The sequence below is a fragment of the Sphingomonas sp. Leaf9 genome, from assembly GCF_001421355.1.
GTDB lineage: Bacteria > Pseudomonadota > Alphaproteobacteria > Sphingomonadales > Sphingomonadaceae > Sphingomonas.
In genome coordinates, this window is sequence record NZ_LMKC01000004.1 from 449,555 (window position 1) to 561,331 (window position 111,777).

Sequence of the window (111,777 nt, forward strand, 5' to 3'; positions counted from 1 at the left end):
CGACCAGTCCGCCGACCACCGAACGCCGTGTGATTACCGCCATGGGCCTGCCCCTTGTCCTGCGCTTATCCCGGCCGTCCCGCCTTGCGCGCGTCTGCCACCGCGGTCTGCAACGCGGGAAGCGTCTGCGCGCCGCTCAACACCTGGTCGCCGACCACCCACGACGGGGTGCCGGTGAAGCCGAGCGTGCCCGCCGTCTTCAGGTTGCGCTCGATCTCCGCCACCACCTGCGGCGATCGGATCGCGGCCTCGGCGGCGGCGATGTCCAGCCCGGCGGTGGTCGCCGCCTGCCGGATCGTGTCGGCGTCGACCCGGCCGCTGGCATAGAGCGCGTCGTGGAACGGCTTGAACTTGTTCTGGAGCGCGGCGGCCAGCGCCCATTCGGCGGCAGTGCGGCTGTCGGGCGACAGGATCGGCAGCTCGCGATAGACGATGCGGACGTTCGGGTCGCTGGCGATCAGGCCGGTAATCGCGGGCAGGCTGGCGCGGCAGAAGCCGCAGGCATAGTCGAGATAGGCGACGACGCTGACATCGCCCTTCGGATTGCCGGCGATCGCACCGGGGAACGGCTCGACGATCGCGCTGCGGTTCGCCGCCACCGCCTTGCCCGATTCCTTGGCCTGCAACCGGCGCATTGCTTCGGGCAGGATTTCGGGATTGGCGAGGATATAGTCGCGCACCACCGTCTCGGTCGCGGCACGATCACCCCCGCCGCGCCCGGCGACGATCGCGCCGCCCGCACCCGCCGCCGCTGCGGCGACCAGCATGGCGATATTTCCGATTTTACCCATCATTCCCCCCGACGCCGGCGATGGCGACGTTCTTCCTCGAACGCCGTCTGCGACGTCATCTGTATGTCCTGTGCGCGAATCCAGTCGCGCGACCCTTGCGGCAACAACGCCATCGCCCGCCGCGCGCTGGCCAGCGCCATGCCGGTATCGCCCGCCAGCGACGCATATTCGGCCATCGCCAGCGCGACCCGCGCCGGATCGCCGCGGCGTTCGTACAGGATGCTCAGCTGATACCACGCGAACGGGTTCTGCGTGTCGCGGGCGATCGCCTGCTTCAGCACCCGTTCCGCCTCGTCCAGCAGCGCGGGGTCCTCGGCCGCGATCAGCGCATGGCCAAAGGTCGCGGCGATCAGCGGCGAGGAGCGCGTCCGGTCGGTGGCCTCGCGCAGCGCCGACAATGCTTCCTTGGGCTTGCCCGATTCGAGCAGGATTTGCCCTTCGAGTTCGAGGAAATAGGGATCGTCGGGCGCGGCCTTTACCAGCGCCAGCGTCTCTGCCGCCGCCTGCTCCGGATAGCCCGATTCGTGATAGGCATAGGCGCGGGCATAATGGGCATAGATGCTCTGGTCGCTGGCTGGATAGCGGCGCAGCGTGTCCTGCGGATCGCTGACATAGCCGCGCAGCTTCGCCTGCACCCGCTTGAACCTGGTTTCCAGCGCCGGGTCGGTCGGTGCCTTGAACCCGGGCGATGCCTGCACATCGGCCGTCAGATTGGCGATGCGTTCGCCGGTCAGCGGGTGGGTGCGCTGATAGCCATTGTCCTGCGGGATCGCGAGGCGATATTCCATGTTCTGGAGCTTCTTGAAGAAGTCCAGCATCCCCTGTCCCGAGATATTGGCGCCGCGCAGGAACCGCGCGCCCGCCGCGTCGGCCGAACTTTCCTGTGTCCGGCTGAACGCCAGATAGCTGCCCATCGCGGCCTGCTGCCCCGCCGCCAGGATGCCCGCGCCCGCTTCGCCCGCGCCGGCCGCCATCGCCGCGACGCCCAGCAACAGGCTGAGCACGGTAATCCCGGTCGCCGGGGCCATGCCGCGCCCGGCCAGCGGCACATGCCCGCCGACAATATGGCCGATCTCGTGCGCGATGACGCCTTGCACCTCGTTCGCATGGGCGGCGGCGTCGATCAGCCCGCTATGGACGTAGACCGTCTGTCCGCCCGCGACGAAGGCATTGATCGACTTGTCCTGCAGCAGCACGACGTTGAAATTGCGCGGGTCGAGTCCCGCCGCGACCGCGATCGGGCGCGACATGTCGGTCAGCAGCGCCTCCGTCTCGGCATCGCGCAGCATCGACTGGGCGGCGGCGGGCTGGGTGAACAGGAGGATGGCGGCGACGATGCCGCCCAGCGCGCGCTTCATGAAGGTCCTTATCGGCCAGGGGGCGGACACCGGTCAACGCCGCGATGCCGCCCGCTGGCTGAACCGTGCGTTAAGCGGATGCGCCGAACGACGCGGGTACCCCGAACAGCTTGATGCCCGTGGGCGGTTGCGACAGGTCGCCCTGCCGGGCGCGTACCGCGAAATCGACCAGCTCGCCGACCGATTCATAGCCGCACGGTTTCGACACAACGCCCAGCGTGCCAGCGATCCCGTCGTCCAGCATCGCGGGATTGGCGGTGAGGAAGATGACGGTGGTCCCGTATTTCTGGCCGAGCATCCGCCCGATCATCGGCCCGGTCGGCCCGTCGCGCAGATTGCAGTCGACCAGCGCGACGTCGGGGCGCGCCGACGCCAGTTCCAGCGCGCGCGACATGTCGGCGGCGATCCCGACCGGACGATAGCCATGCTCCTCCAGCGATGCCTCCAGGTCGATCGCGACCAGCATCTCGTCTTCGACGATCAGGACGGTGGGGGTTGGCATGGGATTTCCAGATATAATCTCGATCAAGGCAACGCGGAATCGCCCGGTCGGTTCCTCGCCCTGCCGCATCGCTCCGTAACATGCCCCGTAACATCGCTTGGTAACAATGTTGCGCGGATGGCGCTTGTGCCGCACCGCAGACGCCGCTAATGGCCGCGACGGGCCACGCTGTCCCAACGCAGCGCGTGCTCTCTGTGAGGAGAGACTGACATGACTGATCTTCCGCCTAAGCCGGCTACGACTCCCGCTCGCCCGTATTTTTCCTCGGGCCCTTGCGCCAAGCCGCCGGGCTGGTCCGCCGACCGCCTCAACCCCGTCAGCCTTGGCCGGTCGCACCGTTCGAAGATCGGCAAGCAGCGCCTGCAATATTGCATCGACCTGATGCGTGAGCTGCTGAAGCTGCCCGACACCCACCGCATCGGCATCGTCCCCGGTTCCGACACCGGCGCGTTCGAAATGGCGATGTGGACGATGCTCGGCGCACGTCCCGTCACCGCGCTGGCGTGGGAGAGCTTCGGCGAAGGCTGGGTGACCGATGCGGTCAAGCAGCTCAAGATCGACCCGACCGTCGTGCGCGCAGATTACGGCCAGCTGCCCAACCTGACCGCGATCGACTGGACCCACGACGTCCTGTTCACCTGGAACGGCACCACGTCGGGCGTCTGCGTGCCCAACGCCGATTTCATCCCCGCCGACCGCGAGGGGCTGTCGTTTGCCGACGCGACCTCGGGCGTGTTCGCCTATGACATCGACTGGGCGAAGATCGACGTCGCGACGTTCAGCTGGCAGAAGGTGCTGGGCGGCGAGGGCGCGCATGGTGTGCTGATCCTTGGGCCCCGCGCGGTCGAACGGATCGAAACCTACACCCCCGCCTGGCCGCTGCCGAAGGTCTTCCGCCTGGTGTCGAAGGGCAAGCTGACCGAGGGCGTGTTCAAGGGCGAGACGATCAACACCCCGTCGATGCTGGCGGTCGAGGATGCGATCTTCAGCCTAGAATGGGGCAAGTCGCTCGGCGAAAACGGCCTGATCGCGCGCAGCGATGCCAATGCCGCCGCGCTCGACAAGATCGTGGCCGATCGCGACTGGCTGGGCCATCTTGCCGCTGATCCGGCGACCCGGTCGAAGACCAGCGTCTGCCTGACCGTCAAGGGTGCCGACGAGGCGCTGATCAAGAAGATGGCGTCGCTGCTCGAGGCCGAAGGGGCTGCCTATGACGTCGCGGGATACCGCGATGCGCCGGCCGGCCTGCGCATCTGGTGCGGCGCGACCGTCGATACCGCCGATATCGAGGCGCTCGGGCCGTGGCTCGACTGGGCCTACGCCACCGCGAAGGCGGCGTAAAAGCCCTCTCCCCTTCAGGGGAGAGGGTTGGGAGAGGGGCTGTCACGCCGCCCTCTCCACCCTCTCCCCGACTTCCCCTCTCCCCGGCCCTCTCCCCTGAAGGGGAGAGGGAGAAGGAAACAAACATGCCCAAAGTTCTGATTTCCGACAAAATGGACCCGAAGGCCGCCCAGATCTTCCGCGAACGCGGGGTCGAGGTGGACGAGATCACCGGCAAGACGCCCGAGGAACTGATCGCGATCATCGGCGACTATGACGGCCTCGCCATTCGCAGCTCGACCAAGGTGACCAAGGCGATCCTCGACGCCGCGAAGAACCTGAAGGTCGTCGGCCGCGCCGGGATCGGCGTGGATAACGTCGACATCCCCGCCGCCTCGGCCGCTGGCGTGGTCGTGATGAACACGCCGTTCGGCAACTCGATCACCACCGCCGAACATGCCATCGCGCTGATGTTCGCACTCGCCCGCCAGCTGCCCGAAGCCGACGCTTCGACCCAGGCCGGCAAGTGGGAAAAGAACCGCTTCATGGGCGTCGAGTTGACCGCCAAGACGCTGGGCCTGATCGGTGCGGGCAACATCGGGTCGATCGTTGCCGACCGCGCACAGGGGCTGAAGATGAAGGTCATCGCCTTCGATCCGTTCCTGTCGCCCGAACGCGCGATCGAGATCGGCGTGGAGAAGGTCGAACTGGACCAGCTGCTGGCCCGTGCCGACTTCATCACGCTGCACACCCCGCTGACCGACCAGACTCGCAACATCCTGTCGGCTGAGAATATCGCCAAGACCAAGAAGGGCGTGCGCATCATCAACTGCGCGCGCGGCGGGCTGATCGACGAAGCGGCGCTGAAGGCCGCGCTCGACAGCGGCCATGTCGCCGGTGCCGCGCTCGACGTGTTCGTACAGGAGCCGGCCAAGGAATCGCCGCTGTTCAACACGCCGAACTTCGTCTCGACCCCGCATCTGGGCGCATCTACCAGCGAGGCGCAGGTCAACGTCGCGATCCAGGTCGCCGAGCAGATGGCCGATTTCCTGGTATCGGGCGGCGTCACCAACGCGCTCAATATGCCGTCGCTGTCGGCCGAAGAGGCACCGCGCCTCAAGCCGTACATGGCGCTGGCCGAGAAGCTGGGTTCGCTGGTCGGGCAGCTGACCACCGGTGCCATCGCCCGCGTGTCGGTGCACAGCGAAGGTGCGGCGGCCGAGTTGAACCAGAAGCCGATCGTCGGCGCGGTGCTGGCCGGGTTCCTGCGCGTCCAGTCGGACACGGTGAACATGGTCAACGCCCCGTTCCTCGCGAAGGAACGCGGTATCGAGGTGCGCGAAGTGCGCAACGATCGCGAAGGGGATTACCACACGCTGATCCGCGTTTCGCTCAAGACCGAAGCCGGCGAACGCTCGGTCGCGGGCACGCTGTTCGGCAATGCCCAGCCGCGGCTGGTCGAGCTGTTCGGCATCAAGGTCGAGGCCGATCTGGCCGGCCACATGCTGTACGTCGTCAACGAAGACGCGCCGGGCTTCATCGGCCGCATCGGTACGACGCTGGGCGAGGCGGGCGTGAACATCGGCACCTTCCACCTCGGTCGCCGCGATGCCGGTGGCGAAGCGGTGGTGCTCCTGTCGGTCGACGAAGCGGTGACGCCGGAACTGGTCGCCAAGGTCCGCGCGCTTCCGGGCGTGAAGACGGTGATGCCGCTCAAGTTCTGATCGGTTTGATCGACGTGAGTAGACGGGCTGTCGGAGCGATCCGGCAGCCCGTTTGCGTGTCGTCGCCGACCGTCACCCCGGATCAAGTCCGGGGTGACGTGTTGGGCTGGCCGGGACGCGTGCCCGGTTCCACAGCGCCGCAACTCCCGCTAGGGGAATCCCATGAACGATACCGGCCTCCTCCCCGAAGGGTTTCACGACCGCCTGCCCCCCGCCGCCGATGGCCTGCGCCGGTTCGAAGGGGCGGTGCTGGGGGTCGCGCATGGCTATGGCTATGAGCAGGTCGACCCGCCGCTCGCCGAGTTCGAGGCGGGGCTGGTCGGGCGGCTGAAGGGTACGGCGGCGACCGATGCGGTGCGCTTCGTCGATCCGGTCAGCCAGCGTACGCTGGCCATCCGGCCCGACATTACTGCGCAGGTGGCGCGGATCGCCGCGACGCGCATGGGCCATCACCCGCGTCCGGTGCGGCTGTCCTATGCCGGCCCGGTACTGAAACTGCGCGCAAGCGAACTCAGCCCGCGCCGGGCGCTGCGCCAGATCGGGGCGGAGCTGATCGGCCTCGACAATGTGGCGGCCGCGATCGAGATCGTGACCGTCGCGGTCGAATCGCTGCGCGCGGCGGGCGTGACTGGCATCTCGATCGACTTCACCCTGCCCGATCTGGTCGCGACGCTGGCCGGTGATCCGCCGGGGCCGCAGCATGACGCGCTGATCGCGGCGCTGGATGGAAAGGATGCCGGGCGGGTCGCGGCGATCGATCCCGCCTATCTGCCGCTGGTCGAGGCCGCCGGGCCGTTCGCCACCGCGCTTGCCCGGTTGCGCGCGACCGATGCCGCCGGACGGCTGGCGTCACGGCTCGACGCGATCGAGGCGGTGGTGGCGACGCTGCCCGCCGATATCGGCGTCACGCTCGACCCGACCGAACGGCATGGCTTCGAATATCAGAGCTGGCTGGGCTTCTCGCTCTTCGCACGCGGTGTGCTGGGCGAAGTCGGGCGCGGCGGCAGCTACACCGTCTGTCATGCCGATGGGCAGGAGGAAGCAGCGGTCGGCTTCTCGCTCTATGCCGATGCACTGCTCGATGCGGGGCTGGGGGCCAAGGACCGGCAGCGGCTGTTCCTGCCGATCGGGACCAGCCCGGCGACGGCGGCGCGCCTGCGTGGCGAGGGCTGGGTGACGGTGGCGACACTGGTCGAAGGCGACACGCCGCAGGCACAGCTGTGCACCCATGTCTGGGACGGCGACGCCGCGCAGCCAGTCGCCTGAATCAAAAAGGGGCGACCTGCTGGCCGCCCCTTTTTCGTCGCTTACTCGGCGGCCTTCGGCTTGCGCCCGCGGCGGGGTGCCGCGTCGCCGGCGGCATCGCCCGCCTCGCTGGTCGTGCGCGCCTTGCGGCCAAGGCCGATGCGCTTCGCCATGTCGCGGCGGCTCTGCGAATAGGTTTCGGCGACCATCGGATAATCGGGGCGCAGGCCATAGCGCTCGCGATAGGTTTCCGGGGTCAGCCCGTGGCCGGCAAGGTGACGGCGCAGCGTCTTGTATGGCTTGCCGTCGATCATCGAAATGATGTGATCCTTCGACGCCAGCGACTTGCGCACCGAAACGGCGGCGACATGGTCCTGCTGCGGCGCGGCTTCCTCCGGTTCCGACGTGCCCGATGCCAGTCCCAGAACGGTCGCGTGCATCGTCTGCAGGAATGCCGGAACATCCTCTGCCGCAACGCGGTTGTTGCCGTTGTTCAACCACGCAATGGTAAGCTCGGTGGCCAGCTCGATCGCGTTAAGTTCGGAACTGTCGTCAGTCATGGAGATCTCCTCAATGGCGGCGAAATGCTACTTGCCGGAGGGCAGGTCAATGGCTGTGCGGCGGATAATCTTAAATTTGATTGGATTAACCGGTAAAATCGTCGATTTTCGCGGATGGCATACGAATTGTTTATCGTCGATCGGTGCTATGGGCCACATCGATATGGCTTTATTCCCGTCAGTCTGCGCTGGCGACACGTTGAAACTTGCTCGTACCGCGACCTTGCCCGATCCGGGCAGGTCGACCTTGGACAAATGATGTGACCATGCACGCCGATACCATCGATCCGACCGCGACGATCTGGCACGATATTGCTGATATGATGCCGATATTTGCCTGGATCGCCGATGACGACGGGCAATTGTTATGGGGCAACCGGCGTTGGCACGCCGATGTCGGGGATCGGCTCGGCCAGGCATTGTGGAATTGTTGCCACGAAGGACCCGGACGTGACGCGGTACGGTGTGCGTGGCAGGACGGGGTGGTGACCGGCACTGCCTTCACCCTCTCGCTGCCGCTGGTCTCGGAGTCTATCGACCGTTCGGTTGGCTTTCGCGTGGCGCCGGATGGGCGTGGCCGCTGGATCGCGATCGCATGTGAAGAGGATTCGCAGCGACAGGCCGAAACGGCGGAGGCGGCCACCCGCGCCGAACTGGACGTGCTGACGAACGCCATGCCGCAAATGGTCTGGGCGACCCGCCCCGATGGGCATCACGATTTCTACAATGCACAATGGTATCGCTTCACCGGCATGCCGGACGGGTCGACCGATGGGGCAGGCTGGAACGGCATGTTCCATCCCGACGATCAGGACCGGGCATGGGCGCGCTGGCGGCACAGCCTGGACACGGGGGACGATTATGAGATCGAATATCGCCTGCGCCACCGCAGCGGTGCCTATCGCTGGGTGCTGGGACGCGCATTGCCGGTACGCGACGCCGACGGCGCAATCGTGCGCTGGATCGGGACCTGCACCGATATCGATTCGGCGAAGCGCGCCGCCGAACAGAACGACATATTGAGCCGGGAACTGAGCCACCGGATCAAGAACATCTTCGCGATCATCAGCGGACTGGTGCGGATGTCGGCACGGCGGATGCCGCAGGTTCGCGACTTCGCCGACGATCTCGCCCGACGGATCGCGGCGCTGGGCGCGGCGCATGACCTTGCCCGGCCGCATAGCGACATTTCACGCCCGCTGATCGGCGAGGCGACGTTGCACCATGTCCTGCGCGAGCTGTTGTCGCCCTATGCCGTCGAACAATGGCGGATTGAGGGAGACGACGTGCCGATCGACGACCGCGGCGCCACGCCGGTCGCGCTGATCTTTCACGAACTGGCGACCAATGCCGCGAAATATGGCGGGCTGTCGGTTCCCGACGGGCGGGTAAAGATCGCCACCCGGTTGCATGGCGATGCACTGCGCATCGACTGGTGCGAATCGGGCGGTCCGGCGATCACGGGCGAACCGGATGCGACCGGGTTCGGCACCCGGCTGGCCGCGCTCAGCATCGAGCAGCAGCTCGCCGGCAGTATCGTCCGCGACTGGCGACCCGAGGGGCTGGCGGTGCGGATCGATCTCGGCCGGTCGGCACTGGTCCGCGAACAGCCGCTTACCATCGAAGCCTGAACGCAAAAAAGGGGCGGCACCCGATCGGATGCCGCCCCCTCTTTTTTCCGTCCGCCTTCGATCAGTTGCCGAAGGTGCGCTGCCACCAGCCGCGACGCGGCGATGCCGAACCGTCGGCGTCCTCCGCCGGTGCGTCCGGCGTTTCCGCTTCGACCGCAACGGTTTCTTCCGCCGGAGCGGCTTCTTCCACGGGTGCCTCTACCGGAGCCGCTGCCTTGCGACGGGGCGGGCGACGCTTCTTGGGCGCGGCTTCCGCGTCTGCTTCGGCGGCCGGGGCGGGGGCCTCCGCTTCGGCTTCCGCCTCGACGACCGGCGCGACATCGACCTTGCGCTTGCGGGTCCGCTTCGGCTTGGGCGCTTCCGCCGCCGGCTCGACCTCGACCTTCGGCGTAGCCGCCGGTTCGGGGGTCACGATCGGCGCGGCGTCGCTGGCCTCGACGGTGACCGGGTCGGCCGGAGCCGCGTCGGTCACGCCTTCGACCTTGGCGCGGGCGCTCGGGCGACGACGGGTGCGCTTGGGCGCCGGTGCCGCAGGGGCGGCCTCGACGACGTCAGGCTCGGCGACCGGTTCGATTGCGGCCGGGGCTTCGACCGCTTCGTCGGTCGCATCGTCCTCGGCGGGCAGGTCGGCGATCGTGCCGGCGCCATCGGCGGCATCGAACGCGCCGTCGCCACGACGGCCACCACGACGACCGCGACGGCGACGCTTACGCTTGGTGCCTTCGTCGCCCTGCTCGGCTTCGGGCGCGGCGGTGTCGGCCGCAACCTCGGCGTCCGCCTCGTCCTCGTCTTCGCCTTCTTCGTCCGCATCTTCGGCAGTGTCGGCGTCATCGCCGGCCTCGCCTTCCTCCCGGTTGCGACCGCGACGTCCGCGACGGCGGCGGCGGCGCTTGCCGCGACCTTCGCCTTCATCGTCGCCACGCGGCGCACGGGGGGTTTCCTCGACCGCTTCGTCCTCGACCTCTTCGTCGATTTCGTCCTCGATCTCGTCATAGGCATCGTCTTCGTCGTCGACGATGACCAGCGGCTCGATCTTCGGCGGGTGCGCGGGCGGCGGGCCCGACGCCTCGACCGCCATGCGCGCGCCCTCGATCTCGGCATCGGGCACGATCTCGACGGTCACGCCGTACCGGTCCTCGACCTCGGCGATGTCGGCGCGCTTCTTGTTCAGCACATAGAACGCCGCTTCCTGGCTGGCGCGCAGCTGGATCAGCGAGCCGCGACCGCGTGCCGCCTCGTCCTCGATCAGGCGCAGCGCCGACAGGCCCGCCGACGATGCGGTGCGGACCAGGCCGGTGCCTTCGCAATGCGGGCACTGGCGGGTCGATGCTTCGAGCACGCCGGTGCGCAGCCGCTGACGGCTCATTTCCATCAGGCCGAAGGCGGAGATGCGGCCGACCTGGATACGGGCGCGATCGTTCTTCAGCGCCTCCTTCATCGCCTTCTCGACCTTACGGACGTTCGATCCGTGGTCCATGTCGATGAAGTCGATGACGACGAGGCCCGCCATGTCGCGCAGCCGCAACTGGCGCGCGATTTCCTGCGCCGCTTCGAGGTTGGTCGCAGTCGCGGTCTGTTCGATATTATGTTCGCGAGTCGACCGGCCGGAGTTGATGTCGATCGACACCAATGCCTCGGTCGGGTTGATGACCAGATAGCCGCCCGACTTCAGCTGCACGACCGGATTGTACATCGCGGCCAGCTGATCCTCGACATGCGCGCGCTGGAACAGCGGCACCGCGTCGGCATATTGCTTCACCCGGCGGGCGTGCGCGGGCATCAGCAGCCGCATATATTCCTTGGCGTGGCGGAAACCGTCCTCGCCCTCGACGATCACCTCGTCGACATCCTTGTTATAGATGTCGCGGATCGCGCGCTTTACCAGGTCGCTGTCGCCATAGACCAGCGCAGGCGCCGACGAGGTCAGCGTCTGATCGCGGATTCCGTCCCACAGGCGGGCGAGATAGTCGAAGTCGCGCTTGATCTCCTGGCGTGACCGCTGGAGCCCGGCGGTGCGGACGATGCAGCCCATCGACGCCGGCAGCGTCAGTTCGGCCATGATCGACTTCAACCGCTTGCGGTCGGCGGCCGAGCTGATCTTGCGCGAAATGCCGCCGCCATGCGCGGTGTTGGGCATCAGCACGCAATAGCGACCGGCGAGCGACAGGTACGTGGTCAGCGCCGCGCCCTTATTGCCGCGCTCTTCCTTCACGACCTGTACCAGCAGTACCTGCCGACGACGGATCACGTCCTGAATCTTGTAGCGGCGACGCAGGTTCAGCCGGCGCTGGCGCAGTGCCTCGACCGCGGCATCGTCGCCACCGCTCTTGCGCGGACGGCGCGCCGGGGCCTCGCCTTCCTCGTCGTCGTGATGGTCGTCGTCTTCCTCGTCGCGCTCGACGACTTCGACGCCGCCTTCGGCATCGTCGTCATGATCGTCGTAATCGAGGTCGTCGTCATGGTCACCGGCGCGCAGCGCGGCTTCCTCGGCGGCGTGCTCGGCCTCTTCGGCCAGCAGCGCGTCGCGGTCTTCCTTCGGAATCTGGTAATAGTCGGGGTGGATTTCGCTGAAGGCGAGGAAGCCGTGGCGATTGCCGCCATAATCGACGAAGGCGGCCTGCAACGACGGTTCGACCCGCGTCACCTTGGCCAGATAGATATTGCCCTTGAGCTGCTTGCGCTCGGCCGATTCGAAATCGAATTCCTCGATCCGGTTACCCTTGACGACGGCGACCCGGGTTTCCTCCCGGTGGCGTGCGTCGATCAACATCCGCGTGGTCATGATACTGTCTCCGGGCGCGCCGGACGGCCGTGCCAGTCGGCGCGCCTAAACGCGCGGCGGGGGTCATGCCCGGTGCCTGCGCGCGATTGCTGGGATATGCGTCTGCTGGCATGGGCAGCCCGGAAAGTTCCGGGTGGACAATTGTCGCCCCGACGCCGGCCGCGACAGCGGCACAGGCGGTACGGGACGGAACTTGCCACATGCGAACATCAACCTGGTTAAACCCCGTGCAGCGGGTACGCTTTGGGGGTGTCGCATCGGTTTCCCCGAACCATGTCCGGGACCGACGTAATTAGGGGCGTAGCACCCGGTGTCGCCAACGGCAACAGCGTCGGCGCGGTCGTTTCGGTAGCGAAGCAAATCCGAATAAATGGTTAAAGCCGGATTCAGCGTGCTGGTTCACCGCAGGTTGAACCGCATGGGCGTAGGACGGTGCTTCGGGAAAATGGGAAGCGGGCACCACGTCCATGGATTTGCGCTGGACCGAAAACGCGATTGGACGGCATAGCGCGCCGATGGGTGCCTGGCTCGCCTTTCTGTCGATCTGGTTCGGCCTGCCTGTCGCTGCGCAAACGGTCGACAGCGTGGATGCCGGATCGGATCGCATCGTCATCCGCCTCGATCGTCCCGCGACCGGCGCCTCCAGCTTCGTGCTGGGCGGCCCCGACCGGCTGGTCGTCGACCTCGACGGCGTGCGCCCCGGCGGGCGCAGCGAATCGGGCGGGTCGGTGCGCGCGGTGCGCCAGGGGGTGCGCGACGGCGGCAGCCGGATCGTGTTCGACCTCGACCGGCCGCTGATGGTCACTGCCGGTCGCTTTTCGGAGGATGGCCGGCGGCTGACCCTGACGCTGAACGGCGTCGCGCCCGAACGCTATGCCCGCGCGACCACCGCCGGGCGGATGCGGTTCCAGCCACAGATCGCGATGGCGACGGTCGTGCCGGCGTCGTCGTCGGCGGCGATGATCGTCGATGCCCGGCAGCGCGCGACCGTATCGGTCCCCGTGCCCAGCCGCCGCCGCAATCAGCGCCTGCCCCGGATCGAGGGCGATACCGACCGGCCACTCGTCGTGATCGATGCCGGCCATGGCGGGCATGATCCGGGTGCGATCTCGCCCCATGGCGGGATGCAGGAAAAGGACCTGACGCTGAAGACCGCGCGGGCGGTGCGCGACGCGCTGTTGGCCAGCGGGCGGGTGCGCGTGGCGCTGACCCGCGACCGCGACGAGTTCCTCGTGCTGCAGGAACGCTATGCGATCGCGCGGCGGCTGGGGGCCAGCCTGTTCATCTCGATCCATTGCGACAGCGCCGACAATCCGCAGGCGACCGGGGCCAGCATCTACACCTTGTCCGAAGTCGCCTCCGACCGCGAAGCCGCACGCCTTGCCGCGCGCGAGAACAAGGCGGATATCCTGGCCGGGGTCGACCTCGGCCGGCAGAGCGCCGATATTTCCTCGATCCTGATCGACCTGACGCAGCGCGAGACGATGAACGCCTCGGCCGGTTTCGCCCGGCTGTTGGGACGCGAGGCGACCGGGGTCATCCCGCTCAAGCCCAATTACCACCGCATGGCGTCGCTGATGGTGCTCAAGGCCCCCGACCTGCCCTCGATCCTATTCGAAACCGGCTATCTGTCGAACGATGCCGACGCACAGCGGCTCGATTCGGTCGAGGGGCGTCGCGCGATCGCCAAAAGCGTCGAGCGCGCGGTCGAGGTGTATTTCGCGCGGCGGCTGGCGGCGCGCTGAGCGCGGGCCGGTTCAGCAGAATTGTTGCCCAGAATCTTTAGTATGAATAGTGGCTTCTAAGAAGCCGCCAAAAAATCTTTGTTCAGTCAGTGATGTAGCCGAGGTCATCGAGGATTGATCTCCATTCGTCCAAGGTATCACCGAACGCGATATAACCCGGTTCAGCTTCAGCGCTCGGTATTTGGCGTAGCGCAATATCCCACCAAGCTACGTTTCGATGCTTGTGCATAAAGCCAAATAGTTCGAAGCCGTCCCTACAGGCATCCTTATCAGCTTGGAGCGGCTCGGGAACGAAGCTCGCCACCATCGCGGTGCCCTTCTCCCATCCAGTATCGCGATAGTCGGCATGTTTCACCGTGTTTGCGATCGCCTCAATTGCCGACTGCCATTGTACGCGAGCAGCGACGAAGCTCGTAAAATCGTCCAAAGCCGTCATACCGGCCGGCATAGCCTTTCCGTTTTGACGAATATCGCGGGCCAAGGCCTTTCGGGTCCAGTCGCGAAGGGCGACTATCGCTATGCAGAAATCAAGCGCAGTGTAGACGACCGTTTCTGTATCACATGGCCGTGCCATGATCGCATCTTCGTATCTGTCAAAGTTCCAGTCCGCCTTGCGAAATTTTTGCCATGGTGATCGGATCGATGTCAAAAGTTCGGGATGGTTGGCCCAAGGGTGAGGACCTGATTTTTTACGGTTCATGGCTAAAAGATAGTCGATACCGGTCAATCAGAGAAGCAATGATAGCTTTCGATTTGAACACGTCTGCCGGTACTATTCGAAATGTATTGTTAGCATACTTATGTCGAGGTCAGCGCCTAGTCGTGATTCGGCCCCAGCGACGGGTCGAGGTCGCGCGGCCGTACGAAGCTGGTCAGATGCCCGCAGCCATCGCAGGCGTCGGTCCAGCTGTCGGAAAGCTCCAGCACCGCGACGCTGGCGGTCGGAAACTTCTCCTCGACCGCGCCGCGCAGCGGATTGCTCTCGGCCGACAGCAGCAGGACCAGATCCTCCAGCCCCGGATTATGCCCGACCAGCAGCGCGCGATCCGCATCGGCGGGCAGCGCGCGGATGATGTCGAGCATGGTGCCGGCGGAGGCGAGGTACAGCGTGCGGTCGTGCCGCGCATCGGGCAGGGCGCCGTAGCCGCGGCGGAAATGCTCCAGCGTCTCGACCACGCGCTTGGCCGAACTGGCGACGACGGTATCGAACGTCAGCCCCGCCTGTCGCACATGCGCGCCCATCGCGGTGGCGGCGCGGGCACCCTTGGCGTTCAGGGGGCGATCGTAATCGCTGAGTGCCGGATCATCCCAGCCCGACTTGGCATGGCGCAGCAGCGTCAGCGTCTTCATCGCAATGGCTCCATCGGCAGGGCCTGCGCCCCATGCCCGACTTCGGACCCTAAGGAAAGGGCGCGCACCACCGCTTCGTCCAGCGTGCAGCGGACGATCGGCGTGCCTTCGGGAAACGCGCCCAGCAACCGCGACGGCATGGCGGCGGACAGCAGCACGAACAGCCCGCGATCGTCGGCACGCCGGATCAGCCGCCCGAACGCCTGCGCCAGCCGGGCGCGCACCATCCGGTCGTCATAGGCGCTGCCCCCGCCGGCCAGCCGCCGCGCGGCATGGAGCACGCCGGGCTTTACCCACGGCACCCCCTCCATCACCACCATGCGCAGCGAATGGCCGGGCACGTCCACCCCGTCGCGCAGCGCATCGGTCCCGATCAGCGAGGCGCGGGGATCGTCGCGGAAGATGTCGACCAGCGTGCCGGTATCGATCGGGTCGACATGCTGGGCATAGAGCGGCAATCCGTCGCGCGCCAACCGGTCGGCGATCCGCGCATGGACCCCGCGCAACCGCCGGATCGCGGTGAACAGCCCGAGCGTGCCGCCGCCCGCCGCGACGATCAGCCGGCCATAGGCATTGGCGAGCGCGGGCAGATCGCCCTTCTTCACATCGGTGACGATCAGCACCTCGGCCTGCTGCGCATAGGCAAACGGGCTGACCGCCTCGAAATGGGTCGGCTGGCGCAGCAGATGCGGCGCACCGACCCGCGCGTCGGCTTGCGTCCAGTCGCCGCCAGCGCGGAGAGTAGCGGAGGTGACCAGCACGCCATGCGCGGGCTTCAGCACGGTTTCGGCAAAGGGGCGGCTGGGGTCGAGCCAGTGGCGGTGCAGCCCCATGTCGTACTCGCGCCCCTCGACCCGGTCGACTGTCATCCAGTCGACGAAATCGGGATCGACCGGGCCGCCGATCCGCGCGAGCAGCCGGCCCCATGCCGCGACCGTCTCCGCGCGCCAGCCGAGCGAGGCGATCGCGCCCTCGATCCGCGCGCGCGCCGGGCCGTCCATCCAGTCCGGCCCCTCGGTCAGCACCGCCTCCAGCCGTTTGCCCAGCGCAATCAGTGGGCGGAGCAGCGCGTCCAGCGCCTGCGCGGCAGGCCCGGCGGCATCGACCAGTTCGGGCGGCGGTTCGCTAAGCTCGGTCTCCAGCCCATATCCGGCCTCGCCGTCCTTCGCGCGCGCGAACACCGCGCCGCGCACGCAGGCCAGCAGTTCCTCGACCGGGCCAAAGGCATTGCCCTCCTGAATCCGGGCCAGCCACCCCTCTGCCGGCAGCAGCCGCGCGGCATCGACCGCCGCCGCCACTGCCTCACCGCCTGCCGCGTCATAGCTCGCCACATCGGACAATCGCGCCGCCAGCCCGCGCCGCCGCCCGCGCCCGCCGCCCTCCGGGCCCAACACCCAGCGGCGAATCTCGATCGCCTCGGCACCGGTCAGCGCGGCGGAGAACATCGCGTCGGCGGCCTCGAACAGGTGATGCCCTTCGTCGAAGACATAGCGCGTCGGGCGGGTGCCGGTTTCGCGCCCGCGAGCGGCGTTGACCATCACCAGCGCATGGTTGGCGATGACGATATCGGCCTGTGCCGATGCCCGTGCCGCACGTTCGATGAAGCATTTCCGGTAATGCGGGCAGCCGGCATAGATGCATTCGCCGCGCCGGTCGGTCAGCGCGGTCGACCCGTTGCGGCGGAACAGTGTCGGCAGCCAGCCGGGCAGGTCGCCGCCCACCATGTCGCCATCGGCGCTATACGCCGCCCAGCGCGCGACCAGCTGCGCCAGCACCGCCGCCCGCCCCTGAAATCCGCCCTGCAACGCGTCTTCCAGGTTCAGCAGGCACAGGTAATTCTCGCGCCCCTTGCGCGTCACGACCTTGGCCCGGCGTTCTGACGGATCGGGATAGACGCGGGTACTTTCCTGCGCGAGCTGGCGTTGCAGCGCCTTCGTAAAGGTCGACACCCACACCGCGCCATCGGCGGCCTGCGCCCAGAGCGAGGTCGGCGCGAGATAGCCCAGCGTCTTGCCGATGCCGGTCCCGGCCTCCGCCAGCACCAGGTTCGGCGTATCGCGCGCGACGCGCGGGGCGAACGCATCGGCGGCAGCGGCGGCAAAGGCGCGCTGGCCCGGCCGGGCCTCCGCGCTGCTCCCGGTCAATGTCGCCAGCCGCTCGGCCACCGCATCGGGGGCGAGCGTCACCGTGCGCGGGTTGGTGCGCGGCGGCACCTCCTCCCATTCGGGCAGCTTGCTGAACACCCAGCGTTCGGCGGTGTCGGGTTTCGGCAGCACCTGTCCCAATGCCGGCGCCCATGGCCAGCGCAGCCGGAACAGCGACTGCGCGGCGGTCCACGCCCCCTCCTGTTCGCTCCACGGCGCGGAAGCGGTCGCGATCAACGCCGCCGACGCCGCGCGCAACAGGTCGGCGATGCCGGCTTCGTCGGTCGGCAAAGGCAGATCAAGCGCCTGCGCGATCCCCTTGGGCGTCGGCACCGCAAAGCGCGCGGGATGGACGAAGGCGAACAGCTCGAGCAGGTCCAGCCCTGACAGCTCGGCATAGCCCAGGCGCTGCCCGATCAGCGGCGCGTTGAGGACGATTGTCGGCGTATCGGCGACCAGCGCGATCGCCTCCCCCCGACTGACCTCGCGTGTGCCATCGGCCGTCGCGATCCAGACGCCCGAATGGCTGGCGTGCAGGGCAGGGTAGGGGAGCATGGCACCGCCTTAGCGTCTCGGCGTCAGGAACGGAAGTGGAACGGCCGCAGATCCTCCCCGGCACGAGGAGGGGGGCCAGCGCAGCTAGTGGAGGGGGCGGTCCACGCTACGATCTGGTTGCGTTGCGCGGCGATCCCCCTCCACCATCCTCCGGATGGTCCCCCTCCCCGCAGGCGGGGAGGATTTTAGCTGTCGAGCTTTTCGTGCTGCCGCTCGGCCCAGTCGCGCCCCTCGTCGCCACCCCAAAGCAGCCACGCGATATAGCCGGCCGACGGATCGTTATCGTCGCCCCAGCTATGCGCCTTCGTATCCTTGTCGACCTTATGCCGCGCGAAATAGCTGTGCATCGATTTGACGTCGTCGTCGGACATCGGCCCGCCCTCGACGATTTGTTTCGCGCGCTTCACGCCGACCTCGGTCCCGCCGCGGTCGAATTCTTCGCGCAGTTTCAGACCCTTTTCGGCGTTCGCCGCCATCTTCTTGGTCGGTTTGTGTTCGTCGGCCATCGGTCACCTCTCGACAGCCAATCGTTTCAGCCGACGCGACGTTCCATCACCACAGCACGCCCTTGACCGGGGTCAGCGGCTCGGGGGCAGGATCACCGATCGCCTGCAACAGGTCGATCTCGATCGTCCGGCACATGCCGGTCAGCGGCAGGTCGTGAACGGTGTTGGCAAAGGGGTCGGCCAGATCCTCGCCGATCTGCAACACTGCAAGGAACATCAGCCCCGCCAAGCCCGATCCGAGCGGAGTCGCGATGCCCAGCGTCTCGACCAGCCCGATCGGCAGGACGACGCAGAACAGGCGGGTGAACAGCGACGGCAGGAAGCGATATTGCACCGGCAGCGGCGTGTTTTTGATCCGCTCCATGCCGCCCTGCGCGTTGGCGATGTCGATCAGCACGCTTTCGAGGCTGGTCTGCTGGATGCTGTCGATCCAGCCCTGCCGCCGCGCCTGGGCAATGCGCGAGCCGGTCCCGTCGAGCAGACCGTTGGCGACGTTGGTCCGGCCGAGCGGTTCGCCCGCCTCGTCGCGCGACAGGAAGCGATGCACCTCGTCCTTCGAATCGAGCCGGCGCAACTGGCAGCGCAGCGCATTCACATAAGCGATATGGCGCAGCACGATCGACCGCTTCAGATCGCGCTTCTGCCCCTCATCCTCCGGCCCGATGAAGGAGATCGACGCACGCGCCAGGTTGCGCGAGGCGTTGATCATCAGCCCCCACAGCGAGCGCGCTTCCCACCACCGGGCATAGGCCGAATTGACGCGGAAGCCGAGGAACAGCGCCAGCGCCGACCCGAACAGCGTCAGCGGCAGCGACGGCGCCTTGAACGGCAGGACGAAGTACACGATCGTCACGATCACGTCCCAGACGAACAGCGCGAGCGCCGGTTTCCAGACTTCGGCGACGATACGGGGCAGGCGGGGTGCGTCGGATACGATCATCGCAACACGCTACGTCCAGCCATGCGAATGGTTGCATCGCAACCGGTGGAAATATCGCGGCCAACCGCGTATCTGATGGCGATGACCGACCCCACACTTCGCGATGCAGCATTGGTTTCAAAGGCTTGGCCGTATGAGGAGGCGCGCAAGCTGTTGAAACGCTATCCCGACGGCAAGCCCGGCGGTGTGCCGATCCTGTTCGAAACCGGCTATGGCCCGTCGGGCCTGCCGCATATCGGCACGTTCAACGAAGTGCTGCGCACGACGATGGTGCGCAAGGCGTTCATGGAATTGTCCGACCAGCCGACGCGGCTGATCGCGTTTTCGGACGATATGGACGGCCTGCGCAAGGTGCCGGACAATGTGCCGAACGGCGACATGCTGCGCGAACATCTGGGCAAGCCGCTGAGTGAGATCCCCGATCCGTTCGGCACGCATGCCAGCTTCGCCGCGCACAACAACGCCCGGCTGCGCGCATTCCTCGACCAGTACGGCTTCGACTATGAGTTCGCGTCGTCGACCGATTATTATCGCGGGGGCCGGTTCGACGACGCGCTGAAGGGTGTGCTGCGCAACATGCAGGCGATCCTCGACATCATGTTGCCGACGCTGGGTGCCGAACGCCGCGCGACCTATTCGCCGGTGCTGCCGATCTCGCCGACCAGCGGCATCGTGCTGCAGGTCCCGGTCGAGGTGCTGGACGCGGACACCGGCATGGTCGCGTTCATGGACGGCGATACTCGTGTCGAACAATCGGTCCTGTCGGGCGGTGCCAAGCTGCAGTGGAAGGTCGACTGGGCGATGCGCTGGGCAGCGCTCGGCGTCGATTACGAGATGGCAGGCAAGGACCTGATCGATTCGGTCACCCAATCGTCGAAGATCGCCCGTGTGCTGGGCGCTCGCCCGCCCGAGGGCTTCAACTACGAGATGTTCCTCGACGAACATGGCCAAAAGATTTCGAAGTCGAAGGGCAACGGCCTCAGCCTCGAACAATGGCTGACCTATGGCCCGCCCGAAAGCGTCGCCTTCTACGCCTATCGCGAACCGAAAAAGGCCAAGCAGCTGCATCTGGGCGTGATCCCGCGCGCGATCGACGAATATTGGCAGTTCCGCGGCAATTATGCCGGTCAGCCGATCGAACAGCAGCTGGGCAACCCGGTCCACCACATCCATGGCGGCCCGCCGCCGGCCGAGACGCTACCGGTGACGTTCGGGCTGTTGCTCAACTTAGTCGGCGTGATGGGCGAGGCGACCAAGCCGCAGGTCTGGGGCTATCTGGCGAACTATGTCGAGGATGCCTCGGCCGAGCGGTATCCGGCGCTCGACGCGCTGATCGACCATGCGCTGGCCTATGTCCGCGACGTGGCCGACAAGCCCGAACGCCGCGCCCCGACCGAGATGGAGCGCGCCGCGCTCGAACGGCTCGATGCCGATCTGGCGGCGATGCCGGCGGATGCGAGTGCCGAGGATATCCAGAACGCGGTGTACGAGATCGGCAAGACCGCCGGGTTCGAAAGCTTACGCGACTGGTTCAAGGCTTGCTACGAAACGCTGCTCGGCACCGCGCAAGGCCCGCGCATGGGCAGCTTCATTGCGCTCTACGGCATCGACAACACGCGCAAGCTGATCGCCGAGGCGCTGGCGCGCTGACGCCCGCAAATGCGACGTCACCCCGGGCTCGACCCGGGGTCCCGCTTCTTCTTCGGCGGCAAATAGAAAGCGGGACCCCGGATCAAGTCCGGGGTGACGGAGTGGTTGGGGTCAGGTCGGTACCGCCCCAAGCATCACCGCAGCGAAGGCCGGGGTGACGTTCGTGGCGAAGATAACGGGCAGCGTCGCGCCCTACTTCCGATCCTCGTAGAACTTCTTCACCACGTTCCACCCTTCCTCCGCCGTTTCGACGAAGGTGATGAGGTCGAGGTCGCGTTCCGAAATCACGCCTTCTTCGACCAGCGCGTCCCAGTTGACGACCCGGTCCCAGAATTCGCGGCCGTAGAACAGCACCGGGATCGGCTCGATCTTGCCGGTCTGGATCAGCGTCAGCAGCTCGAAGCTCTCGTCGAACGTGCCGAAGCCGCCGGGGAACACCGCCACTGCGCGGGCGCGCAGCAGGAAGTGCATCTTGCGCAGCGCGAAATAGTGGAACTGCATCGACAGCGCCGGGGTGACGTACGGATTGGGCGCCTGTTCGTGCGGCAGGACGATGTTCAGGCCGATCGATTCGGCGCCGGCTTCATTGGCGCCGCGATTGGCGGCTTCCATGATCGACGGGCCGCCGCCCGAACACACGACGAAGTGGCGCTTTCCGTTGACGTCATCAGGGAACTGGCTGGCATGGAACGCGAGTTCGCGCGCCACGTCGTAATAATGCGACTTGGCGACGATGCGTTCGGCGATGGCGCGGGCTTTGTCGTCCTGCGCCAGCTCCAGCAGCATCTCGGCCTTTTCCGGTTCCGGAATCCGCGCCGAGCCGTAGATGACGAAGGTCGAGGCGATGTTCGCCTCGTCGAGCAGCAGCGAAGGCTTGAGCAGTTCGAGCTGGAACCGCACCGGGCGCAAATCCTCGCGCAGCAGGAATTCCATGTCCTGGAATGCCAGCCGATAGGCGGGGTGTTCGGTCTGGGGGGTCGACAGCTGCGCGCGGGCCGCTTCGGCTTCCTGCTTGGCCCCGCGGAACACGCGGGACGGTACTTTTGTATCGGTCATAGGTGACAGGGTTGTAGGGTGCAGGCCCCTAAACGGCAATGGCCGTGATCGCCGTGGGAAGGCCGCTGGCAAGGAGCGTAGCGCAGACGCGTGGCGGCGCCACGCGCAAGCAAGCGACGCGGCTAGCGGTCTTCCCACGGCGACCGCGAAGCGGCGGGCCGAAGCTGATGCACGGCGGTGTCGGGGCACCCCGCAAAGTAGTACTTTGCGGGGACCCCGTCGCGCGGCGGTCACGATGCTGGTGCATCGCTCCCTCCTTGCTCCTATCCGTGCATCAGCTTCGGCTCCGTCCCGGCCGTTGCCATTTAGGGGCCTGCACCCTCAGCACGGCTTTTGGACGCGGCAAGCGGGATGCGTCAGCGGCAGAGCGGTCGTCCGCCCATGTCGAAATGAAAGTGGTTGCGGTGCGCGGCGTTATAATCGGGGCCGAGCGTGGTGACGAAGCGCTTGCAGGCCGAACGGTGGACGATGCGCAGGAACTCACGGATCTGCGGGTCCTCGCTGTTCCAGTCGCGCTCCAGCACGATCCGCCGCCCGTCGGCGAGGGTGAAGCCACCGATATCGACGGCGTTGGCAAGGCCATGTTCGGACACCCGCCCGGCGGATCGCGGGCCGCCGCCGATGATGCCGCGACAGGCATAGGTGCCATAGCTGTCGATCTTCACCACCTCGCTGCCCAATATCTGCCGCGCGGCGGGCCGCACGCCGTAGCGGACCCAGCCGACCAGCGCGCGCGCGGCGGGACAGCGGATCGCCTTCAGCCCGGCGACGGGCACGCCGATGTCGAGCAGCTGCACCGCGCCCAGCACGACGCAGCCCGACCCGTAATCGCGATCGGGCAACGGGCTGAAGCGGACCTCCGCCTTCGACAGATCGGCGAAGCATTGCTGGGTGTCGCGCGGCGTCTGGCCCGGCAGCGTCACCGGGCCGGAAGGGCGCTGTGCGACGGGGCGGGGCGGCGGCGGCGCATCATCGCGGCGCTCGCCCCCGACACAGGCCGACAACAACAGCAACGACATCAGGATCGACCGGCGGAACGCAACCATCGACCGCGATCGTTCCACGCCGTTTCGCCGGCGACAACCCGCCCTGCGCCCAGCCGTGCAATCGTTACGAACACTCCCTTTGGGGTAACCGCTGTCACGGGGGGATTGCTTGCACTAGTATATTTTGAATATGTACTACTTTCGGATGACCCGGTGACGGGCGACCTCTCCCCCGTGATCCGGTAACGGACCGCTTCGCAAAGGAATGCAGCGTGACCATCGTCGTTCGAACCCTGTCGGATCGCGTGTTCGAAATCGTCCGCGAACGGATCGTCAGCGGCGCGCTCCCCGAAACCGTGCCGATCCGGCAGGACGCATTGGCCAGCGAACTGGGCGTCAGCAAGATTCCGCTGCGCGAGGCGCTGGCCCGGCTGGAACAGGAAGGGCTGGTCGCCGGACAGGCCAATCGCGGCTATACCGTCCGCCCGATGTCGGCGTCGCAGGCCGAGGAAATCTACGAACTGCGCATCGCCGTCGAACCGAGTGCCGCCGCCTATGCCGCACGCCATGCCGACGACCGTTATCGTACGGCGGCGATCGATTCGTTCGACCGGCTGCTGGACGGGCCCGAACACGACCTGCTGGACGCGGCGGCGCGCAATCGCGCCTTCCACGCTGCGTTGGTCGCGGCGGCCGGGCGCGACCTGACCATCGACCTGGTGCAGCGTCTGTCGGTGCTGGCCGAACGCTATGTCGTCGCGCATCTGCGCCCCGCCGGTCGCGGCAGCCGCGCGCAGGACGAACATCGCGCGTTGCTGGAGGCGTGGCTGGCGCGCGATGCCGATGCGGTGCAGACCATGCTGACCAGCCACCTGACCGCGACAATCGAGGATTTGCGCGGCGAATTCGCTGCCGCCGCCGCTGCCGCGGCCTGACGCCGGGGTGGGCGGCTTCGCGGCGATCCGGTATGGTGCCGCCATGGTCCGCTTTCTCTCCGGCATCGCTGCCGTCCTGCTCGTCGCGGCGCCCGCCGCCGCGCGCGATATCCTGTTCATCGGCAACAGCTTCACCTTCGGCGCGGGATCGCCGGTCCAGCAGTATCGCCCCGACAGCGTTACCGACCTGAACCGCGAAGGCATTGGCGGCGTGCCGGCGCTGTTCCGCAGCTTTGCCGAACAGGCGGGGCTGGACTGGACCGTCTCGCTCGAGACGTCGCCGGGCAAGGACCTGGCGTTCCATTATGCGAACAAGCGCGCGGCGATCGACCGGCGCTGGGACGTGGTGATCCTGCAGGGCTATTCGACGCTCGATGCCGATAATCCGGGCGACCCGACGCGCCACGGCATCGCCGCCGGGCAACTGGCCGCGCTGGTCCATGCGCGCAACCGGCAGGCGCAGGTCGAGCTGGTCGAAACCTGGTCGCGCGCCGACCTGACCTATCGCCCCGGCAGCCGCTGGTCGGGCAAGCCGATCGCGGCGATGGCCAATGACCTGGCCGCCGCGAACCGCCGGGTGGCGCGGACTACGCGCGGCATATCGGGCACCATCCCGGTCGGGTCGGCATGGAACCGGGCGATCGCGACCGGGATCGCCGATGCCAATCCCTATGACGGGATCGATCCGGGCAAGCTGGGGCTGTGGGCCGACGATCATTATCATGGCAGCGCGGCGGGCTATTATCTGGAGGCGCTGACCATCTTCGGCCGGGTAACCCGGTACGACGTCCGCCGGCTGGGTGCGGGCGAGCGGTCGGCCGCCGATCTCGGGCTGACGGGGCAGCAGGCCGCCGCGTTGCAGCGGATCGCGTGGGAAACGCTGCGTCGTCGGAACCGCTGATGCGGGTCGTGCTGACGGGCCTGTGCCTGTTTCTTGCCGGCTGTGGCGGCGGGGATGCCGACCGGGCCGATCGCCTGCGCCGCGCCGGGGCGAACCCCGACCTGACGGCCCTGCTGCGGGTCGCCGATGTCGATGCGGGGCGCCGCGCCTTTGGCCAGTGCGCCGCGTGCCACACGATCGGCGCGGGCGGGCAGTCGCTGGCCGGACCCAACCTCCACGGCATCCTGGGCCGCGCGGTCGCGAGCAACCCGCGTTTCGGCTATACCCAGGCGCTGATCGACCATGGCGGGCGCTGGGACGCGGCGCGGATGGATGCGTGGCTGGCCGCGCCGATGCAGGTGGTGCCGGGCACACGCATGGCGTTTGCCGGGGTGCGCGATCCGATGGAGCGGGCTGACCTGATCGCCTATTTGCAATCGGCGGCGCGGTAGCCCGACCCTATAGCTGGTGCCCGGTACGGTCGCGCTTGGTTGCGAGATAGCGTTCGTTATGCGGGTTGGCTGGCAGCTGGTGCGCGACACGTTCGATCACGGTGATGCCGGTCGCTTCCAGCCCGGCGACCTTGGCCGGGTTGTTGGTCAGCAGGCGCACCTGCCGCTGCCCCAGCAGCGACAACATTCGCCCGGCCACGCCGAAATCGCGCGCGTCGATCGCAAAGCCCAGCCGGGTATTGGCATCGACCGTATCGAACCCCTGGTCCTGCAACGCATAGGCGCGCAGCTTGTTGACGAGGCCAATCCCGCGCCCCTCTTGCCGCAGGTACAGCAGGATGCCCCAGTTGGCGTCGGCAATCGCATGGATCGCCGCGTGCAGCTGCGGCCCGCAATCGCATTTCAGGCTGCCGAGCACGTCGCCGGTCAGGCATTCGCTGTGCAGCCGGACCAGTGGTGGCCGGCCATCGGGCTGGCCGATGACCAGCGCGACCTGCTCGCCCGCCGCATCGGGGGTGCGGAAGGCGACGATTTCGCTGTGTTCGGCACCCGCCACCGGCAGCTTTGCGCGTGCGACGATCGTCAGCCGGTTCGCATCCTCATGCGCGTCGATCGCTGCCGGGGTGATCGTGACCTCGGCTCCCACACCGCCCGCGAAAAAGGCCGGTAGCAGCCCGGCGATCCGGGCGAGCCGCAGCGCGGCGGCGGCGGCGATGGGCGCAGGCGATTCTATCCCACGAAACGGCCCCTTCATCGGTGTCGCCAGATCGAGCTGCGGATCGGCCAGTGCGGTCGCGGCGGCGAAGTCGGTCCACGCCTCGCGCCGGATCGACACCGGCTGGTCGGGCTCGGCGGCGGCGCGCTGGTTGACGATGCGCAGCGTCTCCGCCCGCCCGAACGACAGCAGGATATGCGCCGCGCCCGCCGGGTCGAACCCCTTCAGCCGTTCGGCATCGGCCGTCTCGATCGGCAGCAGCGTCAGCGACGGCTCGCCGGGTGCGGCAATCGCGATCGCCCAGCCGCGCCGCAGCGCGTCGATCGCGCGGGCAACGTCGCGGGTCTCGCTCAAAATGCGAACTCGGTCACGATCGGGATATGGTCGCTGGGCTTCAGCCAGCTGCGGGCATCCTCATACACCCGGTGCGCGGTCGCCTTGGCCGCCACGTCGCGGCTGGCCCACATATGGTCGAGTCGCCGGCCGCGGTCGGACGCCGCCCAGTCCTTGGCGCGGTAGCTCCACCAGGTGAACAGCCGCGCCGGCGCCGGCACGAACTGCCGCCCGAGATCGACCCAGTCGTTCGCTGCCTGCAACCGGGCCAGCGCCGCGACCTCGACCGGCGTATGGCTGACGACGTCGAGCAGCTGCTTGTGGCTCCACACGTCGCTTTCGAGCGGCGCGATGTTGAAATCGCCGACCAGCAGCGTCGGGATGCCCGACAGCCCCGCCGACCACGTCGTCATGCGTTCGATGAAATCCAGCTTCTGGCCGAATTTCGGATTCACCTCGCGGTCGGGTACATCGCCGCCCGCCGGGATATAGACGTTTTCGATCCGCAGCCCGTTCGCCAGCCGCACGCCGATATGCCGGGCCTCGCCATTGGCCTGCCAGTCGAGCCGGTCATCCTCGGCCAGCGGCACCTTCGACACGACCGCGACGCCGTGGTGCATCCGCTGCCCGTTGATCGCGATATGGGTATAGCCCAGCCGCCGCAGCGGATCGTGCGGGAAATCCTGGTTCACGACCTTCGTTTCCTGCAGGCACAGCACGTCAGGCTGCGCCTCGCGCAGGAATTTCTCTACGATATCCATGCGGAAGCGGACGGAATTGATGTTCCACGAAGCGACCGAAAGCGTGTCCATGGCCAACGCCTGTATCGTCGCAAACGCGGCGACGCCAGATAGCGCGCGATGCCGATTCGGGCCCATAAACGGAAAGGCCCCCGCTCCGGGGGCATGGAGCGAGGGCCGACCTAGCGTTGGTCACGCAGGCGGGCGTTGGAGACCCGGGCAACAGGGGGGAAAATCCCGGACGCGCTCCAACACCGCGAGATCAGCAATAGGATCGCGAACCTGTCGCCAGGATGAACGTCACCCGTATTTTTGGAATCAGCCACTCGGTTCGTCGCGTCACCGCCGGGCGCGACGCGGTTCGTTGAAGCGGAAGGCATTGTCGGCGACGGGCACGTTGAACTGCTGGTTGGTCAGGCGCACCGTCGTCCGGTTCGCCTGCGCATCGAGCGCGACCCAGCCCTGCAGCATCAATCCGGCAGGCGCGGAGGCCTGTCGTGCGAAGATCATCGTGATCCGGCCATATTCGGGGCGCTTGGGGTCATAGGCCTCGACGCTGACGATACGCGGATCGTTCGACGGCACCACGCGCGCGAACTTCGACGCATCGCGTTCGGGGTTCAGCAGGATGCCGAGCGGCGAATTGCCGATCGGCCAGCGCTGCTTCTGCCCGACCTGATAATCTAGGAAATAGAGCGACTTGCCATCCGATACGAGCAGGATCGGCACGCCCTTTTCATACTGGAACCGGATCTTGCCCGGCTTCTTCAGCGTCAACTGACCGGTCAGCACCCGCCCGTTGCGATCGGTCTGCGAGAAATTCGCGGTCATCGTCTGCGTCGCCGCCAGATGCCGCTGGACCGACGCCAGGTCGTTCTGCGGCGCCTGTGCATGCAGGGCGACGGGGGCGGCAACAGCCAGCACGGGACCAAGGGCGAGCGCGAACGGGCGCATGAAACTTCTCCGTAAGGTTGGGGCATGGGGGTAGGATCGGCGCATTGAACGCGGCGTGAACCCCTGCGGTTGCGCCATCCGGTCGTGCGGACGCGCGTACCCCCGCGCAGGCGGGGGTCCAGAGCCAACAACGCGGTGTTGCGCATGGCACCCTGGACCCCTGCCTGCGCGGGGGTACGGTATCAGCGCATCGCGCAGTTACAGCCGATGCTCGCCCTTCACCCAGCGCACCGTGCCCGAGCTGGCGCGCATCACGACGCTTTCGGTGGTCATCTTGCCGGGCATCCGCTTAACGCCTGCCAGCAGCGACCCGTCGGTCACGCCGGTCGCGGCAAAGATGCAGTCGCCGCGCGCCAGTTCGGTCAGGTCATACTGCTTGTCGAGGTCGGTGACGCCCCACTTGGCCGCCCGCGCGCGTTCGTCGTCGTTGCGGAATACCAGCCGCCCCTTGAACTGCCCGCCGGTGCAGCGCAGCGCGGCGGCGGCCAGCACGCCCTCCGGTGCGCCGCCCTGGCCCATATACAGGTCGATGGTGGTGTCGGGATCGCTGGTCGCGATTACGCCGGCCACGTCGCCGTCGCCGATCAGCATCACGCCGCACCCGACCGCGCGCAGCTCGGCGATCATCGCCTCGTGGCGCGGACGGTTGAGGACGCAGACGATGATGTCATGCGGATCGACGCCCTTGGCCGCCGCCACCGCCTTCACGTTCTCGGTCGGCGACTTGTCGAGGTCGATGGTGCCGGCGGGATAGCCCGGCCCGCACGCGATCTTGTCCATATAGACGTCGGGCGCGTTCAGCAGGCCGCCCTTTTCGGCGATGGCGAGCACCGCAAGGCTGTTCGGACCGGCGGTGGCGCAGATCGTGGTGCCCTCCAGCGGGTCGAGCGCGATGTCGATCTCGGGACCTTTGCCCAGACCGACCTTCTCGCCGATGAACAGCATCGGCGCCTCGTCGCGCTCGCCCTCGCCGATGACGACGGTGCCGTCCATGTAGAGTTCGTTCAGCGCGGCGCGCATTGCTTCGACGGCGGCGGCGTCGGCGGCCTTTTCGTCGCCCCGTCCGACCAGCGTCGACGCGGCGATCGCCGCCGCTTCGGTGACCCGCACCATTTCGAGGACGAGGACGCGATCGAGGGTGTTGCTGACAGGCTGCATTGGACGAAGCTCCGGCCGTTAAACGTATTAAACACGGCGATAGGCGACCTGCCCTTGTCGGGCAAGCCATGTTGTGGATAACCCGGTATAACGGTCGCGAAAGGCACGGGCATGACGGCGTGGATGTTGTTGGCGGCGATGGCGCAGGACGGCGGCGCGGCATCGGCGATGATCGCCCGCGCCCGGTCGCTGACGCAAATCGTCCAGCCGTGCCGCACCGATGCCGAGGCGGACGAGATCGTGGTGTGCGCCGCGCGCACCGCCGACCGGTTCCGCGTCCCGCTGGCCACGCCGCCGGCGGAGGGCGATCCGAAGGCGGTCGATGCGCTGGGTGAGCGCGAACGGCTGCTGGCGGTGCCGCAACCGGCGTGCGGGACGTCGGCGTTTCTGCAAGGCTGCGGCTTTGCCGGGGTGACCGCATCGACCCGCAAGGGCGGCAGCATCGGTCGGGCGCGGCCATTGGCGAAGTAGCAACCAAAGGCGGGGCAAGACGTTCGGAACGAACGATCTTTCAGGGGGAATGCGCCGATGTCGATACTATTGCTGCTGGTCATGGCACAGGCGGCGCCGGCGTCGGCCAAGCTCGGCATCACCGATCCGGTCAATTGCGTCGTCACCCCGCGCGCGCTGGGGTGCCCCGAACGCAAGAACGACCGCTATCGACTCGATGACGACACCCCCGTCTTCGATCGCAAGGCGGATGGATTGCGGCAGGGCACGCCCCGTTGCGGGCTGATGGGCATGCCCGTCTGTCCCAGCAACGGGCGACCGATCCTGACCAGTCGCCCGCAATAAGGGCGGGTCGGCAACCCCGCCCCGCACCTGCCTCAGACGTCGGCCAGCTCGGCCTGTGCGTTGACCTTGTGCTCGGCCATCGCCGTCAGTTTTTCGTCGGTGGCGCGCTCCTCGGCCAGCGTTTCGGCGAGCAATGCCGCGATATCCTCGCGGCCCAGCTGCCGTGCCCAGGCGATCAGCGTGCCGTAGCGGGTGATCTCGTAATGCTCGACCGCCTGGGCGGAGGCGATCAGCGCGGCGTCGAGCACCTTCTTGTCGGCGATCTCGCCCGCGACCTCGTTCGCTTCCTTGATGATGCCGTCGATCGCGGGGCAGGTTACCGCCTTCTTGGCCGCGCCATGGAGCTGGAACACCTGTTCCAGCCGGCGGATCTGCCCTTCGGTCTCACCCAGATGCCGTTCGAACCCGGCCTTCAGTTCGGGATCGGTCGCCTTCGCCACCATCTTCGGCAGCGCCTTCAGAATCTGGTTCTCGGCGTAGTAGATATCCTGCAGTTGGTGGACGAACAGGTCGTCCAGCGTCGCAATATCCTTTGAAAACAATCCCATGTCATATTCCTTCGCTCACCGGGTCGCGCATCCTCAACGATGCGCGCCCGGCCCGGTTGCGAAGAAAATCGGTCAGTGGCCGCGACAGGCGAGCAGGTCGACGACATCTTCCAGCCGCGCGGCATCGCCCAGCGCAATGACCTCGCCGATGCTGCCGGCATGAAGCGGATCGCCCGACCAGTCGCTCATCGTGCCGCCCGCGCCCTCGACGACGGGCACCAGCGCGGCGAAATCGTGCAGCTTCAACCCCGCCTCGACCACCAGGTCGATGTGGCCCGACGCCAGCGTGCCATAGGAATAGCAGTCGCCGCCCAGCACCGTCGACCGCACCTTCGCCTCGACATGTTCGAACCCGTGGAGCTGCCCGTCGTCGAACAGCGCCGGGCTGGTCGTCGCCAGCAGTGCATCGGCAAGGGTGCGGCAACGGCGGGTCTGCGCCGGTTGCCCGTTGAAGGTGGTGCCGCGCCCGACCGCGCCGATCCAGCGTTCGCCGATGATCGGCTGGTCGATGATGCCCAGCACCGGCCAGCCATCCTCGACCAGCGCGATCAGCGTGCCAAAGATCGGCCGCCCGGCAATGAACGAGCGGGTGCCGTCGATCGGGTCGAGCACCCACACGCGCCCGCTGCTCCCCTCCGCCACGCCATATTCCTCGCCCTCAATCCCGTCGGACGGGCGTTCGCGCTCGATGATCGCACGCATCGCCGCCTCCGCCTCGCGATCGGCCAGGGTGACGGGGGAGGCGTCGTCCTTGATCTCCAGCCCGTAATTGCTGCGAAAGCGCGGGCGGATCGCGGCGCCGGCGGCATCGGCCAGCTGGGCGGCGAGGGTCAGGTCGGCGGCGGTGACGGGCATGGGGAGCCTTTATATTGCGAACCGCCAGATAGGCGGGGGAGCCCCCAAAGCGCAAACGATGCTCGCGGTTGTCGCAAATGCCTGTCACATCAGGCGCATGATCGTTCTCGCCCTGCTCGCCGCCGCCGCCCAACCGCAACTGCGCATCGTCGCCGAACCGCCCGCCTCGGTCGCGGCGGCGGAAGGGGGCGTGACCGTCTTCGCGCTGAACGAGGGGGCGAACGAGGCGGAGGCGGTGCCGGCGGCGATGGACATCGTCACCGCCGATCAGGTGCCGCTCAGGATCGTGCCGGTCGATCCGGCACCGCTGCGAATCGCGCCGGGCGGTTTCCGCGCGCTTCGCTACCGCATCGCGCCGGTGCGGGTCGCCGCGCCGGCGCCGGCGGCGCCGGTCATGGCGTCGGGCGAAACCGTGGTGCCGACCGGACAGGGGCAGGCATCGGGCCTGCTCGCCCGGTTCGAACCACATGCGCCGGTCTATGGCGCGTTCGGGTTGGGGTCGGACGGGGCGAAGCTGCAGGTCAGCCTCGCCTTTCGCCCGTTCGACGGGGCCGGCGCGCTGGACGGGGTGCGGCTCGCCTGGACGCAGACCATGTTCTGGGCGATCGACCGTCCCTCCGGGCCGTTCCGTTCCACGAACTACAGCCCCGAAGTCTATTATCAGCGGCAGGTCGACGACCGGATCGTCGCGGCGGCGGGCTATGCCCATGACTCGAACGGGCGCGATGCCGGGTCGATCGACGTGAACCGCGTCTTTGCGTCGGCCAGCTATGTCGTGCCGATCGGCGGCGACTGGCGGGTCGAGGCGACGCCGAAGCTGTGGACCTATGTCGGCACCGGCTATCGCGATCTCGACCGCTATTGGGGCAATATGTCGCTGGGCGGCGCGATCGGGCAGGTCGATGGGCTGCGCATTGCGGCGTCGCTGCGCAATCCGCTGGGCAGCCACCGGGCGGGCGAGCTGTATGTGTCCTACCCGCTGGCGCGCACCGGCATCTACCTCTTCGGGCAGGCCTTTACCGGCTATGGCGAGGCGATCGACGATTATGCACTGCGCAGTTCCAGCGCACGACTGGGCGTGTCGTTCACCCGGTGACGCGGGACCGCTGGCGCGGCGCGCGCAAGCTGTTAGGGTACGGTAACTTCGCGCAAGGAAACCACTCGATGCGTCTCGCCCTTCTCGCCGCTGCCCTGACCCTGCCGTTCGCCGCACCGCTGTCCGCCGCGCTGGCGCCGGGCGCGCGGGCACCCGACTTCACCACCCAGGCAGCGATCGCGGGGAAGGCGTTTACCCTCAACCTGCGCTCACAACTCCGCAAAGGCCCGGTCGTCCTGTATTTCTTCCCGGCGGCATTTACCGGCGGCTGCAATGCGGAGGCCAAGGCGTTTGCCGACGCGGTGGACGATTTCAAGGCGGCCGGCGCGACCGTGATTGGCATGTCGGCCGACGATATCGGGAAATTGCAGGAATTTTCGAAGGCGCATTGCGCCGGCCGTTTCGCGGTGGCGAGCGCGGGGCCGCGCGTGATCCAGGGATTCGACGTGGCGCTCAACCGCCCGGCCGGTGCCGATGGCAAGGCGCGCGCCATGACCACCCGCACGAGCTATGTCATTGGCCGCGACGGAAAGATCGTATTCGTCCATTCCGACATGAACCCGGCCGACCATGTCCGCACCACGCTGGAGGCGGTACGGGGGCTGGCGAAGCGCGGCTGAGCGCGCCGGCATCGGCCGCATGCAATCGTGCATGTACGGTAAATTTCCGGGAAACCCGATCTTAGCAAAGCCGCTCTAGGGTCCGTTCCGAACTTTCCTGCACGATGGGTGCAGGGCACGGACGAAGGGCTCCTGCGTGTATCTGGAAAAAATCGATGGCGGCGGGGAATCGACCGGTCACGGGCTGATCCACGCCGTCCTCGCCTTTCTGGAAGACCAGCGGCTCGACCCGACGCCGCTCAACTACGGCTTTGCCTATCGCATCGTCAGCGAACCGGCCGGTGCGCTGGCGGTCGAGGTGGCGCGGCGCACCGATGGCGGTATCCGCCTGACCGGGCCCGAGGTCGAGCAGCTGGGCAACATGATCGATGCGCTGGCGGCAACGGTCGCGGTGACGCCGGCCGTCGAACAGGCCCCGGTTCCGCCAGGACCCGTCGCCGTGGCGGCTGCCGAGGCCGCCGCCACCGATGCCCTGGTGACCGAAACACTGCGCCAGGTCGCCGGGTTTGCGACGATGGTGTCGGAAATGCGCACCGAAACCCGCGATTTCGGCCGCGACCTGGCCGAGCGTGCCGATGCGCTGGAACGTGCCACGCCGGTCGCGAGCGCCGGCACCGCGATCGCCGAGCTGGCGCGGATCACCGCCACGATGCGCGCACGGGTCGAGATCGCCGAGGCGCGGCTGGAACAGGCGACGCGCGAGGCAAGCGAGCTGCGCGAACAGCTGGCCGCCGCGCATGACGACGCCCGCCGCGACCCGTTGACCGAACTGCCCAATCGCCGTGCGTTCGAAGAGGCGGTTGAAGCGATCGCGCAGGGGCCGGTCCATATCGCGATGTGCGACGTCGACCATTTCAAGGCGATCAACGACCTGCACGGCCATCCGGTCGGCGACCGGGTGCTGCGGGCGATCGGGTCGACGCTGGTCCGCGAATGTCCCGGCCATCTGGTTGCGCGCTATGGCGGTGAGGAATTCGCCGTGCTGATCGCCGGGATCGATGTCGTCGAGGCGGAAGTGCTGCTGCAACGCGCGCGGATCGCCGTCGGCGAACGCCGCTATCGCCTGCGCGAAAGCGACACGCTCATCCACGGCATCACCCTGTCGGCGGGGATGGTCACCATCGCGCCGGGCGAAACGCTGTTGTCCGCGATCGAGCGGGTCGACGCGCTGCTGTACGATGCGAAGCGACAGGGGCGCGACCGGTTCGTCCGTCAGGGCGACCGATAGCGGCGGCCCTTACCCCCTGCCGGTCATCGCCCGCGCGACGGCCTCGGCGACCTTGATACCGTCCACCGCCGCCGACAGGATGCCGCCGGCATAGCCGGCACCTTCGCCCGCCGGGAACAGGTTGGCCGTGTTGACGCTCTGGAAATCATCGCCGCGCGTGATCCGTACCGGCGATGAGGTGCGGGTCTCCACGCCGGTCATCACCGCATCGGGATGGTCGTAACCGGGGATCGTCCGCCCGAACGCGACCAGCGCCTCGCGCATCGCGGTGATCGCGAAATCGGGCAGGCATTCGGACAGGTCGGTCAGCGTGACGCCGGGGCGATAGGAGGGCAGCACGCTGCGGAGCGCCGTGGAGGGTTGCCCGGCAAGGAAGTCGCCGATCAACTGCGCCGGCGCGCGATAATCGCCACCACCGGCGGCATAGGCGCGCTCTTCCAGCTGCCGCTGGAACGCGATACCGGCCAGCGGATGGCCCGGATAGTCGCGCGCCGGATCGATGCCGACCACGATGCCGGAATTGGCGTTGCGTTCGTTGCGCGAATATTGGCTCATGCCGTTGGTCGCGACCCGGCCCGGTTCGGACGTCGCGGCGACGACAGTGCCGCCGGGACACATGCAGAAGCTGTAGACCGTGCGCTGGTTGGTGCAGTGATGCGACAGCGTATAGGCCGCCGCGCCCAGATCGGGATGGCCGGCGCACGCCCCGAAGCGTGCGCGGTCGATCCAGCTTTGCGGATGTTCGATCCGCACCCCGACCGAAAACGGCTTGGCTTCGAGAAAGACGCCGCGATCGTGGAGCATGTGGAAGGTGTCGCGCGCGCTGTGGCCCAGCGCCAGCACCACCGGGGCGTCCGCCGCCAGCGTCTCGCCGGTCGACAGCTTCAACCCCGTCAGCCGCCGGGAGCCATCGGCCTGCGTCTCCAGTTCGATATCGTCGACCCGCTGCGAGAAGCGATATTCCCCGCCCAGTTCCTCGACGGTGGCGCGCATCGATTCGACCATGGTGACGAGGCGGAAGGTGCCGATATGCGGATGTGCTTCGGTCAGGATTTCTTCCGGCGCGCCGGCCTTCACGAATTCGGTCAGCACCTTGCGGCCAAGGTGCCGTGGGTCCTTGATCTGGCTCCACAATTTGCCGTCGGAAAAGGTGCCGGCACCCCCTTCGCCGAACTGCACGTTCGATTCGGGGTTCAGCTTGCTGCGGCGCCACAGGCCCCAGGTGTCCTGCGTGCGCTGCCGCACCACCTTGCCCCGTTCGAGGATGATCGGACGGAATCCCATCTGCGCGAGGATCAGCCCGGCGAACAGGCCGCAGGGTCCGGCACCCACGACGATCGGGCGCGGCCCGGCATAGTCGGCCGGCATCTTCGCCACGAATCGATAGCCGGTATCCGGCGTCGGCCCGACATTGCGGTCGCGCTTGGTCCGGTTCAGCACCTGCCCTTCGTTCTTCACGGTCACATCGACCGAATAGACGAGCTGGATATCGTCCTTGTCGCGCGCGTCATGTGCGCGGCGGGCGATGGTGTAGCGGATCAGGTCGCGCGGCGTGATCCGCAACCGTTCGCGGATCGCGGCGGCCAGTGCCTCCTCGGGATGGTTGAGCGGCAGTTTCAGTTCGGTGATGCGCAGCATCGGGCCATTTAGGGTCTGTTTGGAAATTGGCAAAATGGCCAATTTCAAGCGACACCGGCCCTGGGCTGAGCCACTTCGCCATGGCGGCGATTGTCCGTCACCGCCGATCGCGATAGGCGAGGGGGCATGATCGGATCGCTGCTCCGCTGCCTGTTGTCGCTGCTGCTGGTCATGGCGGCTGTCCCCGCCATGGCCCAGACCGGCATTACTCCCGACTATGCGACGCTGCTCGATCGCGCCGCCGACGAACTGGGGCGGGTCGACGGCGCGCTCGACACCCGGCTGGAACCCAGCGACCGGGGCAATCTGCGCAGCCGGGCGCAGGCGGTACGGGCAACGACGCTCGACACCGCGCAGCAACTGGGCGGCGACATGGCGCGGATCGACGCGCGGCTGGCGCAGCTGGGGCCGGCGGCGTCGGGTGAGGACCCGGCGATCGGTGCCGAACGCGCGGCGCTCGCCAAGCAGCGGACCACGATCGATTCGGCAACGAAGCGGGCGAAATTGCTGTCGGTCGAGGCACAGCAGCTGATCGACGAGATTCAAGGCAGCCAGGCGGCCGAGCTGAACCAGAAGCTGTTCGGGCGGGGGGCATCGCCGCTGACGCCTGCCTTCTGGAGCGCGATCCTACGCGCGATGCCGCGCGACCTGCACCGGATCGAACGATTCGCCGCAGCGGAGGTCGATGCGGTGCGCGGCGCGGCATTGGCGCAGGGCTGGCCCGCGCTGCTGGGGTTCGCCATCGCGATCCTGTTGCTGGGACCCGCCCGGCTGGCGGCGGCACGGGTCGGCCAGCAATTGCTGATCGAAGGGGCGCCGGGGCGGCGGGTGCGGCGCTCGGCCAATGCGCTGGGCCGGGTGCTGGTCGGCACGCTCGCCCCGGTGCTGGCGGCGAGTGCGCTGCTGACCGGTGCGCGCTGGGCCGGGCTGGTGGCCGAGCGCTGGGACCCGATGCTCGATATCTGGCTGGGCGCGATCGGGTTCGCCGCCTTTTCCAGTGCGGTGTTGGGCGCGACGCTGATGCGGCGCAGCCCAAGCTGGCGGATCGCCCCGGTCAGCGATGCGGCGGCCACGCGGTTCCGGCCCTATTCGTTCCTGCTGGCCGGGCTGGCGGGTTGCGCCATCGCGCTGGATGCGGCCGACAGTGCGATCGGGACCAGCGCCGCGCTGCGCATGGCGACCCATGCGCTGCTGGCGCTGCTCCACATCCTGCTGATCGCCGGTGCGCTGTTCACGCTCGGCCGGATGCGGGCGGAGGCAGGCGCGGTGGCGGATGGCACGACCGAAGCCCCGGCCAATACCGGGCTGGCGGCGATGGCGCTGGTCGCATGGGGCATCGCGGGCATCGCGCTGCTGGCGCTGGCGGCGGGCTATGTCGGGTTCAGCCTGTTCGTCGGGCAGATGGCGGCGTGGACGCTGGTGCTGGGCGCGGCGGTCTATCTGGTGCTGGCCGCGACCGACGATGTCGCGACATCGGTGTTCGAACGCGACAGCCGGCTGGGGGTGGCGCTGACCCGTGGGCTGGGCCTGCGCGGCGGGACGGTCGACCAGTTCGGAGTGCTGCTGTCGGGCGTGCTGCGCGTGCTGATCGCAGTCATTGCCTTCGCATTGTGGCTGTTGCCGTTCGGCAGCAGCGGCGTGTCCGACGCGCTCAGCCGGATGGGCGACCTGGCGCGCGGGGTACAGGTCGGCGGCGTCACCATCTCGCCCGGCGCGATCCTGCGTAGCGTCGTCGTGCTGGTCATCGGGCTGACGCTGGTGCGCGGGTTCATGCGCTGGCTGGAGGGGCGCTATCTGCCGGCCACCGACCTGGATGGCAGCGGGCGCAATTCGGTCAGCCTGGTCGCGCGTTACGTCGGGATCGCGCTGGCGGTGATCTGGGCGCTCGCCTCGCTCGGCATCGGCGTCGAACGCATCGCGCTGCTGCTCTCCGCGCTGTCGGTCGGCATCGGTTTCGGCCTGCAGGCGATCACGCAGAATTTCGTCTCCGGCCTGATCCTGCTGGCCGAACGCCCGATCAAGATCGGCGACCTGATCCGGGTCGGCACCGATGAGGGCGATGTGAAGCGGATCAGCGTGCGATCGACCGAGATTACGCTGGCCGACCATTCGACGCTGATCGTGCCCAATTCCGAACTCATCACCAAAACGGTGCTGAACAAGACGCTCTCCAGCCCGCTGGGCCGCATCCAGATCCAGTTCTCGGTCCCGATTACCGTCGATGCCGCGGCGGTGCAGCAGCTGGTGATGGAGGCGTTCGCGCGCGAGACGGCGGTGCTGGCCGATCCGGCACCCAATGCGTTCATCGACGCGATCGTCAACGACCGCATCGCATTCAACTGTTTCGCGCATGTCGAATCGCCGCGTGCCGCCTATCGCGCGCGCAGCAACATCCTGCTCGAGCTGCTGACCCGGTTCCGGGCGGAGGGGATCGAGATGGGCACCGTGCCGCAGAAGCTCGAACTGATCGCGCCGGCCCCGACCGATCCCGTTCCCCCCTTGCCAGTCGATCCCGCCGGGGGCACGGCACGGCCATGATCCTGCTCAGCGACGAATTCGCCGACCTGCCCTGCGCGACCGGCGGCGTGATGCGCACCCATGTCTTTCGCCCGGCGGGCGAGGGGCGGTTTCCGGGCGTCGTGCTCTATTCCGAAATCTATCAGGTGACCGCGCCGATCCGGCGGCTGGCGGCGTTCATCGCCGGCCATGGCTATGTCGTGGCGGTGCCGGAGGTGTATCACGACTATGAAGCGCCTGGCACGGTGCTGGCCTATGACAAGCCGGGCACCGATCGCGGCAACGACCTGAAATTCCTGAAGCCCGTTGCCGGGTTCGATGCCGATGCGGCGCATGTGATCGATTTACTGGCGGCGCATCCGGCCTGTTCGGGGCGGATCGGGGTGGCGGGCGTGTGCCTGGGCGGGCACCTCGCCTATCGCGCCGCGCTGGATCCCCGGGTGTCGGCGGCGGCGTGCTTTTACCCGACCGATATCCATTCGGGCACGCTGGGCGAGGGGCGCTGCGACGACAGCCTGTCGCGAATCGGCGAGATCGGCGCGGAGATGCTGTTCGTGTGGGGGCGGCAGGACCCGCATGTGCCCTATGCCGGGCGAGAGGCGATCCGCACGGCGCTGGAGGCTGCGGGCACGCGCTATGAATGGCACGAGGTGAATGCCCAGCACGCGTTCCTGCGCGATGAGGGGCCGCGCTATGATCCGGCGCTGTTCGTGACCGCGACGGGGTGGATGCTGGCGTTGTTCGCGCGGGTGCTGGGCGGGCGGGTTTGAGGGGCGGCTGAGGCAACCATCCCGTTTGTTTCGAACCCAGCAGGGTAGGTAAGGGAAGCTATCCGACCGCTGCCACGCCCAACCGCGGAATCTCGATCTTCGGACAGCGATCCATCACGACCTGCAACCCTGCCGCTTCCGCGCGGGCAGCGGCAGCTTCGTTGACCACGCCCAGCTGCATCCACACCGCCTTCGCCCCCGCCGCGATCGCCGCGTCGACCACCTCACCCGCAGCAGCCGAGTTGCGGAAGATGTCGACGATATCGATCGGTCCGCCAATCTGGTCGAGGTCGCGGAACACGAACTCGCCGTGCAGATGCTCGCCGGTGATCTGTGGATTGACCGGGATCACGCGGTAGCCGCGCTGCTGGAGATAGGCCATCACGCCATACGACGCCCGATCGGGGCGGTCGGACGCGCCGACCAGCGCGATGGTCCGCGCCTCGGTCAAAAGGGTGCGGATGCCATCGTCATCGAGCATGTCAGTTCCTTAGCAACCAGTCGCCGACCTGTGCGGCTATCGTCTGGAACGGCTCGGCCTCCGCGCCGTTCCCGGCGGCGGGTGGCGTGCCGGCATCCGATGCGGTCCGGATGTCGATCGTCAGCGGAATACGCCCGAGGAACGGGATGCCCAGCACCTGCGCCTTCGCCTCCGCGCCGCCCGCACCGAACGGGTCGGACATGCCCCCGCAATGTGGGCAGCAATAGCCGGCCATATTCTCAACGAGGCCGATGATCGGCACGCCTGCCTTCACAAACAGGTCGATCGCGCGCGTCGCGTCGATCAGCGCCAGATCCTGCGGCGTGGACACGATCACCGCGCCGGCGGGCTTGTGCTTCTGGATCATGGTCAGCTGCACGTCGCCGGTGCCCGGCGGCATGTCGACGACCAGCGTGTCGGCCATCTGCCAATGCGCATCGACCAGCTGGGTCAGCGCACCCGCCGCCATCGGCCCGCGCCACGCGATCGCCTGCCCCCCCGGCACCAGCTGCCCCATCGACAGCAGCGGTACGCCGTGCGGGGTGGCGACCGGCACCAGTTTCTTGTCGTGCGCCTCGGCCTTGATCCCTTCCACGCCCAGCAGGCGCGGTTGCGACGGGCCATAGATGTCGGCGTCGATCATCCCGACCTTCCGCCCGGCACGCGCCAGCGCGATGGCGAGGTTGGCCGACAGCGTCGATTTGCCGACGCCCCCCTTGCCGCTGGCGACCGCGATGATGCGCTGCTGCACGCGCTCGCTGGTCTGTGCGACCCGCACGCTGGCGATGCCGGGGGCAGTCAGCGCGGTGGCCTTCACATCGGCCTCCAATGCGCCGCGCGCCGCCGGGGGCAGGCCGGTCACGTCGAGGATGATGCTGGCCGTATCGCCGGTCACGCGCACCGTGGCGCGTCCGGCCGCGATGGGGCCAAGCAGCGCGTCGAGCGCGGCGGCGGGGGTCGATGCGGAAGCCATAGGCCGCGATGTAGCGTTCGAACGGCGCGTTACCACTGTAAAACGCAGGGAGGCCCCCTATAAAGGAAGGATGCGATGGATCATGGGGCGGCGCGCACGCGCGCAAGGTGCTGCGGAATGAGCGACAAGGGCCCTTGGGGCGGCGGTGGCGATTCCGGTAATGGATCGGGTGGCGGTGGCGGCGATGATGGCCCGCGCAACCCGTGGTCGATGCCGCCCGCCGGCAAGCGCGGCAAGGTCGGCGGCTCCACCTCGCTCGACGATTTCCTGAAGCGTGCGCGCACCGGCGGGCCGGGTGGCGGCCCCTCGCTGCCGGCCAATGCCGGTCGGCTTTGGCTGGCGGCGGTCGCGGCGCTGATCCTGGTGTGGATCGCCTTCACCAGCTTCCATTCGATCGGGCCGCAGGAACGCGGCGTCGTGACGATGTTCGGCAAATATACCGGCACGCTCAATCCCGGCATCCAGTTCACGCTGCCCGCCCCGATCATGCGGGTGCAGGTGGAGGATGTGCAGAACACCCGGACGGAGAGCTTTCCGGCGGGCGGTAATCAGGCGAACCTGATGCTGACCGGCGACCAGAATATCGTCGACCTCGCCTATTCGGTGCGCTGGAACATCAAGTCGCCCGAAGATTACGTGTTCGAGATCAAGAACCCGCAGGAAACCGTGCGCGCGGTCGCCGAAAGCGCGATGCGCGCGGCGGTGGCGAGCAAGAACCTGACGCAGGCGATCGGTTCGGGCCGCGGCGAGATCGAGGCCGATGTGCAGACCCGGATGCAGACGCTGCTCGACGAATATCAGTCGGGCGTGCGCGTGCTGGGCGTAAGTATCCAGAAGGCGGCGGCCCCATCGGAGGTCGACGACGCGTTCAAGGCAGTGACGGCGGCGCAGCAGGAGGCGCAGTCGAACCTGAACACCTCGCGCGGCTATGCGCAGCAGGTGATCGCACGGGCGCAGGGCGACACGACCGAATTCGACAAGCTGTACGAACAATATCGCATGGCCCCCGACGTGACCCGCCGGCGGCTCTATTACGAGACCATGGAGCAGGTGTTGAGCCGCGCCGACAAGACGATCGTCCAGCCCGGCGTCCAGGCCTATCTGCCGCTGCCCGAGGTCCGTCGCCAGCAGCAGGCGACGCCGGAGCCGGAGGCATCCGCCCCGACCCCGCAGGCCCAGTCCACCCAAGCCCAGCCCACCCAGGCGACGGGAGCAGCCCGATGAACCGCGCGCTGCGTAATCCGATGGGCGTCGGCATCGCCCTGCTCGTCCTCGTCATCCTGTTTTTCAGCACGATCGTGATCGTGCCGGAAACGCGGCAGGCGGTGATCCTGCGCTTCCAGCAGCCGGTCGGCATCCTCAACCCCTATCGCGCGGACCAGCCGTTCGGGCGCACTGGGGCCGGGCTGGTCGCGAAGATCCCGTTCTTCGACCGGGTGGTGTGGATCGACAAGCGGGTGCTGGACATCGAGCTGAACAACCAGCCGGTGCTGTCGACCGACCAGCTGCGGCTGGAGGTCGACGCCTTTGCCCGGTTCCGCATCGTCGATCCGTTGCAGGCGGTGATCTCGACCGGTTCGACCGCGAGCACCGAGGAGCGCGTCGCCAACCAGCTCGAACCGTTGCTGTCGTCGGCGCTGCGTGCCGAGCTCGGACGGCGGACCTTCGCCTCGCTGCTCAGCCCCGAGCGCGGCGCGGTGATGGACAATATCCAGAACGCGTTGCAGCTCACCGCCCGCCAATATGGCGCGGAAATCGTCGACGTGCGGATCAAGCACGCCGACCTGCCCGATGGCAGCCCGCTGCAATCGGCGCTGACCCGCATGCGGTCGGCCCGCGAACAGGAAGCGGCGACGATCCGTGCCCAGGGGCAGCGCGACGCACAGGTCGTACGCGCCAATGCCGAGGCGGAAGCGGCGCGCATCTATGCCGCCAGCTTTGGCAAGGACGCCGATTTCTATGCCTTCTGGCGGGCGATGCGGTCGTATCGCACGACCTTTGCCGGCGGGCCGGGGCAGAGCGGATCGACGTCGATCATCCTGTCGCCGGACAACGGCTATCTCCGCGAATTCGGTGGTCGGGAACGCTAAGGCGGTCCCGTCCATTCAATCCGCGTTCAGCAAGGCAACGACAGGTTTGCACCCGAAGGGGTCGCGAGCCATATCTGAGAGGACCATCCAATCGTGCGTTACGCCTACGCCATTACATCCGCACTCTTGCTGGGCGGTGCTGCCGCCACCCTGACCCTCAACCCGTCGGACGCACAGACCGCGCAGAACGAGCCGGGCGCGATCAACGCAGTGTCGGCTCCGCGCGCAGGCGCGCCGATGAGCTTTGCCGACATGGTGACGCGCCTGTCGCCGGCGGTCGTCAACATCTCGACCACGCAGCGCATCACCGTGCAGCAGCAGGCGAACCCGTTCTCGGGCACGCCGTTCGAACAGTTCTTCGGCGGTCGCGGCGGCGGCGGTGGGGCTACGCCCCGGACGCAGGAGGCGCAGTCGCTCGGGTCGGGATTCCTGATTTCCAGCGACGGCTATATCGTCACCAATAACCATGTCGTGTCGGCCGGAGCCGAGGGCGCCACGGTCGAATCGATCACGGTGACGCTGGCCGACCAGAAGGAATATAAGGCGAAGCTGGTCGGGCGCGACGAGCTGTCCGACCTCGCGGTCCTGAAGATCGAGGGCGCGACCTTCCCCTTCGTCCGTTTCGGCGATTCGCGCCAGGCACGCGTCGGCGACTGGGTGCTGACCATCGGCAACCCGCTGGGTCAGTCGGGTACGGTCACTGCCGGCATCATTTCCGCGCTGAACCGCGTCGGCCAGGGGCCGTATGACCGCTTCATCCAGACCGATGCCGCGATCAACCGGGGCAATTCGGGCGGCCCGATGTTCGACATGCAGGGCAACGTGATCGGCATCAATTCGCAGATCCTGTCGCCGACCGGCGGCAGCATCGGCATCGGTTTCGCGATTCCAGCGGAACAGGCCAAGCCGATCGTCGACAAGCTGATGAAGGGGCAGTCGGTCTCGCGCGGCTATCTGGGCCTGACGCAGCAGGAGATCAGCGCCGATATCGCCGCTGCGCTGAACATCACGAAGGATCGCGGCGCACTGGTCAACGGCGTCTCGCCGGGCGAACCGGCGGCGCGCGCGGGCATCCGTCCGGGCGACGTCATCGTCGCGGTGAACGGCAAGGAGATCACGCCGCAGCAGTCGCTGACCTATCTGGTCGGCAACGAAGCGCCGGGCAGCCGTGTCACGCTGGACGTGCTGCGCGATGGCAAGCGGCAGCAGATTCCGGTGACGCTTGGCACGCGTCCTTCGAACGACCAATTGGCGGCGCAAAGCCAGCAGTTCGACCCCGACAGCGCGCCGACGACGCCACGCGCCAGCACTAACCTGGCGGCAACCGCCGGGCTGGTCGTTCAGCCGTTGACCCCTGCCATCGCACGGCAGCTGCGGCTCGATTCGACCATCCGCGGCGTCGTGGTGGCGGACGTCGATCCCAACAGCGATGCTGCGACCAAGGGGCTGCGTCGCGGCATTGTGATCCAGAGCGTCAATCGCCAGACGGTGACGAACGAGGCCGAACTGACCCGCGTGATTCAGCAGGCACGTGCCGGCGGGGCCAAGCAGGTGCTGATGTATGTACAGCTGCCCGGAGAGCCGTTCGCGCGGTTCGTACCGATCGGCATCGACGCTGCGAAGTAACGGTCGGACAGAGGGCGGTGGGACATCCCACCGCCCTTTTTCTTTGTCCGTTGCGGATGATGGACCCACGCCCGAAACGCGGTAGATATCGTCGGAAGTTGAAGGGCAGGCCATGACCGACACCGAACTTATTCTGGGCGCGACCGCAGACGGCATCCGCGAGGCACTGGTCCTGAAGCGCGCCAACCGCCACGGGCTGATCGCCGGGGCGACCGGCACCGGCAAGACGGTGACGTTGCAGGGGCTGGCCGAGAATTTTTCCGCCGCCGGGGTGCCGGTGTTCGTGGCCGACGTGAAGGGCGACCTGTCGGGCATCGCCATGGCCGGCAGCGCGACCGCCAAGCCGCATGCCGCCTTTACCGAACGTGCCGCCGCGATCGGCGATAGCGACTGGCAATATCGCGACACGCCGGTCGTCTTCTGGGACCTGTTCGGCGAGGCGGGCCATCCGATCCGCGCCACGGTTTCGGAAATGGGGCCGGTGTTGCTCGGCCGGATGCTGAACCTGAACGACGTGCAGGACGGGGTGCTCACCATCGCCTTCCACGTCGCCGACGAGGAAGGGCTGCTCCTCCTCGATCTCGACGATCTTCAGGCGATGCTGGCGCATTGTGCCGAACGGGCCGACGACCTGACCACCCGCTACGGCAATGTCAGCAAGCAATCGGTCGGTGCGATCCAGCGCGCGCTGTTGCAGCTGCGGGGCCAGGGCGGCGACCGCTTCTTCGGCGAACCGGCGCTTGACCTCGCCGACTTCATGCGCGTGGCCGATGACGGGCGCGGCGTGGTGTCGGTGCTGGCCGCCGACAAGCTGATGGCGTCGCCCCGGCTCTATGCCACCTTCCTGCTGTGGCTGCTGTCCGAACTGTTCGAAACGCTGCCCGAGGTGGGCGACCCCGACAAGCCGAAGCTCGTATTCTTCTTCGACGAAGCGCATCTGCTGTTCGACGATGCGCCTGACGCGCTGGTCGACAAGGTGGAGCAGGTCGTCCGGCTGATCCGGTCGAAGGGCGTCGGCATCTATTTCGTGACCCAGAACCCGATCGACATTCCCGATGCGATCGCCGGGCAGCTGGGCAACCGGGTGCAGCACGCCCTGCGCGCCTTTACGCCCAAGGAAGCGCGCGCGATCAAGGCAGCGGCCGAAACCTTCCGCCCGAACCCGAAGCTGGACGTCGCGCAGGCGATCACCGAGCTGAAGACCGGCGAAGCGTTGGTATCGGTATTGCAGGCCGATGGGTCGCCCAGCCCGGTCGAGCGCACGTTGATCCGTCCGCCCCGCTCGCGCGTCGGGCCGGTCACTCCGGCCGAACGCGGCGTGCTGATGCAGACCGATGCCGTCGGTGACCGCTACGACACGGCGATCGACCGCGAATCGGCGGCTGAACTGCTGGGTGCCAAGGCGAACGAAGCCGCCGCCGCCGCCGCCGCCAGCAAGGCGCAGGCCGCCGCCGACAAGGAAGCGGCGCTGAAGGCCAAGGAAGACGCGCGGCTCGCCAAGGAAGCCGAGCGCCAGCGGATCGCCGAGCAGCGCGTGGCCGACCGCGAAGCGCGCGAGGCGGAGAAGGCGGCGCGCGCCGCCGATCGCGAGGCGGCCAACAACCCGTGGAACCGCGCCACCCAATCGGCGACGCGTTCGGCGGGGTCGGCGGTCGGTCGCATCGTCGTCAACGAAATCGGCAAGCAGGTGTTCGGTACCACCCGCGGCGGTCGCGCCAAGAGCGGCGGGTTGGTCGGTGGGCTGTTGCGCGGCGTCCTGGGCGGACTGTTTCGCGGATAACCCCATGGCGATCGACAATGTTTCAGGCGGGACGGAGACGCCCGGTATCCCCCCGTCGCTGTTCGCGATGCGGCCGGGCATGGCCATCCGCTATGACCAGCCCGATCCGGCGCTGGCCGATTACGTCACCGGCTATCACCTCTATGCCGCCAGCGGGCCGGCGGCGGCGGGGCTGGAAAACTGGTTCCTGCCCGGTACCGCCAACGTCCGCGTCACGCTGGACGCCGGGCCGATCGCGGTATCGATCGGCCGGTTCCGCAGCGATCCACTGCCGCAGGCCAGCCTGTTCGGCCCGACCAGTCATGCGATCCACACCGTCACCAATGGCGGGGTAATGATCGGGTTCGGCATCAGCGCGCTAGGCTGGTCGCGCTTTTTCGACGGTGGGGCGGATCGCTATGCCGACCGGATCGAGCCGCTGGATGCAGCGGCGCGGCCGGGCTTTGCCGAACGGCTGGTGGCACTGCTGTCGTCGGTGGCCGACGAACATGGCGTGAAGCCGGCGCTCGACCGGTTCCTGCTGGCGGAAATCGGGCCGAAGGTCGCGGATGAGGTGCAGATCCGCACCATCGCGCGGATGGTCAACGACGACCTGCCCAATGCGGTGGCCGAAACGGCGGCGGCATGGGGCATGTCGCCCGAACGGCTGCGGCGGTTGTGCCGGCGGCATTTCGGCTTCGTGCCCAAGACATTGTTGATCCGCGCGCGCTTCCTCCGTTCGCTGGTTCCGCTGATCGAATCGAAGGGTGATCTGGATTATTCGCGGATCGACCCCGGCTATGTCAGCGCGTCGCATTTCCTGCGCGACGCCCATGCCGTACTCGGCACCACCCCACGCCGGTTCCTGCACGCGCAGACCGAATTCCTGGTGGCGAGCCTGCGCGCGCGGGCGGCAGTGCTGGGCAGCGCGACGCAGGCGCTGCACCGGCTGTAGGGGCGGGGATTCCGCTTTCCACAAACGTCATTTCAGACGGCGCGGGGAAGTACGGGAAAGGCACTTGTCCGCCTTTCCCSCCAGCCATCACATCGCGGCAATCAGTTCGTCGATCGTCACGAACGCGAACGCGACCGAGCTGTCGGCCACGCCGTAGGGGATGAAGATCCGGTCGCCGTGGCGCAGCGCGCCGCACGAATAGACGACGTTGGGAACGTAGCCCTCGCGGTCTTCGTTCGCCGCCGCCAGGATCGGTTCGCGGGTGCGGCCGATGACCTTCGACGGATCGTCCTTGTCCAGCAGCACCGCGCCGATCGCGTATTTGCGCATCGCGCCGACGCCGTGGGTCAGCAGCAGCCAGCCCTGGTCGATTTCGATCGGCGGGCCGCAATTGCCGATCTGCACCAGCTCCCACGGGAAAACGGGCTTGAGCAGCAGCTCACCCTCGTCCCAATGCGTCAGCGTATCGGATTTGATGAGGAATAGGTTTTCGCCGTCCTGCCGCCCGATCATCATGTATTGGCCGTTCACCTTGCGCGGGAACAGGCCCATGCCCTTGTTCCGGGCCGCGCTGCCGGTCATCGGCACCAGGTCGAACGCCCGGAAATCGCGGGTGCGCAGCAGCTCCGACTGGATCATCGACCCGTTATAGGCGGTGTAGGTGCCGAGCCATTCGGCGGTGCCGTCGTCATGGGTGAAGTGGACGAGGCGCATGTCCTCCAGCCCCTTCGACTGCGCCTCGGTAATCGGAAAGATCACCGTGCCCGACAGCGTGGAGTCGCGGTGGCGGAAGACCGTCACCTCGCCCTCGGGCGCTTCCTCTTCGTCGCCGATCGCATCGGCGGCGGTGGCGAAGGGCGGTTCGGGCGCCAGCACCAGTTCGTTGTCGTCGGTGATGATGCCTTCGCGGAAGGCGACCGACGAGATATGGCCTTCGCCGACCGCGCGCAGCGACATCAGGATGCGCAACGACCCCTCGGGCATGCCCGACTGGTCGAAATGCGGCACGGCGCTGGGGTTCATCAGCGCGGCGGCGGCATAGCTGTATTCGTGGCAGAAATAGGCCCCGATCAGCTGGCGCTTCTCGTCGCTGATCGTGCTGCCGTCGAGGCCCAGCACCGCCTCGATCTCGTCATAGCGCGTCATGAACACGCGGCGCGTCTGCCAGTGGCGCGCCTCGAAATCCTTGAGCACCACGTCCAGTTGCGCCCGAGTTTCGGCGGGCGACATGGACAGCACTTCGCCGACCAACCGCTCGGTACGGCTGGGGGCCGAACCGTTGCGCTGCCATGCGATATGAAAGGGGCGCACCACCACGCGCGAAGGGTCGGCGTAGAGCCGCAAAGGGTGGTTGTAGATATCCAGCATTCGCGCGTCCAATAATCCCGGCCGAAGCCGCGGCCGGATCAGGCCACGGCGCGGCGCGGGTCTGCCACGGAAGCGCGACCCTTTGAAAGGGCGGAAATCGCACAGGACGCCAATTGCAGCGCGAGAATCGACTCCGCGCCCTGATTGCGGTTCAATCCGGTGGGCATCAACCCGTCGAAACAACCGCCGTCACCCACGGTCGCCAGCGGCAGGTCCAGGTCGTTGGCGCCCAGATACCAGTTATACGCCTTGACCGCCTCATCGACCCAGCGCTGGTCGCGCGTCGCGTCCCAGGCCGCGACACAGGCCTCGACCGTTGCCTGCGCTTCCAGCGGCTGCTGGTCGAACGGCAGCGGATCGGCATAGGGACGACTGAAACTCTCGGTACCGACCGCACGGAACCGGCCGTCGGGCGACGTCTGCTGCGCGACGATCCAGTCGAGCGTGTCCAGCCCGACCTTCAGGAAATCATCCCGCTTCAGGGCATGGCCGGCGCGAATCATCGCTTCGGGCAGGCGGGCATTGTCATAGGCCAGCACGATTTCGAACCAGCGCCATTCCGGGCGGCGGGCGGCATCGAGCAGCGTGACCAGTTCGGCACCAAACCGCGTCGCGATCTCGGTCGACAGCGCATGGCCGGGGTTGATGTCGAGCATCGCCACCGCGCCCAGCATGGCAAAGGCACGCGCACGCGGGCTACCAAGGTCGAGCGCGATCGACGCGGTCTGCTCATAGAGCGACATCGCCCAGTCGCGATGCTTGCGCGACTGCGCATCGCGCGCGGTGATTGCCAGTGCCCACAACGTGCGGCCGTTCGAGTCCTCCGACCCTTCATCCTCGCACCAGGTCCGGTCGAAATTCATGAAGTTGCGGAACCGCCGCCGATCCGGGTTCCACGCATATTGCAGGAACGAAGCATAGATCGTGGTCCATTTGTCGCGGACAATCGGATCGATATCCTCGATCTGCGACATCAGGATCAGCGCACGGGCATTGTCGTCGATGCAATAGCCATGGCGGCGGTCGGGCACCGAATAGATCGAGTGCTGCAACATGCCGGTCGCGTCGCTCATCCGTTCGACGGCGGCGAAATCGGGCTGCAGCGCGGTCAGGTCGGTGCTGGGCCGCACGCGGCGGGGCCGGGCGGCGACAGCCTGACCGATCTCGATCATTGCCGCCTGCGCGAGGCAGGGGAACAGCATCGTCCGGCCGCGAGCATAGGCACGGCCAGCCAGCGATTCGCGACGGGCGTCGTTACCCAGCAGATCGACGATTTCGCGCGCGAACGCCGCGGCATCGCCGAAATTGACGATCACGCCATGGTCGTCCGCCAGGATTTCGGTCGCGTGGACGTAAGGGGTGGACACCACCACCTTGCCGACGCCCACTGCATAGGACAGCGTGCCCGAGGTGATCTGCGCCGGGTTGCTGTACGGGGTGACGTACAGATCGGCGGCCTGGAGATAGTCGAGCAGTTCGTCCTGTTCGACGAAGCCGTCGAGGAAGCAGACATTATCTGCGACGCCCAGCTGCGCAGCCTGTGCCTTCAGCCGGTCGCGATACGCCTCGCCCTCATGCGCGACGAGATGCGGATGGGTCGCGCCCAGTACGACATACAGCGCGTCGGGATGCGATGCGACGACCGTCGGCATCGCCTCGATCATCGTCTCGATCCCCTTGTTCGGGGCAAGCAGGCCGAAGGTCAGCACGACCGGGCGACCGGCCCAGCCGAACCGTGCCTTCATCGCATCGGGTTGTACGAACGGGCGGTCGTGGACGCCGTGCGGGATCGTCACGATCTTGCGCGCATCGGTGCCGTGGACGCGCATCAGGATTTCGCGACCCTTGTCGGCCATCACGATGATCTTCGACGCACGGCGCAGCAATGCCTCCAACACGCGACGTTCATCGGCATTGGGATGTTCGAGAATGGTGTGCAGCGTGATAGCGACCGGCACGTTCACCCGGTCGAGCAACGCGACGATATGTTCGCCCGCCGGCCCGCCATAGATGCCATATTCGTGCTGCACCCAGACCGCCTGCGCGCCGCTCGCCTCGATCCGGCGCGCCGCGTCGAGATAGGCGATGCGGTCGTTCTGCGCGATCGCGTGGGTCACTTCAGGCGGATAGGCATAGGCACCGGGACGGTCGTCCATCGCATAGACGTCGACCGCCATGTCGGGATACCGATCGCGCAACGCATTGAACGTGTCGGTGGTGAAGGTCGCGAGCCCGCATTTGCGCGGCAGGAAATTACCGATCAGCGCGATGCGATCGAGCGAATCCAGGGCTACCCTCTGGCTCATCAACGTTCCTCTTTGCGATGCAATATCCGCACGGTATCGGCGGTGTCCGCAAATAGAAACATTCCGACACGGTGAATGGTTGCAAGAATTGTGCGCTGCGACACAATAACGTGGCGAAACGTGCCGCCGTCGCGGCGATCACCCGCGTCCGCGATATCCCGGCACGTTCTGATCAGGAATCCATACCGACCGGGGAGGTTCCCCCGATTGCCAGAACACGTCGATCGGGATGCCGCCGCGCGGATACCAATAGCCGCCGATGCGCAGCCATACCGGCTGCATTTCCGCGACCAGCCGCTCGGCGATGCCGACCGTGCAATCCTCATGGAAGGCGGCATGGTTGCGGAAAGACCCCAGGAACAGCTTCAGCGATTTCGATTCGACGATGGTCGCGGCGGGGACATAGTCGATCACCAGATGCGCGAAATCGGGCTGTCCCGTCACCGGGCACAGCGAGGTGAATTCGGGCGCGGTGAAGCGCACCAGATACGGCGTGCTGCGCGGGTTGGGAACATAATCGAGTTCGGCGGCTTCCGGAGTCGCGGGAAGCGGGCTGGCCTGGCCAAGGAATTTCGGGTCCATGGCCCCATTGTAGAAGGGACTGCGCACAAATGGAACGGGTGCTGATCCCGATACTGGGCGACCAATTGTCGCTTGCGCTGTCGTCGCTCGCCGACGCCGATCCCGATACCACGACGATCCTGATGATGGAGGTGGTCGAGGAAGCGACCTATGTCCGCCATCATCCCAAGAAGATCGCGTTCCTGTTCGCCGCGATGCGCCACCATGCCGCCGAACTGAGCGACAAGGGGTGGAGCGTCGATTATGTCCGGCTGGACGACCCCGACAATGTCGGCACCTTTACCGGAGAGATCGCCCGCGCGGTCGAGCGGCACGATCCGACCGCGATCATCGTCACCGAAGCCGGCGAATGGCGGGTGCAGGCGATGCTGGAGGCGTGGGAGACGATCTTCGGCATTCCCGTGTCGATCCGTCCCGACACGCGCTTCCTCTGTTCGCACGACCGGTTTCGGGAATGGGCCGACAACCGGCGCGAATTGCGCATGGAATTTTTCTATCGCGAGATGCGGCGCGAAACCGGGCTGTTGATGGACGGCGCCAAGCCGGTCGGCGGCAAATGGAATTTCGACCACGACAATCGCAAGCCGGCGAAGCGCGACCTGCTGATCCCCCGCCCGCTGTCGTTCACGCCGGACGCGGTGACGCAGGAGGTGCTGGCGCTGGTCGCGGATCGGTTCGGCGACCATGCCGGTACGCTCGACGGGTTCGACTTTGCGGTCACGCGCAAGGATGCGCTGCGCCAGCAACGCGCCTTCCTCACCCATGCGCTGCCGGGGTTCGGCGACAATCAGGACGCGATGCTGACCGGCGAACCCTATCTGTGGCACGCCGTCCTCTCGCCCTACATCAATGCCGGCCTGCTCGACCCGCTCGACCTGTGCCGGGCGGTCGAGAAGGAGTACGCGGCGGGCAAGGTGCCGATCAACGCGGCGGAGGGGTTCATCCGCCAGATCATCGGCTGGCGCGAATTCGTGCGCGGCATCTATTGGCGCGAGGGGCCGGACTACGTCACGCGCAACTTCCTCGGCGCGAAGCGCGACCTGCCGGCATTCTACTGGACCGGCGAGACCGACATGCACTGCCTGTCCCAGGCGATCGGGCAGACGCTGGACAGGGCCTATGCCCATCATATCCAGCGGTTGATGATCACCGGCAATTTCGCGCTGCTGATCGGTGCCGACCCTCAGCAGGTCCATCGCTGGTATCTGGAGGTCTATGCCGATGCCTATGAATGGGTCGAGCTGCCCAATACGCTGGGGATGAGCCAGTTCGGCGATGGCGGGCTGCTGGGGTCGAAACCCTATGCGTCGTCGGGTGCCTATATCGACCGGATGTCGGATTATTGCGGGACATGCCGCTATGATGTGAAGCAGCGCACCGGGCCGGACGCGTGCCCGTTCAACGCGCTCTATTGGGACTTCATCGCCCGCAACCAGGAAAAGCTCGGCCGCAATCCGCGCATGGCGATGCCGTACCGGACGTGGGACAAGATGGCCGAGGAGACGCAACGCGAGCTGCTGGGGCAGGCGAAGGGGTTTTTGGCGGCGCTCGACAAGCTGCCGAAATACGAGGGGTAGGTCCGCACACCTCGTCATTCCCGCGCAGGCGGGAATCCATACGCGCTGGCTTCTCGGCTGGAGCACGGACCGTCGCGTATATGGATCCCCGCCTGCGCGGGGATGACGAGAGATACGCGTTGGCGGGCCGTAAGCCAGACCCTAACGCTTGACCCATCGCGCCGCGCGCCTAAGCCTTGGCCGATGCAACCGCTCGTTTCCACCGCATGGCTCGCCGACCGGCTCGGTACCCCCGGCCTCGTCGTCCTCGACGCGACCTTCGTGGCCGTGCAGCCCGATCCCCCCCGCGACGAAGCCGCCGAATTCGCCGCCGCGCATATTCCGGGCGCGCGCTTCCTCGATCTGCGCGCGCTGTCGACGGGCCAGGCGACCTCGCTGCCCGCGGCAGAGAAGCTGGCGGCGCGGCTGGGCGCGCTGGGGCTGAACGACGATGTGCAGGTCGTGCTGTACGACAATTCGCCGCACCATACGGCGGCGCGGGGCTGGTGGCTGCTGCGGCGTTTCGCCCGCGCGCTGCCGGTCGCGATCCTTGATGGCGGGCTGGCCAAATGGCGGGCCGAGGGGCGTGCCCTCGAAACCGGCATGGATCAGCCGACGCCGACCCGTTTTGCCGCCGATCCCGACCTGGCCCCGGTACGGACCAAGGCGATGGTGCAGGCGTCGCTCGACAAGGAAACGACGCAGCTGGTCGATGCACGCTCGCCCGCGCGGTTCGACGGGAGCGAGGCCGATCCGCGCGGCCTGCCCTCCGGCCATATTCCGGGCAGCACCAACCTGCATTATGCCCGTTTCTTCCACGACGACGGGACGTGGCGGTCGCCACAGGAACTGGCGGCGCTGTTCGCCGGGGCGGGGATCGATCTCGACCGGCCGGTCACGACGACCTGCGGGTCGGGCATTACCGCCGCGATCCCGGCCTTTGCGCTGCACCTGCTGGGGCGCGATGCGGCGCTGTATGACGGCAGCTGGACCGAATGGGCCGCCGACCCGCAGACGCCGAAGGTGGTCGCATGAGCGCCCCCGACGCATCCCACGCGCCCGAGACACAGGTCGTCACCGGCGGCCGCCGCGACGAATGGACCGGGGGCGTGGTCAATGTCCCCGTCTGGCGCGCCTCGACGATCCTGTATGACGACGTGGCCGATCTGCGCGCGGCGGCGGGGGCGAATACCCATCACCGGCTCTATTACGGTCGGCGCGGCACCCCGACCCAGTGGTCGCTGGCCGAGGCGCTGACCGAGCTGGAGCCGGGGGCCGAGGGGACGTTGCTCTATCCATCGGGCGTCGCGGCGATCACCACCGCGCTGCTCGCATATCTGAAGCCCGGCGATCACCTGCTGCTGCCCGACAGCGCCTATGACCCGACCCGTGCCTTTGCGCAGGGTATCCTGAAGACGATTGGCGTCACCACCACGCTGTACGACCCGATGATCGGGGCGGGAATCGCCGAACTGATGACCCCGGCGACGAAGGTGCTGTTCCTCGAAAGCCCCGGGAGTCTCACCTTCGAGGTGCAGGACGTGCCGGCGATGACCGCCATCGCGCGGGAACGGGGGATCACCACCATTCTCGACAATACCTGGGCGACGCCGCTGCTGTTCCCGGCGATGGCGCACGGCGTCGACGTGACGATCATGGCCTGCACCAAATATGTCGTCGGCCATTCCGACGCGATGCTGGGATCGGCCACCGCCGTGGCGTCGCACTGGCCGGCGTTGCGCGATGCGACCTATCAGCTCGGCCAGCATGTCGGGCCGGACGATGCGGCGCTCGGCGCGCGGGGGCTGCGCACCATGGCGGTGCGGCTGAAACAGCATGGCGAGTCGTCGATCCGCATCGCCCGGTGGCTGTCCGACCAGCCCGAGGTGGCGCGCGTGCTGCACCCCGCGCTGCCGGGCTGTCCGGGGCATGACATTTTCATCCGTGATTTCCGGGGCAGTGCCGGGCTGTTCGCCTTCGTCCTGAACGGCGGCAGCGATGCCGGCCGGGTCGCGTTGATCGACGGCCTCAAGCTGTTCGGCATCGGCTATAGCTGGGGCGGGTTCGAAAGCCTTGCCCTGCCGATCGACCCGCATCGCTACCGCAGCGTGACGCGCGCGGAGGCCGAGGGGCCGATGATCCGGTTGCAGATCGGGCTGGAGAATGCCGACGACCTGATCGCCGATCTCGCCGCCGGGCTGGCACGGTTCCGGGCGACACCGTGAACGGCCTTGCCGCCGGGCTGGCCGCACAGGGATTGCCGGTCGCCGATGGGCGGGAACTGGCCGAAGCCGGTATCGTGGCAGGGCTGGTGCTGTTGTCGCTGCTGCTCGGCTGGCTGGCCGGGCGTTGGGCCGGGCCGCATCTGACGACGTTGTGGCGCGACCGGGTGGGCGACCATGCCGTCGGCCTCGCCACGCGCATGTGCGACATCGTGCGGCATTTCGTGGCGGTCATCGCGCTGGCGCTGGTCGCGCAGGGGCATGATTGGGGGGCGCTGGCCGATATCGTCGTTGGCCTGGCGCTGGGCGCGGCGGTCGGCCGCCTTGCCATGCAGCTGCTGCGCGGCGTCAACCTCGCCCGCTGGCTGGCGTGGGCGGTATCGTCGATCCTGTTCGTCGCGGTGCTGGCCGGATCGGTCGGCGGGCTGGAGCCGATCACCACCACCCTCGACGCGATCGGCTTTTCGGTCGGCCGCCGCCGCCTGTCGCTGCTGGCGCTGGTCAGCGCGCTGCTGACCGCGGTCGTCCTCTATGCCGTGGTGCGCGTTGCCAACAAGCTGGTCGGCCATGCGGTGGATCAGGCGAAGAGCCTCGACCCCGCGCAGAAACTACTGGCGCAAAAATTGGCATCGATCGCGGTGGTCATCGCCGCCTTCTTCTTCGGGATCGACCTGCTCGGCATCGACCTGACGACCTTTGCGATCTTTTCGGGCGGGCTCGGCCTCGCGGTCGGGTTCGGATTGCAGAAGACGGTTGGAAACCTGATCGCGGGCATCATCCTGCTGATGGACCGGTCGATCAAGCCGGGCGACGTGATCGTCGTCGGCGACAGCTTCGGCTGGGTGAACAAGATCGGGGTGCGCGCGGTGTCGGTCATCACCCGCGATGGCAAGGAGCATTTGATCCCCAACGAAATCCTGATGACGCAGGAGGTGGAGAACTGGTCCTTTTCCGACCGCAACGTCCGGGTGCGAATCCCAGTCGGGGTGGGGTATGAAACCGACCTGCGGCTGGCGCAGCAGCTGATGCTGCAGGCCGCGACCGAAAGCGCGCGGGTGCTGCGCAGCCCGGCGCCCAATGTCTGGCTGATCTCCTACGGCGAATATGCCGTGGAGCATGAAATTCTGGCGTGGATCAGCGACCCCGAACAGGGCGTCGGCAATGTCCGGTCGGACGTGCTCAACCGGTTGTGGGACCTGTTCAAGGAGAATGGCATCGAGATTCCGGTGCCGCGGCGCGAGCTGATGTTCCGCGACGGGGCGCAGGGGACGAAGGGGTAGCGCACCCTTTCGCCGCCGCCGACCACCCCCTATCTTGCCCTGCGTGACAGCCATCACCGCCCGCATCGCCGAGGGCGTCCGCGCCGTGCCCGCCGACCAGTGGGATGCCTGCGCGGGCAAGGGCAATCCGTTCCTGTCCCACGCGTTCCTGTCGGCGCTGGAGGAATCGGGCAGCGTCGCGCCGGGATCGGGGTGGCAACCGCTGCCGATCATCGTCGACGATGCCGATGGCGTGCCGCAGGCGATCGCCCCGGCCTATGCCAAGGGGCACAGCCAGGGCGAATATGTCTTCGACCACGCCTGGGCCGATGCGTGGGAGCGGGCTGGCGGCGACTATTACCCCAAGCTGCAGGTCGCGGTGCCCTTCACCCCCGTGCCCGGCCCCCGATTGTTGTTGCGCGACGGTGCCGACCCCGCCGCGCTGATCGGCGCGGTCGAGGCGGTGGTGCGGCAGAACGGCCTGTCGTCGGCACACGCGACCTTTGTCGACGACGCGCAACTGCCGGCGTTTCAGGCGGCGGGCTGGCTGGTGCGGGCGGGCACGCAGTTTCACTGGGCCAATCGCGGCTATGGCTGCTTCGATGATTTCCTGAACGATCTGGCCAGCCGCAAGCGCAAGGCGATCCGCAAGGAACGTGCCGCCGCGCTCGACGGGCTGACCGTCCGGCACCTGACCGGACGCGATCTGACCGAAGCGCATTGGGATGCGTTCTGGGCATTTTACCAGGATACCGGCAACCGCAAATGGGGTCGCCCGTATCTCACCCGCCGCTTCTTCTCGCTGCTGTCGGAACGGATGGGCGACGCAGTGCTGCTGATCCTGGCCGAACGCGACGGCAGGCCGATCGCGGGGGCGCTCAACCTGATCGGCAGCGATGCGCTCTACGGTCGCTATTGGGGTGCGGTGGAGGAGGTGCCGTTCCTCCATTTCGAGCTATGCTATTATCAGGCGATCGACGCCGCCATCGCGCGCGGGCTGCAACGGGTCGAAGCCGGGGCGCAGGGCGAACACAAGCTCGCGCGCGGCTATGTCCCGGTCACCACCTGGTCGGCGCATTTCCTGCCCGATCCGGGGTTTCGCGCGGCCGTGGCCGAGTTTCTGGAGCGCGAACGCGCGGCCGTGGGGCAGGAGCAGGCTTTCCTGAACGACCTGACGCCGTTCAAGCGGGCATAAAGGCCGATCCATCTGGACAGAGGCGCGGCCCCACGCGGGGACGACGCCCTGTGCAAGCCGCCTTATTTCTTGCCCATCAACCCGCCGAGGCCGCCCGGCAGCATGTCGCCGATCCCGCCCAGCGCGCCGGGATTGACGTCGAGCCCCAGCAACTGCGCGAACTGGCCCAGCGCATCGGGACCGCCGACTTCGGACAGGATCGCCTCGATCTGGTGGCGCGATACGCCGCTATGGTCGGCGGCTTCCTGCGCGGGATCGGCATGGCCGGCAAACTTCATCAGCAGGCCGAGCACGGTCTGCACCTGTTCCTGCGAGATCCCCGCCTTGTCGGCGATGGCGGGCAGGTCGAATTGGCCGGCCAGCTTCAGGGCGTTGTTCAGCAGGTCCATCAGTTTTTCCTCAGCGGTTCGTTGGCCGCCATCTGTCGCGATGGGCGGCGGCGGGGTTTGGCGAACGGACGATTGCCCAGATCGCTCCATGTCAGCACGGGCGGCGGCACATTATGGTCGATGCGGAACAGCGCGGAGCGACCATTGCGCCACAGCGGGATCAGCCCCTGTTCCAGCCGCCGGTCATATTTGGGCGGGCGGATCAGCCATACGTAATCGAACGCATCGCGCGGGAATTTGTACAGCGCGCCGGCGATCGGTCGCCAATATTCGCGCGGGCATTTGACGTCGGTGACCAGTTCGGACGGATCGTGCGAGAAGCCCCGCGCTTCCTTGTACTTGACGGTCAGCAGCTGTCCGCCGGCCATCGACCATTGGTCGTTTGCATAAGCCAGCCGCCGGGTGAGCGCCATGCCGGGCAGATGCTGCAGCCGGGTCATGCGCCATTCGTTGTAGCAGGTCTCGCCCACGAAGGTGACCAGCCGCGCGCCGACCGGCACATGGTCCAATGCGGCCAGTTCGCGGTCATAGTCGCGGTCGTACAGCCAGAAGCTGGCCGTCGTCGCCCCCATCCGCCCGACGAAGATCGCCAGCGCGATCCCCGCCAATACCCCGGCATGGCGGATCGACAGGCCGGCCTTGGGCCTGAGCGCGATCAGGCTGATCCCGAACAGATACGGCACCAGTCGCATATCGGCATAGGCCGAGCCGAAGACGATGCGCGGCAGCAGGACATAGACTGCGATCAGGAACAGCGCCGACAGGCCCAGATTGCGTGAATAGCCGATGTTGGGATCGCGCAACCCCTTGAACAGCACGAGGTAGAAGACCGCGACCGAGGCGAGGTCGTAGAGCTGCCAGCGGTCGCGCAGCGTCATCGTCATCCACTGCATCTTCGCGCGCCAGTTGAACCAGTCGGCGGTCTGCCCGCCGACATGGCCGCCCGAACGCCACAACAGCATGAGCAGCGCAGGGGGCGCGAGGACGAGGCAGTGGAGCCCGGCGTGGAAGGCGGCGGCGAACCAGTTGCGACGCTTGTCATGTTCGCGGATCAGCTCGGCCGAGGCGGCGAGCACGCCCAGCGTCCCCCAACCGAAGGTATGCGTCAGCCAGATCAGTCCGGCGATGGGCACGAACACCACCCCGCGCAGCACCAGCCGCCCCTGCCGCCCCAGCCGCAGCCACAGCGCAAAGGCGTTGAGCGCGAGCGCCATCGACAGCAGGAAATTGGCGAAGCCGAAATGGAACGGAAAGCTGTAGACGATCGGCAGCGCGAACAGCGCGGTCGCCGGGATGCGGCCATGCACCTCGCGCGCGATCCACAGCAGCCCGACGGCGGTGAGCGCCGGGATGGTCAGGATGATGAGCTTGACCGCGGGTTCGAGGCCGATCAGCGGTTCGAGCAGCCAGACCAGCAGGTCGACGCCCAGATTGCCGATCAGGCTCCAGTCGAAATTATACCAGTCGTGGAACCAAGGCGCCTGTCCGGTGTCCCACAATTGCTGGACCCGGTAGCGGCCCATATGACCGGGCAGGTCGACCATCGGCGGAATATCGGGCCATAGCAGCGGCACCGCCGCCAATACCGCCATCAGCGCGACGAACCACCGCGTCTGCCACCAGTTGAGCCTGTCCCCCTGCATCGGCCGCTTTTAGAGGGGGGAAGGGCCTTCGGGCAAGCGTCCGCGCACTTTGAAGAACAGCATCGATCCGGGGAGCGGGATCGGTTCCAGCCAGGCGGGCACGCGCCCGGCCTGCAACGCTTCGACCAGACTGCCGGGGCGATAGGGCGCGAGTTCGCTTTCGTGCATGATATCAGGGCATAGCGCGACATAATCGACGCCCGACCGGCGGGCGAACGCGGCGGCGCGATCGGGCGGGGCGAGGAAGAAGCGATAGGCCGCCATGTTGCCGCGATTGTTGCGGTGATAGCCCGCCGCCCACACGCGGTGCGGCGTCATGCCGATCAGGTAGGAGCCGAGATCGATCGGCGCGACGACCAGCCCGCGCGGCTGGCGGGCGATCGCGACGAATTGGTCGGCCGTGGTGCAGCGTCCGACATTCTCCCGCACGACCATCACCGGCTGCGCCAGCACCGCGTCCATCTGTTTCGACACGGCGAGATAGGTGACGCCGGCGCCCAGCAGCCACAGCAGCAGGCGGCGGGGCATCTGGTCCGGCGCGCCGCGCGTCGCGGCGATGCCGATGGCGAACGGGATCGTGGCGAGTCCGGCAAGGATGTAGGTCACGCGAATCTGCAGGATCGCGGCGACCGCGCTGATCGCCAGCACGATCGCAAAGGCGACGGCACCGCGCGCGCGCCATCCGCCGCGTATCGCCTGTACCACGGCCAGCGCGCTGCCGATCAGCGACAGGGTGCCATAGGCGAGGATCGTGCCCAGCGTATCCTGTCCGACGAACAGCCCGCGCGCCTCGCTGACATTGCTCATCCACACCCGCTTCAGGAACGGGGTGAGCGCGTCATACGGGCCGGCCAGGCACACCATCGACGTGCGCGATACCGACCATGCGACGATGCACCCGACCAGCGCGGCGACGGCAAGGCGCGGCCCCACCCCGCGCAGGCGGGGGCCGGCCAGCCCCAGCACGCCCCACCCGGCTGCCAGCGCCAGCGTCGCGCTGGTCGAGGCGGGGGTAAAGCCGTCACACCATGCGCGCGGCCAGACATAGGGGTGCATGAACGCCAGCATCAGACCGGTCGCCCCCGCCAGCGCGATGCCGAAGCCCAGCGCCCGGCGGTCCTCGCGCGCGTCGCCGGTCAGCCACAGCCAGCCGAGCGCGACCATCACCGCGACCAGTTCGGGTGCCGATTCGAGACCGATGGCAAGGCTGGCGGCAACGACCAGTCCCATCACCGCGCCGGAAGCCCGCGACGGTGCGCGCAGCAGGCCGTCGACCAGCGCCAGCATCAGCACGATCTGCAACGCGTGGTGGTCGATCCGGCCGGGGATGAACAGGCTGATCGTCGGAAAGGCGAGCGCGGCGAGGATGACGGCGATCGGTCGCGCGCCGGGTCCATGCAGCCGGCCGGCGATGCGCGCGGCGAGCAGCAGGTAGCAGAAGAACAACAGCGCCGGCCACGCGATCACCATCGCGACCTCCGCGCCATGGGTGCCGACCAGTGGCGTCAGCGCCAGGATCATCGCGGCGGGCACCGCATCGGCCAGCCGCGACCAGTGCATCGACGCGCCACCCGGCGGCCCCAGCCGATGCTGCATCAGGTCGTTGAACGCCTGCCCCCCGATCCAGTCGCGAATCTCGGCCAGCCGCATCATGTCGTCATTGTCGGGCAGGCGCAGATGGCGCAGCGCCGCCCACTCCTTGATCGTCCACGCCATCGTCAGCAGCAGGACAAGGCCCAGCGCGAGCAATGGGACCGACCAAAAGCGGCGCGGCATCGGGGCAGGATCAGCGGTCATGGACGGGCATGTCGCCGCAACATGCTTAATTTCACGTATAGCGTTAACCGAGTCTTCGTCGTTTTGCCCGCACCATCGCCGGACGATCCCGCCGCTGGAGCAACCGATGTCCGCCGTCCGCCTGCCGATTTCCGGTGAAGCCATCGCTCCCCCCGCCGAGATCGAGCTGTCGATCGTCATGCCGTGCCTGAACGAAGCGGAGACGCTGGCGGTCTGTATCAAGAAGGCGAAGGCGTTTCTCGACACGCATGGCATCGCGGGCGAGGTCCTGATCGCCGACAACGGGTCGACCGACGGATCGCAACAGATCGCCAATGCGATGGGCGCCCGGATCGTGGCAATCCCGGTGCGGGGCTATGGCGCGGCGCTGGCCGGCGGCATCGCGGCGGCGCGCGGGCGATTCGTCGCGATGGGCGATGCCGATGACAGCTATGATTTCGGCAGCCTGATGCCGTTCGTCGAACGGCTGCGGGATGGTGCCGACCTGGTGATGGGCAATCGTTTCCAGGGCGGCATTGCGCCCGGTGCCATGCCGGTGCTGCATCGCTTCCTCGGCAATCCGGTCTTGAGCCTGCTCGGCCGCGCATTCTTCGATGTGCCGGTCGGCGATTTCCATTGCGGGTTGCGTGCCTTCCGCCGCGACCGGGCGCTGGCATTGGGGCTGACCTCGCCGGGGATGGAATTCGCCAGCGAGATGGTGGTGAAGGCATCGATCGCCCGGCTGGCGATTGCCGAGGTGCCGACGACGCTGGCCCCCGATGGCCGCTCGCGCCCGCCGCACCTGCGCACGTGGCGCGACGGGTGGCGGCATCTGCGCTTCCTGCTGCTCTATGCGCCGCGCTTCCTGTTCTTCTATCCCGGCATGGCGCTGCTGCTGGCGGGGGCGGGCGTGACCGGGATGCTCGCGACCGGCGACGCCAGCATCGGCGCGGTCGAGTTCGGGCCGCACACCATGATCTTTGCGACGATGGCGGCGCTGATCGGCGCGCAGATGGTCTGTCTGGCGGTGCTGGCGCGGCTGTTCGGCATTCGCAGCGGGATGTGGCCCGAAAGCGCGGCCATGCGCCGGTTGCGCGGCTGGTTCACCGTGGAGCGCGGCTGCATCGCTGGCGGGCTGGCGCTGCTGGCCGGGCTGGCCGGTGGCGTCGCCTCGACCTGGCTCTGGGCGCAGGCCGGGTTCGGCGCGCTGGTGCCGGGCGAGCTGATGCGGCTGACGATCCCGTCGATGCTGCTCGGTTGCCTGGGCGTACAGATCGGCGCGACATCGTTCTTCGCCGCGCTGCTCGACCAGCCGCAGGGCCTGCGCACTTTGGTTTGATCCAATAGCGTGGATGCGGCACCGGCCCGCTCCCCCACCCCGCCACCCAGCTAGGATACGCTGTGGGTGGCGGGGTGGGGGAGCGGGCCGGTGCCGCCCTGATCCGGCGCTGCCGGATCAGACGATCAGCGATCCCGCCGGCCGAGCAGGCGCAGGCGCAGGGCGTTCAGCTTGATGAACCCCGCCGCGTCACGCTGGTCGTACGCGCCCTGATCGTCCTCGAACGTCACGACCTTTTCGCTGTAGAGCGAATTGGGCGAACGGCGGCCGATGACATGGACCCCGCCCTTGTACAGCTTCAGCCGGACTTCGCCCGACACCTTGTGCTGGCTGTGGTCGATCGCGGCCTGCAGCATCTCGCGCTCCGGCGAGAACCAGAAGCCGTTATAGACCAGCTCGGCATAGCGCGGGGCCAGTTCGTCCTTCAGGTGCGCGGCACCGCGGTCCAGCGTGATCTGTTCGATCGCGCGGTGCGCGGCGTGCAGGATCGTGCCGCCGGGCGTTTCGTACATGCCGCGCGACTTCATGCCGACGAAGCGGTTCTCAACCAGGTCGAGCCGGCCGATGCCGTGCGCGCGGCCCAGCTCGTTGAGCTTGGCGAGCAGCGTGGCGGGCGACATCCCCTCGCCATCGACCGCCACCGCATCACCGCGTTCGAACGCGACGGTGACGATCTGCGGCGCGTCGGGTGCTTCCTCGGGCGAAACGGTGCGCGAGAAGACGTACTCGGGCACTTCGTCCCACGGGTCCTCCAGCACCTTGCCCTCCGACGAGGTGTGCAGCAGGTTCGCGTCGGTCGAGAAGGGCGATTCGCCGCGCTTGTCCTTGGGCACCGGGATCTGGTGCTGTTCGGCGAAGGCGATCAGCGCGGTGCGGCTGGTCAGGTCCCATTCGCGCCACGGGGCGATGACCTTGATATCGGGCTGCAGCGCGTAATAGCCGAGTTCGAAGCGGACCTGGTCGTTACCCTTGCCGGTCGCACCGTGGCTGACGGCATCGGCGTTGACCTGACGCGCGATCTCGATCTGGCGCTTGGCGATCAGCGGCCGCGCGATCGACGTGCCGAGCAGATACAGCCCCTCGTACAGCGCGTTCGACCGCATCATCGGGAACACGAAATCGCGGACGAATTCCTCGCGCAGGTCGTCGATGAAGATATGCTCGGGCTTGATGCCCATCAGCTCGGCCTTCTTGCGCGCCGGCTCCAGCTCCTCGCCCTGGCCCAGATCGGCGGTGAAGGTCACCACCTCGCAGTTATATTCCTGCTGCAGCCATTTCAGGATGACGCTGGTGTCGAGGCCGCCCGAATAGGCAAGCACGACGCGGTTGATGGACTCGGCCATGGGCAGGCTCCTTCGCTGGAATGGTTTGGCGCGCGGTTAGGCGACGCGGACGCCGGGCGCAAGGACACGCGCTTGCGCCGGGTGTTGCCCGATGCAATCGTGTTGCGCCTTTTCCCTTTTGCGAAAGAAGCTGACCCGATGTTGATCGCGCTCCTCGCCCTGGCATTGCAGACCGCCCCGACGCCTGCCCCGGCCACGCCGCCCGCGCCGGTCGTGGAGCCGGCGGCCGATGACGAGGCGGAGTTCTTCGCGATGTTCGACACGAACAAGGACGGGTCGATCGGCAAGGCCGAATTCGACGCGATGAGCGTGAAGATCGATGCCGAGGCGGCAAAGCAGGACCCATCGCAAAAGGGGCAGGCCGCCGCCGGCCTCGCCACCGCCTTTGCCCTCATGGACCAGAACAAGGACGGCAGGATCACGCGCGAGGAGTTCCGCACGATCGTGAAGGCCGGGCAGTAGGTACCAGCCGCTCTATTCCGCCGCCAGCAACGTCGTCGCCCCGCCCAGGTCGACCGACACCAGCCGGCTGACCCCGCGTTCGACCATGGTGACGCCGAACAGTCGGTGCATCCGGCTCATCGTCGCGGCATTGTGGGTAACGATCAGGTAGCGGGTGTCGGTATCGGCCGCCATCCGGTCGAGCAGGTCGCAGAAGCGGTCGATATTGGCATCGTCCAGCGGCGCGTCCACTTCGTCGAGCACGCAGATCGGCGACGGGTTGGTCAGGAACAGCGCAAAGATCAGCGCGACGGTGGTCAGCGCCTGTTCGCCGCCCGACAACAGGGTCAGCGATTGCAGTCTTTTGCCCGGCGGCTGCGCAAGGATTTCAAGGCCGGCTTCCAGCGGGTCGTCCGAATCGACCAGTTCCAGCTGCGCCTGCCCGCCGTCGAACAGCGCGCCGAACAGCCGACGGAAATGTGTGTCGACCGCCGCGAACGCCGCCAGCAGCCGCGCGCGCCCTTCGCGGTTGAGCGTGCCGATCGACCCGCGCAGCCGCTGCACCGCCTCGGCCAGCTCGGCGCGCTCCGCCGCCGTCTCGCCCTGCGCCGCTTCCAGTTCGGCCAGTTCGGTATCGGCGATCAGGTTGACCGGGCCGATCCGGTCCCGATCCGCCAGCAGCCGGTCATGGGTGGCGCTCTCTGCGGCCGCATCGCCGACCTCCGCCCCGACGAAGCCGATGCGCGGCAACAGCGGCGGGGGGCATTGGAAGCGTTCGCCCGACAGCCGCCCCATCTCCAGCCGGCGCTGCTCCTGCGCCTCCGCCCGCGCACCGGCCCCGGCGCGCCGTTCGCGCGCGGCGGCGAGCGATTCGGCAATTGTGCCGGCGGCACGCTCGGCCGCACGCAGCCGGGCTTCGGCAGCCTGTTCCAGCATTGCCGCGTCGGTGGTGGCCTGGCGCAGCGTGCCGAGCATCGCGTCCACGCCGGCCAGTTCCGCTGCCAGCGCGGCCGGGCGATCGGTCAGCGTCGTGCGGTCGGCGGCGATGGCGGCGATCCGCGCGTCGACCTCGGCGATGCGCCGGGCGGCATCGGCGGCGCGGGTCTGCCACGCGGTGATCTCGCCGCTGGCGGTCGCCAGCCGCTCCCGGTCGCGCCGCAATGCCGCGTCGAGCGATGCGCGTGCCGAACGGGCATCGGCCACCGCCGCGCGTGCGGTCGCCGCCGCCGTCGCCAGCGCGGCGACCCGCCCGGCGGTGGCGCTGCGGTCGGGTAGCTGGCGCAGCGCGGCATCGGCCCGGTCGGCATCGTCCTGCGCCTCGATCCGGTCGCTGCCGATCCGCTCCAGCCGGCTGGCGACGTCATCGGCCCGCGCCTGCGCCCGTTCGATCGCGGTGGCGGCGCGGTCCTCGGCCCGCAGCGCCTCGCGCGCCTGCGCTTCCGCCTGTTCCAGCGTGCGGCGGGCGGTGGCCAGCGCTCCGCGCGCGTCGGCGATCGCGGCATCGGCGGCGGTCAGCGCGGCATCGGCGGCGTCGCGGCAGGCGAGCAGCCCCGGGCGCTCCTGCCCCAGCAACCGCAGCCGGTTGGTACGGGCCAGTCGCTCCGCCGCCGCTGCGCCCGATCCGGCCCGCGCCCGCAACCCGTCCCACCGGCGCAATGCCCCGTCCAGCGTCACCAGCCGCTGCCCCACCGCCAGCGTCGTACCCTCGTCGCGTTCGACCACCAGCACCTGTTCCAGCCGTCGGGCGAGCATCGGGGCGGTGACCTGCGCCGACAGCCGGCCGATGCCGTGCGGGATCGCCGGACTCTCGAGCGGTGCGGCGTCGGCATCCCAGAATCGATCGTCGGCGGGGTCGATCCCGGCGTCGAGATCGTCGCCCAGTGCCGCCGCCAGTGCCGCCTCGAACCCCGGTTCGACCACGACCGAATCGATGATCCGCGCGCGACCGGTTCGCCGTAGTGCGCGCTCCAGCGCGGCGATTTCCCCGTCCAGCGCGGCCAGTTCGGCGGCGGCGGTCGCGCGGTCGGCCTGCGCCCGCCCGCGTGCCTCCTGCGCCGATCGTTCGGCGGCATCGGCATGGGCGATGGCCGCGCGGGCACCGTCGGCGCTGGCCGTTGCCGCCGCCCGCCGGTCGCCCGCCGCCGCCCGCTCTACGGTCAGCGGTTCGAGTGCGGGCAGCGCCGCCTGTTCAGCCAGCGCCCGCGCCTCGTCGCGGCGGGCGCGGTCCAGCCGGGTGCGCGCGGCGTCCTGCGCGGCGGCGGCGACCCGCGCCTCGGCAAGCTCGGCCGCCTGTGCCGCCAGTGCGTCGCCATGGGCGGCGTCGGCCAGCGCTGCCGCCGCCATCGCCTCCGTCAATGCGGTGTCGAGTTCGGGCAGGCGCACGGTGCCTTGCGCGATCGTCGCGGTAAGTGCGGCGGTCTCGTCGGTCAGCCGCGCGACGGCATGCGCCGCGTCGCCCGCCAGCGCGCCTTCACGCGCGCGATCGTCGGTCAGCCGCGTCGCCTGTGCCGCCAGGTCGGCCAGCCGCCGGGTCGCGGCGTGGGCCTGTGCCTGCAGCCGGTCGCGGGCATGGGCGGCGTCGCCGGCCCGCTGGCGCACCTCCTGCGCCGCCGCCCGTGCGGTCGCCAGCGCCTGGGTCGCTTGCGCCTGTTCGGCGACGGTTTCCGCCTGCGCCGCGCCGTGATCGGCGACCTGTGCCTCGGCCGCCATCGCCTCGGCCTTGGCCGTATCGGCGGCGGTGGCGGCATCGCGCCAGCGGGCATAGATGGCGCGGCCCTCCGCGATGCGGATCGCGTCGGTCAGCTCGCGATACCGCGCGGCGACCTTCGCCTGTCGCCGCAGGGCCGCGGCGCGCGCATCCTGTTCCTGCGCCATCTCGCCCAGCCGGTCGAGATTGGCCTCGGTCGCGCGCAGTTTCGATTCGGCATCGCGGCGGCGAACGTGCAGGCCGGAAATGCCCGCCGCATCCTCCAGCATCGCGCGGCGCTCGGCAGGACGGGCGGCGATGACCGCGCCGATCCGGTTCTGGCTGACCAGTGCCGGCGAATGTGCCCCCGTCGCGGCATCGGCGAACAGCAGCGAAACGTCCTTCGCGCGCACATCGCGGCCATTGATGCGATAGGCGGAACCGGCGCCGCGTTCGATCCGGCGGACAATCTCGACCTCATCGCCCGCCGCATCCTCGGCTAGGATCGCGACCTCGGCAAAGTCGCGCTGCGGGCGGGTTTCGGTGCCGGCAAAGATCACGTCGTCCATGCCGGCGCCGCGCAGCGACTTCGCGCTGTTCTCGCCCATGGTCCAGCGCAACGCTTCGAGCAGGTTCGACTTGCCGCAGCCATTGGGACCGACCACCCCGGTCAGCCCGGCCTCGATCACCAGGTCGGCGGGGTCGACGAAGCTCTTGAACCCGCTCAGCCGCAGCCGCCGGAGCGTCAGCCCCGGCGTGGGCGGTGTGGCCGCGTCATCCCCCGCGGCCACGGGGTCAGGCGCCAGCGCCCTTCAGCGCCGCTTCGATCTGCGCCCAGGTCACCGCGTTCTCGACCTTTTCGCCGTTGATTAGGAAGGTCGGGGTGCCGGTGACGACCGCGCCGCCATCTTCGGTGATTTTGACGACTTCCTGCAACAGCTTCTGGTCGGCAAGGCACTGGCGCGCCTTTGCCTCGGGCACGCCGCGCTGCTTCACGAAATCGACGAAGCCCGCCGCATCGGCCCAGCCGGTGACGGCCTGGAGCGGCGGGATCGACTGCAACCGCGCCTGTTCGGCCTGCGGGAGCGCCTGCATCCGGTCGAGCGTCGCCGCCTGGTTCTGATACATCGCCTCGAGCAGCGGGAAGAAGGTCGCCGTCCCGTTGCAACGGCCAAGCACTGCGGCAGCCAGGTCGGGCGCGCCGTGCACCGCAAAGTCGCGGAATTCGAAGCTCACCTTGCCGGTCGAGACATAGTTGTTGATGAGCGGTTCGTTGCCTTCACGCGCGAATGCACCGCAGGTCGGGCAGGTGCGCGAGCCATATTCGAGCAGCTTCACCGGCGCATCGGGGTTGCCGATGCGATAGCCGCCCTCGGGCGTGACCGCGACCATGTCGGTCCACTTCTTGCCGGCCGGGGCCGCGACATTGGCGACCGGTGCGGCGGCGGTGCCGTTGGCGCCGGTGCCGGAATCACCACCGCCACAGGCCGACAGGGCCGCAAGCGCGATCAGGGGGAGTGCGAAACGCATGGGATCTACTCTCTTGTCAGGGATCAGGAGGCGGTCAGGAACGGCTTGAGCGTGGCCCAGTCATGGGCCTCCACCTTCTTGCCGTTGACCTCGAAGCTGGGCGTGCCGTCGATATTAGCCGCCTGTGCCGCTTCGGCGATGGCGATCGCCCGCTTCTGCGCGGCTTCGTCGTTCAGGCAAGCGGTGATCTTCGCATCGTCCAGCCCGTGCCCGCGCAGCAAGGTGCGCAGGCCGGTCGCACCGGCGAGCTGTTCCAGCCGCTTGCCGATGGTCGGCGTCGCCTGCTGCGCTGCCGGCGTCGCGGCAAAGGCTTCGGCCTTGTCGAGCATCGCCGTCTGCTGCGCAAAGATCGCGTCATGCGCCGCCACGAACCGGTTCGCGCCGCCACAGCGCGCCAGAAGGACGGCCGACAGGTCGAGCGCGTCGCGCGGCAGCGTGCGATATTCGACCCGCACCCGGCCCGATCGGATCAGCGCGGTCAGCTCCGGCTTCGCATCGCGGGCAAAGGTGGCGCAGTGCGAACAGGTATAGCTGGCCCATTCGACCAACTGCACCCGCGCCATCGGGTTGCCGACCGCGACGCCGCCGGTCGGCAGCATCGTGACGCTGTTGGTCCAGTTGCGCGCGGTGGCGGCCCTTGCCGGGGCCTGCGCCTTGGCCGGGGGCATCCCGAACAGCGCGAGGATGAATGAGCACAGAAGGATCAGGATACGCATCAGCGGACCTTGCCAAGGATCGGAATGGCGGGAGGGGGCGGCGCAGCGACTGCCCCGGCGAGCGCGGCGAGAACCTCGCGCAGCTCCGGATCGGCGATGTCGCGCAGGCTTTCGTGCATGTCGGCCGGGATCGGCGGCGGTTCGCGGCGCGGCGGCACCGCGCGACGCGGCCGCACCTCGCCATGGCGGAACTGCAGCCGGGCGACCGCGGCATAGCCGAAGAACCGGTTCACCCGCTCGACGATGTCCGGCGCGATATGCTGCATCATCGTGCCATGCGCACCCGATACGATCAGCGTCAGCGTGCCATCGGCACGCTTGCCCGGCGGGAAGCGGATCGATTCGGGGGCCGACACGCGGGCAAAGCGTTCGCCGACGATCTCACCCCAGCGGCTGACCACGGCGGATTGCACGAAACCGAACTTGCGGAACGCCGCGCCGCCGATATCGGGCAGCAATTCGGCGACGGGCCGCGCACCGCCACGCCGGCGGGGTTCGGGAATCGTCGCATGGGGGCGGGGGCGCGTCGTCATTACCGGCATCCCATGCCATAGAGCCGGCGTGGACGCCAAGCATCTCTCTGTCGCCGAACGGTTGCTCGACTGGTACGATCCCAACCATCGCACCCTGCCGTGGCGCAGCCCGCCGGGCACCGCCGCCCCCGATCCCTATCGCGTCTGGCTGTCGGAGGTGATGCTGCAGCAGACGCAGGTGGCGAGCGTGCGGCCTTATTTCGAAGCGTGGACCGCGCGCTGGCCGTCGTTCGCCGCGCTGGCGGCGGCGGACGATGCCGATGTCATGGCGGCGTGGGCGGGGCTTGGCTATTATGCCCGCGCCCGCAACCTGCTGGCTTGTGCGCGGGCGGTCGCGGCGGGGGGCGCACTGCCCGACACCGAAGCCGAACTGCGCAAATTGCCGGGTATCGGCGATTACACCGCCGCCGCGATCGCCGCGATCGCCTTTGACCGACGCGCGGTGGTGGTCGATGCCAATGTCGAACGGGTCGTGTCGCGCCTGTTCGCGATCGCCGAGCCGCTACCGGGCGGGCGTCCCGCGATCCGCGCCGCGACGGATGGGATCACCCCCGACAGCCGCGCCGGCGACTTCGCGCAGGCGATGATGGACCTGGGGTCGATGGTCTGCACCGCGCGGAGTCCGCGCTGCCTGCTCTGCCCGCTGCGCGACGATTGCGCCGCCTATGCCATGGGCACGCCCGACGTCTTTCCGGTGAAGGCGGCGAAGAAGGCGAAGCCGCAGCGATTCGGCACGTTGTTCTGGGCCGAGCGCGACGGGCAGGTGTTGCTGGTACGGCGGCCGGACAAGGGGCTGCTGGGCGGGATGCGCGCGCTGCCGACCGGGCCGTGGGGTGACAGCGATCCCGGCAGCGAAGGCGCACCTTTCGCTGCCGACTGGCGCAGCGTCGGGATGGTCCGCCACGGCTTCACGCATTTCGATCTTGCCTGCACCGTCATGGTGGCGGATGCAGCGGGGGAAGACACCGCGCAGGGCGAATGGTGGCCGGTCGCGGACATTGCCGCCGCCGGGCTGCCGACGCTGTTCGCGCGGGCGATACCGGTGGTGGAGGGAATGCGATGACGCGGTCGTACTGGATGCGGAACACTCTGGCGTTGACGGGGGCGCTGACAGGCGCGCTGCTGGCCGTGCAGCCGGCGATGGTCTGGGCACAGGCCGCGCCGCCGCGCGCGCCCGCCCGCCCGGCGGTGCGCGCGCTGCCCGCGACCGAGGCGATGGTCCGCGACTATGTGGCGCAGAAGAAGGTGCCGGGCATGGTGGTGGTCGTCGGCGGCCCCGACTGGACCAGCGCCCACGCCGCCGGCCGCGTCGCGACCGACGCGACCGCCGCGCCGGCCAATGTCGATACGCTCTGGCGCGTCTATTCGATGACGAAACCGATCACCGGCATGGCGGCGATGATGCTGGTCGAGGATGGCAAGCTGAAGCTCGACCAGCCGATCAGCGACTTCATCCCCGGCTTCAAATCGATGAAGGTGCTGACCGATCCGGCCAACAGTCTGGCCAGCCGTCCGGCGACGACGCCGATCACAGTGCGTCACCTGCTGACCCACACCGCGGGCCTTGGCTACAGCATCGTGACCAAGGGGCCATTGCTGAAGGAATATGAGCGCCTGGGCATTGTCCCCGCCGCCGTCAACGCGCAGGCAGAGGTAGCGCTGGCCCAGGCGCGGCCGAAATCGCTGGAGGAATTCGCGAACCGTGTCGCCACCCTGCCGCTGATCGCCGAACCGGGGACCAAGTGGAGCTATTCGATCGGGCTGGACGTGCTGGGCCGCTTGATCGAGGTGGCAAGCGGCATGTCGTTCGAGCGTTTCCTGCAGACACGGATGTTCGCTCCGCTGGGCATGACATCGACCTATTGGACGGTGCCGGCGGCGCAGAAGGGGCGGTTGGCGACCAACTATGCGTGGGCCGGCGACAATCTGGTCCCGGTCGATCCGGGCGCGACGTCGGTCTGGCTGTCGCCGCCGAGCTTTCCCTATGGCGGGGCGGGGCTGGTCATGTCGGCCGCCGATTACGACCGGTTCCTGCACATGCTCCAGAATGGCGGCACGCTGGAGGGCAAGCGCGTGATGAAGCCCGCTACGGTGGCGCTGGGCATGTCGAACCTGTTGCCGGCCGGTGTCACCTTTGGCGGGGTCGATGGCGCGACCGGGGGACAGGCGGGGCCGAAGATGGGCTTTGGCGCGGGCGGATCGGTCTATCTCGAAACGCTGCCCGGACGGCCGGGCAAGGGCACCTATGGCTGGGGCGGGGCGGCCGGGACCGTCGCGTTCGTCGATCCGTTGCGGCAGCTGCGCGGGACTGTCATGGTCAATTACTTCCCGGCCGACAAATGGCCGCTGCGCGACGATCTGGTAAAGGCGCTGGCGCGCGATCTGGCGGGGCCGGTGCGATGATCGGCTTTACCGGCGCGGCGCTGGTCCGCGCCGATCACGAGCGCGACGATCCCGCGGCGTTCGCGCGGTGCAAGGGCGATCCGGCGGCGCGGCTGCTGGTGCTGACCGGGCTCGAACCACCGGTGGGCGACGACGGCGCGCTCGCGCTGGTGGCGATGGACCCGGCGCGGCGCGATGCGTTGCTGCTCGGCTATCTGGAGGGCACGCCGCTGTTCGTCGTCGGCGACGGCGACGGCAGCGCGCCGGCGATGCGATCGCCCGCGCTGATGGCCGCGCTGGCGGTGATGCCGCCGGCCGATGTCGCGCTGTACGGCGTCGCGCGCAGCCTGCTCGACTGGCATTCGCGCCACGGTTTCTGCGCGAAGTGCGGCCATGCCAGCGTCGTCGCACGCGGCGGCTGGGCGCGGTCGTGCCCCGGCTGTGGCGCGCTGCATTTCCCGCGCACCGACCCGGTGGTCATCATGGCGGTCGAACATGGCGACCGCGTGCTGCTGGGCCGCCAGCCGAGCTGGCCCGCCGGGCGGTATTCGGCGCTCGCCGGCTTTGTCGAGGTCGGCGAATCGGTCGAGGAGGCGGTCGCACGCGAGGTGCTGGAGGAAGCGGGCGTCGCGGTCGACGCGGTGCGCTATGTCGCCAGCCAGCCCTGGCCGTTTCCCTCACAGCTGATGATCGCCTGCATCGCGACCGCGCCCGACGACAGGCTGACAATCGACACGTCGGAGCTGGAACATGCGTTCTGGGCCACGCGGGACGAGGTGCGCGCGGCGCTGTCGGGCGACACGTCGCGCTTCATCGCGCCGCCGGCCCATGCGATTGCGCGGAGCCTGCTGGCGGCATGGGTGGGGGAATAGGCCCAACCCCTTACCCCCTCCGTTCGGTTCGAGCGGAGGGGGGCAGGACGGGGAAGAAGCCTACCCCCGCTCCCTCGCGCGGCCATAGCTGCCCAGCAACCGCACCCATTTGCTGTGGAACCGCAGTTCCTCCAGCGCGCGGTCGACATGCGGCTCGCCCGGCCGGCCCTCGATGTCGCAGAAGAATTCGGTCGCGGCAAAGGTGCCGCCGCGCTGATAGCTTTCCAGCTTGGTCATGTTGACGCCGTTGGTCGCGAACCCGCCCATCGCCTTGTAGAGTGCGGCGGGCACGTTCTTCACCTCGAACACCAGCGTCGTCATGCACGGCCCCTCGGGCAGTTCGGGCGGCGCGGCGCGGGCGAGGACGACGAAGCGCGTCGTATTGTGGTCGGCATCGGCAATGTCGTCGGCCAGCAATTGCAGTCCGTACAGCGCCGCCGCCGCCGGGGGAGCCAATGCGGCGACCGCCGGGTCGCCGATCGCCGCGACCGATGCCGCCGCGCCCGCCGTGTCGGGATGCGCCACCGGCTCGATCCCGCGCGCGCTCAGCCAGTTCCGGCACTGGCCCAGCGCCTGTTCGTGGCTCATCGCCTGGCGGATGCCCTCGACCGGGCCCAGCCCCATCAGCGCGTGGCGGATCGGCAGGAAATGTTCGCCGGTGATGACCAGCCCGGATTCGGGCAGCAGGAAATGCATGTCGGCGACGCGGCCATGCAGCGAATTCTCGATCGGGATGATCGCGCAATCGGCCTGGCTCGACCGCACTGCGTCGATCGCGTCGGCAAAGCCGAAACAGGGCAGCGGCAGCGCGCCCGGAAACGCCTGTGCCAGCGCGACATGCGAATTGGCGCCCGGTGCGCCCTGAAAGGCGACGGTGCGATTCGGTTCGCGCGCGGCGGCTTCGATCATCTGCGCCACCAGCGGGCGCGCGGGTGCGGCGTATTTCTGCATGGGGGGTGGCGATTATCGGGCGCGGGGGCAGGCGGCAACCCTGTCTTGCCAGTATCGGATGCCGTGTCTAAGCATGGCCCCAAACAAAACCATATTTAGGTGAGACGGCTCAGGGCATGGACGACCGGACGAACACCATCGCAGGTTGGGTATTGGCCGGTTGCGCCGCCGCCCTCGGACTTTCCATCGCCAGCGGCATGGTGTTCCATTCGGGACCGCCGGAAAAGCCGGGCTATCCGGTCGAGGGTGCCGCCGAAGCCGGGGGCGGTGCCGCCGCCGCCGTGCCGATCGCGACGCTGCTCGCCACCGCCGACGTGGCCAAGGGCGCGGAAGTATTCAAGAAATGCGCCGCGTGCCACACCGTGAACCAGGGCGGGGCCAACGGCATCGGCCCGAACCTGTGGGGCGTGATCGGCAAGAAGCACGGTCATCTTCCCAACTTCGCCTATTCAACCGCCCTGACCGGCATTGCGGGCAATTGGGACTTCGACGCGATGAACGCGTGGCTGACCTCCCCCCGCAAATATGCGCCGGGTACCAAGATGACCTTTGCCGGCCTTGGCAGCGCCGAGGACCGGGCGAACGTCATCGCCTATCTCAACACGCAGGGGTCGAACCTGCCGCTGCCGGCCGCTCCCGCCGCCGGTGCAGCACCTGCTGCCACCGAGGCGGAGGGTAACGTCGCAGAAGGCGCGCCGGCCAATACCGCCGATGTCGTCAATGCGGCCACCCCGGCATCGGGCGCGCCGTCGGTCGATCCGGCGGCAGCGGAACAGGCGGCCAAGAAGGGCGAGTAACGCGCCCTTCCTGTCGTAAGCCATTCCGGCCATCGCCGCGGCAACGGCCGGTCACGCCAACCCCAATCAGGCGGCGACCGGCGCCACCCCCAGCATCCGCGCCACCGCGTCGAAGTCATGCGCGATTTCGGTCACGCCCAGCGTGCGCAGGCGGTCGTCATGGCCGACCCCGCAATGCGACCCCGCGCACAGCCCGATCACCCGCGCGCCCGATGCGACCGCGCCGGTCACGCCGACCGGGGAGTCCTCGAGGATCGCGCAATCCTCGATGGCGATGCCCAGCTGGCGTGCGCCGTATAGGTACAGGTCGGGTGCGGGCTTGCCGTTCGCGACATGCTCCTTCCCGCTATAGATATGGTCGCCGAACGCGTCGCGCAGGCCCAGGTGGTCCAGATGCGTCGCGATCCAGTGGGTCGTGCTGGACGACACGATCGCGCGCGGCAGGTCGGCCGGCAGCGACCGGACAAAGGCGACGGCACCCGCCACCGCATCGACCCCCTGTTCCAGCACCCGTGCATCCTCGACAGCGCGTGCATCCCAGAAGCCGTCGGGCACCGGGCCGCCGACCCATTTCTCGATCGCCTGGGTGAAATGGCTGCCCGACAGGCCCATGAAATGGGCCATCGAATCGGCGGCGCTGGTCGGGTGACCGGCATTGGTCAGGAACTCGGCGATCTGGCGGTTGCCGGCATATTCGCTTTCCAGCAGCACACCGTCGAAATCGAACAACAGGGCCTTGGGACGGGTCATCATCGTTTCCTTATTGCCCGCGCGCGCCGAACAGCGCGGAGCCGATCCGGACATGGGTCGCGCCCAGCGTCACGGCGGTTTCGAAATCGTCGGACATGCCCATGCTCAAGCCAGTGAGGCCATGGTCGCGCGCGAGCTTGGCGGTAAGCGCGAAATAGGGCGCGGCGTCGAGGCCGGCGGGCGGCACGCACATCAGCCCGGCGATCGGCAGCCCGGCGGCCTTTGCCTCCGCCAGCAGCGCGGGCAGGTCGGCGATGGCGCAGCCGCCCTTTTGCGGTTCGTCGCCGATATCGACCTGGATGAAGCAGGCGGGGCTACGGCCGGTCTTCTCGATCGCCTTGCCCAGTGCTGCGACCAGCGACGGGCGGTCGACCGAGTGGATCGCGTCGAACAGGCGCACCGCATCCTCGGCCTTGTTCGACTGGAGCTGGCCGACCAGATGCAGTTCGATTCCGGGTGTTTTTTCCATCAGCGCGGGCCACTTACCCTGCGCTTCCTGCACGCGGTTCTCGCCGAACACGCGTTGGCCGGCGTCGATGAGCGGCTGGATCGCGGCGGCGTCATGGGTCTTGCTGACCGCGATCAGCGTCGTCGCGCCCCGGTCGCGGCGGGCGATCGATTCGGCATGGGTGATCCGGTCGCGGATGGCGCCAAGCGGGGTGTCGGTTTTGGTCATCGCGCGCGCTATAGAGGCCGCCATGTCCCGCCGCCACCCTTTGCCGCAACGCTGGCTGATGACCGACGAACGGCTGGGTGAGGCGTTGCTGCCGATCATGGCGAAGGTGCCGCGAGGGAGTGGTGTCGTGTTCCGGCACTATGCCACGCCCGAGGGGGAACGGCGGCGGAAGTTTGCGCAGGTGCGGCGGATCGCGCGGGCGCGGCGGCTGGTACTGCTGGTCGCGGGGCCGGCCCTGCCCGGCGACGACGGCGTGCACGGGCGAAAAGCGTTGCGTCGCAAGGGGTTGGTCACGCGGCCGGTCCATTCGATCCCGGAACGCATCGCGGCCGAACGCGCGGGCGTCGACGCCATCTTCGTATCGCCGGTCTTCGCCACCGCCTCGCACCCCGGCGCGCGTGCACTGGGGCGGGTGCGGTTCCAGCGGCTGATCCACGGCGCGCGCGTGCCGGTCATCGCGCTGGGCGGCATGACGGCGGCACGCGCGCGGACGCTGAAGGGGATCGCCGGCTGGGCGGCGATCGATGCGTGGGCGTCAGAACGTCGCGCGTAGTTCGGCGAAGACGGTACGCGGCTCGCCGGGGAAGTGGCCGGACTGTTTGGTGAAGCCCGAGGCGGCGTACACCTTGTCGAAGAGGTTATCGACGCGCAGCATCAGTTCGGCGAAGCCCAGCGATTTGGTGATCGACGCGTCGAAGATCGCATAGGGGCGCACCGCCTGGCCCGACCGGCTGATCCGGCTCGACACCGCTTCGCCGCCGAACGCAAAGGCGGTGCCGATCGCCTTCACCTGATAGCGGCTCCAGAAACCGACCTTGTGCGCCGGCGCGTTGGCAAAGCGGCTGCCGACCGCATCGGTTACCGCCTGTCCCGCCACCGTGTCGGTCACGCGCGTGTCGTTATAGGCGTAGTTGGCGAGCAGCACCCAGTCGGGCGTGACGTCGGTGGTCAGGTCGAATTCAAACCCCTTGCTGGTCACCTCGCCGATCGGGCTCAAGGGATCGACGCCGCCCACCGGGGCGCGGGTCGGGTCGACCTGCAACAAGTTGCTGCGGATGATGCGATACACCGCGGCATTGGCCTGAAGCCGGCCGTCCAGCAGGCGCGATTTGACGCCGGCTTCGACCTGGTTGCCGGTGACCGGCGCGAACGGGCCGCCGGCGTCGCGATTCTGGCTGGCCGGGGCCTGCGGGTCGAAGCCCTGCGACCAGCTGGCATAGAGCGACAGGTCGCGGCGCGGGCGATAGATCAGCCCGCCGCGGAACGTCACGTCGCTGTCGCGATAGCCGGAATCGCCGGTGACCCGCCCCGCCGTCGCGACGCGCACCGCATCCTCGAACCGGTCCCAGCGCATGCCCGCGACCAGCAGCAGCGTGTCGGTCAGGCTGATCTGATCCTGCAAATAGGCACCGAGCCGCCGGGCGCGGGTGTCGGTATCGGTAAAGGGCAACGCGACGGCACGCACCGCATCGCCCGATGCTCGGCCATAGACCGGGTTGGACAGGCTGAGCGACGCGACGCCGCTGCGCAGGATACGCGAGCTAAGGCCGTTATTCTCGCGATACCAGTCGCCGCCCAGCTGGAACCGGTGCGCCATGCCGAACAGGCGGGTCGTCGCGGTAGCATTGGCCATGACCGACAGGCCGTCGACCGGGCGGACCTGATCGCGAAATTCGCGCAGCACCAGATCGGGGTTGGTCGGGCTGATCCCGCGCGGTTCGTGATATTGCTGCCGCTCGGTCGAGCGGAAGCGGCGAACCCCTGCGTCGAAGGTGATCGCATCGCCGATCGTCGTGGCATAGCGCGCCGACCAGGCGGTCGAGGTCAGGCGCAGCCAGTCGGTCTTTTCATTCGCGTTCCAGCGGATCGATGTCAGGAACCGCCCGCTGTCATCGACCAGCACGCCGCGCAGCCGGTTGGCGCGGAGATAATTGTCGTATGCCGTCAGTTGCAGCGTCAGCAGCCCGCCCGGATTGGTGCGGATCGACAGGCCAGCATCGCCGATCAGCGTCTGGTGCAGTGTGTTGTTGCGATAGGGCTGCATCGATTCGAAAAAGCCGCCGATGCGATAGGTGACGACGCCATCGCGATCGATCGGCCCGGTGGCCTCCGACGAGATGCCGGCGCGGTCATAGGTGCCGGCGGTGACGACGGTGCGCAGCGCGCGTTGGTCCGACGGCGTTTTCGACACATAATTGATGATGCCGCCCGGCGCGCCGGGACCGAAGAACAGGCCGGCCGGCCCCTTCAGCACCTCGACCCGGTCGACGTTGAACAGCTGCGGCACGGTGAAGCCGACGAACGGGTTGCCGCGCATCCCGTCATAAAAGGATTCGTCCTGCCGGAACCCGCGAAAGGTGACGCCGGCATAGCTGAAGGCGCTGACGCCCGCGATGTTGCGATACAGGTCGGTCGCATCGCGTGCGCCCTGATCGGTGAACAGGTCGCGGTTGATGACCTGCAACGCCTGCGGCACGTCCAACGGGTCCTGCGCCGATTTGCCGACGGTGGTGACGAGCGTGCGATAGAGCTGCTGTGCGCGTCCCTCGACCACGATGTCCGCGTCGTCGCCGGGCATATCCGCCGATTGCGCCATCGCCGGCAGCGGCATCGCGACCAACACCGAAATCCACCAAACCCGCACGCCATACCCCTTTTGCATATGATAGTAGCTCGCATTAGCGAGCGGGATAGTGTGTTGCAATCGTTGCGACAGCGATATGGCCGGGGAACGCCGCGCGGTTCCGTCCGTTCACGATCCAAAGGGGAAAAATATGGGCGACAGCGACGCAGGGCGATCGACCCCCGGCTATGGCCGGGTTGCTGCGATGACGGTGATGGTGCTGGCGATCGCGGGGACCGCGTTCCTGCTGGTCAGCATGATGCGGCTGGTCCTGCTGGTCTTTGCCGCCACGACCATCGCGGTACTGTTCAGCGCGGTGGCGAACCGTATCCAGCGCTGGACCCGGCTGCCACGCGGCCTGGCGCTGGCGCTGTCGGTGATCCTGTTGCTGGGGATCGTCATCGGCATCTTTTTCGGATTCGGCGCGCAGCTGGTGAACCAGTTCGACCTGATCCGGCAGCAGATTCCCTCCGCATTGCAGGCGATCCAGCAGCAGCTCGACGGATGGGGGCTGGGCGAGCCGGCGCGCGAATTGCTGTCGCAGGGCAGCAGCGACCTGTCGACGATCATGTCGCGCGCGGGCAGCTATGTCCTGTCGATCGGGTCGGGCCTGTCGGATGCGGTGCTGGTGCTGGTCGGTGCGATCTTCCTTGCGGCCGATCCCGAACTCTATCGCCGCGGCCTGGTGAAGCTGGTGCCGCCATCGGCCGAGCCGGTCGCGCGGCAGGCGGTGGACGATGCCGCCGGCGGCCTGCGCGGCTGGATGAAAGGGGAGGCGATCGCGATCGTCGTCGTCGCGGTGCTGACCGCCACCGGGCTGTGGCTGTTGGGCGTGCCCGCCGCGATCGGTCTTGGCCTGATCGCCGGTTTGATGGACGTCGTGCCCTATGTCGGGCCGATCATCGCCGGGCTGCCCGCCGTCATGCTGGCCTTTACCCAGTCGCCCTCGACCGCGCTGTGGACGATCGTGCTGTTCCTGATCGTGCAGCAGATCCAGGGCAATATCCTGATGCCGATCGTGCAGAAGCACGCGGTCGACGTGCCGCCGGCCGTGCTGTTGTTTTCGGTCATCGGCATGGGGCTGCTGTTCGGGTTCATCGGCGTGCTGCTCGCCGCGCCGCTGACCATCGTCGTGTTCGTGCTGGTGCAGCGGATTTATGTCCAGCACCTGCTGGGGCGGGATATCACTGTGGCGACGGACAAGGTGCAGGAGGAGGGGTGAGCGCCTTCCTCTGAATCCGCCGTCACCCCGGACTTGATCCGGGGTCCCGCTTTTCGCGGACAATGGCAGAAGAAGCGCGACCCCGGATCAAGTCCGGGGTGACGGGGTGTCAGGTGGCGCGCGTCCATAGCGACGGGTCGCGTGGGGTGTCCGGGGCGGGACGCCACCGCGCGGCGACGAACGCGCGGGCGATGGCGGTGATCTTTTCCGCCTTCGATGTCGTCTGCCGCTTGTCCCACGCGGCGGGGCCGGCGGCGGCGACCTTGCGCGCGATGCCGCCATAGATGTCGGCGGCGGCCAGCACCGCCCACGCCGATCGCCACGGCAGCCGTGCCGCGCCGACCCGCGCGCTGTCTTCGTGGGAAGCTGCGCGCGCCGCCATCCGCCGGGCGAGCACGGCCACCCGGTCGGGCGTCGCCATCGGATCGGCGGGATCGATCCCCTGTTCGTCCAGCCAGTCGCGCGGCAGGTAGCAGCGCCCGGCATCGGCATCTTCGCGCACGTCGCGGGCGATATTGGCAAGCTGGAATGCCAGGCCCAGGTCGCAGGCGCGGTCGAGCGTGTCCTTGTCCGTTGCGGGCACCCCCATCACCACCGCCATCAGCCCGCCGACAGCCCCGGCGACGTGATAGCAATATTGGTAGAGATCGCTTTCCGTGACCGGTTGCCAGCCATCGGCGTCGAGCTGGAACCCGTCGATCACGTCGTACACCAAGCGGTGCGGCAGCCCGACCTCGGCAGCGACCACGCCCAGCGCGTCGAACGCCGGATCGCCGGTCGGTTCGCCCGCCAATGCCCGTGCGGTGCGCGTGCGGATCAGCGCGAGGCGGTCCTGCGCATCGTCGACCCGCTGCATCCCATGGCCCAGATCCTGCCCGTCGGCCAGGTCGTCGCACGCGCGGCACCACGCATAGAGCAGCCACGCCCGCTCGCGCGTTACCGGGTCGAACAGCTTGCTCGCCGCCGCGAAACTCTTCGATCCGCGCGCGATCGTGTCGCGGGCGTGCGCGACCAGCGCGGGCCGGTCGAGGATCAAAGGTCGGTGGCAGCCATGTGGATGATCGCCTGCACCGGGGTGTGCGCGGCCATCTTGTCGAGCAGCACGTCGAGCGTGTCGGCGACCAGCAGGATATCGCGGTGCATCGGGCGCATGAACCCGACCTCGGCCATCTTGTCGACAAACGCGATCAGATGGTCGTAATAGCCCGCGGTGTTGAGCAGCCCGACCGGCTTGGTGTGATACCCAAGCTGCGCCCAGCTCATCGCCTCCCACAATTCATCCATCGTGCCGGTGCCGCCGGGGATGGTGACGAAGCCGTCGGACAGGTCGGTGAACGCCTGTTTGCGCTGGTGCATCGTGTCGACGACATGGAGTTCGGTGAGGCCGCGGTGCGCCGCCTCTGCCTTCACCAGCGCGGTCGGGATCACGCCGATGACCTCGCCCCCCGCCTCGATCGCGCCATCGGCGACCGCGCCCATCAGGCCGAGCTTGCCGCCGCCATAGACGACGCCGATGCCGCGTTCGGCAAGGGCACGGCCGACGGCGCGGGCGGAGTCGATATAGATGGGGTCGGCGGGGGTCGCGGACCCGCAATAGATGGCTAGGCGCTTCATGGCCGCGGGGTTAGGCGATTGGGGGAGGGGGGGCAAGCGCTCCCCTTATCGCGCCCTATCCGTTTGCTTCGAGCGGAGGTTCGAGCTTGTCGAGAACCGTAGTCGAGAAGGGGGTGCCCCAAACGGCCAAGTTCTCGACGGACGCTTCTCGACAGGCTCGAAGCTGCTCGAACCGAACGTTTGGGGCCGGGGTCGGGGAAGGAGGGTAGGACCTCAGTCCTCCCCGCCGAGCATCAACCCCGCCGTCGCCTTGGCACTGCCCACGACCCCTGGAATCCCTGCGCCCGGATGCGTGCCCGCGCCGACCACGTACAAATTCGGGATATCGTCATCGCGGTTGTGCGCGCGGAAGTACGCGCTCTGGGTCAGGATCGGCTCCAGCGAGAAGGCCGATCCATGATAGGCATTCAGGTCGTGGGTGAAGTTGCTCGGCATATAGCTGAACTTCGTCACGATCCGCTCGTGGATGTCGGGGATCAGGCGACGGCCCACTTCGTCGAGGATGCGCTTTTCGAGGATCGGGCCGATCTGGTCCCAGTCGACCGGGAACTTGCCGGTGTGCGGCACCGGGCACAGCGCATAGAAGGTCGAATGCCCCTCCGGCGCCATCGACGGATCGGTGACGGTCGGATGGTGGAGATAGAGCGAGAAATCCTCGCTCAGCACGCCATGGTCGTAGATGTCGGCGAGCAGCCCCTTATAGCGCGGGCCGAACAGGATCATGTGGTGCGGGATGCCCGGCCACGTCCCCTTGATGCCGAAATGGACGACGAACAGCGAGGGCGAGAAGCGCTTCTTCTCCAGCTTCTGCGCCCGGCGCTGCCCGCTGCGCGATCCCGATAGCAGGTCGCGGTAGCTGTGGACGATGTCGGCGTTGGTCGCGACCATGTCCGCGCCGATCACCACGCCGCCCTTGGTCGTCACGCCCGTAGCGCGGTCGCCAAGCGTGTCGATGCTCTTGACCGCATCGCCGAGCATCAGCGTGCCGCCGAGCTTTTCGAACAGGCGCACCATGCCGGCGACCAGCTTGTTGGTGCCGCCTTGCGCGAACCACACGCCACCGTCGCGCTCCAGCTTGTGGATCAGCGCATAGATGCTGCTGGTCTTCATCGGATCGCCGCCGACCAGCAGGGTGTGGAACGACAGCGCCTGGCGCAGCTTGTCGTTCTTCACGAACGACGACACGATCGAATAGACCGATCGCCACGCCTGGTATTTGGCCAGCGCCGGTGCCGCCTTGATCATCGAGGCGAAGTCGAGGAACGGGACGTGCCCCAGCTTTACATAGCCTTCCTCATACACGCCCGCCGAATATTCGAGGAAGCGGGCATAGCCGGCAAGGTCGCCCGGATCGAGCTTGGCGATTTCCGAGCGCAGCAGCGTGTCGTCGTTGGTGTAGTCGAAATTGGTGCCGTCGGGCCAGTTCAGCCGGTAGAAGGGCGACACCGGTTCCAGCGTCACGTCCTCGCGCATGTCGCGACCGGTCAGGGCCCACAATTCCTGCAGCGCTTCGGGGGCGGTGATGACGGTCGGGCCGGCGTCGAAGACGAAGCCGTCGCGCTCCCAATAATAGGCGCGGCCGCCGGGCTTGTCGCGCCCCTCGACCAGCGTGGTCTGTACGCCTGCCGACTGCAGCCGGATGGCAAGCGCGAGGCCACCAAAGCCTGCGCCGATAACGACTGCCGTCTTCACCCCTGTCTCCCCATCAAAGCCTGTACCGCGCGCCCGATCGGCACCGGCGGCTTGCCGATCAACACCCGCGCCTGGTCGAACAAGCTCGACTGGGCTGCATAGAAGCGTCCGATCAGCCCCGCGTCCAGCTGGTAGAAGCGTTCGAGCACGCGGTAGCGTTCCGCCGGTTCCGCCGCACGGAACAACATTGTCGCGAGCATCCGGTAGAAGCCGCGCTTTTTCCACAGCGTGGCTGCGAAATCATGGGTCAGCGTGTGCAGCGCGCCGCCCGACCAGTCCGAACTGTCGGCGACCATCTGCGCCAGGCGCACCGCATCGGGCAGCGAATAGCCGGTTAGCGGATGGAACAGCCCGGCGCGCATCCCGCCCTTTGCGACGCGGTTGCCGCCCGAGCGCCAATATTCCTCGAAATCGCCACCCATCGCGACCGGCAGCACGCCCGTCTCGCTGCGCCCGACGGTCGCCGCGTCCCAACCCTTGGCCGACGCATAGGCGGCGATGCGCGCGGCCAAGGCCTGCGTGTCGAGGTCGGGCGTGTCGCTGTAATAGGTATCCTCGACGAACAGCGTCGAGGCGTCGAACGGCAACGTGTAGAGAAAGCGGTAGCCGTCGATCTGTTCGACCGATCCGTCCATCACGATCGGGCGCTCGACGCCGTGGGGATAGGCGGTGTTGAGCTCCATCCCCATGAATTTCTGCCAGCCGAGATCGAGCAGCGACAGGTCGCCGGGGCCGCGACAGTCGATCACCCCCTGCGCCTCCACCCGGTCGCCATCGGCAAGCACGACGGCGGTCGGGCTGGCACCCAGCACCCGCACCGACGTCATCAGCGCCTCTGCGGGTAACGTGTCGCGCAGTACCGTGTCGAGCCGTTCGGACGTGATCGAATAATAGGTGGTGTCGAGCGTGCGGGCATGCGCCGGAAAGGCGATGTCGTAGCCGCGCCAGCCATGGGCGACGAGCGGTGCGACCAGCGCGCGCTGGTCGGTCGCGACGTCGCTGCCGAAGAACGACCAGACATGGTTGCCGCCGAAGTGCGCCGCCCCTTCGATCAGGCGGATTCGCGCGTCGGGCCGCCGCTTCGCCGCCGCCAGCGCGACCAGCGCGCCGGACAATCCCCCGCCGACGATGGCGAGGTCGCATTGATGAATGGTTGGCATCGCCCTGCCCTAGGGGAGCGAAGTCCCGGTAGCAACGTCACAAATCCGCCTTGCCCGATGGGGCGGGGAGGGTTGGAGCGTATCCATGTGAAGAAGCTTTGGCGTGGCAGCCGCTGGCGGCTGCCAGATTTCGTGTTCGTCACCCCGGGCTTGACCCGGGGTCCCGCTTTTTCTTCTTCAACCCGCCAAGTGAGAAGCGGGACCCCGGATCAAGTCCGGGGTGACGATGGACATTGTAACGTAGGTCGCTCCCATCAACGGGGCGGCTCCTGACCAGCGGAACGGAGCTTGGGGTGTCCTCCCCGGCCACAATCCGCTACAGGGCGGGCATGTCGATCCCGCTGGCTATCCTGTTGTCCGCCGTGGCGATGACGCTGATCGTGGGCGTGCGCTATCTGCTCGCCTCCGCCGGCTTCGCCTTTGCGACGCGCGTGCGGCATCCCGGGCTCTATCGCGGGCTCGATCCGCAGATCGCCAAGGAAATCCGCTGGTCGCTGCTGTCCGCTGCCATCTATGGCATCCCCGCCGGCATCGTTGCCTGGGGCTGGCAGCATCGCGGCTGGACGCAGATTTACGCGGATGTCCACGCCCGGCCTCTATGGTATCTGCCGCTGTCGGTGCTGCTGTATCTCTTTGCGCACGACGCCTGGTTCTATTGGACGCACCGCTGGATGCATCGGCCGAAATGGTTTCGCATCGCCCATGCCGTCCACCATGCCAGCCGTCCGCCGACCGCGTGGGCGGCGATGGCGTTCCACCCGATCGAGGCGCTGACCGGTGCTGTGGTAATTCCGCTACTGGTATTCGTCATTCCAATTCACATCGGCGCACTGGCATTGGTGCTGACGATCATGACGGTTATGGGCGTCACGAACCATATGGGCTGGGAAATGTTCCCGAGATTTATGTGGGCGGGGCGGTTGGGCGGCTGGTTGATTACCGCCAGCCATCATCAGAGGCATCATGAACGCTATGGCTGCAATTTCGGACTCTATTTCCGCTTCTGGGACCGGCTGTGCGGCACCGACGGCGGCCTTGGCGACTTCGAGAAAGAGCGCGCGCGTGCGGCGCGCCGCACTGGCGGTGCTGGCGCTGGCGACGCTGCCGGGCGCCATGCCGACCGGCACGCTTGACGTCCGGATCAGCGAACTGCGTTCGACCAAGGGCGTGATCCGCCTCTGCCTGACCGCCGATCCCAAGAATTTCCCCGGCTGCACCAACGATCGCAACGCCGTCACCCGCACCTTTCCGGCGCAGGCCGGTGGGGTGCGCATCGCCGGCCTTGGCCGCGGCGATTATGCCGTGTCGGTGATCCATGACGAGAATAACAACGCGAAGCTCGACACGTTCGCCGGTATCCCCCGCGAAGGCTTCGGTTTTTCGCGCAACCCGGTGATCCGCTTCGGCCCGCCGAAGTTCAGCGCGGCGGAATTCCCGCTGGCGGGTGATGTAACCATGCAACAGGTACGAATTCGCTATTTGCTCTAGTATAAACTGCGGACCAAAGTGGGCGGGATAGCGTTACGCGGCTGTAATATTTTCTCGGAGCCACGCCCTTGCGCGCCATTCTCGCCGCCGTCCTGACCGCTGCCGCCTTTGCCACGCCTGCCCTTGCGCAGGACGTGGCCGGGCCGACGGTGCCCGCATCCGCCGTTCCCAATGACGATACCGGCGGCGATTTCTACGTCCTCGGCCTGGGTGCCGCGGTGCTGCCCGATTATGAAGGGTCGAACGACTACAGCTTCTCGCCGGTCCCGGCCGCGACCGGCCGCGTGTCGGGCTTCAACTTCCTGGTGGCGGGCAACCGCGCCAGCGTCGACCTGATCCGCGATGGCGTGGGGCCGACCTGGGATTTCCAGGCGGGGCCGATTGCGGTCGTGAACCTCAACCGCAATACGACGAAGGGCATCGACGATGCCCAGGTTCGCGCACTGGGCAAGGTTGGCACCGCGATCGAGCTGGGCGGCTATGTCGGCATCGGCAAGACCGGGGTCATCACCTCGCAGTTCGACCGGCTGTCCGCCTCGCTCAGCTATCGCAAGGACGTGGCCGGCGGCCATGGCTCGACCGTCCTCGCCCCCACCATCACCTATGTCACGCCGCTCAGCCTGAAGGCGATCGCGGGCGTGTTCGTGTCGGGCGAGCGGGTCGGCGAAGGCTATGCCGACAATTATTTCTCGATCACGCAGGCGCAGTCACTGGCCAGCGGCCTGCCGATCTACAACGCGCGTGGCGGGTGGAAGAACTGGACCGTCGGCGCGATCGGTGGCCATTCGATCAGCGGCGACCTGCGCTCGGGCTGGCAGCTGTTCGGCACCGTCGTCTATCGCAAGCTGCTGAACGATTTCGCCGACAGCCCGATCGTCGCGCGCAACGGATCGAGCAACCAGTGGCTGGGCGCAGTCGGGGTCGCCTACAGCTTCTAAGGTCGACCGCTTGTCGGTGACCTGATTGTTGTCGTCACCCCGGCTCAAGGGCGGGGTGACGGTGTTCTATGCGCGGGGCCGTGCGTCAGCGCGCCAGCCGCCCGTCGGTGATCGCGCTTTCTTCGAACGCGAACAGGACCTTTGGGTCGGGCAGGTCCTGTTCGTGCGCGACCGCATCGGGTGCGATCCGCGTTACGACATGGGCGAGCGCGGCGATCCGGGCCGCCTTCTTGCTGTCGGCGCGGATGCAGTGCCATGGCGACAATGCGGTATGGGTGCGGGACAGCATCCGGTCGCGCGCCGCCGAATAATCGTCCCAGCGGTCCTGCGCCACGGCGTCGAGGTCCGACACCTTCAGCTGCTTGAGCGGATCGGTCCGCCGCGCGTCCAGCCGCTCTTTCTGCTCCTCGCGCGAAATGTCGAGCCACAGCTTGACCAGGCGGATGCCGCTTTCGATCAGCATCCGTTCGAAATCGGGTGCGTCGCGCAGGAACGATTCCTGCTCGTTCGCGGTCGAAAATCCCATGACCGTCTCAACGCCGGCGCGGTTGTACCACGACCGGTTGAGGATCACGAGTTCGCCCGCCGACGGCAGGTGCGCGACATAGCGCTGGAAATACCATTGCGAGCGTTCGCGATCGGATGGTTTGGGCAGCGCCACGACGCGGGTCGACCGGGTGGAGAGATGTGCGACCATCCGCTTGATCGTGCCATCCTTGCCCGCGCCATCGCGCCCTTCGAGCAGGATCACCACCCGCTCGCCACTTTCCGCTGCGGCAACCTGGGTCTGGACCAGCGCCAGCTGCAACGCCTGCAGCCGCGATTGATAGGTGTCTTTCTTCATCGCTGAAGCATGGCACGCACGCCACCCGCCGGGAAGCGGTTTGAAGGGCGGATCGTGGTGCTGGTCCCGGCGACGAAGCGCGCCGGGAAAATGGTGCCCAGAAGAGGACTCGAACCTCCACGACCTTGCGATCGCCAGCACCTGAAGCTGGTGCGTCTACCAATTCCGCCATCTGGGCACGGGGTAGGAGGGCGCCTCTACGGGGCGTCGCCTGGGGTGTCAACAACTTGTTTCTAGATTTTTACGTTGTCCTTGCCGTTTTGCTGCAGGAGCGGCATGGGGCCTGAGGATAGAGACAGGCAAAGGCGGACTCGATGAAGAACCAGTTGGTGACGCTGTTCGGCGGCGGCGGCTTTGTCGGCCGCTATGTCGTGCAGGAATTGTTGAAGGCGGGCGCGCGCGTCCGTATTGCGCAGCGCGATCCGCGCCAGGCGCTGCATCTGCGGACGCAAGGGGGGCTGGGGCAGACGCAGTTCGTCGCCGCCGACCTGTCGCGCCCGGAAACGGTCGCACGTGCGGTCGCCGGGTCGGATGCGGTGGTGAACCTGGTCGGTATCCTCGAAGGGGATTTCGACAAGGTGCACGTTGCGGGTGCCCGCACCGTCGCCGAGGCTGCCGCCGCAGCGGGCGCAAAGGCATTCGTGCAGATTTCGGCGATCGGTGCCGATGCCGCGTCGCCCTCCGCCTATGGCCGGTCGAAGGCCGCGGGCGAGCAGGCGGTGCTGGCGGCGTTTCCGAGCGCGACCATCCTGCGCCCGTCGATCGTGTTCGGGCGCGAGGACGGCTTCGTCAATCGCTTCGCCGGCATGATCTCCGGCGCGCCGGCGCTGATCGGGCGTCCGTTGGTGCCGGTGATGGCGGCGGCGACGAAGTTCCAGCCGGTCTATGTCGTCGATCTGGCGCAGGTCGTCGTCAAGGCGCTGGCCGAGCCGGAGCGTTTCGGCGGGCAGACCTTTGCGATCGGCGGTCCCGACGTGATCTCGATGGGCGAGCTCAACCGCTGGATCGCCGGGGCGATCGGCCGGGACGTGCGCTTTCTCGAAATTCCCAATGACCTGGGCGGGGCGATCGCGGCGATGCCGTTCACCCCGATCAGCAAGGACCAGTGGGCGATGCTGTCGCGCGACAATGTGGTCGGCGGCGACCTGCCCGGCATCGAGGCGTTCGGCGTGCGGCCGGTGCCGCTGGCGACGGTCGCCCCCGACTGGCTGGTCGTGTATCGCAAGAACGGGCGCTTCGGGCGTCGCACCGTGTTGAAGGGCGCCTGATGGATTGGATTACCTATGTCATCCTCGGTATTATCGAGGGGCTGACCGAATTCCTGCCGGTGTCGTCCACCGGCCACCTGATCCTGGCCGGCGAGATGTTCGGCTATACCGACGACAGTTCGGTCGTGTTCAAGATCGCGATCCAGCTGGGCGCGATCCTGGCGGTGCTGGTCGCCTATCGCGAGCGGTTCACCGGCGTCGCGCTGGGCCTGACCCGCGGTGACCGGCAGGCGATCGCGTTTACCCGCAACATCCTGATCGGGTTCCTGCCCGCGCTGGTGGCGGGCGCGCTGTTCTACGACGGCATTCGCGCGGTGATGCAGCGGCCGGCGATCGTCGCCACCGCGCTGGTGGTCGGTGGCATCCTGATCCTGCTGATCGAACGGATGGTGAAGCAGGCGCGCATCCGCTCGGTCGAGGAGATGAGCGTCGGCAAGGCCGCGTCGGTCGGCGCGATGCAGTGCCTGGCGATGCTGCCGGGCGTTAGCCGGTCGGGCGCGACCATCATGGGCGCGTTGCTGATGGGGGTCGAGCGGCGGACGGCGGCGGAGTTCAGCTTCTTCCTCGCGGTGCCGACGATGATCGCGGCGACAGTCTATTCGCTGTATAAGGATCGGGCGCTGCTGACGCTGGACGACCTGCACGGGATCGCGATCGGCTTCGTCGCGGCATTCGTCGTCGCGCTGCTGGTGGTCAAGGCGTTCGTGAAGGTCGTCAGCCGCTTCGGCTTCGCGCCGTTCGCATGGTATCGCATCGTCGTGGGTTCGGCGGCGCTGGTGTGGCTGGCGCTGCGATAGGGCCGATATGGCCATAAACTGGTGCTGGCGTAGTTTTCTGCCAGCACCGGCATTGCTAGCGATTATAGATAGGTCAGCATCGATAACCTATCGGTTTTTTGTTGCGTGACTTGCCGCCGAAAATATGCTTTCCGGGTGTCCGGAGGGCATCATGGCCGATCAAGCAATGTTGAAGTTCGTTTCGCGTCCGCAGTCCTATCCTGCGAAGCGCGAACCCGAATTGCGGGCGGAGGATTTTCGCGAGATCGCGGAGCGCTACGCCCCGCCGACCGCCGAGGATCAGGCGGGACGCTGTTCGCAATGCGGCGTCCCCTATTGCTCGGTCCATTGCCCGCTGCACAACCATATCCCCGACTGGCTGCGCCTGACCGCCGAAGGGCGGTTGCAGGAAGCGTATCAGCTGTCGAACAGCACCTCGACCATGCCCGAGATCTGCGGCCGCATCTGTCCGCAGGACCGGCTGTGCGAGGGTAATTGCGTCATCGAATTTTCGGGGCACGGCGCGGTCACGATCGGATCGGTCGAAAAGTTCATTACCGATACCGCGTGGGAGAATGGCTGGGTCGAACCGGTCGCGGTCGGCCGGGCACGCGGCCAGTCGGTCGGCATCGTCGGTGCGGGGCCGGCGGGGCTGGCGGCGGCGGAATGGCTGCGCAACCTTGGCTACGACGTCCATGTCTATGACCGCTATGATCGCGCCGGCGGGCTGCTGACCTACGGCATTCCCGGCTTCAAGCTCGAAAAGCCGGTGGTGATGCGCCGCGTCGAACGGCTGAAGGAAGGCGGCATCGTCTTCCACGAAGGGTTCGAGGTCGGCCGCGACGCTAAGCTGGACGAACTGCGCGCAAAACACGACGCGGTCCTGATCGCGACCGGCGTCTACCGCCCGCGCGCGATCAAGGCGCCGGGTGTGGGCAGCGGCGGGGTGGTCGATGCGCTTGACTATCTGACTGCTTCGAACAAGGTCGGGTTCGGCGACAGCGTGCCGGCATATGACGACGGCTCGCTCAACGCGGCGGGCAAGCATGTCGTCGTCGTCGGTGGCGGCGACACGGCGATGGACTGCGTCCGCACCGCGATCCGCCAGGGGGCCAAGTCGGTGAAGTGTCTCTATCGCCGCGACCGCGCCAACATGCCCGGGTCGCAGCGCGAGGTCGCCAATGCCGAGGAAGAGGGCGTCGAGTTCGTCTGGCTCTCCGCCCCCGCCGCGTTCGACGATCGCGACGGACAGGTGGTGCAGGTCCGCGCGACCGGCATGCGTCTGGGCGCACCCGACGCGTCGGGCCGCCGCGCGCCGGAGGCCGATCCGGGCAACGAGTTCGTGCTGGAGGCCGATCTGGTGGTGAAGGCTTTGGGCTTCGATGCCGAGGATTTGCCGACGCTGTTCGATGCGCCCGAGCTGGGGGTGACGCGCTGGGGCACGGTGCGGGTCGATGGCAAGTCGATGATGACGTCGCTCGACGGCGTGTTCGCGGCGGGCGACATCGTGCGCGGGGCTAGCCTGGTGGTGTGGGCGATCCGCGACGGGCGCGACGTGACCGAGCGGATGCACGCATACCTCAAGGCGAAGGCCAAGGCCGCGAAGGTGGCGGCATGAAGGCGCTCCTCCTCGCCGCCACGCTGCTGGGCGCCACGCCCGCGCTGGCGCAGGCTCCGGTCGCCCCTGCAGCCACCGTGCAACCGGTCGATCCCGCGCGCCTCGCCTTGGCCGAGAAGACCGTCGTCGTGCTGGTGCCGGAGGGCGTCTATCTGCGGCTGATGCAGAAGCAGTTCCCGGTGATGATGGACGCGATGGTCGCCAATATGGATGTGGCGATGCCGGGCGGCCGGGAAAAGGCGCGCGCCGCCGATCCCGCGTTCGACGAACGGCTGCGCATCATGAGCCGCGTCATGGGCGAAGAGATGGGGCCGCTGATGGCCCGCATGGAGCCGTCGCTGCGCATCGGCATGGCCCGTGCGCTGGCGCGCCGGTTCGACACCCGACAGCTGGCCGATCTCAACGCGTTCTTCGCCACCCTCTCGGGCAAGGCGTTTGGCGAGCAGTTCATATCGCTGTTCGCCGACCCCGAGATCATGGGTGAGATGATGAAGGCGATGCCGATGATGATGCAGGAAATGCCGCGCATCATGAAGAAGGTCGAGGCTGCGACCGCGCACCTGCCGAAGCCTCCCAAGCCGAAGGGCGAAGACGAATGACCGACATGACCTCCGAACGCCTCCGCCTCGCCGCCGAAGGCATGTACCGCCCCGAATATGAGGGCGATGCCTGCGGCGTGGGCATGGTTGCCGCGACCGATGGCAAGCCGTCGCGCCGCGTCGTGCAGTCGGCGATCGATGCGCTGCGCGCGGTGTGGCACCGCGGCGCGGTCGATGCCGATGGCAAGACCGGCGATGGCGCCGGCATCCATGTCGACCTGCCGCACCGCTTCTTCGACGATGCGATCGCCGCGTCGGGGCACAAGCCGCTGCACGCGCGCCTCGCGGTCGGCATGGTGTTCATGCCGCGCACCGATCTGGGCGCGCAGGAAACGTGCCGCACGCTGGTCGAATCGGAGATCATCGAGGCGGGCTGGTCGATCTATGGTTGGCGGCAGGTGCCGGTCGACGTGTCGGTCATCGGCATGAAGGCACAGGCGACCCGGCCGGAAATCGAGCAGATCATGATTGCCGGCCCGGCTCCGGAAGAGATGGACGAGGCCGAGTTCGAGAAGAACCTGTATCTGGTCCGCCGCCGGATCGAAAAGCGGATCATCGCCGCGCAGATCACCGGTTTCTATTTCTGTTCTCTGTCGTGCCGCTCGATCATCTACAAGGGGCTGTTCCTCGCGGAGAGCCTGTCGGATTTCTATCCCGACCTGACCGACGAACGCTTCGAATCGCGCGTCGCGATCTTTCACCAGCGGTACTCGACCAACACCTTTCCGCAATGGTGGCTGGCGCAGCCGTTCCGCTGCCTGGCGCATAACGGCGAGGTCAACACGATCCGCGGCAACAAGAACTGGATGCTCAGCCACGAGATCAAGATGGCGAGCATCGCGTTCGGCGAGCGGTCCGAGGATATCAAGCCGGTAATCCCGGCCGGCGCGTCGGACACGGCGGCGCTGGACGCGGTGTTCGAGACGATATGTCGGTCGGGCCGCGATGCGCCGACCGCCAAGCTGATGCTGGTGCCCGAGGCCTGGCAGGGCGCGTCCGACCTGCCGCCGGCGCACGTCGCGATGTATGATTATCTGGCGAGCGTCATGGAGCCGTGGGACGGGCCGGCCGCGCTGGCGATGACCGATGGCCGCTGGGCTGTCGCGGGCCTCGACCGCAACGCGCTGCGCCCCCTGCGCTATACGCTGACCGGCGACGGGTTGCTGATCGTCGGGTCGGAAGCGGGCATGGTCCCGGTGGCCGAGGCGACGGTGGTCGAGAAGGGCCGTCTGGGGCCGGGCGAGATGCTCGCCGTCGACCTGGGCGAGGGCAAGCTCTACAAGGACCGCGCGATCAAGGACAAGATCGCGGGCGAGGCGGACTATGCCGCCATGACCGCCAAGTTCCTGACGATCGACGACCTGCCGGCCCCCACCGCCGACCCGCTGCGCTACGACCGTGCCGAACTGGCGCGGCGGCAGGTGTGCGCCGGGCAGACGCTGGAGGATATGGAGCTGATCCTGTCGCCGATGGTCGAAGGCGGCAAGGAAGCCATCGGGTCGATGGGCGACGACACCCCGCTGGCGGTCATTTCCGACCGCCCGCGCCTCATCAGCCATTTCTTCCGCCAGAATTTCAGCCAGGTTACCAACCCGCCGATCGACCCGTTGCGTGAGCGCTACGTCATGTCGCTCAAGACGCGGTTCGGGAACCTCGCCAACATCCTCGACACCGCCGACCGGGCGAGCGCGGTGCTGGTGCTGAACAGCCCGGTGCTGACCAACACCGACTGGCTGCGGCTGAAGGCGCATTTCGGGGCGCAGGCGGCGGAGATCGACTGCACCTTCTCGGCGGGCGAGGGGCCGGAGGCGCTGCGCGCCGCCATCGCCCGCATCCGTGCGCAGGCCGAACAGGCGGTGCGCGAAGGGCGCAGCGAGCTGTTCCTGACCGACGAGCATCTGGACGCGACCAAGGTGCCGATCGCCGGCGTGCTGGCCGCCGCCGCCGTCCACACGCATCTGGTCCGCAAGGGGCTGCGCTCCTATGCCTCGATCAACGTGCGGTCGTCGGAATGTCTCGACACCCATTATTATGCGGTGCTGATCGGGGTCGGCGCGACGACGGTGAACGCCTATCTGGCCGAAGCCGCCATCGCCGATCGCCACGCACGCGGGCTGTTCGGCGAGATCAGCATGGACGAGGCGCTGAAGCGCCATCGCACCGCGATCGACGAAGGGCTGCTGAAGATTTTGTCGAAGATGGGGATCGCGGTAATCTCCAGCTATCGCGGCGGGTATAATTTCGAGGCGGTCGGCCTGTCGCGCGCGCTGGTCAACGACTTCTTCCCCGGCATGCCGGCGAAGATTTCGGGCGAAGGCTATCACTCGCTGCACGTCAACGCGACGCAGCGCCATGACGCGGCGTTCGACAGCGCGGTCGTGAACCTGCCGATCGGTGGCTTCTATCGCCAGCGCGGCGGGGGTGAGGCGCATGCCTATTCGGCGCAGCTGATGCACCTGTTGCAGACCGCGGTCGCGACCGACAGCTATTCGACCTACATGCAGTTTTCGCGGGGCGTGCGCGACCTGCCGCCGGTCTATCTGCGCGACGTGCTCGAGTTCAATTTCCCCGAAACCGGCGTGGCCATCGAACAGGTTGAGGCGATCACCGAGATCCGCAAGCGCTTCGTGACGCCGGGCATGTCGCTGGGCGCACTCAGCCCGGAAGCGCATGAGACGCTGGCGATCGCGATGAACCGCATCGGCGCGAAGGCGGTGTCGGGCGAGGGCGGCGAGGATAGCATCCGCTATCAGCCGTACGAGAATGGCGACAACGGCAATTCGGTCATCAAGCAGGTGGCGTCGGGCCGCTTCGGCGTCACCGCCGAATATCTCAACGCCTGCGACGAGATCGAGATCAAGGTCGCGCAGGGCGCCAAGCCCGGCGAGGGCGGGCAGCTGCCCGGCTTCAAGGTGACCGAGTTCATCGCCAAGCTGCGCCATGCGACGCCGGGGGTGACGCTCATCTCGCCGCCGCCGCACCACGACATCTATTCGATCGAGGATCTGGCGCAGCTCATCTATGACCTGAAGCAGATCAACCCGAAGGCGCGGGTCTGCGTGAAGCTGGTCAGCTCGGCCGGGATCGGCACGGTCGCTGCGGGCGTGGCGAAGGCGCATGCCGACGTCATCCTGGTGTCGGGCCATGTCGGCGGGACCGGGGCCAGCCCGCAGACCTCGATCAAGTACGCCGGTACCCCGTGGGAAATGGGGCTGAGCGAGGTCAACCAGACGCTGACCCTCAACGGACTGCGCGGGCGCGTGGTGCTGCGCACCGATGGTGGCCTGAAGACCGGGCGCGACATCGTTGCCGCCGCGATCCTTGGGGCTGAGGAGTTCGGCATCGGTACGCTGAGCCTCGTGGCGATGGGCTGTATCATGGTGCGCCAGTGCCACAGCAACACCTGTCCGGTCGGCGTGTGCGTGCAGGACGAGCGGCTGCGCGCCAAGTTCACCGGCACGCCGGAAAAGGTTATCAACCTGATGACCTTCATTGCCGAGGAAGTGCGCGAGATTCTGTCGCGGCTGGGCGTGCGCAGCCTTGATGAAGTGGTCGGACGCACCGAGTTCCTGCGCCAGGTCAGCCGCGGGGCCGAGCATCTCGACGATCTCGACCTCAACCCGATCCTGGCGAAGGTGGACGCGGACGAGAGCGAGCGGCGCTTCAGCCTGTCGACCTTCCGCAACGAAGTGCCCGACAGCCTCGATGCACAGATGATCAAGGATGCCGCCGCCGTCTTTTCGCGCGGCGAGAAGATGCAGCTGACCTATTCGGTGCGCAACACCCATCGCGCGGTCGGTACCCGGCTGTCCTCCGAAATCACTCGCAAATTCGGCATGTCGAAGCTGGCCGACGGGCATGTCACCGTCCGCCTGCGCGGGTCGGCCGGCCAGAGCCTTGGCGCGTTCCTGTGCAAGGGGATCAAGCTGGAGGTGTTCGGCGACGCCAACGATTATGTCGGCAAGGGGCTGTCGGGCGGGATCATCACCGTCCGCCCGATGGTGTCGTCGCCGCTCAAGAGCCATGAGAACACGATCGTCGGCAACACCGTCCTCTACGGCGCGACCAGCGGCAAGCTGTTCGCGGCGGGGCAGGCGGGCGAGCGCTTCGCGGTGCGCAATTCGGGCGCGACCGTGGTGGTCGAGGGCTGCGGCGCCAATGGTTGCGAATATATGACCGGCGGCACGGCGGTGGTGCTGGGTCGTACCGGCACCAACTTCGGCGCGGGCATGACCGGCGGCATGGCGTTCATCTATGACCCCGACGCCAGCTTCGAGCGGAACCATAATCCGGAGAGCATCACGCTCCACCGGCTGGGATCGGCGCATTGGGAAGCGGTGCTGAAGGGGCTGGTCGCGGAACACCACGCGATGACCGACAGCCGCTGGTCGGGCGCGATCCTCGACGATTGGGACCGGGCGAAGCGCCATTTCTGGCAGGTGGTGCCAAAGGAAATGCTGACCCGCCTGTCGCATCCGCTCAGCGACGATGCGGCGGTGGCGCAGCGGGCGGAGGTTGCCGCCTGACGACGGATACCGGGCCGGTCAGCCGGCCCGGTACGCCGTTCGCGCCGGTATCTCCGGCGACAGCAGCCAGTCCTCGGCCTCGTCCAATTCCGCGAAATAGCGGGTGTCGCGCTCGCGCGCCGCGCGGCGGATCTGCATCGCGGCCAGCGAGCGTCCGACCACGAACGCGATCCGGCGCGAGGTGGTGCGGGGATCGGCGAGCAACTGGTGGAACGTGGCCACGCTATCTGCCGCCTGGATATCCATCGCGCGGATATCGACCAGCGTCAGATGCTGATTGGGGCGCGTGCCGAGCGCGACCAATTCCCGATCGCGAGCCGCAGCGAAGCGGGCGATGTCGCATGATTCGAAAAAGCCCGCCATGGTGATCCGCATCAGCCCATGGCCTACGTCGTTGACGATCGAAAATGTCGCTTCCATGATGCCGGGCATACCGAAAAAACCTTGCCAGCAGGTTAGTCCGGAACACGCCGTCGGATCGCGAGCCAGCCGAATGCGGCATACACCGCCAGTGCCGGCCAGCCGCCATCGGTCGCGAACAGATACGCGATCCCGACCAGCATCAGCGCCGCCGCCGTAAGGAGCGCGGCACGTACCGGCAACGTCGCCGCCAGCAGCACCGCCCCGGCAAGCGTCGCCGCCACTGCCTGCCCCCCCAGCCACACATAGGAGCCGGCCGCGCCGATCGATCCGACGCCCGGCAGCCTGACCATGGCGTAGCCCCGCATCGCATTGGGGAAGGTATCGGCGGCCAGATGCAGGCCGATGCCGATCGCCAGCCCCGCCATCACCGGCCGCCAGCGCGCCGCGAACAGCGCCAACGCGAGCGGCAGCAGCGAATGGGTCAGGCCGCTGCGATGGCCAAGGGGGAGCAGAAGGTCGAGATCGGGCAGCGTGGTGCCGGCGATCCCGGCGCAGACGACCGCCACCCCCTGTACCCATGGGCGCGGCGAACGGTCGGCGAGCGCGATCGCCGCGACCAGCCACAGCACGCTTACGAGCAACCCCACACGAATCCCCTTCCGCACGGCGAGCGTGCCGCCTAACACGGGACCATGTGGCAGCTCCTGCAATTCCCGCTATGTCCTTTCTCGCGAAAAGTCCGTCTGTTGCTGGCGGAAAAGAGCATCGGGTATCAGCCGGTGCGCGAATCGCCGTGGACGCGGCGTGACGAGTTCCTGCACATCAACCCGGCCGGGCAGACCCCGGTGATGATCGACGACGCGGCCGGCGTCCGGCTGATCGATTCGATGGCGATCTGCGAATATATCGAGGAGACGGGCGACAAGCCCGCCATGCTGAACGGCAGCGCCGCCGACCGCGCCGAGCAACGGCGGCTGGTGACGTGGTTCGACACCCAATTCTATCGCGAGATCACCGGGCCGCTGTTGATGGAACGGATGGAAAAGCGCATCGTCCATCGCCAGACGCCCGACACGCGCGTGCTGCGTGAGGCGATGAAAGCGGCGGTCGAGCATCTCGACTATATCGATTACCTGCTCGACCACCGGCAGTGGATCGGCGGTGCGACGATGAGCCTGGCCGACCTGGCCGCCGCCGCGCAGATTTCGATCGCGGATTATCTGGGCGGGATCGATTTCAAGACGCACGACCTGGCCAAGCGCTGGTATGTCGGGATGAAAAGCCGGCCTAGCTTCCGCCCGCTGCTGGCCGAGCGGATGGAGGGCGTGCCACCGCCGGCGGATTATGAAAAGCTGGACGTTTAGGGGCGGCTAGCAGGAGCAGTACCCCGCCCAAACCTATCCGTTCGGTTCGAGCAGCTTCGAGCTTGTCGAGAAGCGGCCGTCGAGAACGCCCGCCCGGCGGAACCCCTGTCTCGATACGCGTTCTCGACAAGCTCGATCGCTACTCGAACCGAGCGGGTATGTGGCGGGAAGGGGCCTGGATCAGAACGAATAGGACGAGATGAACAGCAGGCCGCTTTGTGACTGGCGGCGGAAGCGTACTTCGGTCTCGCCGGCCGGCGGCGGTTTATCCTCGACGAAGCCGTTGCCGAGGATGCGGGTGTCCACGTCGTAAAAGATGCCGACGCCCAGGTTGAAGCTCGACGCGCGATCGGCGCCCCGGCGCAGGCCCACCATCACGCCCAGCCCGATCGCGTCGATGACCTTTTCCCCGCCCGGTTGCAGGGCGACGAACGGGCCGATGCCGAAGTTCTTCTGCGCCGACATGCAGTTGTCGTACTGGACCGGATTACCCCTGAAGCTGGCGCAGAACGCTTCCTCGCGGACGCGACGGGTGCTGCTGAACGTCGGGGTCGCGAAGTAGTGCGACTCGAGGACGATCCGGGCACGGATGTTTTCGGTGCGGGTGACCCGGACGATGTTGTTGGTAATCACCGCGTCCGACACGCGGTCGTTATTGCCGAGGTCATAGGACATCGACACGCCGATGCCGAAGTCCAGCCCACCGAAATTCTGCCGTCCCGATGCCGCTTTTTCTTTGGCATTGGTCTGGTTCGTGTCGACCGCCGCAGTCTTTTCCTGCGCGAGCGCCGCGGTCGGCAGCACGGCCATGCCGATGGCCACAAATATCCTGAACATGACGTATCCCCCTGTCGAATGACTCGGGAGATACGCCCCGCGCCGACCATAGCTGGTCATGATCAGGCGCGGCGGGCGGGTGGCTTCGTTTCGGAGGTAACACGCGCAAACTGCATCGGGATCGGAGGGGCCGGAGCCGGATGCGGCGGCCAAAGTTCACAAAGTTCACACTCGTGCGCGTTTTGCAGCGTGCGTGACCTTGCCCGGTAAACGGGGTTGCGGATGGACGGTGGGAAAGAGCGCCGGCCAGCATGACAATGCCGCGCGCTGTAGGAAAGCGTTAGCCGCCCAACGCCTTTTGCCGCCGCCGCTGCACCGACGATCCCAGCCCGATCGCCTCGCGGTATTTCGCGACCGTACGCCGGGCAATGTCGAAGCCCTTGGCGTTCAGCAGTTCGACCAGCGTGTCGTCGGACAGGATCTTCTTCGGATCTTCCCCCGCGATCAGGGTGCGGATCGCATCTTTCACCGCTAGCGCCGATACCGCTTCGCCGCCATCGGCCGACTGGATCGCCGAGGTGAAGAAATATTTCAGCTCGAACAGCCCGCGCGGGCAGGAGAGATATTTGTTCGAGGTCACGCGGCTGACGGTCGATTCGTGCATCTCGATCGCCTCCGCGACGCGGGCGAGCGTCAGCGGGCGGAGATGGGCGACGCCCTGGCGAAAGAACGCCTCCTGCTGCTTCACGATCTCGGTCGCGACCTTCAGGATGGTGCGCTGGCGCTGGTCGAGCGCCTTCATCAGCCAGTTGGCGCTGGCGAGGCAGTCGGACAGCCATGCCTTGGACGATTTGTCGCCATTGGCGCTGAGTTCGGCATAATAGCCGCGATTGACCAGCACGCGGGGCAGGGTTGCGCCGTTGATCTCCACCGCCCAGCCATCCTTGCGTGGTGCCACGAACAGGTCGGGGACGACCGATTGCGTGCGCTCCCCGCCGAAGCGGCAGCCGGGTTTGGGATCATAGCCGCGTAGTTCGCGGATCATGTCGGAGAGGTCTTCGTCATCGACCTCGCAGATGCGACGCAGCTGCGGCAGGGCACCGCGCGCCACGAGGTCGAGATTGTCGATCAGCCGCGCCATGCAGGGATCGTAGCGGTCGACCTCCTTGGCCTGGATCGTCAGGCATTCCGCCAGGCTGCGCGCACCGACGCCGCTGGGGTCGAAGGTCTGGACGATGCCCAGCACCGATTCGACCCGTGCCAGCGGCACGCCGAGGCGGTGGGCGATGTCGAGCAGCGAGCCGGCGAGATAGCCGCATTCGTCGATCTGATCGATGATCGCGCTGGCGATGAACAGGTCGGCCCCGGCGACGCAGGCTCCGGCCTGTTGCAGCAGGTGATCGGCGAGCGATACGTCGTCGCTGGCGAAGGTGTCGAAGTCGGGGGCTTCGTCGAACCCGCCGCTGCCGGTCGCCGCGAGGCCGAGGCCGCCGTCAAGCGAGCCAACGCCATCCGACGGGCTGTCATGGTGGAAGGTATCGCCCAGATCGAGGTCGAGCGATTCGCCGCTCGCCGCGCCCAGCCCGAGCAGTTCGTCCGACCCGGCGGGTTCGCTGGACACCGGCGTTTCGGGCGCTTCGAAGGCGGGGCCGTCGTCGTCGCTGCCGCCGCCCCCCGAATCGAGCAGCGGGTTCTTTTCGACCTCTTCGGCGATGAACCCCTCGATCTCGAGGTTCGACAGCGCCAGCAGGCGGATCGCCTGCTGCAGCTGCGGCGTCATCACCAGCGATTGCGACTGGCGCAGGTCGAGGCGAGGGGCGAGGCTCATGGCAGGGTCCAAACTTGCTCGGGACAGGGATCGTGATCGCCCGTGGGAGGCCGCCGACAAGGAGCGTAGCGCCGTTGCGTAGCTGCGCTACGCACAAGCAAGCGACGATGCTCGGCCGCCTCCCACGGGCGACCGCTGCGCGGCGGGCGGAATTTGAAGCCATGCGGCGTCGCGCGTCGGTCACAATGTGCTACATCGCGCCCTCCTTGCTTCTTGCCTGGCTTCAAATTCCGCTCCGTCACGACCTTGTCCCGAGCAAGTTTGGCCCCTTAAAGTTCGAAACCCTCGCCCAGATACAGGCGGCGGACGTTCGCATCGGCGACTAGTTCGGCGGGCGATCCGGCGAACAGCACGCGGCCGTCATAGATGATGTAGGCGCGGTCGACGATTTCCAGTGTCTCGCGGACATTATGGTCGGTGATGAGCACGCCGATGCCGCGCGACTTCAGCTGGATCACCAGGTCGCGGATGTCGGCGATCGAGATCGGGTCGATGCCGGCGAACGGTTCGTCGAGCAGGATGATCGTCGGATTGGCCGCCAGCGCGCGGGCGATTTCGGCGCGCCGCCGCTCGCCGCCCGACAGTGCCATCGCCGATGCGCTGCGCAGGCGGGTAAGGCCGAATTCGTCGAGCAGCTGTTCGAGCCGGGCGGCACGCGCCGTCTTGTCCGGTTCGGCCAGTTCGAGGACGGCAAGGATATTCTTTTCAACCGACAGCCCGCGAAAGATCGAGGTTTCCTGCGGCAGATAGCCAAGGCCCAGGATCGCGCGGCGGTACATCGGCAGCGCGGTGATATCCTCGCCATCCAAGAGGATGCGGCCGGCATCGGGCTTTACGAGGCCCATCGCGGAATAGAAGCTGGTGGTCTTGCCCGCGCCATTGGGGCCGAGCAGGCCGACGACCTCGCCGCGGCCGACCGACATCGATACGTCGGACAGCACGACCCGCTTGTCGTACGACTTGGCGATCGACACGACCGACAACCCGCGATCCGAGGGTGGCTCGGCAAAGGGCCGGGTGTCGGTGGCGGGGGGCAGCAGGGTGGTGTCGGGCATCGGCAACGTCCTGATCGCTTGGGCGATGGGTATCGGGGCGTTACTGCCGCGACTTTGGCAGGATTATTGCAGGGGATGCGGGGAAAAGGGAAGGTCTGTTCGGTGGTTTGGCTGTCTGGCGCGACGGAATTACGCCTGATGCGTCACGACCCGCCATATATTTCGTCACCCCGGACGTGATCCCGGGTGACGGCCGAATGGATCGTCGATGTGCAGCGCCGCGTCAGTTGCGCTTGGGCACCGAGAAGCGCCCGGTGACGCGGCCGCCGCTCTGCTGCACACCGCCGCCGGGGGCAGGGGTGCTGCCGACGCCCGATCCGTCGATCGTCGCGCGGCCGGTGTCGAGGTCGATGGACAGCCGCCCGCCGTTCAGCGTGTTGGCCCCCTGCGTCAGTCGCACCCCGCCGATCATCGTCACGACGCGACGGTTGATATCGTACACGGCGAAGCGCGACTTCGCGGTCTGGTCGGGGCGGGTCAGCGTGACATTGCCGGTCGCGTCGATCCGGGTCGCCTGCGGCGCGCCATCGGTGATCTGCCCGCTATAGGCGATGACCACGCGGTCGGCGTTCAGCGTCATGGTCGACTGGCGGAACACCGCGCCGCCGGTGAAGACCGCGCGCTGCTGCTTGTCCTGCAATTCGATGGCGTTGGCCGACACGTCGATCGGCGCGTTCGAATCATGCCGCGTCTGTGCCGGGGCCGACCCCGCGATCGCGAGGAGGCCGAGGGTGGCGACGAGGCCGGGGAGCGCAGGACGAATCATGGGCGACTATTTCGTGCGTGTGGGATCGATGCGCAAGCGCGCATTGCCGGTCAGGCGCACGGTGCGTGCCTCCAGATCGGCATCGAGGCGATCGCCGCTGAAATTACCCATCGACGTGGTGCCGGTGACCGCGCTGCCGCTGCGCAGCTTGCGGGTCTTCAGGTCGACGGTCGCGTTGACGGTATCGAGCGAATAGCCGTTCGCCGCGCGAAACTGGATCGGGCCCAGCACATCGACCTGTTCGGAACGCATGTCATAGCGCCCGCGCGGCGCGGTGAGGCGGGCGGGACCATCGGGCAGGCGGATGCCGGCGGCCAGCTGCTGCAGCTGCACCACCGGTTCGGCCGAGCTCTTCTGGACCGCCGAGCCGGCATCGATGACGAAGGGCTGTCCCTTGGCATCCTGTCCGCGATATTCGGCGGCGCGCAGGCGCATGCGTTCCTGCGCGACATCGACCTTGTTCTTGTCGAGCACGAAGCTGGTATCGCCGCGCATGAACAGCGGCGCCATGACCAGGAACGCCGCCAGCACGCCGATGCCGATCGGCAGCGCGACCATCAGGATCGCGATCAGCCGGTCATGCGCGCTGCCAGGCGCGGCACGGCGCTGCCGGCGCGTTCGTTCCTGGCGGGCGATGTCCGACATGGCCTTACCCTTACATGTGCGCGAAGATGTCGATTTCCGGCCAGCCGGCGATATCCAGCCGCGCGCGGTGCGGCAGGAAGTCGAAACAGGCCTGCGCCAGCGCGGTGCGCCCTTCGCGGTCGAGTCGCTTGGCCAGTTCGGTGCGCAGCGCATGGAGGAAGCGCACGTCGGACGCGGCATAGTCGCGCTGCGCATCCGACAGGACCGGGCCGCCCCAGTCGGACGATTGCTGCTGCTTGGAGATATCCTGCCCCAGCAATTCGCGCACCAGCTCCTTCAGGCCGTGACGATCGGTGTAGGTGCGCACCAGCCGCGACGCGATCTTGGTGCAGAACACCGGCGCGGCGACGACGCCCAGATAATATTCGATCGCCGCCAGATCGAACCGGCCGAAATGATAGAGCTTTACGCGGGTCTGGTCGGCCAGCACCGCCTTCAGGTTCGGCGCGGCATAGCTGCTGCCGGGGTTGAAGCGGACCAGATGCTGGTCTTCGCCGCCGTCGGACAGCTGGACGACGCACAGCCGGTCGCGCGGGGTGATGAGGCCCATCGTCTCGGTATCGACGGCGATGTCGGCGCCGGGGGCGAAGACGCCTTCGGGCAGGTCTTCTTCGTGGAAATAAACGGTCATGAGTGGCGCCTAGCCGTTGGAAGCGTTGCGCTCAATGGCTTCTCTGGCCAGGCGCTTCTTCGTCTTGGACCGGCGCGAGACGATGTTGAGCGTCTCGACCCCGGCGGAGAACGCCATGGCGGCATAGATATAGCCCTTGGGCACATGCACGCCGAAGCCGTCGGCGATCAGCACCGCGCCGATCATCAGCAGGAAGCCGAGCGCCAGCATGACGACGGTCGGATTGGCGTTGATGAAGCGTGCCAGAGGATCGGCGGCGACCAGCATGATGCCGACCGTCACGATCACGGCGGCCATCATGATCGGCACCTCGTCGGTCATGCCGACCGCGGTCAGGATCGAATCGATCGAGAACACCATGTCGAGTGCCACGATCTGCGCGATCGCCGATCCGAAGCCGAGCGCCACGCTGCCCTTCTTGTCGAGCGTATCCCCGCTCGGCTCGTCATCCATCGTGTGATGGATTTCCTTCGTCGCCTTCCACACCAGGAACAGCCCGCCCGCGATCAGGATCAGGTCGCGCCACGAAAAGGCGGTTTCGAAGGTCGGGCGACCATAGCCATCGGCCGCGCCCTGGATCCCCAGGTCGAACACCGGGTTGGTCAGCGACACGATGAACGCGATCATCGACAGCAGCAGCAGGCGCATGACCAGCGCCAGTCCGATCCCGATTCGCCGCGCCAGTTGCTGTTGGTGCGCGGGCAGCTTGTTCGAGAGAATCGAGATGAAGATCAGGTTGTCGATACCAAGAACGACCTCCAGCACGACCAGCGTGAGGAAAGCGGCCCAGGCGGCGGGGTCGGCCAGCAGCGCGAAAATGGTATCCATGGGGCGAATCTGTGCCGCTTTCGCCACAATTGTACAAGGTTCGGGACGACGAGACGCATTGTTGCGGTGAAATAGGTTTGGACCCATCGTGTTTTAGGCTATGGCAAGGAAGTGGCACCCGGTTTGGCGGTGCCCGGACACCTGCGTTTTTCGCTCGACGCTTGGGTTTACGATGAAGTTGGGCGAACCGGGAAGACGAACAGGGCAATGAGTTTCGATCGAGGACGGCGCGGCGAGCGCGGTGGGCGCGGCAGGGACAAGCGCGACGGTTTTGGTGACGAAGGCGGCGGCAGCAGCTACGGCGGCGGCGGTGGCTTCGGCGGCGGCGGCTTTGGCGGCGACCGTGGTGGTTTCGGTGGCGGCGGCTTCGGCGGTGGCGATCGTGGCGGCTTCGGTGGCGGCGGTGGCTTCGGCGGCGGCGGCGACCGTGGTGGCTTCGGCGGCGGTGATCGCGGCGGCTTCGGCGGCGGCGGCGGCGGCGGTTTCCGTGGCGGTGGCGGCGGCTTCGGTGGTGGCGGCGGCGGTGGCCGCGGCATGCCCCCGCAGGTCGTTGGCGAAGCAACCGGCGTGGTCAAGTTCTTCAACGCGCAGAAGGGCTTCGGCTTCGTCGTGCGCGATGACGGCGGCGAAGACGTGTTCGTCCACATCTCGGCCGTCGAGCAGGCGGGCCTCAGCGCCCTTGCCGAAGGTCAGCCGATGGGCTTCACCCTCGTCGATCGTGGCGGCCGCATCTCGGCGACCGACCTCAAGATCGACGGCGAGCCGATGGAAGTCACCGGTGGCGGTGCGCCGCGCGAACCGCGTGATGCCGGCCCGCGTGGCGGTGCAGGCGGCGGCATGGGCGGCCCGCAGCGTCAGCTGACCGGCGAGCGCGCCAGCGGCGTTGTGAAGTTCTTCAACGCGATGAAGGGCTTTGGCTTCATCCAGCGCGACGATGGCCAGCCGGACGCATTCGTCCACATCTCGGCCGTCGAGCGTGCGGGTCTGCCGACCCTCAACGAAGGCGACCGGCTCGAGTTCGAGCTGGAAGTCGATCGTCGCGGCAAGCACGCAGCGGTGAACCTCAACAAGCTGTGAGGTTCTCGCTTCGGCGATGAAAATGGGGCCGGCTGTCCGAAGGGATAGCCGGCCTCTTTTCGTTTGGGGCGGCGTCGGGGGCCCCCGCCCGCGTGCCGTGGCGGAAGCGGAGCCTTCGCATCGGCGGGCGACGGGCCTGTTGCCGGGCGATGGCGGGGGAGGCATTCTTTGCGCCTGTTTGCGACGTCCGGTGGGATGGTCGCTACGCTATTCCGAGCGAGGATGATGATGGACCGCGCAACACCCAATCTGCCATCGCGTGATTTCGCGGTGACATCGGCTTTCTATGCGAAGCTGGGGTTCGGAGAGGCGTGGCGCGATGCGGGATGGATGATCCTGACGCGGGGCGACCTGCAGCTGGAGTTCTTTCCCTGGCCCGATTTCGATCCGACGACCAGTGGCTATGGTAGCTGTCTGCGACTCGATGATGTCGACGGCTTTTATGCGGTGGCGCTGGCAGCCGGGGTGCCGGTGAAGACCACCGGTTATCCGCGACTGCAGCCGCCGGTGCCGCAAAACGGATTGCGGATCGGGGCGCTGCTCGATCCCGATTGCTCGCTGCTACGGTTGATCGGGGCGGGTTAACGTGGGCGGTGCCCTACCCATCGAAACGGGGCCATCGTTCCGGCGAAGGCTTGGGCCGCGAGCGGCGCTTGTTCCATACCGGAATCAAGCGAACCCCGCCTGTACCGGGATCACGTTTGGGGACGGAGCGATATTCGGGTCATATCCCCTGCGTAACGGTGCGCTCGGCAAGGAATAGGCGTCGTCTGGCTGCGGATGCGGCGGGGCTGGATGGCACCATGCTTGCCGGGGCTGTCGCGTAGCGCAGACGATGCCGATCGATCTTTGCCGGTGGGGGCCAAGTGCGTCGGAGCGAATGGTCGCGGCGACATCGGATGCTCAGGGCCGGGGATAGCCGAGGCGATGCGCGATCCAGCCGGTGGAAATGCCTGCACCGCAAAAGAGCAGGAATAGCAGCAAGATGTCGAAGGTGACCGACGCTTGGGTGCCATCGGTCGACAGGAAGGAAATGATCCATCCGATGATCGCGCCGGCGGCCAGTCCAAATCGCACAGCGTCGCTTCGACGTTCGCGCGCGGTTCGCATGGCAAGGTACCAAAGCGGCAAGCCAATCGCGAGGCACAGCGGAACGGCGATGATCGCTCCGAAAATCAGGTACAGGGTCAGAAACGTGACGAACGCGTCGATCTCGTACTCGCCCCGATAGACAAGACGCTGGAGCATCTCGTAGCCGAGGGAGATGACCGAGATTTCTGCTACCGCTGCGAACGCGGCGATCGTCAGCGCGGTTGCCCGGCGCTGGAAGGAAGGGCGTGGTCTGGCCGTCATGACGTTGCGACCTTTCCGATACAGGGGGCGTCCATGCCGACCTGCCGCAATCCCGCACGCGGCGGCAGGTGCGCCGGTTCGTTCAGCGCGCTGACCCAGCCGATCCGCCTGAGCGCCAGCAACAGCCACCAGCCAGGATCATGCTGCCCCAGCAAAATCCCCAGCCGGGCCGATTCGGGAAAGGCATGGTGGTTGCCGTGCCATGCCTCGCCAAAGGTGATGAGCGCGGCGGCGGGCAGGTCGTGGCCCTGCACGGCGGCGCCATCGATCACCCAGCCCGCCGGGCCGGTGCGATGGGTGATGTGGCCGACCAGCCAGTGGCCGGTGACGCCGACCGCGACGCGCACCGGCACCCCCCACACCAGCCATGGCAGTCCGCCAATGCCAAGGAACAGCAGCGCCCAGGGGAGTTGCTGCGCCATCCAGCTTGCCTCCAACCAGCGCAGGAACCGATCGTCGCGCAGATAGGGTTCGGGTTCGAAGCGCGGCGGATGGGTGAGGTCGAGCCGGCAATGCATTTGCCACCATGCATCCTTTGCCATCGGGGCGCGATGCGCGTGGAGCGGGTGGCATTCCGGCTGGCGCTGTGCCCAGTCGCGCATGTCGTGCAGCCGGACCATGCCGAGCGGCCCGGCCATGCCGACCAGCGTGCCGAGATAGACGAGCACGCGTTCGAGCCAGCTTGGCGCGACGAAGCTGCGATGGATCAGCAGCCGGTGCAGCCCGACCGAATGCCCGGCGCATAGCGTGATGCCGCTGGTCACGAGGAACAGGGCCACGCTGCCCCACGTGACGTGGAACGGCGCGAGGGCGAGTGCGGCCAGCGTCATGCCGCCGATCCACAACGACCGCATCTGGGCCCAGCGGACCTGGCCGTTCACCGCATCGCTGGTTGCGGTCGCCTTCATCCGCAGTGTCGAACCGTCACTCATGCCGACTATCCTTCGGTAATTAGGAAATAACCTAAATAACGAAGCATGTTTGTCAAGCCGGCCGTTCGCGCCTATCTCCGGTCGCATGCAGCGTGTGTTCGAAGCATTGGCGTCGGTACCCCGGCGCAAGATCCTTGCCTATCTGGCCCATGCGGAATTGAGCGCGGGCGAGATCGCGGCGCGGTTCGACATGTCGAAACCGTCGATTTCGCAGCATCTCTCGATCCTCGAATCGGCGGGTTTGGTCAGCAGCGAGAAGCGCGGACAGTTCGTCTATTACCGGCTGGTGCCCGACAATCTGACCAACACGCTGAACGGGTTCGTGCAGGAAGTCTGCCCGGTCAGCCGGCCGCTGAAGCGCGAAAGCGCGGCGCGGCGGGATGGCGGGAACCCCGACGCGGGGTAGGCGCGTTCCCCCCGGCGACGACAGCGGAGACGAATCGCCGATGGGTATGGTGCAGGACGGGATGTGGACCAACGAGACGCCGGTCGCGCCGACCGATGCGTCGGGCAATTTCCAGCGGGCGGAAAGCGGGTTTCGCGACTGGCTGACCCGCGACGGATCGCCGGGGCCCGACGGACAGGCCGGCGTACCGGCGGCGGCGGATCGCTATCACCTCTATGTCAGCCTCGCCTGTCCGTGGGCGCATCGCACGTTGGTCGTCCGCGCGCTGAAGGGGCTGGAGACACTGTTGCCGGTGACGGTCGTGGGGCCCCTGATGGGTGCGCAGGGGTGGAGCTTTGCCCAGGCGTTCGGCGGGACGGGCGATCCGGTGAACGGCGTCGATCACCTGCACCAGCTCTATACCATGGCCAGTCCGGGGATGACCGGAAAGGTCACGGTGCCCGTCCTGTGGGACAAGCAGGACCGGCGGATCGTGAACAACGAATCGTCGGAGATCATCCGGATGCTGAATACGGCGTTCGACGATCTGGGCGCGACGCCGGGCGACTTCTACCCAGAGGAACTGCGCAGCGAGATCGATGCGGTGAACGCGCGGGTCTATGAAACCGTGAACAACGGCGTCTACCGCGCGGGCTTTGCGACGACGCAGGACGCGTATGACACGGCGGTCCATGCCCTGTTCGATTCGCTCGACTGGCTGGAGGATCGGCTGACCGGTGACTGGCTGGTCGGCGATCGGCTGACCGAGGCGGATATCCGGCTGTTCACGACATTGGTGCGGTTCGACCCGGTCTATCACGGGCATTTCAAGTGCAATATTCGCCGGCTGGTCGATTATCCACGGCTGCGCGCGCTGACCGAACGGATCGCCGCGCTGCCCGGTGTTGGCGACACGATCGACCTCGACCAGATCAAGACGCACTATTATCGCAGCCATAAAGATATCAATCCGACCGGCATCGTGCCGGCCGGGCCGGCGGTGCCGTTCTGAACGGTTCAGGTGCCGGCAAGCATGGGGCGAGGACAAGAATGCGCATGATCCGTTGGACGTTGCCGCTGAGCCTCGCGCTCGCCACCACCGCCGCCGTCGCACAGACCGGCGCGCCGCCCGCCGCGCATGTGCCGGTCCCGGTCGAGGCGATCGGGGCGCGGATCGTCGCGCGCTATCCGCATGATCGCACCGCGTTCACGCAAGGGTTGGTGTGGCAGGACGGCAGCCTGTTCGAAAGCACCGGCCAGCCCGGCGTGTCCGATGTGCGGCGGGTGCGGTTGAGCGACGGCAAGGTGCTGGCGCGCACGAAGCTGCCGGGGCTGCAGTTCGGCGAGGGGCTGGCGGTCGATGGCGCGCAGCTGGTCAGCATCACGTGGCAGGACGGGATCGCGCATCGCTGGGACCGCAAGACGCTGAAATCGGTCGGTCGCGCGCGCTATTCCGGCGAAGGCTGGGGGCTGGCGAGCGATGGCAGGTCACTGATCCTGTCGGACGGGACGCCGACCTTGCGCTTCATGGACCCCAAGACGTTCAAGGAGCAGCGGCGGGTGACGATCACCGCCAATGGCCGGCCGGTGCACAACCTCAACGAGCTGGAGATGATCGACGGCAAGCTGTGGGGCAATATCTGGCACCGCGACTATATCGTGCGGATCGATCCGGCGACCGGCGAGGTCGATGCGCTGGTCGACCTCGCGCCGTTGCGTGCGGAACTGGGGCCGCTCGATCCGGAGGCGGTGCTGAACGGGATCGCGTGGGATGCGACGGGGAAGCGCTTGTTCGTGACGGGGAAATGGTGGCCAACGCTGTTCGAGATCGCGTTGGAGCCGGTGCCTCAGGGGTAGGCGTATCTCCGCCTGCGCGGGGGTACGGTTTCGTGTGACGATGCCTTAACTCACCAGCTTCAGCAGGGTCGCGATGAGGTCCGCCTCTGCCGCGGGCTTGTCGGTGCGGATGCGGCTGATGCGGGGGAAGCGCATGGCGACGCCCGATTTGTGGCGTTTCGAGGCATGGATCGAATCGAACGCGACCTCCAGCACCAATGTCTTTTCCACCTCGCGTACCGGGCCGAAGCGGTTGACGGTGTGCTGGCGCACGAACCGGTCGATGTCCTTCAGCTCGGCATCGGTGAAGCCCGAATAGGCCTTGCCCACCGGCAGCAGTTCGCCGCCTTCGGCCGGATCGGCGGTCCAGCAGCCGAAGGTATAGTCGGAATAGAAGGACGAGCGTTTGCCGCTGCCGCGCTGGGCGTACATCATCACGCAATCGGCGATGAGCGGATCGCGCTTCCATTTATACCACAGCCCGACGCGGCGGCCGGCGACATAGGGGGAGTCGCGGCGCTTCAGCATGACCCCCTCGATCGCCGAATCGCGGGCGCGCGACCGGATGTCGGCAAGGTCGGCGAAGCTGGCGGCGTCGATCAGGCGGGAGAGGTCGAAGGTGGTCGGATCGAGCCGGGGTACGAACGCCTCCAACCGGGCGCGGCGTTCGTGCCAGGGGCGCTCGCGCAGGTCCTCCGTACCGTCGAACAATATGTCGTAGAGGCGGACGAAGGCGGGATAGTCGGCCAGCATTGCCTTCGACACCAGCTTCCGCCCCAATCGTTGCTGGAGCGCGTTGAAACTGGCCGCGCCGGTATCGTCGGCGTGGAGCGAACCACCCTGGCCCTGACCCCGCACCAGCAGTTCGCCGTCGAGGACGCCGGGCGTGCGAAACGCGGCGGCGACTTCGGGAAAGGCGGCGGTGATGTCGTCGCCCGCGCGGCTGTAGAGGCGGGTCTCGCCGGCGACATGGACCAGCTGCACCCGGATGCCATCCCATTTCCATTCGGCGGCATAGTCGGCGAGGTCGACGATGCCGTCGTCGAGCGGATGGGCGAGCATGAACGAGCGGAACACCGGCAGGTCGGCGGCGTGCGGCTGTTCGGCGCGCCCCTCTGCCCAGTCGAACAGTTCGGCATAGGGCGGGGCGAGGCCGTGCCAAACCTCCTCCACCGCATCGACGTCGAGGCCGAACGCCTGGGCCAACGCGGTCTTCGCCAGACGCGCGGAGACGCCGACGCGCAGGCCCCCGGTCGCGAGTTTCAGCAGGGCGAAGCGTTCGTCCGATTCGAGC

At 67.5% G+C, this 111,777-nt stretch carries 102 protein-coding genes and 1 tRNA gene (2 of these 103 only partly in view); 48 read left to right on the forward strand and 55 right to left on the reverse strand.

Going from position 1 to position 111,777, the window contains the following annotated elements; translation table 11 throughout:
• The 4 genes from ASE58_RS13135 to ASE58_RS13150 all read right to left on the reverse strand — a co-directional run.
• Positions 1-43, reverse strand: partial view of a membrane dipeptidase gene (locus ASE58_RS13135; RefSeq protein ID WP_055822038.1) — the 5' portion only. The gene continues 1,070 nt to the left of window position 1, outside the view; only the first 43 of its 1,113 coding nucleotides appear in the window; it begins with the start codon at positions 41-43; its stop codon lies off the left edge, out of view.
• Positions 44-65: 22 nt separating this feature from the next.
• Positions 66-791 carry a DsbA family protein gene (locus tag ASE58_RS13140; protein WP_082456951.1) on the reverse strand — a complete coding sequence of 242 codons (726 nt, stop codon included), beginning with the start codon at positions 789-791 and terminating at the stop codon, positions 66-68.
• Positions 791-2,149, reverse strand: coding sequence for a M48 family metalloprotease (locus ASE58_RS13145; RefSeq protein ID WP_055822040.1), 1,359 nt, complete (start codon positions 2,147-2,149; stop codon positions 791-793). Before ASE58_RS13145 ends, ASE58_RS13140 begins: the two co-directional genes overlap by 1 nt.
• 70 nt (positions 2,150-2,219) lie before the next feature.
• A complete protein-coding gene (locus tag ASE58_RS13150) occupies positions 2,220-2,651 on the reverse strand; it encodes a response regulator (protein ID WP_156347733.1) in 432 nt (143 codons plus the stop codon).
• 210 nt (positions 2,652-2,861) lie between these two features.
• Here ASE58_RS13150 and ASE58_RS13155 point away from each other — a divergent pair, with 210 nt between their 5' ends.
• From ASE58_RS13155 to ASE58_RS13165, 3 genes are all read left to right on the forward strand, one after another.
• Positions 2,862-3,992, forward strand: coding sequence for a phosphoserine transaminase (locus ASE58_RS13155; protein WP_055822046.1), 1,131 nt, complete (start codon positions 2,862-2,864; stop codon positions 3,990-3,992).
• Positions 3,993-4,117: 125 nt separating this feature from the next.
• Positions 4,118-5,695 (forward strand): phosphoglycerate dehydrogenase, encoded by a 1,578-nt coding sequence (gene serA, locus ASE58_RS13160; protein WP_055822049.1) that lies wholly within the window; start codon positions 4,118-4,120, stop codon positions 5,693-5,695.
• Positions 5,696-5,857: 162 nt separating this feature from the next.
• Complete coding sequence (locus ASE58_RS13165) at positions 5,858-6,961, forward strand: ATP phosphoribosyltransferase regulatory subunit (RefSeq protein ID WP_055822053.1); 1,104 nt, start codon at positions 5,858-5,860, stop codon at positions 6,959-6,961.
• A gap of 41 nt (positions 6,962-7,002) precedes the next feature.
• On the opposite strand, the gene ASE58_RS13170 is transcribed toward ASE58_RS13165, so the two are convergent.
• On the reverse strand, positions 7,003-7,500 hold the full coding sequence (locus tag ASE58_RS13170) for a MucR family transcriptional regulator (RefSeq protein ID WP_055757186.1): 498 nt from the start codon (positions 7,498-7,500) through the stop codon (positions 7,003-7,005).
• 266 nt (positions 7,501-7,766) lie between these two features.
• On the opposite strand from ASE58_RS13170, the gene ASE58_RS13175 reads away from it, so the two are divergent.
• The gene (locus ASE58_RS13175; RefSeq protein ID WP_055822055.1) at positions 7,767-9,131 is read left to right on the forward strand and encodes a PAS domain-containing protein; all 1,365 of its coding nucleotides are present in this window, start codon (positions 7,767-7,769) and stop codon (positions 9,129-9,131) included.
• Positions 9,132-9,192: 61 nt separating this feature from the next.
• Here ASE58_RS13175 and ASE58_RS13180 read toward each other — a convergent pair whose 3' ends face one another.
• Complete coding sequence (locus ASE58_RS13180) at positions 9,193-11,913, reverse strand: Rne/Rng family ribonuclease (RefSeq protein ID WP_235513617.1); 2,721 nt, start codon at positions 11,911-11,913, stop codon at positions 9,193-9,195.
• 515 nt (positions 11,914-12,428) lie between these two features.
• Here ASE58_RS13180 and ASE58_RS13185 point away from each other — a divergent pair.
• A complete protein-coding gene (locus tag ASE58_RS13185) occupies positions 12,429-13,658 on the forward strand; it encodes an N-acetylmuramoyl-L-alanine amidase (RefSeq protein WP_055822437.1) in 1,230 nt (409 codons plus the stop codon).
• Positions 13,659-13,740: 82 nt separating this feature from the next.
• On the opposite strand, the gene ASE58_RS17970 is transcribed toward ASE58_RS13185, so the two are convergent.
• The 5 genes from ASE58_RS17970 to ASE58_RS13210 all read right to left on the reverse strand — a co-directional run bounded on the left by ASE58_RS17970 (position 13,741) and on the right by ASE58_RS13210 (position 19,153).
• Positions 13,741-14,385, reverse strand: coding sequence for a hypothetical protein (locus tag ASE58_RS17970; RefSeq protein ID WP_156347734.1), 645 nt, complete (start codon positions 14,383-14,385; stop codon positions 13,741-13,743).
• Between the two features lie 89 nt (positions 14,386-14,474).
• A complete protein-coding gene (locus ASE58_RS13195; RefSeq protein ID WP_055822061.1) occupies positions 14,475-15,008 on the reverse strand; it encodes a SixA phosphatase family protein in 534 nt (177 codons plus the stop codon).
• Positions 15,005-17,707 carry an ATP-dependent DNA helicase gene (locus tag ASE58_RS13200; protein WP_055822064.1) on the reverse strand — a complete coding sequence of 901 codons (2,703 nt, stop codon included), beginning with the start codon at positions 17,705-17,707 and terminating at the stop codon, positions 15,005-15,007. Before ASE58_RS13200 ends, ASE58_RS13195 begins: the two co-directional genes overlap by 4 nt.
• A gap of 185 nt (positions 17,708-17,892) precedes the next feature.
• Positions 17,893-18,213 (reverse strand): hypothetical protein, encoded by a 321-nt coding sequence (locus tag ASE58_RS13205; RefSeq protein ID WP_055822067.1) that lies wholly within the window; start codon positions 18,211-18,213, stop codon positions 17,893-17,895.
• Positions 18,214-18,259: 46 nt separating this feature from the next.
• On the reverse strand, positions 18,260-19,153 hold the full coding sequence (locus tag ASE58_RS13210; RefSeq protein WP_055822070.1) for a bestrophin family protein: 894 nt from the start codon (positions 19,151-19,153) through the stop codon (positions 18,260-18,262).
• A 75-nt stretch (positions 19,154-19,228) separates the two neighbouring features.
• On the opposite strand from ASE58_RS13210, the gene ASE58_RS13215 reads away from it, so the two are divergent.
• Positions 19,229-20,803: a lysine--tRNA ligase gene (locus ASE58_RS13215; protein WP_055822440.1), complete on the forward strand. Its 1,575-nt coding sequence runs from the start codon at positions 19,229-19,231 to the stop codon at positions 20,801-20,803.
• A gap of 192 nt (positions 20,804-20,995) precedes the next feature.
• Here ASE58_RS13215 and ASE58_RS13220 read toward each other — a convergent pair whose 3' ends face one another.
• Complete coding sequence (locus ASE58_RS13220; protein ID WP_055757171.1) at positions 20,996-21,859, reverse strand: TIGR00730 family Rossman fold protein; 864 nt, start codon at positions 21,857-21,859, stop codon at positions 20,996-20,998.
• A gap of 356 nt (positions 21,860-22,215) precedes the next feature.
• Positions 22,216-22,905, reverse strand: a complete 690-nt coding sequence (locus ASE58_RS13225) for an extensin family protein (protein WP_055822443.1) — start codon at positions 22,903-22,905, stop codon at positions 22,216-22,218.
• Positions 22,906-23,117: 212 nt separating this feature from the next.
• Between ASE58_RS13225 and ASE58_RS13230 the strand changes: the two genes are divergently transcribed.
• Genes ASE58_RS13230 through ASE58_RS13240 form a run of 3 tightly spaced genes read left to right on the forward strand, consistent with a single transcriptional unit; the run spans position 23,118 to position 25,112 of the window.
• Positions 23,118-23,780, forward strand: a complete 663-nt coding sequence (locus ASE58_RS13230) for a GntR family transcriptional regulator (RefSeq protein WP_055822074.1) — start codon at positions 23,118-23,120, stop codon at positions 23,778-23,780.
• Positions 23,781-23,823: 43 nt separating this feature from the next.
• Positions 23,824-24,681 carry a glycosyl transferase family 1 gene (locus ASE58_RS13235; RefSeq protein WP_055822077.1) on the forward strand — a complete coding sequence of 286 codons (858 nt, stop codon included), beginning with the start codon at positions 23,824-23,826 and terminating at the stop codon, positions 24,679-24,681.
• Positions 24,681-25,112 (forward strand): c-type cytochrome, encoded by a 432-nt coding sequence (locus ASE58_RS13240; RefSeq protein WP_055822080.1) that lies wholly within the window; start codon positions 24,681-24,683, stop codon positions 25,110-25,112. Before ASE58_RS13235 ends, ASE58_RS13240 begins: the two co-directional genes overlap by 1 nt.
• Before the next feature lie 7 nt (positions 25,113-25,119).
• Here ASE58_RS13240 and ribA read toward each other — a convergent pair whose 3' ends face one another.
• The 4 genes from ribA to glpX form a co-directional block, all read right to left on the reverse strand.
• Positions 25,120-26,181: a GTP cyclohydrolase II gene (gene ribA, locus ASE58_RS13245; protein ID WP_443024665.1), complete on the reverse strand. Its 1,062-nt coding sequence runs from the start codon at positions 26,179-26,181 to the stop codon at positions 25,120-25,122.
• Complete coding sequence (locus ASE58_RS13250; RefSeq protein WP_055822086.1) at positions 26,178-26,972, reverse strand: exodeoxyribonuclease III; 795 nt, start codon at positions 26,970-26,972, stop codon at positions 26,178-26,180. The genes ribA and ASE58_RS13250 overlap by 4 nt, the downstream gene beginning before the upstream one ends.
• A 267-nt stretch (positions 26,973-27,239) precedes the next feature.
• Complete coding sequence (locus tag ASE58_RS13255) at positions 27,240-27,854, reverse strand: LolA family protein (RefSeq protein ID WP_055757165.1); 615 nt, start codon at positions 27,852-27,854, stop codon at positions 27,240-27,242.
• Between the two features lie 198 nt (positions 27,855-28,052).
• On the reverse strand, positions 28,053-29,012 hold the full coding sequence (gene glpX, locus ASE58_RS13260; protein ID WP_055757163.1) for a class II fructose-bisphosphatase: 960 nt from the start codon (positions 29,010-29,012) through the stop codon (positions 28,053-28,055).
• A gap of 111 nt (positions 29,013-29,123) precedes the next feature.
• On the opposite strand from glpX, the gene ASE58_RS13265 reads away from it, so the two are divergent.
• Both ASE58_RS13265 and ASE58_RS13270 read left to right on the forward strand, forming a co-directional pair.
• Positions 29,124-29,483, forward strand: coding sequence for a hypothetical protein (locus tag ASE58_RS13265; protein WP_055822087.1), 360 nt, complete (start codon positions 29,124-29,126; stop codon positions 29,481-29,483).
• 57 nt (positions 29,484-29,540) lie between these two features.
• Positions 29,541-29,807 (forward strand): hypothetical protein, encoded by a 267-nt coding sequence (locus tag ASE58_RS13270; RefSeq protein WP_055757159.1) that lies wholly within the window; start codon positions 29,541-29,543, stop codon positions 29,805-29,807.
• A gap of 32 nt (positions 29,808-29,839) precedes the next feature.
• Here the strand turns inward: ASE58_RS13270 and ASE58_RS13275 are convergent, their stop codons facing one another.
• Together ASE58_RS13275 and hisN are read right to left on the reverse strand one after the other, a co-directional pair.
• Positions 29,840-30,355, reverse strand: a complete 516-nt coding sequence (locus ASE58_RS13275; protein ID WP_055822093.1) for a YciE/YciF ferroxidase family protein — start codon at positions 30,353-30,355, stop codon at positions 29,840-29,842.
• Positions 30,356-30,427: 72 nt separating this feature from the next.
• On the reverse strand, positions 30,428-31,210 hold the full coding sequence (hisN, locus tag ASE58_RS13280) for a histidinol-phosphatase (RefSeq protein WP_055822095.1): 783 nt from the start codon (positions 31,208-31,210) through the stop codon (positions 30,428-30,430).
• A 97-nt stretch (positions 31,211-31,307) separates the two neighbouring features.
• Between hisN and ASE58_RS13285 the strand changes: the two genes are divergently transcribed.
• From ASE58_RS13285 to ASE58_RS13295, 3 genes are all read left to right on the forward strand, one after another.
• Positions 31,308-32,306 (forward strand): phospholipase A, encoded by a 999-nt coding sequence (locus ASE58_RS13285; RefSeq protein ID WP_055822098.1) that lies wholly within the window; start codon positions 31,308-31,310, stop codon positions 32,304-32,306.
• A gap of 68 nt (positions 32,307-32,374) precedes the next feature.
• A complete protein-coding gene (locus tag ASE58_RS13290; protein WP_055822101.1) occupies positions 32,375-32,926 on the forward strand; it encodes a peroxiredoxin in 552 nt (183 codons plus the stop codon).
• 136 nt (positions 32,927-33,062) lie between these two features.
• Positions 33,063-34,154, forward strand: coding sequence for a GGDEF domain-containing protein (locus tag ASE58_RS13295; protein ID WP_235513618.1), 1,092 nt, complete (start codon positions 33,063-33,065; stop codon positions 34,152-34,154).
• Positions 34,155-34,163: 9 nt separating this feature from the next.
• Here the strand turns inward: ASE58_RS13295 and ASE58_RS13300 are convergent, their stop codons facing one another.
• Positions 34,164-35,792, reverse strand: coding sequence for an NAD(P)/FAD-dependent oxidoreductase (locus ASE58_RS13300; protein WP_055822104.1), 1,629 nt, complete (start codon positions 35,790-35,792; stop codon positions 34,164-34,166).
• Positions 35,793-35,918: 126 nt separating this feature from the next.
• Here ASE58_RS13300 and ASE58_RS13305 point away from each other — a divergent pair, with 126 nt between their 5' ends.
• Together ASE58_RS13305 and ASE58_RS13310 are read left to right on the forward strand one after the other, a co-directional pair.
• The gene (locus ASE58_RS13305; RefSeq protein WP_055822107.1) at positions 35,919-38,330 is read left to right on the forward strand and encodes a DUF3772 domain-containing protein; all 2,412 of its coding nucleotides are present in this window, start codon (positions 35,919-35,921) and stop codon (positions 38,328-38,330) included.
• Complete coding sequence (locus ASE58_RS13310) at positions 38,327-39,079, forward strand: dienelactone hydrolase family protein (protein ID WP_055757143.1); 753 nt, start codon at positions 38,327-38,329, stop codon at positions 39,077-39,079. Before ASE58_RS13305 ends, ASE58_RS13310 begins: the two co-directional genes overlap by 4 nt.
• 58 nt (positions 39,080-39,137) lie before the next feature.
• Here the strand turns inward: ASE58_RS13310 and ASE58_RS13315 are convergent, their stop codons facing one another.
• Positions 39,138-39,560 (reverse strand): CoA-binding protein, encoded by a 423-nt coding sequence (locus ASE58_RS13315; RefSeq protein WP_055822111.1) that lies wholly within the window; start codon positions 39,558-39,560, stop codon positions 39,138-39,140.
• Position 39,561: 1 nt separating this feature from the next.
• Positions 39,562-40,533, reverse strand: a complete 972-nt coding sequence (locus ASE58_RS13320; protein ID WP_082468009.1) for an Mrp/NBP35 family ATP-binding protein — start codon at positions 40,531-40,533, stop codon at positions 39,562-39,564.
• Positions 40,534-40,650: 117 nt separating this feature from the next.
• Here ASE58_RS13320 and hflK point away from each other — a divergent pair, with 117 nt between their 5' ends.
• From hflK to ASE58_RS13345, 5 genes are all read left to right on the forward strand, one after another.
• Positions 40,651-41,757: a protease modulator HflK gene (gene hflK, locus ASE58_RS13325; protein ID WP_055822114.1), complete on the forward strand. Its 1,107-nt coding sequence runs from the start codon at positions 40,651-40,653 to the stop codon at positions 41,755-41,757.
• Complete coding sequence (gene hflC / locus ASE58_RS13330; RefSeq protein WP_055822117.1) at positions 41,754-42,623, forward strand: protease modulator HflC; 870 nt, start codon at positions 41,754-41,756, stop codon at positions 42,621-42,623. The genes hflK and hflC overlap by 4 nt, the downstream gene beginning before the upstream one ends.
• Before the next feature lie 93 nt (positions 42,624-42,716).
• Entirely contained in the window at positions 42,717-44,249 is a 1,533-nt protein-coding gene (locus tag ASE58_RS13335; RefSeq protein ID WP_055822120.1) for a Do family serine endopeptidase, read from the forward strand.
• Between the two features lie 112 nt (positions 44,250-44,361).
• On the forward strand, positions 44,362-46,029 hold the full coding sequence (locus ASE58_RS13340; protein ID WP_055822122.1) for a helicase HerA-like domain-containing protein: 1,668 nt from the start codon (positions 44,362-44,364) through the stop codon (positions 46,027-46,029).
• 4 nt (positions 46,030-46,033) lie between these two features.
• Positions 46,034-46,963, forward strand: coding sequence for an AraC family transcriptional regulator (locus ASE58_RS13345; protein WP_055822125.1), 930 nt, complete (start codon positions 46,034-46,036; stop codon positions 46,961-46,963).
• An 87-nt stretch (positions 46,964-47,050) separates the two neighbouring features.
• On the opposite strand, the gene ASE58_RS13350 is transcribed toward ASE58_RS13345, so the two are convergent.
• The 3 genes from ASE58_RS13350 to queF all read right to left on the reverse strand — a co-directional run bounded on the left by ASE58_RS13350 (position 47,051) and on the right by queF (position 51,219).
• A complete protein-coding gene (locus ASE58_RS13350) occupies positions 47,051-48,331 on the reverse strand; it encodes a glycoside hydrolase family 130 protein (RefSeq protein ID WP_055822128.1) in 1,281 nt (426 codons plus the stop codon).
• 38 nt (positions 48,332-48,369) lie between these two features.
• A complete protein-coding gene (locus ASE58_RS13355; RefSeq protein ID WP_055822131.1) occupies positions 48,370-50,637 on the reverse strand; it encodes a glycosyltransferase family 4 protein in 2,268 nt (755 codons plus the stop codon).
• 138 nt (positions 50,638-50,775) lie between these two features.
• On the reverse strand, positions 50,776-51,219 hold the full coding sequence (gene queF, locus ASE58_RS13360; protein ID WP_055822133.1) for a preQ(1) synthase: 444 nt from the start codon (positions 51,217-51,219) through the stop codon (positions 50,776-50,778).
• A gap of 29 nt (positions 51,220-51,248) precedes the next feature.
• Between queF and ASE58_RS13365 the strand changes: the two genes are divergently transcribed.
• From ASE58_RS13365 to ASE58_RS13385, 5 genes are all read left to right on the forward strand, one after another.
• Positions 51,249-52,796: a cryptochrome/photolyase family protein gene (locus tag ASE58_RS13365; RefSeq protein WP_055822136.1), complete on the forward strand. Its 1,548-nt coding sequence runs from the start codon at positions 51,249-51,251 to the stop codon at positions 52,794-52,796.
• Between the two features lie 183 nt (positions 52,797-52,979).
• Positions 52,980-53,810, forward strand: a complete 831-nt coding sequence (locus ASE58_RS13370) for a sulfurtransferase (protein ID WP_055822139.1) — start codon at positions 52,980-52,982, stop codon at positions 53,808-53,810.
• The gene (gene metC / locus ASE58_RS13375) at positions 53,807-55,000 is read left to right on the forward strand and encodes a cystathionine beta-lyase (protein ID WP_055822142.1); all 1,194 of its coding nucleotides are present in this window, start codon (positions 53,807-53,809) and stop codon (positions 54,998-55,000) included. Before ASE58_RS13370 ends, metC begins: the two co-directional genes overlap by 4 nt.
• Positions 54,997-56,277, forward strand: a complete 1,281-nt coding sequence (locus tag ASE58_RS13380) for a mechanosensitive ion channel family protein (protein WP_443024666.1) — start codon at positions 54,997-54,999, stop codon at positions 56,275-56,277. Before metC ends, ASE58_RS13380 begins: the two co-directional genes overlap by 4 nt.
• A gap of 43 nt (positions 56,278-56,320) precedes the next feature.
• Positions 56,321-57,451, forward strand: a complete 1,131-nt coding sequence (locus ASE58_RS13385) for a GNAT family N-acetyltransferase (RefSeq protein WP_055822145.1) — start codon at positions 56,321-56,323, stop codon at positions 57,449-57,451.
• A gap of 62 nt (positions 57,452-57,513) precedes the next feature.
• Here ASE58_RS13385 and ASE58_RS13390 read toward each other — a convergent pair whose 3' ends face one another.
• Genes ASE58_RS13390 through ASE58_RS13400 form a run of 3 tightly spaced genes read right to left on the reverse strand, consistent with a single transcriptional unit; the run spans position 57,514 to position 61,280 of the window.
• The gene (locus ASE58_RS13390) at positions 57,514-57,840 is read right to left on the reverse strand and encodes a hypothetical protein (protein ID WP_055757115.1); all 327 of its coding nucleotides are present in this window, start codon (positions 57,838-57,840) and stop codon (positions 57,514-57,516) included.
• Positions 57,840-59,483, reverse strand: a complete 1,644-nt coding sequence (locus ASE58_RS13395; protein ID WP_055822148.1) for a hypothetical protein — start codon at positions 59,481-59,483, stop codon at positions 57,840-57,842. The genes ASE58_RS13390 and ASE58_RS13395 overlap by 1 nt, the downstream gene beginning before the upstream one ends.
• 9 nt (positions 59,484-59,492) lie before the next feature.
• The gene (locus ASE58_RS13400; RefSeq protein WP_055822150.1) at positions 59,493-61,280 is read right to left on the reverse strand and encodes a hypothetical protein; all 1,788 of its coding nucleotides are present in this window, start codon (positions 61,278-61,280) and stop codon (positions 59,493-59,495) included.
• 106 nt (positions 61,281-61,386) lie between these two features.
• Between ASE58_RS13400 and ASE58_RS13405 the strand changes: the two genes are divergently transcribed.
• A complete protein-coding gene (locus tag ASE58_RS13405) occupies positions 61,387-62,598 on the forward strand; it encodes a glycosyltransferase family 2 protein (RefSeq protein WP_055822153.1) in 1,212 nt (403 codons plus the stop codon).
• Between the two features lie 125 nt (positions 62,599-62,723).
• Here the strand turns inward: ASE58_RS13405 and ASE58_RS13410 are convergent, their stop codons facing one another.
• A complete protein-coding gene (locus tag ASE58_RS13410; RefSeq protein ID WP_055822156.1) occupies positions 62,724-63,941 on the reverse strand; it encodes an argininosuccinate synthase in 1,218 nt (405 codons plus the stop codon).
• Between the two features lie 138 nt (positions 63,942-64,079).
• On the opposite strand from ASE58_RS13410, the gene ASE58_RS13415 reads away from it, so the two are divergent.
• Positions 64,080-64,403, forward strand: coding sequence for an EF-hand domain-containing protein (locus ASE58_RS13415; protein WP_055822159.1), 324 nt, complete (start codon positions 64,080-64,082; stop codon positions 64,401-64,403).
• A 12-nt stretch (positions 64,404-64,415) separates the two neighbouring features.
• Here the strand turns inward: ASE58_RS13415 and ASE58_RS13420 are convergent, their stop codons facing one another.
• The 4 genes from ASE58_RS13420 to ASE58_RS13435 are packed head-to-tail and all read right to left on the reverse strand — an operon-like array spanning position 64,416 to position 69,847.
• Positions 64,416-67,817, reverse strand: a complete 3,402-nt coding sequence (locus tag ASE58_RS13420; RefSeq protein ID WP_055822453.1) for a chromosome segregation SMC family protein — start codon at positions 67,815-67,817, stop codon at positions 64,416-64,418.
• Positions 67,818-67,863: 46 nt separating this feature from the next.
• Entirely contained in the window at positions 67,864-68,598 is a 735-nt protein-coding gene (locus ASE58_RS13425; protein ID WP_055822161.1) for a thioredoxin domain-containing protein, read from the reverse strand.
• Between the two features lie 23 nt (positions 68,599-68,621).
• Positions 68,622-69,314, reverse strand: a complete 693-nt coding sequence (locus tag ASE58_RS13430; protein ID WP_055822164.1) for a DsbA family protein — start codon at positions 69,312-69,314, stop codon at positions 68,622-68,624.
• Entirely contained in the window at positions 69,314-69,847 is a 534-nt protein-coding gene (locus ASE58_RS13435) for a DUF721 domain-containing protein (RefSeq protein WP_082468013.1), read from the reverse strand. The genes ASE58_RS13430 and ASE58_RS13435 overlap by 1 nt, the downstream gene beginning before the upstream one ends.
• A 28-nt stretch (positions 69,848-69,875) precedes the next feature.
• Between ASE58_RS13435 and ASE58_RS13440 the strand changes: the two genes are divergently transcribed.
• Genes ASE58_RS13440 through nudC form a run of 3 tightly spaced genes read left to right on the forward strand, consistent with a single transcriptional unit; the run spans position 69,876 to position 73,101 of the window.
• Entirely contained in the window at positions 69,876-70,910 is a 1,035-nt protein-coding gene (locus ASE58_RS13440) for an A/G-specific adenine glycosylase (protein WP_235513619.1), read from the forward strand.
• Positions 70,907-72,250 carry a serine hydrolase domain-containing protein gene (locus ASE58_RS13445; protein WP_055822170.1) on the forward strand — a complete coding sequence of 448 codons (1,344 nt, stop codon included), beginning with the start codon at positions 70,907-70,909 and terminating at the stop codon, positions 72,248-72,250. The genes ASE58_RS13440 and ASE58_RS13445 overlap by 4 nt, the downstream gene beginning before the upstream one ends.
• On the forward strand, positions 72,247-73,101 hold the full coding sequence (gene nudC / locus ASE58_RS13450) for an NAD(+) diphosphatase (protein ID WP_055822172.1): 855 nt from the start codon (positions 72,247-72,249) through the stop codon (positions 73,099-73,101). The genes ASE58_RS13445 and nudC overlap by 4 nt, the downstream gene beginning before the upstream one ends.
• A 60-nt stretch (positions 73,102-73,161) precedes the next feature.
• On the opposite strand, the gene ASE58_RS13455 is transcribed toward nudC, so the two are convergent.
• Complete coding sequence (locus ASE58_RS13455) at positions 73,162-74,052, reverse strand: prephenate dehydratase (RefSeq protein ID WP_055822175.1); 891 nt, start codon at positions 74,050-74,052, stop codon at positions 73,162-73,164.
• Between the two features lie 116 nt (positions 74,053-74,168).
• Between ASE58_RS13455 and ASE58_RS13460 the strand changes: the two genes are divergently transcribed.
• Entirely contained in the window at positions 74,169-74,849 is a 681-nt protein-coding gene (locus ASE58_RS13460) for a c-type cytochrome (protein WP_055822178.1), read from the forward strand.
• A gap of 66 nt (positions 74,850-74,915) precedes the next feature.
• Here the strand turns inward: ASE58_RS13460 and ASE58_RS13465 are convergent, their stop codons facing one another.
• Positions 74,916-75,599 (reverse strand): HAD family hydrolase, encoded by a 684-nt coding sequence (locus ASE58_RS13465; protein ID WP_055822459.1) that lies wholly within the window; start codon positions 75,597-75,599, stop codon positions 74,916-74,918.
• Positions 75,600-75,609: 10 nt separating this feature from the next.
• On the reverse strand, positions 75,610-76,275 hold the full coding sequence (locus tag ASE58_RS13470; protein WP_055822181.1) for a YggS family pyridoxal phosphate-dependent enzyme: 666 nt from the start codon (positions 76,273-76,275) through the stop codon (positions 75,610-75,612).
• A gap of 22 nt (positions 76,276-76,297) precedes the next feature.
• Between ASE58_RS13470 and ASE58_RS13475 the strand changes: the two genes are divergently transcribed.
• Entirely contained in the window at positions 76,298-76,828 is a 531-nt protein-coding gene (locus ASE58_RS13475) for a thiamine phosphate synthase (RefSeq protein WP_055822184.1), read from the forward strand.
• Here the strand turns inward: ASE58_RS13475 and ASE58_RS13480 are convergent.
• Positions 76,811-78,919: a TonB-dependent siderophore receptor gene (locus tag ASE58_RS13480; RefSeq protein ID WP_235513620.1), complete on the reverse strand. Its 2,109-nt coding sequence runs from the start codon at positions 78,917-78,919 to the stop codon at positions 76,811-76,813. The genes ASE58_RS13475 and ASE58_RS13480 overlap by 18 nt on opposite strands.
• A 130-nt stretch (positions 78,920-79,049) precedes the next feature.
• Here ASE58_RS13480 and ASE58_RS13485 point away from each other — a divergent pair, with 130 nt between their 5' ends.
• A complete protein-coding gene (locus tag ASE58_RS13485) occupies positions 79,050-80,120 on the forward strand; it encodes an AI-2E family transporter (RefSeq protein WP_055757082.1) in 1,071 nt (356 codons plus the stop codon).
• Between the two features lie 109 nt (positions 80,121-80,229).
• On the opposite strand, the gene ASE58_RS13490 is transcribed toward ASE58_RS13485, so the two are convergent.
• The 4 genes from ASE58_RS13490 to crtY form a co-directional block, all read right to left on the reverse strand.
• A complete protein-coding gene (locus ASE58_RS13490) occupies positions 80,230-81,156 on the reverse strand; it encodes a phytoene/squalene synthase family protein (RefSeq protein WP_055822189.1) in 927 nt (308 codons plus the stop codon).
• Complete coding sequence (locus ASE58_RS13495) at positions 81,153-81,734, reverse strand: TIGR00730 family Rossman fold protein (RefSeq protein WP_055757079.1); 582 nt, start codon at positions 81,732-81,734, stop codon at positions 81,153-81,155. The genes ASE58_RS13490 and ASE58_RS13495 overlap by 4 nt, the downstream gene beginning before the upstream one ends.
• A 213-nt stretch (positions 81,735-81,947) precedes the next feature.
• Complete coding sequence (locus tag ASE58_RS13500) at positions 81,948-83,426, reverse strand: phytoene desaturase (protein WP_055822192.1); 1,479 nt, start codon at positions 83,424-83,426, stop codon at positions 81,948-81,950.
• A complete protein-coding gene (gene crtY, locus ASE58_RS13505) occupies positions 83,423-84,586 on the reverse strand; it encodes a lycopene beta-cyclase CrtY (protein WP_055822195.1) in 1,164 nt (387 codons plus the stop codon). The genes ASE58_RS13500 and crtY overlap by 4 nt, the downstream gene beginning before the upstream one ends.
• 329 nt (positions 84,587-84,915) lie before the next feature.
• Here crtY and ASE58_RS13510 point away from each other — a divergent pair, with 329 nt between their 5' ends.
• The 3 genes from ASE58_RS13510 (at position 84,916) to ASE58_RS13520 (ending at position 87,012) form a co-directional block, all read left to right on the forward strand.
• The gene (locus ASE58_RS13510; protein ID WP_055822197.1) at positions 84,916-85,719 is read left to right on the forward strand and encodes a sterol desaturase family protein; all 804 of its coding nucleotides are present in this window, start codon (positions 84,916-84,918) and stop codon (positions 85,717-85,719) included.
• Positions 85,649-86,074, forward strand: a complete 426-nt coding sequence (locus ASE58_RS13515; protein WP_235513621.1) for a DUF2141 domain-containing protein — start codon at positions 85,649-85,651, stop codon at positions 86,072-86,074. The genes ASE58_RS13510 and ASE58_RS13515 overlap by 71 nt, the downstream gene beginning before the upstream one ends.
• Positions 86,075-86,142: 68 nt before the next feature.
• Positions 86,143-87,012, forward strand: a complete 870-nt coding sequence (locus ASE58_RS13520) for a MipA/OmpV family protein (RefSeq protein WP_055822200.1) — start codon at positions 86,143-86,145, stop codon at positions 87,010-87,012.
• Between the two features lie 85 nt (positions 87,013-87,097).
• Here the strand turns inward: ASE58_RS13520 and ppk2 are convergent, their stop codons facing one another.
• Entirely contained in the window at positions 87,098-87,856 is a 759-nt protein-coding gene (gene ppk2, locus ASE58_RS13525) for a polyphosphate kinase 2 (protein WP_055822203.1), read from the reverse strand.
• Between the two features lie 91 nt (positions 87,857-87,947).
• Positions 87,948-88,034 (reverse strand) — tRNA-Leu (locus ASE58_RS13530).
• A gap of 136 nt (positions 88,035-88,170) precedes the next feature.
• Here ASE58_RS13530 and ASE58_RS13535 point away from each other — a divergent pair.
• From ASE58_RS13535 to gltB, 5 genes are all read left to right on the forward strand, one after another.
• The gene (locus ASE58_RS13535; protein WP_055822206.1) at positions 88,171-89,124 is read left to right on the forward strand and encodes a complex I NDUFA9 subunit family protein; all 954 of its coding nucleotides are present in this window, start codon (positions 88,171-88,173) and stop codon (positions 89,122-89,124) included.
• On the forward strand, positions 89,124-89,921 hold the full coding sequence (locus ASE58_RS13540; protein WP_055822210.1) for an undecaprenyl-diphosphate phosphatase: 798 nt from the start codon (positions 89,124-89,126) through the stop codon (positions 89,919-89,921). The genes ASE58_RS13535 and ASE58_RS13540 overlap by 1 nt, the downstream gene beginning before the upstream one ends.
• A gap of 151 nt (positions 89,922-90,072) precedes the next feature.
• Complete coding sequence (locus ASE58_RS13545) at positions 90,073-91,518, forward strand: NAD(P)-dependent oxidoreductase (RefSeq protein ID WP_055822213.1); 1,446 nt, start codon at positions 90,073-90,075, stop codon at positions 91,516-91,518.
• Positions 91,515-92,117 (forward strand): hypothetical protein, encoded by a 603-nt coding sequence (locus ASE58_RS13550; protein ID WP_055822215.1) that lies wholly within the window; start codon positions 91,515-91,517, stop codon positions 92,115-92,117. Before ASE58_RS13545 ends, ASE58_RS13550 begins: the two co-directional genes overlap by 4 nt.
• A complete protein-coding gene (gene gltB / locus ASE58_RS13555) occupies positions 92,114-96,643 on the forward strand; it encodes a glutamate synthase large subunit (protein WP_055822218.1) in 4,530 nt (1,509 codons plus the stop codon). Before ASE58_RS13550 ends, gltB begins: the two co-directional genes overlap by 4 nt.
• An 18-nt stretch (positions 96,644-96,661) precedes the next feature.
• Here the strand turns inward: gltB and ASE58_RS13560 are convergent, their stop codons facing one another.
• A complete protein-coding gene (locus ASE58_RS13560) occupies positions 96,662-97,075 on the reverse strand; it encodes a hypothetical protein (RefSeq protein WP_055822221.1) in 414 nt (137 codons plus the stop codon).
• A 23-nt stretch (positions 97,076-97,098) separates the two neighbouring features.
• The gene (locus ASE58_RS13565) at positions 97,099-97,653 is read right to left on the reverse strand and encodes a hypothetical protein (protein WP_156347736.1); all 555 of its coding nucleotides are present in this window, start codon (positions 97,651-97,653) and stop codon (positions 97,099-97,101) included.
• 45 nt (positions 97,654-97,698) lie between these two features.
• Here ASE58_RS13565 and ASE58_RS13570 point away from each other — a divergent pair, with 45 nt between their 5' ends.
• Complete coding sequence (locus ASE58_RS13570; RefSeq protein ID WP_055822226.1) at positions 97,699-98,370, forward strand: glutathione S-transferase family protein; 672 nt, start codon at positions 97,699-97,701, stop codon at positions 98,368-98,370.
• Positions 98,371-98,550: 180 nt separating this feature from the next.
• Here ASE58_RS13570 and ASE58_RS13575 read toward each other — a convergent pair whose 3' ends face one another.
• From ASE58_RS13575 to ASE58_RS13605, 7 genes are all read right to left on the reverse strand, one after another.
• Positions 98,551-99,360, reverse strand: a complete 810-nt coding sequence (locus ASE58_RS13575) for a hypothetical protein (RefSeq protein ID WP_156347737.1) — start codon at positions 99,358-99,360, stop codon at positions 98,551-98,553.
• Positions 99,361-99,487: 127 nt separating this feature from the next.
• Positions 99,488-100,975, reverse strand: coding sequence for an RNA polymerase factor sigma-54 (rpoN, locus tag ASE58_RS13580; RefSeq protein WP_055822231.1), 1,488 nt, complete (start codon positions 100,973-100,975; stop codon positions 99,488-99,490).
• A 269-nt stretch (positions 100,976-101,244) separates the two neighbouring features.
• Positions 101,245-102,030 (reverse strand): LPS export ABC transporter ATP-binding protein, encoded by a 786-nt coding sequence (gene lptB, locus ASE58_RS13585; protein WP_082468015.1) that lies wholly within the window; start codon positions 102,028-102,030, stop codon positions 101,245-101,247.
• Between the two features lie 223 nt (positions 102,031-102,253).
• On the reverse strand, positions 102,254-102,796 hold the full coding sequence (locus ASE58_RS13590) for an LptA/OstA family protein (protein WP_055822234.1): 543 nt from the start codon (positions 102,794-102,796) through the stop codon (positions 102,254-102,256).
• A gap of 6 nt (positions 102,797-102,802) precedes the next feature.
• The gene (lptC, locus tag ASE58_RS13595) at positions 102,803-103,441 is read right to left on the reverse strand and encodes an LPS export ABC transporter periplasmic protein LptC (RefSeq protein ID WP_055822237.1); all 639 of its coding nucleotides are present in this window, start codon (positions 103,439-103,441) and stop codon (positions 102,803-102,805) included.
• Positions 103,442-103,451: 10 nt separating this feature from the next.
• The gene (locus ASE58_RS13600; protein ID WP_055757039.1) at positions 103,452-104,072 is read right to left on the reverse strand and encodes a ribonuclease D; all 621 of its coding nucleotides are present in this window, start codon (positions 104,070-104,072) and stop codon (positions 103,452-103,454) included.
• 9 nt (positions 104,073-104,081) lie between these two features.
• Positions 104,082-104,900: a TerC family protein gene (locus ASE58_RS13605; RefSeq protein WP_055822240.1), complete on the reverse strand. Its 819-nt coding sequence runs from the start codon at positions 104,898-104,900 to the stop codon at positions 104,082-104,084.
• A 207-nt stretch (positions 104,901-105,107) separates the two neighbouring features.
• Here ASE58_RS13605 and ASE58_RS18495 point away from each other — a divergent pair, with 207 nt between their 5' ends.
• A complete protein-coding gene (locus ASE58_RS18495) occupies positions 105,108-105,977 on the forward strand; it encodes a cold-shock protein (protein WP_055822243.1) in 870 nt (289 codons plus the stop codon).
• A 225-nt stretch (positions 105,978-106,202) separates the two neighbouring features.
• Positions 106,203-106,562, forward strand: a complete 360-nt coding sequence (locus ASE58_RS13615; RefSeq protein WP_055822464.1) for a bleomycin resistance protein — start codon at positions 106,203-106,205, stop codon at positions 106,560-106,562.
• 318 nt (positions 106,563-106,880) lie between these two features.
• On the opposite strand, the gene ASE58_RS13620 is transcribed toward ASE58_RS13615, so the two are convergent.
• Both ASE58_RS13620 and ASE58_RS13625 read right to left on the reverse strand, forming a co-directional pair.
• Positions 106,881-107,330, reverse strand: coding sequence for a hypothetical protein (locus ASE58_RS13620; protein ID WP_055822246.1), 450 nt, complete (start codon positions 107,328-107,330; stop codon positions 106,881-106,883).
• Positions 107,327-108,262 (reverse strand): acyl-CoA desaturase, encoded by a 936-nt coding sequence (locus ASE58_RS13625; protein WP_055822249.1) that lies wholly within the window; start codon positions 108,260-108,262, stop codon positions 107,327-107,329. Before ASE58_RS13625 ends, ASE58_RS13620 begins: the two co-directional genes overlap by 4 nt.
• 85 nt (positions 108,263-108,347) lie before the next feature.
• Here ASE58_RS13625 and ASE58_RS13630 point away from each other — a divergent pair, with 85 nt between their 5' ends.
• From ASE58_RS13630 to ASE58_RS13640, 3 genes are read left to right on the forward strand one after another with little or no spacing between them, the layout of a single operon-like run.
• Positions 108,348-108,668 carry a metalloregulator ArsR/SmtB family transcription factor gene (locus ASE58_RS13630; protein ID WP_055757029.1) on the forward strand — a complete coding sequence of 107 codons (321 nt, stop codon included), beginning with the start codon at positions 108,348-108,350 and terminating at the stop codon, positions 108,666-108,668.
• 40 nt (positions 108,669-108,708) lie between these two features.
• On the forward strand, positions 108,709-109,659 hold the full coding sequence (locus ASE58_RS13635; protein ID WP_055822251.1) for a glutathione S-transferase family protein: 951 nt from the start codon (positions 108,709-108,711) through the stop codon (positions 109,657-109,659).
• Between the two features lie 44 nt (positions 109,660-109,703).
• Entirely contained in the window at positions 109,704-110,504 is an 801-nt protein-coding gene (locus ASE58_RS13640; RefSeq protein WP_235513622.1) for a glutaminyl-peptide cyclotransferase, read from the forward strand.
• A 45-nt stretch (positions 110,505-110,549) separates the two neighbouring features.
• Here the strand turns inward: ASE58_RS13640 and ASE58_RS13645 are convergent, their stop codons facing one another.
• Positions 110,550-111,777 carry the 3' portion of a cisplatin damage response ATP-dependent DNA ligase gene (locus tag ASE58_RS13645; protein ID WP_055822255.1) on the reverse strand. 386 nt of this gene lie beyond the right edge of the window, so the window shows 1,228 of its 1,614 coding nt (coding positions 387-1,614); its start codon lies off the right edge, out of view; the stop codon is at positions 110,550-110,552.

Excerpts from the sequence above, each read along its gene's own strand:
- ASE58_RS13600 (WP_055757039.1), bottom strand. The coding sequence starts at position 104,072 with ATGACCGTTTATTTCCACGAAGAAGACCTGCCCGAAGGCGTCTTCGCC.
- gltB (WP_055822218.1), top strand. The coding sequence starts at position 92,114 with ATGACCGACATGACCTCCGAACGCCTCCGCCTCGCCGCCGAAGGCATG.
- hflK (WP_055822114.1), top strand. The coding sequence starts at position 40,651 with ATGAGCGACAAGGGCCCTTGGGGCGGCGGTGGCGATTCCGGTAATGGA.
- lptC (WP_055822237.1), bottom strand. The coding sequence starts at position 103,441 with ATGTCGGACATCGCCCGCCAGGAACGAACGCGCCGGCAGCGCCGTGCC.
- ASE58_RS13195 (WP_055822061.1), bottom strand. The coding sequence starts at position 15,008 with ATGAAGACGCTGACGCTGCTGCGCCATGCCAAGTCGGGCTGGGATGAT.
- ppk2 (WP_055822203.1), bottom strand. The coding sequence starts at position 87,856 with ATGAAGAAAGACACCTATCAATCGCGGCTGCAGGCGTTGCAGCTGGCG.
- ASE58_RS13390 (WP_055757115.1), bottom strand. The coding sequence starts at position 57,840 with ATGGACCTGCTGAACAACGCCCTGAAGCTGGCCGGCCAATTCGACCTG.
- hflC (WP_055822117.1), top strand. The coding sequence starts at position 41,754 with ATGAACCGCGCGCTGCGTAATCCGATGGGCGTCGGCATCGCCCTGCTC.
- ASE58_RS13310 (WP_055757143.1), top strand. The coding sequence starts at position 38,327 with ATGATCCTGCTCAGCGACGAATTCGCCGACCTGCCCTGCGCGACCGGC.
- ASE58_RS13355 (WP_055822131.1), bottom strand. The coding sequence starts at position 50,637 with ATGAGCCAGAGGGTAGCCCTGGATTCGCTCGATCGCATCGCGCTGATC.
- ASE58_RS13350 (WP_055822128.1), bottom strand. The coding sequence starts at position 48,331 with ATGCTGGATATCTACAACCACCCTTTGCGGCTCTACGCCGACCCTTCG.
- ASE58_RS13140 (WP_082456951.1), bottom strand. The coding sequence starts at position 791 with ATGGGTAAAATCGGAAATATCGCCATGCTGGTCGCCGCAGCGGCGGCG.
- ASE58_RS13175 (WP_055822055.1), top strand. The coding sequence starts at position 7,767 with ATGCACGCCGATACCATCGATCCGACCGCGACGATCTGGCACGATATT.
- ASE58_RS13475 (WP_055822184.1), top strand. The coding sequence starts at position 76,298 with ATGTCCCGCCGCCACCCTTTGCCGCAACGCTGGCTGATGACCGACGAA.
- ASE58_RS13155 (WP_055822046.1), top strand. The coding sequence starts at position 2,862 with ATGACTGATCTTCCGCCTAAGCCGGCTACGACTCCCGCTCGCCCGTAT.
- ASE58_RS13415 (WP_055822159.1), top strand. The coding sequence starts at position 64,080 with ATGTTGATCGCGCTCCTCGCCCTGGCATTGCAGACCGCCCCGACGCCT.
- hisN (WP_055822095.1), bottom strand. The coding sequence starts at position 31,210 with ATGCCCGTCACCGCCGCCGACCTGACCCTCGCCGCCCAGCTGGCCGAT.
- ASE58_RS13510 (WP_055822197.1), top strand. The coding sequence starts at position 84,916 with ATGTCGATCCCGCTGGCTATCCTGTTGTCCGCCGTGGCGATGACGCTG.
- ASE58_RS13340 (WP_055822122.1), top strand. The coding sequence starts at position 44,362 with ATGACCGACACCGAACTTATTCTGGGCGCGACCGCAGACGGCATCCGC.
- ASE58_RS13400 (WP_055822150.1), bottom strand. The coding sequence starts at position 61,280 with ATGACCGCTGATCCTGCCCCGATGCCGCGCCGCTTTTGGTCGGTCCCA.
- ASE58_RS13300 (WP_055822104.1), bottom strand. The coding sequence starts at position 35,792 with ATGCTGCGCATCACCGAACTGAAACTGCCGCTCAACCATCCCGAGGAG.
- ASE58_RS13605 (WP_055822240.1), bottom strand. The coding sequence starts at position 104,900 with ATGGATACCATTTTCGCGCTGCTGGCCGACCCCGCCGCCTGGGCCGCT.
- ASE58_RS13445 (WP_055822170.1), top strand. The coding sequence starts at position 70,907 with ATGACGCGGTCGTACTGGATGCGGAACACTCTGGCGTTGACGGGGGCG.
- ASE58_RS13485 (WP_055757082.1), top strand. The coding sequence starts at position 79,050 with ATGGGCGACAGCGACGCAGGGCGATCGACCCCCGGCTATGGCCGGGTT.
- ASE58_RS13305 (WP_055822107.1), top strand. The coding sequence starts at position 35,919 with ATGATCGGATCGCTGCTCCGCTGCCTGTTGTCGCTGCTGCTGGTCATG.
- ASE58_RS13635 (WP_055822251.1), top strand. The coding sequence starts at position 108,709 with ATGGGTATGGTGCAGGACGGGATGTGGACCAACGAGACGCCGGTCGCG.
- ASE58_RS13315 (WP_055822111.1), bottom strand. The coding sequence starts at position 39,560 with ATGCTCGATGACGATGGCATCCGCACCCTTTTGACCGAGGCGCGGACC.
- metC (WP_055822142.1), top strand. The coding sequence starts at position 53,807 with ATGAGCGCCCCCGACGCATCCCACGCGCCCGAGACACAGGTCGTCACC.
- ASE58_RS13560 (WP_055822221.1), bottom strand. The coding sequence starts at position 97,075 with ATGCCCGGCATCATGGAAGCGACATTTTCGATCGTCAACGACGTAGGC.
- ASE58_RS13590 (WP_055822234.1), bottom strand. The coding sequence starts at position 102,796 with ATGATTCGTCCTGCGCTCCCCGGCCTCGTCGCCACCCTCGGCCTCCTC.
- ASE58_RS13205 (WP_055822067.1), bottom strand. The coding sequence starts at position 18,213 with ATGGCCGACGAACACAAACCGACCAAGAAGATGGCGGCGAACGCCGAA.
- serA (WP_055822049.1), top strand. The coding sequence starts at position 4,118 with ATGCCCAAAGTTCTGATTTCCGACAAAATGGACCCGAAGGCCGCCCAG.
- ASE58_RS13410 (WP_055822156.1), bottom strand. The coding sequence starts at position 63,941 with ATGGCCGAGTCCATCAACCGCGTCGTGCTTGCCTATTCGGGCGGCCTC.
- ASE58_RS13185 (WP_055822437.1), top strand. The coding sequence starts at position 12,429 with ATGGGTGCCTGGCTCGCCTTTCTGTCGATCTGGTTCGGCCTGCCTGTC.
- rpoN (WP_055822231.1), bottom strand. The coding sequence starts at position 100,975 with ATGAGCCTCGCCCCTCGCCTCGACCTGCGCCAGTCGCAATCGCTGGTG.
- ASE58_RS13545 (WP_055822213.1), top strand. The coding sequence starts at position 90,073 with ATGGCCGATCAAGCAATGTTGAAGTTCGTTTCGCGTCCGCAGTCCTAT.
- ASE58_RS13540 (WP_055822210.1), top strand. The coding sequence starts at position 89,124 with ATGGATTGGATTACCTATGTCATCCTCGGTATTATCGAGGGGCTGACC.
- ASE58_RS13285 (WP_055822098.1), top strand. The coding sequence starts at position 31,308 with ATGATCGTTCTCGCCCTGCTCGCCGCCGCCGCCCAACCGCAACTGCGC.
- ASE58_RS13625 (WP_055822249.1), bottom strand. The coding sequence starts at position 108,262 with ATGAGTGACGGTTCGACACTGCGGATGAAGGCGACCGCAACCAGCGAT.
- ASE58_RS13425 (WP_055822161.1), bottom strand. The coding sequence starts at position 68,598 with ATGCGTTTCGCACTCCCCCTGATCGCGCTTGCGGCCCTGTCGGCCTGT.
- ASE58_RS13435 (WP_082468013.1), bottom strand. The coding sequence starts at position 69,847 with ATGACGACGCGCCCCCGCCCCCATGCGACGATTCCCGAACCCCGCCGG.
- ASE58_RS13145 (WP_055822040.1), bottom strand. The coding sequence starts at position 2,149 with ATGAAGCGCGCGCTGGGCGGCATCGTCGCCGCCATCCTCCTGTTCACC.
- ASE58_RS13405 (WP_055822153.1), top strand. The coding sequence starts at position 61,387 with ATGTCCGCCGTCCGCCTGCCGATTTCCGGTGAAGCCATCGCTCCCCCC.
- ASE58_RS13570 (WP_055822226.1), top strand. The coding sequence starts at position 97,699 with ATGTGGCAGCTCCTGCAATTCCCGCTATGTCCTTTCTCGCGAAAAGTC.
- ASE58_RS13370 (WP_055822139.1), top strand. The coding sequence starts at position 52,980 with ATGCAACCGCTCGTTTCCACCGCATGGCTCGCCGACCGGCTCGGTACC.
- queF (WP_055822133.1), bottom strand. The coding sequence starts at position 51,219 with ATGGACCCGAAATTCCTTGGCCAGGCCAGCCCGCTTCCCGCGACTCCG.
- ASE58_RS13240 (WP_055822080.1), top strand. The coding sequence starts at position 24,681 with ATGCGGGTCGTGCTGACGGGCCTGTGCCTGTTTCTTGCCGGCTGTGGC.
- ASE58_RS13460 (WP_055822178.1), top strand. The coding sequence starts at position 74,169 with ATGGACGACCGGACGAACACCATCGCAGGTTGGGTATTGGCCGGTTGC.
- ASE58_RS13210 (WP_055822070.1), bottom strand. The coding sequence starts at position 19,153 with ATGATCGTATCCGACGCACCCCGCCTGCCCCGTATCGTCGCCGAAGTC.
- ASE58_RS13275 (WP_055822093.1), bottom strand. The coding sequence starts at position 30,355 with ATGGGATTGTTTTCAAAGGATATTGCGACGCTGGACGACCTGTTCGTC.
- nudC (WP_055822172.1), top strand. The coding sequence starts at position 72,247 with ATGATCGGCTTTACCGGCGCGGCGCTGGTCCGCGCCGATCACGAGCGC.
- ASE58_RS13150 (WP_156347733.1), bottom strand. The coding sequence starts at position 2,651 with ATGCCAACCCCCACCGTCCTGATCGTCGAAGACGAGATGCTGGTCGCG.
- ASE58_RS13215 (WP_055822440.1), top strand. The coding sequence starts at position 19,229 with ATGGCGATGACCGACCCCACACTTCGCGATGCAGCATTGGTTTCAAAG.
- ASE58_RS13220 (WP_055757171.1), bottom strand. The coding sequence starts at position 21,859 with ATGACCGATACAAAAGTACCGTCCCGCGTGTTCCGCGGGGCCAAGCAG.
- ASE58_RS13345 (WP_055822125.1), top strand. The coding sequence starts at position 46,034 with ATGGCGATCGACAATGTTTCAGGCGGGACGGAGACGCCCGGTATCCCC.
- ASE58_RS13165 (WP_055822053.1), top strand. The coding sequence starts at position 5,858 with ATGAACGATACCGGCCTCCTCCCCGAAGGGTTTCACGACCGCCTGCCC.
- ASE58_RS13290 (WP_055822101.1), top strand. The coding sequence starts at position 32,375 with ATGCGTCTCGCCCTTCTCGCCGCTGCCCTGACCCTGCCGTTCGCCGCA.
- ASE58_RS13170 (WP_055757186.1), bottom strand. The coding sequence starts at position 7,500 with ATGACTGACGACAGTTCCGAACTTAACGCGATCGAGCTGGCCACCGAG.
- ASE58_RS13395 (WP_055822148.1), bottom strand. The coding sequence starts at position 59,483 with ATGCAGGGGGACAGGCTCAACTGGTGGCAGACGCGGTGGTTCGTCGCG.
- ASE58_RS13265 (WP_055822087.1), top strand. The coding sequence starts at position 29,124 with ATGACGGCGTGGATGTTGTTGGCGGCGATGGCGCAGGACGGCGGCGCG.
- ASE58_RS13270 (WP_055757159.1), top strand. The coding sequence starts at position 29,541 with ATGTCGATACTATTGCTGCTGGTCATGGCACAGGCGGCGCCGGCGTCG.
- crtY (WP_055822195.1), bottom strand. The coding sequence starts at position 84,586 with ATGCCAACCATTCATCAATGCGACCTCGCCATCGTCGGCGGGGGATTG.
- ASE58_RS13430 (WP_055822164.1), bottom strand. The coding sequence starts at position 69,314 with ATGCGTATCCTGATCCTTCTGTGCTCATTCATCCTCGCGCTGTTCGGG.
- ASE58_RS13255 (WP_055757165.1), bottom strand. The coding sequence starts at position 27,854 with ATGCGCCCGTTCGCGCTCGCCCTTGGTCCCGTGCTGGCTGTTGCCGCC.
- ASE58_RS13455 (WP_055822175.1), bottom strand. The coding sequence starts at position 74,052 with ATGCAGAAATACGCCGCACCCGCGCGCCCGCTGGTGGCGCAGATGATC.
- ASE58_RS13465 (WP_055822459.1), bottom strand. The coding sequence starts at position 75,599 with ATGACCCGTCCCAAGGCCCTGTTGTTCGATTTCGACGGTGTGCTGCTG.
- ASE58_RS13225 (WP_055822443.1), bottom strand. The coding sequence starts at position 22,905 with ATGGTTGCGTTCCGCCGGTCGATCCTGATGTCGTTGCTGTTGTTGTCG.
- ASE58_RS13620 (WP_055822246.1), bottom strand. The coding sequence starts at position 107,330 with ATGACGGCCAGACCACGCCCTTCCTTCCAGCGCCGGGCAACCGCGCTG.
- ASE58_RS18495 (WP_055822243.1), top strand. The coding sequence starts at position 105,108 with ATGAGTTTCGATCGAGGACGGCGCGGCGAGCGCGGTGGGCGCGGCAGG.
- ASE58_RS13550 (WP_055822215.1), top strand. The coding sequence starts at position 91,515 with ATGAAGGCGCTCCTCCTCGCCGCCACGCTGCTGGGCGCCACGCCCGCG.
- ASE58_RS13250 (WP_055822086.1), bottom strand. The coding sequence starts at position 26,972 with ATGGACACGCTTTCGGTCGCTTCGTGGAACATCAATTCCGTCCGCTTC.
- ASE58_RS13535 (WP_055822206.1), top strand. The coding sequence starts at position 88,171 with ATGAAGAACCAGTTGGTGACGCTGTTCGGCGGCGGCGGCTTTGTCGGC.
- glpX (WP_055757163.1), bottom strand. The coding sequence starts at position 29,012 with ATGCAGCCTGTCAGCAACACCCTCGATCGCGTCCTCGTCCTCGAAATG.
- ASE58_RS13630 (WP_055757029.1), top strand. The coding sequence starts at position 108,348 with ATGCAGCGTGTGTTCGAAGCATTGGCGTCGGTACCCCGGCGCAAGATC.
- ASE58_RS13180 (WP_235513617.1), bottom strand. The coding sequence starts at position 11,913 with ATGACCACGCGGATGTTGATCGACGCACGCCACCGGGAGGAAACCCGG.
- ASE58_RS13640 (WP_235513622.1), top strand. The coding sequence starts at position 109,704 with ATGATCCGTTGGACGTTGCCGCTGAGCCTCGCGCTCGCCACCACCGCC.
- lptB (WP_082468015.1), bottom strand. The coding sequence starts at position 102,030 with ATGCCCGACACCACCCTGCTGCCCCCCGCCACCGACACCCGGCCCTTT.
- ASE58_RS13365 (WP_055822136.1), top strand. The coding sequence starts at position 51,249 with ATGGAACGGGTGCTGATCCCGATACTGGGCGACCAATTGTCGCTTGCG.
- ASE58_RS13320 (WP_082468009.1), bottom strand. The coding sequence starts at position 40,533 with ATGGCTTCCGCATCGACCCCCGCCGCCGCGCTCGACGCGCTGCTTGGC.
- ASE58_RS13235 (WP_055822077.1), top strand. The coding sequence starts at position 23,824 with ATGGTCCGCTTTCTCTCCGGCATCGCTGCCGTCCTGCTCGTCGCGGCG.
- ASE58_RS13470 (WP_055822181.1), bottom strand. The coding sequence starts at position 76,275 with ATGACCAAAACCGACACCCCGCTTGGCGCCATCCGCGACCGGATCACC.
- ASE58_RS13495 (WP_055757079.1), bottom strand. The coding sequence starts at position 81,734 with ATGAAGCGCCTAGCCATCTATTGCGGGTCCGCGACCCCCGCCGACCCC.
- ASE58_RS13200 (WP_055822064.1), bottom strand. The coding sequence starts at position 17,707 with ATGCTCCCCTACCCTGCCCTGCACGCCAGCCATTCGGGCGTCTGGATC.
- ASE58_RS13615 (WP_055822464.1), top strand. The coding sequence starts at position 106,203 with ATGATGGACCGCGCAACACCCAATCTGCCATCGCGTGATTTCGCGGTG.